The sequence below is a fragment of the Paractinoplanes deccanensis genome, assembly GCF_016862115.1.
In the GTDB taxonomy this organism is placed as follows: Bacteria; Actinomycetota; Actinomycetes; order Mycobacteriales; family Micromonosporaceae; genus Actinoplanes; species Actinoplanes deccanensis.
The window spans coordinates 1-107898 of record NZ_BOMI01000145.1 but is presented as its reverse complement, the minus strand read 5'-3'; the positions used below and the strand labels follow the sequence as shown (position 1 = coordinate 107898).

Here is a 107898-nt window from a genome sequence, read left to right as displayed (position 1 = left end):
GGTCTACAACTACCCGTCGACCGGCGACGACCCGCAGTGGCACTGGCGGGCCAAGTCGTACACCGACCGGCTGGGCGGCGTGACCACGTTCGCGTACACCGACCCGGACGGGCCGCAGGGCACCGCTGTCGACACGGTCGTCACGGACGCGGAGAACCACGCCACCACGTACAACCACGACGGCTACGGGCGGGCGTACCAGACGACCAACGCGAAGAACGAGGTCACCAAGCTCGCCTGGGACGACCAGCACAACGTGGTGTCGCTGACCGAGGCCAACGGGGCCACCTCGACCTGGCGCTACGACGCCAAGACGGGCTACCCGCTGGAGACCCGGGACGCGCTCGCGGTGAAGAACAACTACGCGGGCACGGTCCTGGCCTACCAGACCCAGCTGGGCGGCTACGTGGCCGACGTGGCCACGAAGACCAGCCCCGAGGGCCGCAAGTACAGCTTCACCTACAGCACCGCGGGCGACGTCCTCACGGTCACCGACCCGGCCGGCTTCGTCACGACCAACACGTACGACACGTGGGGCCGGCTGCTGACGTCCACGGACGCCAACGGCAACGAGACGAGATTCGAGGACTACCACGCGAGCGGCTATCCGCGGGCCATCGTCGACGCGCTCGGCGTCAGGTCGTCGTTCGTCTACGACGCGCGCGGCAACGTCACCGAGGTCCGCAACGACAAGCAGGCCAAGACCACGCAGGGGTACGACACCTTCGGGCGGCCGAAGGACCGGGTGGAGCCGGTCGACGCCGCCGCCGGCCGGTACCTGACCACCAGGGGCGCGGTCTACGACCCGAACGACAACATCCTCACGGCGTACGCGCCCAACGGCACCTCCACCACATCGGTCTACGACAAGGCGGACCAGGTCACCGAGACCGTGGTGCCCAAGGACGTGTCCACCGGCGAGGAGCGCAAGACCACCTTCACCTACGACAAGGTCGGCAACCAGCTCACCGAGACCGAGCCGCAGGGCAACCTGACGGCCACGGCCGGCGACTACACGACGACCACCAAGTACGACGCGATCTACCAGCCGATCGAGATGGTCAACGCCAAGGGGCAGAAGGCCTCCTCGGTGTACGACAACGTCGGCAACGTCGTGACGCTGGTCGACGCGCGCAAGAACGCCACGGCGGACCCCGCCGACTTCACCACCAAGTTCGAGTACGACCTCGTGCACCGCGTGGTGAAGACGACCGACGCGGCGGGCAAGTTCACCAGCGCCCGCTACGACAAGGACGGCCTGGCGGTCGGCACCACCGACGCCGACGGCAACGAGTCGCTGGCGACCTACGACGCCCGCGGCGCGCTGATCGAGTCGAAGGTGCCGTACAGCAAGGACGCCGCCGGCGCGATCACCTACCGCACCACCAGGTACGAGTACGACAAGGTCGGCAACCAGACCAAGGTGATCTCCCCGCGCGGCGTGGCGACCACCGACGACGCCGACGACTTCGCCAGCGTGACCGTCTACGACAAGCTCAACCGCGTCAAGGAGGAGTGGTCCTCCTACGACAAGGACGACAGCCGGTACAACACGCCGAACAAGACCCTCTACGACTACGACTCGGTCGGCAACCTCGCCTCGGTGAGCGCCCCGCCGTCGCAGGGGCAGACGGTCCGCAACGAGACCAAGTACACCTACTACGACAACGGGTGGCAGAAGTCCTCGACCGACCCGTGGGGCATCGTCAACACGTTCGACTACAACGAGCTGGGTCAGCAGACCAAGAACACGCTGACCTCGGCCGGCGGGTCGGTCAGCCGCACGCAGACCTGGGACTTCTACCCGTCGGGCAACCAGCGGGCCCGGTCGGACGACGGCGTGCCGGTCGGCAAGGACGTGGTCCTGGTCGACAGCTCGGACTCCAACAACACCGCAACTCAGGGCACCTGGACCAGCGGTGCGGCAGCCGGACAGTACGGCTACGACGTCTACACGGCACCGGCCGGCAGCGGCGCGGCCCAGTTCAACTGGCAGCTGAACATCCCGCGCGACGGCACGTACGAGGTGTTCGCGTACTACCCGCAGGTCAGCGGGGCGGCCACGGACGCCAAGTTCACGGTCACCCACTCGACCGGCACCGCGGTCAAGACGGTCAACCAGACCACCGCCGCCGGCACCTGGGTGAGCCTCGGCAGCTACACCTTCACCGAGGACGCGCCGCAGAAGATCACGCTCACCGACCAGGCCACCGGCCGGGTGGTGGCCGACGCGGTCAAGCTGGTGCGCAGCAACGCCGGTGAGACCGACAACGAGAAGAAGGAGTTCACCTACTCGTACAACGCGAACGGGTTGATGACCGAGGTCAAGGACCTCAGCCCGGGCGCGAAGACGGACGCCTACCGGATCGGCTACGACGAGCTCAACCAGATCAGCAAGGTCGAGGAGATCGCCGCCGGCACGGTCAAGAACACCACGGCGCTGACGTACGACGAGAACGGCAACCCGCTCACCACGACCCACGACCTCACCTGGTCGAAGGTCGAGTACGACGTGCGGGACATGGTCGCCAAGGTGACCAACGCCGACTCGCCGTCGGCCGGCAACCAGCAGATCTCCACGTTCACCTACACCGCGCGGGGCGAGCTGCTCAAGCAGGTCAAGCCGAACGGCAACACCGTGGACCTGGAGTACTACCTGGACGGCAACGCCAAGCACCAGGTGGAGAAGACCTCCGCCGGCGCCGTGGTCGCCGAGCACACGCTCGAGTACGGCGCCAACGGCACCCCGTCGAAGGACGTGCTGAAGCTGATGAACGCCGACAACTCGGCGGACTACATCGACAACACCTACACCTTCGACTACGACCCGCAGGACCGGATCGCCAAGCTCACCAAGACCGGGGACAGCTCGGCGACCGAGACGTACCTCTACGACGCGAACGGCAACGTCGTGTCGCAGACCGTGGCGGGCGCGACGAGCACCAACAAGTACGACCGCAACCGGCTGCACTCGGCCACCGCGGGCGGCATCACGTCCACCTACAACTACGACCCGCTGGGCCGGCTGGACACCGTGACGATCGGTGGCCAGCGGGTGGAGAAGTACTACTACGACGGCTTCGACCGGACGGTCAAGGCGACCGCCGGCTCGGGGACCACCGCGAAGTCGACCACCTACGTCTACGACCCGTTCGACCGGACGAGCTCGCGGACGTCGGCCGGCAAGACCACGGCGTTCACCTATCTCGGCATGGACGAGCAGGTGCTGCGCGAGGAGGTCGGCGGCAAGGCGAAGACGTCGTACCAGTACTCGCCGTGGGGTCAGAAGCTGACCCAGATCAAGCACAAAGACGACGGGACGAAGGAGTACTCGCAGTACACCTACCGGCCGCGCGGCGACGTCATCGCGATCACCAAGGACGACGGCAAGACGCGTGCCACGTACGGCTACACCGCGTACGGCGAGAACGACGAGTCGCAGTTCAGCGGCGCCGACAAGCCGGGCGCCGGTGGCGAGGAGGAGGAGCCGTACAACGAGTTCCGGTTCAACGCCTCCCGCTGGGACTCGGGCTCCGGCACGTACGACATGGGCTTCCGCAACTACGACCCGGGCCTGAACCGGTTCCTGACCCGGGACTACTACGGCGGCGCCCTGGCCGACATGGGCCTCACCGCGGACCCGTTCCTCAACAACCGCTACTCGTTCGCCGGCGGCAACCCGATCAGCTTCGTGGAGCTGGACGGCCACCTGTTCGGCATGTCCCTGTCCGACCTGGGCCACGCCGCGCTCGACGTGGTCGGCCTGATCCCGGTGGTCGGTGAGGTCGCCGACGTCGCCAACGGCATCTGGTACATGGCCGAGGGCAACTACGTCGACGGCGCCCTCTCGATGGCCTCGGCCATCCCGCTGGCCGGATACGCGGCCACGGCGGCCAAGGGAGCCCGGTACGCCGGCAAGGCCGTGGACGCCATGGACACGGCGAACGACACCCGGCGCGCCGTCGACAACGCCATCCCGCCGAAGGCACCGGACGCACCGAGCACGCCGAGCGTGCCGAAGGCGCCCGACGTTCCCAAGGCGCCGGACACCCCCAAGGCACCGGGGGCGACCAAGGCGCCCGAGACCCCGAAGGCGCCGGCGCCGACGAAGTGCAACAGCTTCGTGCCGGGCACCCGGGTGGTGCTCGCCGACGGCAGCACCAAGGCGATCGAGGATCTGGAGCTGGGCGACCAGGTCCTGTCCACCGACGTGGAGACCGGCGAGAACCAGGCGCGCCCGGTCAGCGACGTCCGCAGCCACGCGGGCACCAAGAAGCTGGTGACGGTCTCCGTCCGGGCCGACGGCAAGGACGGCAGCTTCACCTCCACGGCGGCGCACCTGTTCTGGCTGCCGGACGTGGGCCGCTGGGTCGAGGGCTCCACGCTCAAGCCGGGCATGTGGCTCCAGACCGGCTCCGGCACGTGGGTGCAGATCACCGCGATCACCAAGCACACGCGGTCGGAACGGGTGCACAACCTCACCGTCGAGGGGCAGCACAACTACTACATCCTGGCGGGGAAGACCTCGCTGCTCGTCCACAACTGCGACATCGTCACGCAGAAGTTGCAGGCCCACGTGGACGACGCCGTGCGCAGGTTCGAGGCGGGGGAGCTCGACTTCACGACCCGCCAGAAGAACGCGCTGCGCAGGGTGGGAGCCCGCGGTGACGACCAGCGGTGGAACGTGCTGTACGCGGCGTTCCGGGGTCAGCGGATCGACGCGGCGGTGAAGGGGGCCGTCGCGAAGGACCCGTACCTCAACAAGTTGCTCTACATCACGAAGTCCGGTGAGCGCGGACCGGACTTCCACGACGCCCTGACGGGGCGGTGGTGGGACGTCACCACGAAGGCGGACTGGATTCCGCACACCCGGCGATACAAGAAACCGTTCGGCATAGGAACGGGCTTGTTCACCGGTTGATCGGGCGGCCGGGCCGGGGGACCCCCTCCCCGGTCCGGCCGCTCTCTTTTCAGGGTTCTTTTTGGGGCAAAGCCCTCTATACTGCATCGGTGATCGTCACCATCGATTTCGCGCGTGCCGGCTCCACGGTGGACCTGCGCCTCGATCTGGGTTCCGATCCGCTGCCCGCCCTGGCCGTGCTCGACCTGGACGCCGGTGTGCAGCTGCGCCTGCTGGAGACGGGGCATCAAGTCGTGATCAGCACCCCGGACGGGCGGATCGTCGAGACCGTCGCCCGGACGCCGGCCGGCCACCCGGTGGGCGGCACGGTCGAGGAGCGCATCGCCGGGCGCGACTACCGCTTCCAGGGCGAGGTCACCGAGAGCCCGCGCAAGGTGCGCGACCTGCGCGAGCTCTACGCCGGCGCGTGGCAGGAGAAGCCGGGCACCCTGCGGGCGGTCTTCCCCGGCGACCCGGACGGCATCGCCGAGATCCAGGTGGAGCTGCGCGGCGCGCCCCGCAGCCTGCGCTGGTCCACCACCCACACGTTCCCCGCCGCCGGCCACGTCCTGACGACGAAGTCCTCCCTGACGGTGCCCCGGCCGTGACCAGGGCCGCCCTGGTCGACCGCTGGCGCACCCCGGCGGGACGGAGCGCGGCCGCCGGCGTGCTCGCCCGCCTGCGCGCCGGGGCGCCCCTCGACCGGGACGCCCAGGGCCGTGCCGACCTGCGCGGCTTCGTCATGCCGGACACCGTGCCGCTCGACAACGTGCTCGCCGGCGTCCGGCTCACCGATGTGGACCTCAGCCACGCCCAGCTGCCCGGCCTGGTCCTCGAACGCTGCGTCGTGACCGGTTGCCGGTTCACCGGCGCCAACCTGCGGGACTGGCGGGTCGACACCACGATGGTCAGCCGCAGCGACTTCACCCGGGCCGTCCTGACCGGCGCCGCCCTCGGCACCGGCGACCCGGACCGGATGAACGGCTGGAGCGAGGTCACCTTCACCCGGGCCGACCTGCGCGGCTGCCACCCCCACCAGGCGTACTTCGACCGCTGCGACTTCTCGTCCGCCCGGCTCGACGGCGTCGAGTTCCACCAGTGCCGCATCACCGGCACGGTCTTCGCCGGGCCGCTGCGCCGGGTGGTCTTCGACGGCCGGGACCTGGCCGGCTCACCCGCGGCCGGGCCGATGCGCGGCGTCGACTTCACCGGCGCCCGGCTCGACGACGTGGAGTTCCGCAACTGCTTCCTGGAGGACGTGTCGTTCCCGCCCGGCGAGGTGCTCGCGGTGCCGCGGTTCGGCCCGGTCGCGGCCCGGGTGCTGGCGGCGCTGGAGGGCGACGGCTCGGCGGCCGCCGGTGACCTGCGGTGGCTGCTGCGCGACATCACCGGCAATCCGTGGTTCGAGCCCGGCTCCACCGGCGTCTTCGTCCGCGCCGTCCTGCGCGACATCGGCGGCGACGATCTCGCCGATCTGGCCTTCCGGATCATCGCGAAATGCGCAGCGTCGTAACGGCCGTTTTTGTTACTCGAAAGGGCCCGCTGACTGGTTGAGATTGCTCACTGCGCGAATGCCCGGTATCGCGTTGATTCCCACTGTGCGGCTTCCTAATCTGGGGTCCGTCAAAGGGGGATTGATGTCCGTCGAGGTCTGCTTGCTGGGGCCGGTGGAGTTACGGGGCGACGGTGGAGTGGCGGCGCCGGGCCCGGCCAAGCGCCGGGCGGTGCTCACCGTGCTCGCGCTGGAGGTCAACCGGCCGGTGCCGCTCGGCCGGCTCACCGAACTGCTCTGGACCGGCCGGCCGCCGGCCTCCGCGATCGCGAACATCCGCAACCACGTCGCGGCCCTGCGCCACACGCTCGGCACCCGGATCGTGTCGCGGCACGGCGCCTACCAGCTGAACCTGGCCCCGCACGAGCTGGATGTGACCGAGTTCCGCCGGCGAGCCGAGCGCGGCCGCGGCGCCCTCGCCCGGGGTGACGCCGGTCAGGCGGAGCCCGACCTGGCGGCCGCGCTGTCGCTCTGGCGCGGGCCCGCCGGGCAGGGCCTGCCGCGCGGGGCGGCGCTGGACGTGCTGCTCGCCGGCCTGGAGTCGGAACGGCTGCGGGTCGTCGAGGACCTCGCCGAGGCCCGCCTGGAGCTGGGCCACACCGGCGAGCTGGCGCCGATGCTGCGTGACCACCTCGCCGCCCACCCGCTGCGCGAGCGGGCCTGGTCGCAGCTCATGCTGGCGCACTACCGCGCCGGCGACCTGGCGGCGGCCCTGTCCGCCTACCGCGAGGCGCAGGCGGCCCTGCACGCCCAGCTCGGTGTCGACCCGGGCGCCGAGCTGACCCGGCTGCACGTGGCGATGCTGGAGCGCGCGCCCCTGCTCGACCCGCCCGCGCGGGGCCGGGCGCCGGCGATCCCCCGCGAGCTTCCCCCCGACCCGGCGCTGCCGCCCGGCCGCTCCCGCGAGCTGACCGCGCTGCTGGCCGCGGCGCGCCCCGAGCACGGCGAGCGCACCCCCGCCGCCGTGGTCCTGCACGGCCCGCCGGGCAGCGGCAAGTCGGCGCTGGTCACCCGGGCCGGCCACCGGCTCGCGGAGACCTTCCCGGACGGCCAGATCTTCATCACGGTGGCCGGCCCGCACCTCTCGGCGGCCGATCTGATGGGCCGGGTGCTGCGCGCCTTGGGCGTCCCACCCGCCGAGGTGCCCGACCAGCCGGACGAACGCCTCGGCCGCTACCGCTCGCTGCTCGCCACCCGCCGCGTCCTGATCGTGGTCGACGGCGCGGCCGCCACCGAACAGGTGTGGCCGCTCATCCCGGCCCGGCACGGCTCTGCCCTGCTGGTCACCAGCCAGGCCCCCCTGCGGATGCCGCTGGAGGTGCCGCAGGTGGCCCTGACCCGCCACACCCTCCGGGCCGGCGCGGCGTAGTTGGGACCACGTCGCGGTCCCTCCTCATCACCCGTCACCATGGCCGAAGCTGGCCTCGCGGCTGGCCGGTTGCCGGTCGTCGAGGACCACTGCGGTGACCTGCTCGGCCGGCGCCGGACCGACTCGGGCAGAGGCCGCGTCAGGCGACGAAGACGCCGTTCTCCAGGTAGACGGCCGTGCCCTCGGCGCGGGCGCGGACCGCGGCGGCGATGCGCCGGGCCAGCAGGGGCGACAGGCGGCCGGCGGCTTCCCGTTCGGTGCACCAGGCCCAGCCGCGCAGCTCGCCGGCGGGCAGGCGGATCCGCTCGGTCTGCGCGGGGGTGAGGACGCCGCCGTCGTAGAGCAGCATCAGCCCCTCGGTGCGGCCGGCGCGGGGCGGCACCCAGTCGGTGACCAGCAGACGGCCCGGCTTCACGGGCAGGCCGAGCTCCTCCTCGAGCTCGCGCACCACCGCCGCGTACGGGGACTCGTCCGCCTCGACGGCACCGCCGGGGATCTCCCAGTAGTCCTTGTAGACCGGCTCGACCAGCAGCACCCGGCCGTTGCCGTCGGTCAGCAGCGCGCCGGCCCCCATGCGCTTGCGGGGCAGCGTGGCGGTGAAGTCCTCGGTCACCGCGCCAGGCTATCCGCCCGGTGGACATCGACAGATCCGCTTGCCCTGCTCCCCGCGGTGCTGTCCCCGGCGATAGCCTTGGCCGGCAGGCAACCGACCTGTCGAGGTGGTGTGCGTGGACGCGATGCCCGGGGACCTGGTCGGCATGCTCTCGTCGGCGGGCTGGACCCCCGGCCGCCGCGTCGACGTGACCGGCGTCGCCGCCACGCTGCGCGCAGCCGGCTTCGAGGTGCCCCGGGCGGCGACGGAGTTCCTGTCACAGTTCGCCTACCTGCACGTGCAGCACGAGCCCCACATCGAACTCCACGGCGAGCCCGCCCACTGCTGGACCCGCTTCGACCCCACCGCCGTGGCCACACCCCGAGACGCGGACGTCGCCCGCCGCTGCGCCGAGACGGCCGGCGAGGCCCTGTGCCCGATCGGCACGGACGGCTTCCACCTGACCCTCTACATCACCCCCGGCGCCACCTTCTACGCCGGCCGCGACGCCTCGGTCTACCGCTACGCCCCTGACCAGGCCGAGTTGCTGAGAATGATGCGCGACGGCCGCCGCCCCCATCTGATCGGCGAGTGGACCCCGGACTGAGTGAGTGTTTCCGAGGGGCGCCGCACGGCGTGTCCACGCTGATCTTCGGCTACGCGATGGCCGTGGGGTGGGCCGCGGATCCCGGAGCATCAACGGGCGCAAGCGATTCGTCATCCGCTGGGCCGCGATCAACCGGATGCTGCGCCGCGTCGCCCGCGGCAGGCCCGCCGCACGACGGCAACGCCGCACCCCGCACGGGCCGCACCCCCACCCACGACCTGCGCGAGATCTTCAACGCGATTCTGCACGTCAATCGCACCGGTATCGCCTGGCGTTACCTGCCACACGACTTCCCTCCACACGCGACGGTCTACAGCTATCTCGCGTTATGGAGCAAAGAAGGAATCTTCACCGAACTCAACTGGGGCCATCGAACCGACCGCATCGATCATGGACACGCAGAGCGTGAAGACATCCACCAACGTGCCCGTCTAAGGCGTGCTTCAGAAGTCGCGGTTGCCGGTGAAGGTCACGGCGTGGCGGTGATCGATATTTGAAGAGGTCTCGGTAGATGGTTCAGCGACCAAGCTAGAACTTCATACCGGAGACCTCGTGGCCACCTTGGTGGTGACGAGGTGGCACGACCTCACCGACGCTCAATGGCGGCGGCTGGCGCCGCTGCTGCCTGCCGTGTCGGGAACGGCCGGCCGCCGAAGTGGGAGAAACGGCAGCTCATCAACGGGATCCGGGGGTGGGGCGCACGACGAACCCGCCGATCACCCCCTCGGGCGTTCTCGTGGCGGGCTGACCACGAAGACACACCTGGCCCGCGAGCAGGGTCAGAAGGTGTTTGCGATGGTGGTGACCGTCGGGCATCGTGGGGACGGTCCGCAGTTCATCCCGGTGCTTCGCCGTATCGGCGTGACACGCCTGGGGGTCGGCCGGCCTCGCGCCAGACCCGCGTTCGATAAGGACCTCTACCGGCCACATCACCCCGTCGAGAACGGCATCGCCGGCCTCGAACGCCACCGCGGTGTCGCTACCCGATCGACAAGCTGGCCGTCCGCTTCCAAGCCGTTCTCACCATCACCATCACCGGCGAATGGCTCTGACCGGCCTACTGCTCGCCGTGATCGTCACCACCGCCGGCGTCAGCGACAACGTGATCGGCACCGCCTTGCTCGGCCAAGCCGCCACGATCCATCCGATTTTGGCCAAGATCTGGGTCGATGCATGATTCAAGGTCAAAACTCTCGAACACCGCGAAATACGCTAATCAGACGTCCTCTGAGGCTCGCCGGCGACCGATGCCGGCGTCTCCCGCGCCTGCGCTTTGCTGTCGGGTCAGGCGTGGGGCGAGGTCTCATCGACGTTGTCGACGAAGCTCAGTATTGCTTCCGCCAGTTCGCCGGGGGCTTCCATGGCGACGTAATGGCCAACGCCGTCCAAGTGAACTGAGCTGATTGGCGTGGCGGCCGCCTGTGACATGGTGGCGCGGGTGAACGGGCCGCCTCCGGCACCGACCGCGAGGACGGGCTGGTTGAGGCCGGGCGACTCGGCGAGTTTCCTGATGTCGGGTCCTTCCCGCAGCATCGACTGGTAGAGGCCGGCGGCGCCGCGCCAGCCGCCGGGTCGTGCGTAGCCGCGAGAGAATTCCTCGATATCGATGTCCAGGATCGCTTGCGGTACGGCGGTCATGGACGGGAATGCGTATTGGCTGAGGAACTCTCTCTCGCGGCCGGTGAGCAGCAGCTCGGGGATGCCCGGGGCGGCGAGGACGCCGATGTGCCAGGCGCCTCCGTGCGTCACGTCCGCCAGCGCCTCCAGGCCGAATCCGGGCAGGCCCATCTCGATGGCGGTGAGGCTGCGCACGTCCCCGGGGTGCGTGGTGGCCAGGCGGAAGACGGTCGCTCCGCTGATGTCCTGTCCGGTGAGATGGACGGGTCCGACGTCGAGGTGAGCGATCAGGTGGTGCAGGTCGGCGGCCGATGTCGCGCTGTCGTAGACCCCCGGGGCGTTGCCGGAGTCGCCGAAGCCGCGCAGGTCCACGGCAAAGACCTGGTGGGTGGCGGCCAGCAGGGGAATCAGTTTGTGGAAGGCCCACCAGCTTTCGGGAAAGCCGTGGACCAGCAGGATCGGTGAGCCGCTGGTGCCGGCGCTGACGTAGTGCAGGCTGGTGCCGTTGACGTCGGCGCGGTGGTGCGTGATGCCCTGCGGTGTACGGACGGTCGCCATGCTTCTCCTCAAAAAGACAGCCAGGCTGTCGATCCGAACGATAGACACCCTGGCTGTCTTTGTCCAGGCGTCGTGTCGTAGCGTCGTGGCATGGCTCGTTCCGGTGCTGATCTCGCGTTGTTGCTGCTGGGGGGCTTTCGGGTCCTCGTCGATGCCGCGACGGAGGAGCTTGCTCGCCGAGGTCACCGGGACGTCCGGCCCGTCCATGACTTCGCCATGCGCGCCATCGCGGCCGGCGCCGACAGCGCGTCCGACCTGGGCCGTCACCTCTCGATCGCCAAGCAGTCGGCGGCCAAGACCATCGCCGTTCTGCTGGAACGCGGCTATGTCGTTCGTCAGCCCGATCCCCGCGATGCCCGCCGCAAGCGCCTACAGGTCACGCCGCTCGGCTTCGAGGTCATGCATCAAGGTGAAGCCATTTTCGACGAGTTGCGCACACAATGGGAACGACAGCTGGGCGCTGCGGAGTTGGCGATTCTCGAAAGGCAATTGACGCAATTGGTCGGCTCGGCTCCCATCCGTTTCGACACACCGGGATGGATCGCACGCGACCTTGACGGGTCGGCCTGAGGACGGTCCACACGTCCTACACGACCATCCATGGGGTGCGGGCGCCGCCGAAGGACAGGCGCAGCGGGCCCGGAGTCAAGCCCTGGAACGCGAAACGGCCCCACTCGTCGGACTGGGTCTCGCGCACTCCGCCGGGCTGTTCGGCTCGGACCGTCATCGCGCTGGGTGGGGCCAGCTGGCCGAGGAGGACCACGCTGCCGCCGTCGCTGCTGGTCTCGATGTCGGCCTCCACGGTGCCGGCCTGGAAGGTGCGCAGCGTGCCGCCGTCGCCGCGGACGCCGGCGGTGGTGGTGGCGGCCGTCGCGGTGTCGACCAGCGTGGCCAGCTGAGCGTCGGGGTCCCGCCAGTCGTACGCGGCCAGGGCCGCCTCGACCACCTCGGAGGGCACCGGGTCGACGCCGTCGAGCATGGCCTCCAGGCGGGAGACGAGCGGATCGGTCATGACCGTGCCCCCGATCCGGTGAGGGCGTCGCGCAGGGCCGACAGGCAGCGGGCCCGGGTGGGGCCGAGGCTGCCGACCGGCATGCCGAGGCGGTCGGCGACCTCACCGTAGCCGCCGCGGGGTGGCTCGATGACCAGCAGCCGCAGCAGGCCCTGGCAGCGGGCGGAGATCTGGTCGAAGGCCCGCCAGAGCTCCTGGTCGCGTTCGGCGAGCAGGAGGCCGTGGCCCGGCGCCGGGCCCTCGTCGTGCAGGCCGGCGAAGGTGACGCCGTCGGCGGGGCGTTCGCGGCGGCGCAGCAGGTTGATCGATTCGCGGCGGGCGGTGGCGGCGAGCCACGCGCCGAGCGCCTCGGGGTTGCGGATCTTGGCGAGGTTTTCCACCAGGCGCAGCCAGGTGAGCTGGCTGACGTCGGCGGCGTCCGAGGCGCTGAGCCGGAAGCCGCGCGCGACCGACCACACCAGGCCGGCGTACCGCTGGACGATGTCGCTCCAGGCCCGTTTGTCGCCGGCCGCGGCGGCGCCCACCAGCTCTGCCACGCCGGTCATGACAGCACCAGGTCTTCGCGTACGGCGTCGCGCAGCGCCCGCCGCGCGTCGCTGCCCGCGGCGATCCGCTCGGCGACGGCCGCCACGGCGTACGGCGTGGCGAACGACGTGCCGCTCCACTGCGCCCAGCCGGTGGGGAACGCCGGGTGCTTGATGTACGTGCTGGTGACGTCCTCGCCCGGCGCGTCCGCGGTGACCCAGTCGCCGGAGTTGCTCCACGAGCACCGTTTCGCGCCGTCGTGCGCGGCGATGGCGGCGACCCGGTCGTCGGTGGCCGCGAACGCCGCCGGCCAGAACGGGTCGACCGTGTTGCCGTCGTTGCCCGCGGCGGCCACGACCACCCGGTCGCCGGTGGCGAGCAGCGCCTCCAGGGCCCGTTGCAGGCCGAGCGGCGGCAGGTCGTCGTCGGTGTATCCGCCCAGCGACAGGTTGACCACCCGGCAGTCGTCGCCGACCCGGCCCAGCCCGCGGATCAGCTCGTCCTCGGTGCAGACGCCGAAGGTGTCCAGCACCCGGATCACGCTGATGTCGGCGCGCCTCGTGTTCGCCGCGATCACGCCGGCGATGAAGTTGGCGTGGCCCACGTCGCCGTCGAGCACGCCGTCGCGGTCGACGTCGGTGTCGGTCTCGATCTCCACGGTGCCGCGGGCGTGCAGCGAGCCGGGCAGCGGGCTGTCCTGCCACAGGCCGGTGTCGACCACGGCGACGGGCACGCGGCCGTGCGGCGGGGCGGGGCGGCGCAGCTGGGCGGCGCCGGCCGGCTCGGGCGGACCGTACGGGCCACCGTGGTTGTACGCGTTGCCGGCGGAGAGCAGCACGTGGTTGGGCGCGACGACCCGGTCACCGGCCTCCGCGCGCACGGCCGCGATCGTCTCCGGAAGGTCGGCGTGGGGTGCGATGTACCGCCGAATGCCCGGGATCAGCTCCTCGTCGCCGGTGTTGTCGGCGCCGCCGCCGGCCAGGTGCCGTTCCGCGGCGCGCCGGCCCTCGTCGAGGACCAGCAGCTCGCCGGCGACGTGCCAGGCGAGGCCGCCGCCGGGCGACCGGGTGGAGCGCAGCCGGGGCTGGGCCGCCAGCCGCTGCCGGCGGCGGGTGCGATAGGTGGCCAGGCGCGCTTCGGTGGGCATGATGGGCTCCTCTTCCGACACAGTAGACAGGCTCTTCAGGGGACAGACGGCTCTGTCGGCGTCGTGATACAAGAAATTTCGTGCCGGACCCCGCGGAGGTCGCTCGGGAGGCGCTGGAATCGGTCACCGCCGATCCGGTGCGAGCCGCCGGCCTGGCCGTCCGGGCCCGTGACGCGGCCCGCGCGGCCGGTGATCCCGCGGCCGAGTCGACAGCTCATCGCGCGCTGGGCCTGGCCGCCCGCGAGCGCGGCGACGCGCCCGCGGCCCTGCGCCACCTGCGCGACGCCGTCCGGGCCGGCCGGCGCGCCGGGGGAGAGGACGTCGCCGCCCGGGCCCGGATGAGCCTGGCCCTGGTGCTGGCCGAGGCGGGCCGGCCGACCCGCGCGTTGTCCGAGATCGACGCCGCCGCGCCGCATCTGAGCGGCCTCGACGCGGCCCGCCTGCACATGCAGCGGGCGCTGATCCTCGACCGGCTCGGCCACCTCGACGTGGCGATGGCGGGCTACACCGCGGCCGTACGCGAGCTGGAGGCGGCCGGTGACCGTCTCTGGCTGGCCCGGGCGCTGACCAACCGGGGCGTGCTGCACGTCTACCGGGCGTCCACCGGGCCGGCCCGCGCCGACCTGCTCGCCGCCCGCGACCTGTACGACGAGCTCGGCCAGCGGCTGGCGGTCGCCCAGGTCGAGCACAACCTCGGCTTCGCCGCGGCCCGCGCCGGTGACCTGCTCGCGGCGATCCACTGGTACGACCGCGCCGACGAGTACCTGCGCGTGCACGGCCGCGCGCCGCTCGCGCTGATCGGCCGCTGCGAGCTCTTCCTGCACGCGCGCCTGCTGCCCGAGGCGCTCGCGGCGGCCAAGGAGGCGGCGGCCGTGGCCCGGGGCGGGCGGATGATGCTGTACGAGGCGCAGGCGCGCCTGATGCACGCGCGCGTCGCCCTCGCCGCGGGTGACCTCGCGGCCGCTCGCGCCGAGGCGGAGGCGGCGCGCCGGTCGTTCCGCCGGCAGCGGCTCCCGGCCTGGGCGGCGCTGGCCCGCTACGTGGCGATCCGGTCCGGGGCGGGCGGCCTGCGCGCCGCCCGCGCGGTCGCCGCCGACCTGGCCGCGGCCGGCTGGCCGGCGCCGGCCCTGGACGCGCGCCTGCACGCGGCCGGGCTCGCGGCCGGCCGGCCCGGCGCCGCCGCCGAACTGCCCGAGGTGCTGGTCGCGACCCGGCGCGGCCCGGCTGAGCAGCGTGCCCGCGCCTGGCACGCGGCCGCCCTGCTGCGCGACGCCGAGGGGGACACGGCCGGCGCGCGGCGGGCGTTGCGCGCCGGCATCCGGGTGCTCGACGACTATCAGGCCGCGCTCGGCGCCACCGAGCTGCGGTCGCTCGCCGGCGGCTACGCGGACGGCCTGGTCACCACCGGCATGCGGCTGGCGCTGCGCGGCGGCCGGCCCCGCTCGGTGCTGTGGTGGGCGGAGCGCCGCCGCGCGGTCGCCCTGCGCCTGCCGCCGACCCGGGCGCCGGACGACCCCGAGCTGGCCGCCGACCTCGACCGGCTCCGGCTGATCGCGGCGCGGGACGGCGGCGGCAGCGGCCGCGAACTGCGCGCGGTCGAGGAGCGCATCCGTCATCGGGTCTGGCGGGCGAGCGGCGACCGGCCGGACGCCGCCCACCCGGCCCACCTCGCCGAGCGGCTGGCCGAGCGGCTCGGCGACCGTGCGCTGGTCGAGCTGGCCGAGGTGGACGGCGTGCTGCACGCCGTCGCGCTCTCCGCCGCCGGCGCCGCGCTGCGTTGTCTCGGCCCGGCGGCGCCGGTGCTGGCCGAGTCGGCGGCGCTGCGGTTCGCGCTGCGCCGGCTGCTGCTGCGCGGCGGCACCGCGGCGACCCGGCGCGCCGCCGAGGCGAGCGCCCGGCACGCCGCGAGCCGCCTCGACGGCCTGGTCTTCGCCCCGCTGCGCGACGCGCTGGCCGGGGCGGACGGGCTGGTCCTCGTACCGTCCGGAGCCCTGCACGCCACGCCGTGGCCGATGACCGCGACCTGCCGGGGCCGCCCGCTCGTGGTGGCGCCCTCGGCCACCGGCTGGCTGACCGCCGCATCGGCGCCGCGGCCGGCCGGGCACACGGTGCTGGCCGCCGGTCCCGGCCTGGAGCAGGCCGAGCCGGAGGTGCTGCGGCTGCGCCCCACCCACCCGGGCGCCACCGTGCTGCTCGGCGCGGCGGCGACGGCCGGGGCGGTCCGCGCGGCCCTCGACGGCGCCCGCCTGGCCCATCTGGCCGCGCACGGCGTCTTCCGCGCCGACAACCCGATGTTCTCGCACGTCACGCTCGCCGACGGCCCGTTCACCGTGTACGACCTCGAGCGGCTCACCCGGGCGCCGTCCACCGTGGTGCTGTCCTGCTGCGACCTGGGGCTCTCCGCCGTACACCCGGGTGAGGAGCTGATGGGCCTGACCGCCGCCCTGCTCGGCCTGGGCACCACCACGGTCCTGGCCGCCGTGCTGCCGGCCCGCGACGCCGCCGCCCACGAGCTGATGGCCGCCCTGCACCGCGGGCTGGCCGCCGGCGCCCACCCGGCCGAGGCGCTGGCCGCCGCCCGCTCCGGCCTCGACGGCGACCCCACCGCCGCGGCGTTCGGCTGCTACGGCAGTTAGCCGGCAGTTCGTATCAGCCGCTGTGCTCTCTCGTCCGCCTCGGGCAGACCGCCTACGAAGGAGAGAGGCAGACCGATGTTCCGAGCGACCGGCGCCTACCGGTGGCCGCGCACCGTGCCGGCCCTGCTCGGCAGCGGGGCGCCCGATCTCGCGGGCACGACCACCAAGCAGGGACCGAACGGCAGGATCCTGACCGTTTAGAAGCGGGCGCCTCGCCGGCGGTGGATCACTCGGTGCGCAGGGCGACCGCCGTGCGGGTGCGGGCGGCCCATCCCGCCGGGAGCAGGGCGCCGCCGGCCGCGAGGACCAGGCCGGCCAGGGTGAGGGCGGCGAGCAGGATCGCCCCGTACACCTCGATCGTGCTCTGGGGGAGGCGGATGCCGGCGCCGTGGGCCATCGCGGGAACGGCCCAGCGGTGCAGCAGGTAGCCCGCCGGGACGCCGAGGACGCCGCCGAGCAGGCCGGGGACGCCGACCGAGGCGATGACCATCACGGCGGTCTGTCTCGGGGTCATTCCGACGGACTTGTGTACGCCGATGTCGTGCACCCGGTCGCGCGAGTCGAGCACGACCGCGTTGAGCACGCCGAGCGCGGCGACCGAGACCAGCAGCGCCGTGAGCAGGGCGGTGAGCGAGTCGAGCAGGATCAGCGTCCCGTCCAGGCCCTCGCTGCCGGTGGCCTCGGCGGCGACGTTCTGGCTGCGCAGCGCCGCGATGTAGGTGTCGCGGCCGGTGCCGGGGGTGAGCTCGACGTACCACTCGAAGCCCCGCACCACGCCGGCGGGGACGCTGGCCTGGTCGGTGTAGAGGTGGTTGTTGGCGCTGCCGTCGAACACCTCGCCGACCAGGGTGAGCGGCTCGTGGCCGGCGCCGGTGACCGTGTCGCCGATCTTCTTGCCGGTGGCGGTGAGGAAGGCGGTGTTGACCACGGCCTCGCCCGGGCCGGTGTACCACTGGCCGTCGAGCATCTCGTATCCCGCCCAGCGCGCGTCACCGCTGGTGATCGTGCCGCGGGCGGGCTCGCGCAGGCCGTCGACGGCGATGTCGGCGGGTCCGCGGCCGTAGTAGCGGCCGGTTCCCGGCGTGGCGGCGACGATCGGGCGCAGGTCCCGGTCGTCCATCGGCATGACGAGCACGTCGGCCGAGGTGTCGGGCTTCTCGGCGGCGGCCTGGATCTCCCGCAGCGAGCTCGCGAGGCCGATGGCGAAGGTGGCCGCCGCCGTGCCGAGGCCGACCGTCAGCAGGATGGCCAGCAGCCGGGCGGGCCTGGTGAACGGCTGGGCGAGCCCCAGGCTGACCGGTCTCGGCAGCCGGGTGCGGGCGGCGAGGCGGGCGGCGACGCGGCCCCGGCCGCTGTGCGGGGCGCGGCCGACGGCGAGCGCGTCGACCGTGCGCAGGCGGGCGGCCCGCCACGCGGCCGGCGCGGCGGTGGCGGCGATGAGCAGGATCGCGGCGACGATCGCGGCGGCGTCGACCCACGGGGTGACCGACATCGGGACGGTGCCGAACAGGTCGGCGACGTCGGCGGTCAGCGGGATGGCGAGCAGGTCGCCGGCGACGATGCCGAGGACCGCGCCGATCAGGCCGGGGATCAGGGCCTGCACCAGGCAGGCGCGCACCACCTGCGCCGGGGTCAGCCCGAGCGCCTTCATGACGCCGATGCGGCGGGTGGCCGAGGCGACGGTGCCCGCCGTGACGTTGCCGATGACCAGGGCGGCCAGGGCGAGGCCGATCAGCCCGAACGCGCTGAGCAGGGGCACGAAGAGCTGGGTGCGGTGTGCGGCGTCGTTGCGGACGTCCAGCCAGGACTGCGTCTGCGCGCCCGCGCCGAGGGCGGCCTCGTGGGCGGTCATCGCGGTCTCGGAGCTCGCGTCGGCGTACCGGTAGAGCATCTGCCACCCGGTCTGCCCGAGCGCCACCGCCTGGTCGGGCGTCACCCAGGCCTGCGCGGTCTGGCTGATCGAGCGGGCCTCGCCGACGACCGTCAGCGTGGACCCGTCCTCCAGGCGCAGGACGATCCCGGTCGGGATCCTGACGTCACCGCGGGCGACCACGATCTCGCCCGCGGCGCGCGCCCACCGTCCCGCCAGGAGCGTGACCTTGTCGATCGCGTCGCCGCCCGGGTCCGCCCGGCCGACGACCTTCAGCTGCGGGCCACCGGGACCCGGCGGTGCGCCCTGCGGTGTCGCGGTCACCGTGGTCACGGGGTACGGGCCGGCGGTCTGCTCCGCCTGGCCGGCGGTGGCGGCGGCCTGGTCCTTCGTCGTCTTCGCGGCGTCGAAGATCGCGGTCAGGTGCGCGCCGTGCTGCTGGGCGAACGCGTTGGCGAACGGCGCCGACGACGCGGCCAGCAGCAGGCCGGCGAGGACGGTGGCGGTCACCGCCATCGCCGTCGCCATGATGATCACGATGGTGGAGACGCGGCGCCGTTGCGCGCCGCGCACCACGGTCCGGATCGCGCTCATGCGCCCGCCACCTGCCCGTCGACGAGGCGCACGGTGCGCGTCGCCACGGTCGCGGCGAGGACCTCGTCGTGGGTGACCAGGACGATCGTCTGGCCGTCGGCGTGCAGGTCGACCAGCAGCTTGCGCACCTCCGCGCCCGACGCCGTGTCGAGCGCACCCGTCGGCTCGTCCGCGAGCAGCAGCGGCGGCCGGTTCATCAGGGCCCGCGCGACCGCCACGCGCTGCCGTTCGCCGCCGGACAGGCGGCCGGGATAGGCGCCGGCGTGCCGGTCGATGCCGAGCGTCTCGAGCAGCTCGGCGGCGCGCCGCCGCGACTGGGTGGCGGGCCGGCCGGCGATCTGCGCGGGCAGCAGCACGTTGTCGGTGACGGTGAGGTCGTCGATCAGGTTGAAGAACTGGAAGACCAGGCCGATGGTGGCGCGGCGGTAGCGGGCCGCGGCGGCCTCGCTCAGCCGGTCGACGCGGGTGCCGCCGACCGTGACGGTGCCCTCGGTGGGCCGGTCGAGGCCGGCGATCAGGTTGAGCAGGGTCGACTTGCCGCTGCCCGACGGGCCGAGCAGCGCCAGGCACTCGCCCTCGGCGACGTGCAGGCTCAGGTGGTCGAGGGCGGCCTGGCCCCCGTCGTAACGGCGGCTCACATCTGCGACGTCAATCATGGTCAGGGACGCTAGGGACGCCCGGCCGCATCGGGCGTCGGCCGCGAGAGCGCCTTTCGCCGCGGGGGTCATCCTCGCGGCGTAGTCGAGCGGTGGATGCGTACGGTGGAGCCGCCCGGACAGAATGGGCCGGTGACCCGCTTCCCGCCGCTGCCTCCGGTCGGCCGGCTGTTGCGCCGTTCCGGGCCGCAGCCGCGGCTGACCCGCCGCAACTGGGCCTTCGACGTGCTGCTCGTCGCCGTCTTCGTCGTGGTGGCGCTCAGCGGCACCGACATCACCGGGCACCTCTTCGAGACCAGCGGCGACGCCCCGGCGCGGGTGCCGCTGCCCGGCATGCCGGACGCGCCCCCGATTCCCCGGCCGCCCTTCGGCCCCGGCCCGGTCGAGCTGAGCGATGCGCAGGGGCCGGGCTGGGTCGCCATCGCCGCGATCCTGCCGCTGCTGGTGCGCCGCCGCTTCCCGCTGACGACGCTGATGGTCATCCTCGGGGTCACGGTGGTGGCGCTGGAGGGGGACACCCCGGGCACCGACATCCTGCGCGTCTCCTTCTACGCCTGCGTGATCGCCGGGTACACCGCCGCCGCGTACAGCCCGTACCGGATGTGGGCCCTGGCCGCGTTGCCGCTGGCCGCGCTGCTCTACAGCTCGTTCCCCGATCTGGCCGTGCCGATCGTCCCGGTCGGCTGGGTGCCGTTCCTGGTGCTGCTGCCCATCGGGCTGGCCGTGCACGGCATGCGCACCTGGCGCGAGCGCGCCGACCGGCTGCGCAGCGAGCGCGCCGACGCGCTGCGCGAGGCCACCCGCCAGGAACGCGCCCGCATCGCCGGCGAGCTGCACGACGTCGTCACCCACAACGTGTCCATGATGGTCATCCAGGCCGGCGCGGCCCGCAAGGTGCTCGACAGCGCGCCCGAGGCCGCCCGCGACGCCCTGCTGGCCGTCGAGGAGGGCGGCCGGGCGGCCCTGGGCGAGCTCCGCGGCGTCATGGGCCTGCTGGCGGCGGACGACGACGACACCCTCACCCCGCAGCCCGGCCTGGCCCAGCTGCCGCCGCTGATCGACCGGGTGCGCGACGCCGGTGTCGACGTCACCGTCACCACCAGCGGCGAGCGGCAGCCCCTGCCCGCCGGGCTGGAGCTCGCCGCCTACCGCGTCGTGCAGGAAGCGCTCACCAACACCGTGAAGCACGCCGCCGGCGCCCGCGCCACGGTCGACGTCACCTACGCGCCGGACGAGCTGCGCATCACCGTGACCGACACCGGCGGCGAGCCGACCCCGGCGTCCGCCACGTCCACCGGCCGCGGCCTGGCCGGGCTGCGCGAGCGGCTCGCCGTGTACGGCGGCACGCTCCAGGCCGCCGCCCGGCTCACCGGCGGCTACCGCGTGCGGGCCCACCTGCCACTGGCGAGGTTCGATGGCTGAGCCGCTGCGCGTCGTCATCGCCGACGACCAGGCGCTCGTCCGCGCCGGCTTCCGGATGATCCTCACGGCGGACGGCATGGACGTGGTCGCCGAGGCCGAGAACGGCGCGGAGGCCGTCGAGGCGGTCCGGCGCACCGCCCCCGACGTGGTGCTGCTGGACATCCGCATGCCGGCCATGGACGGCATCGAGGCGGCCCGCCTCATCCTGGCCGGCGACGACCCGCCCCGCGTGATCATGCTGACCACCTTCGACCTGGACAACTACGTCTACGCGGCGCTCGGCCTGGGCGCGAGCGGCTTCCTGCTCAAGGACGTCACCCCGGAGTACCTGGTCGCCGCGGTCCGCATCGTCCGCGACGGCGACGCGCTGCTCGCGCCGAGCATCACCCGCCGGCTCGTCGAGCGCTTCACCACGCCCGAGCCCCGCGAGTCGGTTCCGCACCGCGACCTCGCCGCCCTCACGCCCCGCGAGCGCGAGGTGCTGACGCTGGTCGCCCAGGGCCTGAGCAACGTGGAGATCGCCGGCCGTCTCTTCCTGTCCGAGGCGACGGTGAAGACCCACGTCGCCCGCATCCTGGCGAAGCTCGGCCTCCGCGACCGGGTGCAGGCCGTGGTCGTCGCCTACGAGACCCGCCTCGTGACTCCCTCCTGAGATCGCCATTGCCGCCGGGGCCCGGCCTTGGCATGATCTCGGCCATGTCGTTGAGTCGCCGCCACGTCCTCGGTGCCGGAGCCGCCGCGCTCACCGCCACCGTCACCGGCTGCGGCCGCGACAACAACGATTGGATCGACGGGCAGACCACCGGCGGTACGGGTGGCGGCGCGGCCGCTGCGGCGGCACCGGCCTATGTCGCGCCGCTCCGGGCCGTGCTCACCAAATATCTGAAGCCGACCACCGCCAACCCCAAACACCCGACCTACGCCGGCGCCGTCCTGATCGTCATGGTCAACAACTCGACCACGGCCACGATCGCGGTGGGGCACGCGCTGCGCTACGGCGCCGGCCCGGTCGAGCTGCCCGCCGCCAAGCGGGTGGCGATGCGCGCCGACTCCATCTTCGACCTGGCGTCGCTCACCAAGGTGTACGCCTCGATGGCGCTGCTCCAGCAGGTCGACCGGGGCAAGGTCGCGCTGGACGCGCCGGTCGCCCGCTACCTGCCGGGTTTCACGGGCACGGGCAAGGGCGCGGTCACCGTGCGCATGCTGCTGACCCACACGAGCGGGCTGCCGGTCGGCGCCACCGGGGTCAAGGGCCTGACCCCCGCCGCCCAGCGCGCCAAGGTGCTCGCCACCCCGCTGGTCAGCGGTGCCGTCCCGGGCAGGACGTTCCGCTATTCGAGCGTCGGGCTGATGGTCGCCGGCCAGATCGTCGAAAAGGTCACCGGCACCACCCTCGACGTCGCCATCCGCAACGGCATCACCGCGCCGATGGGCCTGCGGTACATGGGCTTCAACCCGCGCAAGTGGCTCTCCGCGGCCGACCAGGCGGCGCGGCTGGTCGCCACCGACGCCCGTACGTCCCGGGGCCTGCTCCGCGGCACCGTGCACGACGACATCGCCGCCCAGATGGGTGGCGTCATCGGCAGCGCGGGCCTGTTCGGCACCGCCCGTGACGTCGCCCTGACCGGCCAGATGCTGCTGGCCGGCGGCGTCTATGGCGGCAAGCGCCTGCTGTCCGCCGCGATCGTCAAGGACATGCTGGCCAACCACAACGCCGGCCTGCCCGCGGTCGACCCGGAGCGGCCCGGCCGCCCGTCCGACCACGGCCTCGGCGTGACCCTGCGCCAGCCCTGGTTCATGGGCACGCTGTCGTCGCCCACGACGTTCGGTCACACCGGGTTCACCGGCACGTCGTTGCTGGTCGACCCCCGGCGCAAGCTGGTGCTGTCGTTGATGACCAACCGGGCGCACCCCAACTGGGGCTGGGCCAACCCCGACCCGATGCGCGCCGAGATCGCGACCACCCTCGCCAAGTACCTCTGAGCGAGGTTGTGGCACACAGTAGTCATTGCCTCACCCGCGTGCCGGTGCTTACTGTCGTCGATAGATGCCCTTTCGCATCAATCCCGCACCGGACGGTCACTCAACGACGACCCGCCTGGGTGCCCCTTGACGACTGAAGGCCCGAGCGCTCCGCCGTGCCTCCGGTCGCCCCCCCGTGAAGGCTTGGTTCCCGCATGCGCACCCTCCCCCTCCGCGCCGGCGTCCTGGTCGGCGCCATGCTGATCACCATGTTGCTGCCCAGCTCACCGGCCCACGCCGCGCCCACCCTCGCGAGCCGGATGGCTGCGGTCCAGAACGCCAACGTCATCAACTACTACCCGTCGAACGCCGGCTGGACGTTCATGTGGACCAACTTCGACGTGATACGCGTGCACGCCGACCTCAACCAGGCCGCCTGGCTCGGCGCGGACACCGTCCGGGTCATCGTCTTCCCGCAGACGTTCGGCTATCCGGTGCCCTCCGCCGCGTACACCCAGAAGCTCGACACCGTCATCGACGTCGCCGAGTCCAACGGGCTGAACGTCAAGCTGACCCTCTTCGACTGGTGGTCCGGCTACTCCGACGTCGCCAACAGCATCGCCTGGGCGCAGACCCTGCTGGCGCCGTACGCGAACGACCCTCGGGTCATCGCCGTGGAGCTCAAGAACGAGATCCCGCCGAACGACGCCACCGCGATCAATTGGGCCCGGCAGCTGATCCCGGCGGTCCGTACCACCGCCCCCACCATGCCGCTCACCCTGACGGTCGACGGCACCAGCGGCGCCACCGGCATGGCCACCCTCAAGGCGCAGCTGGCCGGCACGCCGCTGGACTACTACGACTTCCACTTCTACGGCGCCTCGGAGCGGTCGCTCGCCGAGATCCGGCGTGCACAGGACGCGGTGGCCCCCACGCCGATGGTCATCGGCGAGACCGGGGTCAGCACCGTCTCGGGCACCGAAGGCGAGCAGGGCGCCTACCTGGCCCGGGTCTTCCGGGCCGCCGCGGAGGCGGGTGTCGGCTCGGTCGCGCCGTGGACGCTCAACGACTTCGCGCAGGGCGCCATCCCGCCGAACTCCACGGTGTCCACGCAACCCGCGCAATACAAGTTCGGTCTCTACCGTACGGACGCCAGCCCGAAGATCGCCGCCTCCGTGGTCGACGACGCGTGGACCACCGGCACCACGTCCAACAGCATCCTCAACCTCGGCTTCGAGGCCGCCGCCGCCGACTCGCCGTGGCGGCAGTACCAGCCGCAGGCCGGCGCCGCGGTGATCACCACCGAGTCGCCGCGCACCGGCAGCCAGTCGGCCCGGTTCTCCGGCACCACCCGCGCCGGCAGCAACCTGCCGTCGCTGGTCACTTCGCCGATCACCCCGGTGCAGGCCGGGCAGCAGTGGCATGCGGAGGCGTACGCCCGGGGTGTCGCCGCCACGGGCATCACCGAGATCTCGATGAGCTGGTTCACCATCAGCGGCACGTGGATCAGCCAGCACACGTCCAACCGGCTGCCGACCGGCAACTCCAGCTGGACGAAGCTGTCGGTGGACGCGGTCGCGCCGGCCGGCGCGGCGAGCGTGCAGCTGCACCTCAAGTCGGGGGACAACACCGGCACCGTCTACTACGACGACGTCGCGATCTCCTGATGTCACCGGCCGCCCCCTCCGCTCGGAGGGGGCGGCCCGGCCGGGTCAGAGCTGGCCGAGCAGGGCCAGCAGGGCGTTGAGGATCGCGGCGAGCACCCCGGCGCTGGGCGTCCCGTCGAGCAGGCCGGCGATCGCGCAGAGCAGGTTGCCCAGCAGGTTGCCGGGTCCCGACACCGCGTCGATGACCAGGTGCAGCTGGTTGAGGTCCACCACCAGGCCGAGCAGGTCCAGATGCAGCGGGCCGAGCACCAGGTCCAGGATGTCGCAGGTCGCCTGGGCGATGACCGCGGGCGCGGTGACGGCCTGGCTCGCCGTGCCCACGGTGCCGCCCGCCGCGTCGGTGAGCGTGCCGGTCAGCGTGCCGGTGGCCATGAGCCGGCCGTCCCGAGCGGAGAACTTCGTGGGCGTGAAGCTGCCGGCGAACGTGCCGGTGCCGCCGGCGGCGTCCGTGAACGTGCCGGTGACCGGCGCGCTGGGCACCGCGGTCGTGCCCGGCGCCGCGGCGGGCGGGGCGGCCGCGGCCGGGGCGGTGCCCACGGCGGCGAGGCCCAGCGCCGCGAGCAGGGTGACGGCGATCATCGATAGCCGTTGCCGGTGAGTCATGGTTCCTCCTGCGGTCGGATGCTTTCGTACACCGACAAGCGTCGATTTCTTCGGGGCTCCCACCCAGTGACCCCTGTCCCCGGAATCGCTGACAAATGTCATGTTTCCGCGTGTCGTCGCAGCCGGCCGGTGTCCTCCTTCCGTGCGTCATCGCAGCCAGCCCGCGTCCTCGGCGAGACGGACGGCCTCCAGCCGGTTGCGGGCGCCGGTCTTGTGCAGGATCACCGACATGTAATTGCGGACCGTGCCGGCGGCCAGGTGCAGCCGGGCGGCCACCTCGGCGGAGGGTGCCCCGGAAGCGGCGACGCTGAGCACGTCGAGCTCCCGCTCGGACAGCGGGCTGCGCGGGGCAGCCACCACGGCGACGGCCAGGCCGGCGTCGATGACCCGCTCGCCCCGAGCCAGCCGGCGGATGCCCCGCACCAGCTCGCAGGGCGCGGCCTGGGTGCCGACGACGCCGCGCACGTGAACGTCGAGCGCGCGGTTGAGCAGCGCCGGATCGTCCGGACCGGCGAGCACCAGCATGGCGCAGCCCGGCTGCTCCACACCGAGCCGGCCGAACAGGCGCAGGCCGTCCCCGGCCAGCAGCCCGACGTTGACGACGGCGACGTCCGGCGACACGGCACGCGCCATGGCCGGCGCCTCGTCCAGGCAGCCGAGCGCGGCCGCCACGGTGAGATCGTCCTCCAGGGACAGGGTCGCGGCGAGGGCGCCGCGCAACAGGGTCATGGGTTCGACGAGCAGAATGCGGATCACGATGGCCTCCCAGCCAGGGCTTCGCGGTGGGATGCCGGCGTCCGGCGCGGCTGCGGCTCCAGGCCGGAGCCGAGCGCGAATCTGACGGAGGCCGGCCGAGGACACGTCGCCGGGTCGAGGCACCGGCGTCGGCCGCGAGATCAGCTGGGAGGACCGGAATACCGGACGGTACGCCCGGAAGCGCCCGCATCCACGGGCGCGCGAACACCGGCGGCCGGCGAATCCGGCCACCAGGACGACGGGACGGTGCCCATCGGCGGGGCGTTGCCGCCACCGGAGTCACGCGCGGGCGCCCCGGCGGCGCGGTCACCGGGGTGTCCCGGCGAGGTGGGGAGTGGCGGGTGATTCGGCGCGGGGCCAACCGCGGTCCGATGGGCCGGTGCGGCACCCGGTCGGGCTCCGTCGGCCGGTGCGGCACCCGGTCGGGCTCCGTCGGCCGGTGCGACACCCAGTGGGGCTGCGTCGGCCAGTGCGGGGCTCAGTCCGGGACCGTCGAGTTCGGCCGGAATCAGCGTGGGGCGATCAAAGGAGACAGTCAGGCCAGATATTTCGGATAAATCCGACTGCGATGGCGGTGTCAGGGACGGGAGAATCTGACCTGCTGCCTGAGCCTCAGCGAGGGCCGGCGAGAGAAGGAGAGGTAGAGGCGGTGTCAGCAGGAGAGGCCGGGCGAGGGGACGCGGTGCCGGCAGGAGAGGCCGTGCGAGGGGACGCGGTGCCGGCAGGAGAGGCCGCGCGAGGGGAGGCGGTGTCAGCTGGAGAGGCCGCGCGAGGAGCGACGCCACGACCGGCGAGGTTCCCATGGTGGGCGGGTCGGGGAGGGCTGCGAGCGCGTCAGTTCCAGGGCGCTCGGTCAGCACCTCGGTGGCCTCTCGCGCTGTCCGGGTAGAGGCGACCGTGCGTGTCGATGTCGTGGCCTTGTCGATGGCCGGCGGCGGCGTCGTGTGCGTCGTCACCCGCACGGCGCGGGCCCCTTGGTCGGCCGTCTCTCGGGCCGAGGCCACCCGAGTCTTCTGCTTCTTGACGACGTGCCTCGTGGCCGCGCCTACCTGCCTTGTGGCCGTGGCCGTCTGTTCCGTGGCCAGCTGCTTCGTGGCCGCCGCCGTGCTTGTCGCGGCTACCTGCTTCGTGGCCGCCACCGTGTTTGTTGCGGCTACCTGCTTCGTGGCGGCCGCCGTGTTTGTCGCTGATACCCGCTTCGTGACCGCCGCCGTGTTTGTCGCTGTTACCCGCTTCGTGACCGCCGCCGTGGTTGTTGCGCCTATCCGCTTCGTGGCGGCCGCCGTGCTTGTCGCGGCTACCTGCTTCGTGGCGGCCGCCGTCCGTTTTGCGAGGACTCGCTTGGTGGCTGTCGCTTTGTGCTTCGTGGCCGGCTGCTTCGCGGCCGGTGACTTCGCGACTTCGCGCTTCGCGGGCGCTGTGTTCGCCACCGCGTTCCGGGCCCTCTTCGGCGAAGCGGGCTCGGTGGGGGCCTTGTGGACCGTGGTCTGGGCCTTCTTGGCGTGCCCCGTTGCGCTTTTCTTACCCGCGTCGGTCGCCGGCTTGACGACGGTGGTTACCGGGTCGGCGTCTGCCGCGCTGTCGTCGGCGTGGGCGGCGTGGTCGAAGGCGGCCAGGGCGACATAGGCGGCCACGGCCAAGCCGATCATGAGCAGGAGGCGCCCGGCATGCCGCAGGGCGGCCGCCGCCTTCCACCTTTCGTTCGCCGAAGCCATTGATGTCTATCTACCCCTAACGGGCGAGGGGACACGCGGCCGGGACGTTTTCGGCGGGCGGGTAGGGTCGCGATCATGACTGGTGGCGAGTTCGACGCTGTGCTGTTCGACTGTGACGGGGTTCTGGTGGACTCGGAGAGCATCACGAACGGCGTTCTCCGGTCGATGCTGCACGAGCTCGGCTGGCAGGTCAGCCAGGAGGACTGCTTCCGCCTGTTCGTCGGCCGCGCGCTGCGGGACGAGACCGCCATCATCACCGCGCACACCGGCTTCGTGGTCACCGAGGAGTGGCTGGAAGAATTCCGCGTGCGCCGCAACGAGGCGCTGGCGGCCTCCCTCGAGCCGATCCCGGGCGCCGTCGCGGCCGTCGAGGAGATCAACACCTTGATGGACGGCCGGATCGCCTGCGCCAGCGGGGCCGACCTCGGCAAGGTGCAGTTGCAGCTCCGCAAGGTCGGCCTGGACGGCGTCTTCGCCGGCAAGATGTTCAGCGGCATGGACCTGCCGCACAGCAAGCCCGCCCCCGACGTCTACCTGGCCGCGGCCGCCCACCTGGGCATCGACCCCACCCGGGCCGCCGTCGTCGAGGACACGGTCCCCGGCGTCATGGCGGGCGTGGCCGCCGGCGCCACCGTCTTCGGCTACTGCCCGCCGGACAGCCTCGCCCACCACCCGCCCAAGGCCCTCCTGGACGCCGGCGCCACCCACATCTTCACCGCCATGGCCCAGCTCCCGTCCCTGGTGACCGGCCCGGTCCGCACCGCCGGCTGAGCGCCCCTGTCGCCCCTGCCGGCGAGGCGGCGGGAGGGGAGGTGGCCGCGAGGGTGCGGCCGCCGCCGATTCGAGAAGGCGTCTCAACCGGCCGGGCGGAGGGAGGGGCGGTAGCCGCGAGGGTGCGGCCACCGCCGATTCGAGGAGGCGTCTCAGCCGGCGAGGCGTAGGGCGGCGGCCGCCACTGTGGCGCTCAGCTCGTCTGCCGGGGGCAGGGTGGTGAGGTCGCGGCGCATGCCGATGACGCTCTCGACCAGGCCGAAGACCAGGTCGCCGGTGAGGTCCGGGTTGGCGGCGCCGGGGGAGGCCGCGGCCGCGAGGTGGCGGTAGGCGTGGCGTAGCTGTTCGCGTTCCTGGCGGAAGCGGGTGAACGGCTCGGTGGCGATCTCGGGCAGGGCGTAGAGGATGCCGATGTTCCAGCGGGCGCCGAGCAGGACGCCGACGTCGTAGCGGACCAGCTCCTGAAGGGCGGCCGCCGGGTCGAGGTCCTGAGTGGACAGCTCCTCGGCGTACGTGAGGGACGGCCGGACGGTGGCCTCCAGCAGTTCGGCGAGGATCTGCTCCTTGTTGGCGAAGTGGTAGTAGAGCGACGCCTGCCGGATGCCGACCGCCTCGGCGATCAAGCGGGTGGAGGTGGCGGCGTAGCCGCGCTGGGCGAAGAGCTCGGCGGCCGCGTCGAGGATCTCCTCGCGGGCGGTGGCGGCGGGGAGGCGCCGGGTGCCGCCCGATCGGGGCCGGCCGGCGGTGGGGGCCGGGGGTGTGGAACTCACGCCTGCATCGTCGCACGTGGCCGCGGTAACGCTGCCGTTACATCAGGCAACCCAACGTTTACCACGCAGAAACCGTCGTCGATGCGTCCTCGCGCAACCTGTCAACTGACAGGTATTCCGGTGCTTCGAGGAGGCGGTCTTGTCCACTACCCCCACCCTGCCGCCGCCCGCCGGCGAGAGAGCCGATGCCGCCGACCTGCGTGGTTTCGGGTACGAGCCCGAGCTGCGCCGCGGCATCGGCAGCTACGCGTCGTTCGCCGCCGGGTTCTCGTTCGTCTCGATCCTCACCACGGTCTTCCAGCTCTTCGCCTTCGGCTTCTCGTTCGGCGGCCCGGCGTTCTTCTGGACCTGGCCGCTGGTCTTCGCCGGCCAGTTCATGGTGGCGCTCAACTTCGCCGAGCTGGCCGCCCGCTACCCGCTCTCCGGCTGCATCTACCAGTGGTCGCGCCGGCTCGCCGGCGCCACGGTCGGCTGGTTCGCCGGCTGGATCATGATCATCGCGCAGATCGCCACCGTCGCGGCCGCCGCGATCGCCTTGCAGGTGGTGCTGCCGTCGATCTGGTCGGGCTTCCAGCTCGTCGGCGACGACCCGTCGCTCACCTCGACCGACGGCGCCACCAACGCCGTCATCCTCGGCTCGATCCTGATCGCGCTGACCACCGTGGTCAACGTCATCGGCGTACGGCTGATGGCGATCGTCAACAGCACCGGCGTCACCCTGGAGATCATCGGGGTGGTCGCCGTGATCGTGCTCCTGCTGTTCCACGCCGAGCGCGGGCCGGGCGTCGTCTTCGACACCGGCGGCACCGGCTCCGGGCTCTCCTACGTCGGGCCGTTCCTGGTCTCGGCGCTGATGGCGGCGTACGTGGTGGTCGGCTTCGACAGCGCCGGCGAGCTGAGCGAGGAGACTCGCGACCCGCGGCACACCGCGCCCCGGACGATCCTGCGGGCGCTCGCCGCGGCCGGCGTCGGCGGCGGGCTGATGCTGCTGGTCGCCCTCATGGCGGCGCCGAGCCTCACCGACGGCCGGCTGGCCACCGAGGGCCTGCCGTACGTGCTGACCAGCCGCCTCGGCGAGACCGGCGGCCGGATCCTGCTGATCGACGTGGCGATCGCCATCGCGGTCTGCACGCTGGCCATCCAGACCGCAGGCAGCCGCATGGTCTTCTCGATGGCCCGCGACGGGGTCCTGCCGTTCTCCGCCGCGCTCGCCAAGGTGCCCGCGCGCACCGGCACCCCGGTGGTGCCGGCCATCGTGGTCGGTGCCGGCGCGATCGCGGTGCTGCTGGTCAACATCGGCCAGGCCGCGCTGTTCACCGCCATCACCAGCGTCTGCATCGTCCTGCTCTACATCGCCTACGCCCTGGTCACGGTGCCGCTCATGGTCCGCCGGCTGCGGGGCTGGCCGAGCGCCGAGCAGGGCCTCAGCACCGAGCGCGGCGGCCGGCTCTTCTCGCTCGGCCGGTTCGGCATCGTCGTCAACGCCCTGGCGGTGCTCTACGGCCTCGGCATGATCCTCAACCTAGGCTGGCCGCGGCCGGAGGTCTACGACCCGGCCGGCACGCACTGGTACCTGCACTACTTCTCGCTGCTGTTCGTCGGTGGCGCGCTGATCGTCGGCGGCCTGGCGTTCCTGCGCTACCGCACCCGGGCCCGCTCGCTGCACCTGAGCCTGCCGCTGACCGCCGCCGTCGCCCTCGAAGGAGACGCCGCATGAGCACGGCCACCACCGCCACCACGGCGGGCGCCCGCGAGCACGCCCGAGCCCAGGGCGGCACCGTCGTCGAGTGCATGCCGACCGTACCGGCCGGTGAGGGTCTGACCTGGGCCGAGACGATTCCCGGCGGCGGCTGCGCGAGCAAGCGCCTGGCCCGCGGCACCACGCTGCGCCTGACCGACCTGTACGGCGACGCCTGCGTCTCGGTGCTGGCCTTCAACGCCGACGAGCCGTGGGAGCGCTTCAACGTCGCCGACACCGTCAAGGTGCTCTGGCAGGCGTACGTGGGTGAGGGGCACCTGCTTCTCTCCGACCAGGGCCGGGTGCTCGCCTCGGTGACCGCGGGCGCGCCGGACCGCTCCGACACTTTTTGCGGCACCACAACGCTGCGGAGCAACACCGAGCGGTACGGGGACGGAGCACCGCACGGGCCGTCGCCCGCCGGCCGGGAACTGCTCACCCTGGCCGCCGCCAAGCACGGGCTCACCCGGCGCGATCTGCCGCCGAGCATCTCGTTCTTCCAGGGCGTGCGCGTCGGCGACGACGGCACCTTCACCTGGCTCGGGTCGGCCGGCGCCGGTGCGATCGTCGAGCTGCGGGCCGAGATGCCGCTGATCGTGCTGCTCGCCAACGTGCCGCACCCGCTGGACCCGCGCGAGGCGTACACCTGCTCACCCGTACGGATAAGGGCCTGGCGGGGACGGCCGACCGCGCCCACCGACGCCCTGTGGACGCGGTCGCCGGAAGGCGAGCGGGCCTTCCTGAACACCGCCGACTACCTCACCGCCCGGGGGATCGCGTGACCACCGTCCTGGACCAGACCGTCGCGGCGCGCGCGCCGTGGTCCGCGATCGTGCGCCGCGGGCAGGAGCTCGCCATCGTCGACCTGCACGGCAACCAGGCCGTGGACTGCCTGATCTACAACGCCGAGGACACGGCCGAGCGCTATTCGGCGCCGGACACGGTCGCCGCGCAGGGCGGCATCTTCCTCACCACCGGCAGCGTGCTGCGCTCGTCGGAGGGGCGGCCGCTGATGACCGTCGTGGCGGACGAGGTCGGCCGGCACGACACCGTCGGCGGCGCGTGCAGCCGGGAGTCCAACACGCTTCGGTACGGCCACCACACCAAGCACCAGCACGCCTGCGTCGAGAACTTCCTGATCGAGGGCTCGAAGTGGGGGCTCGGCAAACGCGACCTGGTCAGCAACATCAACTGGTACATGAACGTGCCGGTCGACCCGGACGGCAGCCTCGGCATCGTCGACGGCATCTCCGCGCCCGGCCTGCGGGTGACGCTGCGCGCCGAGATGGACGTGCTCGTCCTCGTCTCGAACTGCCCGCAGATCAACAACCCGTGCAACGGCTTCGACCCGACCCCCGTCCGCATGATCATCACCGGGGAGTAGGGCATGTTCGACACTCTTCTGGTCGCCAACCGCGGCGAGATCGCCTGCCGGATCATCCGCACGGCCGCCCGGATCGGCCTCAAGACCGTCGCGGTCTTCTCCGACCCGGACCGTGCCGCGCCGCACGTGCGGATGGCCGATCTGGCCGTACGCCTGGGTCCGGCCCCCGCCCGCGACAGCTACCTCGTCGTCGACCGGGTGCTCGAGGCCGCGCTCTCCACCGGGGCGGGTGCCGTGCACCCCGGCTACGGGTTCCTCTCCGAGGACGCCGCGTTCGCGACCGCCGTCGAGCGGGCCGGGCTCACCTTCGTCGGTCCCACGCCGGCGCAGCTCACCGCGTTCGGCGCCAAGCACACCGCCCGCGACCTGGCCCGCGCCGCCGGAGTGCCGATGATCGAGGGCACCGGGCTGCTCTCCGGGCTCGACGAGGCGCTCTCCGCCGCCGCCGAGATCGGCTACCCGGTGATGGTCAAGGCCACCGGCGGGGGCGGCGGCATCGGCATGCAGGCCGTCTTCACGCCCGAGGAGCTGACTGACGCGTACGGCCGGGTCGAGCGCATGGCGGTGGCCAGCTTCGGCAGCGGCGGGGTCTTCCTGGAGCGGTACGTGCAGCGCGCGCGCCACGTCGAGGTGCAGGTCTTCGGCGACGGGCGCGGCGAAGTGGCCGTGCTGGGCGACCGGGACTGCAGCCTGCAACGCCGTAACCAGAAGGTCATCGAGGAGGCGCCCGCGCCGGGCCTGCCCGCCGCCGTGCGCGAGCAGTTGCACGAGTCGGCGGCGGCGCTCTGCGCGTCGGTGAACTACCGGTCCGCCGGCACCGTCGAGTTCGTCTACGACGCCGAACGCGAGCAGGCGTCGTTCCTGGAGGTGAACGCCCGGCTCCAGGTCGAGCACCCGGTCACCGAGGCGATCTTCGGCGTCGACCTGGTCGAGTGGATGCTGCGCCTGGCCCAGGGCGACACCGGCTTCCTGCGGACGCGGCGGGCGGCCGGGGCCGCGGTCGAGGCCAGGGTGTACGCCGAGGACCCCACCCAGGGGCACCGGCCCAGCGCGGGCCTGCTCACCGCGGTGAGCTTGCCCTCCGAGGCGCGGGTCGACGGCTGGGTCGAGGCCGGGACCGAGGTGACGACCGCCTACGACCCGATGCTGGCCAAGGTGATCGTCACCGGCGCGACCCGGGACGAGGCCTTCGCCGCCCTGCGGAGGGCGCTCGGCGAGACCCGGGTGGACGGCATCGAGACGAACCTCGGGCTGCTGCGCGCGGCGGCCGCCGACCCGGCCGTGCTGGCCGCGCGGCACTCGACCGCGACGCTGGCCGGCGCGCACGACGAGGAGCCGCGCATCGTGGTCGAACGGCCGGGCACGCTGACCACGGTGCAGGACTGGCCGGGGCGCACGGGGCTGTGGGAGGTCGGTGTGCCGCCGTCCGGGCCGATGGACGACCTCTCGTTCCGCCTGGGCAATCGGGCGCTCGGCAACCCGGAGGGCGCGCCCGGGCTGGAGTGCACGGTGGACGGGCCGGCGCTGCGCTTCTCGGCGGCGACCACGGTGTGCGTGACGGGCGCGGACGTGCCGGTGACCGTGGACGGTGTGGCGGTGCCCCGGTGGGAGCCGGTGGAGGTGCCGGCGGGTGCGGTGCTGGACGTGGGCAAGGCCGTTGCCGGGTTGCGGGCGTACATTCTGTTCGCCAGTGGGCTCGATGTGCCGCGCTACCTGGGCAGCGCCGCTACCTTCACGCTCGGCCAGTTCGGCGGGCACGGCGGCCGGGCGCTGCGAGTCGGCGACACTCTTCGCGCTATATCCGGAAAAATCCGGCAGAAGGGGGCGAGTGAAGCGGCGCCAAGCGGCGGGGCGCCGGCGGGGCCGGGTGGTGCCGCGGTGGTCGCGGGGCTGGGCGGTGCCGCGGTGGTCGCGGGGCCGGGTGGTGCCGCGGTGGGAGCGCTGCCGGGCGGTGCCGCGGTGGGAGCGCGGCCCGAGATTGGGCATGTGTGGCGGATCGCGGTCACCGAAGGGCCGCATGCGGCGCCCGAGTTCTTCACCCGCGAGGACATCGACGCGTTCTATGCCGCCGAGTGGCAGGTGCACTTCAACTCGGCGCGCACCGGTGTCCGGCTCGTCGGTCCCAAACCGCAGTGGGCGCGCACCGACGGCGGTGAGGCCGGCCTGCACCCGTCGAACATCCACGACACCCCGTACTCGGTCGGCGCCGTCGACTTCACCGGTGACGTGCCGATCCTGCTCGGGCCCGACGGGCCCAGCCTCGGCGGCTTCGTCTGCCCGGCCACCGTCGTCACCGCCGAGCGCTGGAAGCTCGGCCAGCTCGCCCCCGGCGACACGGTCCGGTTCGTGCCCGTCTCCGACGAGACCGCTGCCGATCTCCGGGTCGGCGTCGGCGGGGCCGTCGTGCCGATCGTCACCGGGGACGACGGCGTCCTCGCCCGCCGCGAGCCCACCGGCACCGCGCCGGCCGTCACCTACCGGCGTTCCGGCGACGACAATCTGCTCGTCGAGTACGGGCCGATGACCCTCGACCTCGGGCTGCGGATGCGCGGGCACGCCCTGATGGAGCGGCTGCGCGCCGAGGGCCTGCCGGGCGTCGTCGACCTCACCCCGGGCATCCGGTCGCTCCAGATCCACGTCGATCCCGGCCGGCTGCCGGTGCGCACACTGCTCGGGCTGGTGCGCGAGATCGAGGACGAGCTGCCCGCCACCCGCGACCTCGAGGTGCCGAGCCGGGTGGTGCACCTGCCGCTCTCCTGGGACGACCCGGCCACCCGCGAGGCCATCGCCCGCTACATGGCCGGCGTCCGCGACGACGCGCCCTGGTGCCCGTGGAACATCGAGTTCATCCGCCGGATCAACGGCCTGGCGAGCGTCGGCGACGTCTACCGGACCGTCTACGACGCCAGCTATCTCGTCCTCGGGCTCGGCGACGTCTACCTGGGCGCGCCGGTCGCGACGCCGCTCGACCCGCGGCATCGGCTGGTCACCACGAAGTACAACCCGGCACGCACCTGGACCCCGGAGAACGCGGTCGGCATCGGCGGCGCGTACATGTGCATCTACGGCATGGAGGGTCCCGGCGGCTATCAGTTCGTCGGCCGTACCGTCCAGGTCTGGTCCCGCTGGCAGCGCCGGCCGTGGCTGCTGCGGCACTTCGACCGCATCCAGTGGTATCCGGTCGGCGCCGAGGAACTGCTCGACCTGCGCGCCGACGTCGCCGCCGGCCGGCACCAGTGGCGCATCGAGGACGGCACGTTCCGCCTCGCCGACCACGAGGACTTCCTCGCGGCCAACGCCGAGTCCATCGCGGACTTCCGGGCCACCCAGGCCGCGGCCTTCGGCGCGGAGCGCGAGGCGTGGGCGGCGGCCGGGGAGTTCGACCCGCGGCCCGAGCCCGAGGCGCCGCCGGCCGCCGGGGAGGTCGTGGTGCCCGACGGGGGCGCGCTGGTCGAGGCGCCGTTCGTGTCCAGCGTCTGGCGCGTCGACGTGCGCCCCGGCGACCGGGTCACCGCCGGGCAGCCGCTGCTCGCGCTGGAGGCGATGAAGCTCGAAACCGTGATCACCGCGCCGCGGGACGGCGAGGTCGCCGACATCCTGGTCACGCCCGGCAGCCAGGTCGCGCCGGGCAGCCCGCTGCTCGTTCTCGCGGGGGAGGCGGGCGCATGACGCCGCGGGAGCGCGTCCGCGACGCGTACGCCCGCATCGCCCTCGGCGAACGTCCCGAAGCGTGGATCACGCTGCGTGCGGAGCAGGAGGTGCTGGCCGAGGCGGCGGCCCTGGACGAGGACCTGCCGCTGGCCGGGCTGCTTCTGGCGGTCAAGGACAACATCGACGTGGCCGGGCTTCCCACCACGGCGGGACACCCGGGGTACGCCTATCACCCGGCCCGCAGTGCCCCGGCGGTGCAGCGCCTGGTCGACGCGGGCGCGATCGTGCTGGGCAAGACCAACCTGGACCAGTTCGCCACCGGGCTGGTGGGGACCCGCAGCCCGTACGGCCCGGTGCGCCACGCCCGCGACCCCGAGAAGGTCTCCGGCGGCTCCAGCTCCGGATCGGCGGTGGTGGTGGCGCTGGGCATCGCCGACCTGGCGCTGGGCACCGACACCGCGGGCTCGGGACGGGTGCCGGCCGCCTTTCACGGCATCGTCGGGATCAAGCCGACGCGGGGCCTCGTACCCACCGAGGGTGTCGTCCCCGCCTGCCGCAGCTTCGACTGCGTCACCGTCTTCGCCCGCGACCTCGTCTCGGCCCAGCGCGCGATGACGATCATGAGCGACCCGGTGTGGCCGGTGGACGCGCCCCTCGCGGCGCCGCCCCGGCCCGTCGTCGCGGTGCCCGCCCGCGACCAGCTCACCGGCATGTCCGAGGAGTGGCTCGACGCGTTCGGCCGGGCGGCCAAGACGCTGGAGGCGGCCGGGGCGGTGCTGCGCCCCGTGCGGCTGGAGCCGTTCCTCGAGGCCGCGAAGCTGCTCTACAACGGCGGGTTCGTGGCCGAGCGGTACGCCGCCGTCGGCGCGTTCCTCGACGAGCACCCGGACGGCGCCGACCCGACCGTGGCCGGCATCATCTCCGCCGCCCGCGACATTCCCGCGCACGTGCTGGTCGCCGACACCGAGCGCCTGGAACGGCTGCGTGCCGAGGCGATGGCCGAGTGGGGCGACGCGGACGCGCTGCTGCTGCCCACGGCGCCGATCCACCCGACGATCGCCGAGGTCGCCGCCGACCCGGTGGGCGTCAACGCGGCCGTCGGCACGTACACCAACTTCTGCAACCTCTTCGGCCTCGCCGCCGTCGCCGTCCCGGCCGGCCCGCTCGGGGTCCAGATCATCACCAGGGGGTACGCCGACGCGGTCGCGACCGGGGTGGCCGCGCTGCTCACCGGCGGCCCCGCGCCCGCACCGGCGGCTCGCGGGCTGCGGCTGCTCGTGGTCGGGGCGCACCTCACCGGCCAGCCCCTCAACCACCAGCTCACCTCGGCCGGCGGCCGCCTGATCGGCCGGGCCCGCACGGCGCCGGACTACCGCCTCCACGCCCTGCCCACCCAGCCGCCGAAGCCCGGCCTGGTCCGGGTCACCGAGGGCGGCGCGGCCGTCGAGGGCGAGGTGTGGGAGCTGCCCCCGGCCGCGCTCGGCCCGTTCCTCGCCGCGCTGCCCGCACCCATGACCCTCGGGCAGGTGCGGCTCGCCGACGGCACGGCCGTCACCGGCTTCCTCTGCGAGGCCGCGGCCACCGGGAACGCCCCGGACATCACCGCACACGGCGGCTGGCTCTCCTACCTTTCGTCCCTGGAGTCCCGATGAACAGCGTCACCCTGCACGCGCCCCGCTACGTCCTCGGCGACCTGCTGCTCACCGGGCTCACCCGGCACCGCGCGGCAGTCATCCGCAACACTGTGCTGGTATTCGGCGCGGCCACCCTGATCGGCCTGTCCGCACAGATCGCCCTCCCCGTGCCCGGCAGCCCGGTGTCGGTGACCGGCCAGACCCTCGCCGTGCTGCTCACCGCCGCCGCCCTCGGCCCGTGGCGCGGCCCGGCGGCCTGCCTCGCCTACGTCCTGGCCGGCGTCGCGGGGGTGCCGTGGTTCGCGGGCGCCTCCGGCGTCACCTTCGGCTACCTCCTCGGCATGGTCCTGGCCGCGGCCGTGGTCGGCGCGCTCACCCGCCGCGGCGCCGGCCGCACCCCCTGGCGGGTGATCCCCACGATGGTTCTGGGCACCCTCGTCGTCTACGCCGTCGGCGTCCCCTGGCTCGCCATCGCGTTGCACCTGGACGCCGCGACGGCGATCGGGGTGGGCTTCGTGCCGTTCCTAGCCGGCGACGCGCTGAAGGTGGCCATCGCGGCCGGCCTGCTCCCGGCCGCCCGGCGGCTAGGCCGACGTGTCTGAGTCGAGGGCCACGGCGTACCGCACTGCCTCCCTGATCTGGTCGTCGTCCAGCCGGCGCGCCGCCCAGGCGAGCTCGACCGAGGCGGACGGCCAGGACACGTTCCACGGCAGCATCGAGAAGTCCGCGCTCCAGGGCGTTTCGGCGGCCCGCAGGCCGAGCAGAGCCGCCAGGTCGCCGACCGGGATGCCGACGGTGCGCGCGAAGGCGTTGAGGTAGCTCTCCTTCAGCGGGATCCGGCCCCAGCAGGCCATCACATAGGTCGAGTCGGACAGGTAGGGCCCGCCGCCGACGAACATCAGCGCGCCCGCCTTGACGCGCATGTTGCGGTTGGCCAGCAGCCGCCACAGGATCCCGCCCGGCGACGTGCCGAGCCGGTCGGAGGGGAACGGCTCGGTGCGCCGCACCGGCCGGACCGGCAGCTCGTCGACGAATCGGCGGAGCCGGGCCGCCGCCGCGGGCTTTGTGTGCACCAACTTGGCGTGCGTGGTCACGACCCCGTTGACCCGGCGGCGGACCTGCGCCGGCGCGAGGTCGTCGGGCACGGTGCGGCCGGCGAAGAGGAACAGGTCCGACGTGTGCAGCCCCAGCGCGGGCCCGAGGCGGCGCAGCAGGTCGTCGTCCGGCTGCCCGCCGCCTTCGTCCAGCTGCGGCTGCCCATCGGCTTTGTCGGGTTGCGCGCCGGCTTTGTCGTGCTGCCCGCTCGCGAGGACGGCGTCGAGCCGTCCGGCCGGAATGCCGGCGGCCTGGGCGAGAGCCGTCGCGGACATCGCGCGATGCTCAAGCAGCCGCGCCAGGCGGGCGCCGAAGGGCAGCAGTGCGTTCACGCGGCCAGGATAGGCCGGGCGTTCCCCGTCCACGACCCTGTTGCCTGGCCGACAACCGCCGTACTCCATAGACAGATATCGTTCCCGGCGTGAAGCGTGCCGCTGCCGTGCTCCTCGCCCTCGTGCTGACCCTGACCGTCGCGCCCAGCCCCGCCCAGGCCGCCGACGCGTCCTACCGTTCGCTGACCTCCGCCGCCAACCCGGACTGGATGAGCGGCCTCCCCGACGCGACGAGCCTGGCCGCGCTCTCGGTGCCGGGCACCCACGAGACGCTGGCGATCCGCGGCGGGGCCTGGACGCAGGCGCAGGAGAACCACGGCGAGAGCGCCGCCACGCTCACCGCCCAGCTCACCGCCGGCATCCGGATGATCGACGTACGGGCCCGGGTGAACGCCGGCAACAGCTTCACCATCCACCATGGCGCCACCTACCAGAACGCCAACTTCAGCGACGTGCTGAACCGCCTCGCCGACTTCCTCGCCGCGCATCCGCGCGAGACCGTGCTGCTGCGCCTGAAGCAGGAATGCACCGGCCAGACCGGCTCGTGCACCGACGCCACCGGCCAGGCCCCGTTCGCGGACATCTTCGACAGCTACGTGGCCCAGCGCCCCGGCCTCTTCTGGGCGCCCTCGGTCACCCGCTCGGCCGGCGCCGCGATGCCCACCCTCGGCGCGGTGCGCGGCAAGGTGGTCCTGGTGGTCCTCAACGGCCCGTACGGCGGCCGCCTCCATCAGTACGGCCTGGCCCAGTTCGCCGACTGGAAGGACGGCTCCTCCACCTACGTCCAGGACGAATACAACGTCCCCAACGTCGGCGCCATCGCCACCAAGCGCGACCAGGTCCGCCGCTTCCTCGACGCCACGAGCGCCGGCGACCCCACGAAGATGTACGTCAACTTCGCGAGCGGCGCCAGCGTCTTCGCCACCCCCGAGGCCGTGGCCGGCGGCGCCCTGGGCGTGCAGGGCGTCAACCCGTTCCTGCTCACCTATCTCAACGAAGGCCCCGAGGTGCACACCCCCGTGGTGCGCACCGGCGTGCTCATGCTCGACTTCCCCGGCGGCGGCCTCATCAACAGAGTCATCGCCGTGAACACCGCTCGCCTCGCTCGCGGCGATCACGGATGATGCACCCGTGAGGGATGTCGTGATCGCCGCGGGACGGCGACACTCGTTGGGGCTGCGCGCCGACGGCACCGTGGTCGCGGCCGGCAACGGGACCTCGGGGGAGTGCCGGGTCGGCGAGTGGTCCCGGGTGGTCGCCGTGGCCGCCGGCAACGTGCACACGGCGTCCAACACCGGGCGGTCCCACAGCGTCGGCCTTCGTGCGGACGGCACTGTGCTCGCGACGGGCTGGAACGGTGACGGGCAGTGCGACGTCGCGTCATGGCGCGACGTGACTCTGGTCGCCGCGGGCTGGCGCCGCACCTTGGGGCTGGTCGGCGACGGCACCGTGCTGGCCGCGGGACGGCGCCGCGAGGGAGCGTGCGAGGTGAGCGCCTGGCGTGAGGTGGTGGCGCTGGCTTGCGGCGACTGGCATTCGGTCGGCCTCAGAGCCGATGGGACCGCCGTCGCCGTGGGCAACGACCGCCGCGGGCAGTGCGCGGTCGGCAGGTGGCGTGACGTGGCCGCCGTCTCGGCCGGTTACCTGCACACGGTCGGCCTCACCACCGGCGGGCGCGTCCTCGCGGCCGGAGATCAGTCGGCGAGCGCCTGCGATGTCGGTGCTTGGCGGGACGTCGTCGCGGTGGCGGCGGGGAGCTACCACACCGTCGGAGTCACGGCGGCCGGCCGGGTCGTGGCCGTCGGCAGCGACGATCACGGCCAGTGCGACGTGGCCGACTGGCGCGAGATCGTCGCGGTGGCGGCCGGTTCCGCCCACACTCTGGGGCTACGCGCGGACGGAACCGTTGCCGCCACCGGAGACAACGAACACGGTCAGTGCGACGTCACCGGGTGGGACGCGATCCGATCACCGGTCCAGCCCCGAGACAGACGCTGAGCGGCCCTCCGTCTTCTCCTCCAGGAACGACAGCATGGCCTGGCCGTCCAGCTTCGCCGCCCGATCGCCGCTGCGCAGGTCGGTCACGTCGTACTCGATCGAGGGCTCGCCGCCCGGGTGAGCGACCGCGACGACGGTGAACTCGTGCCCCGCCCCGTTCCGCCGTGGCAGCGTCTCGGTCGGCGCGGCGTACCCGCGCCCGCCGTTGTCGTCGACAGTGGTCCAGCCGTCCGCGGTGACCTCGACCCGATACCGGTTGCGGGCGGAGGGCAGGCCGGCCAGCTCGAACGTGTGCACCGTGGCGGCCTCCGGGCTGCCGATCGGGTCGGCCCCGGTCACCGTCAGGCGAGCCGTCGTGGCGACGTCGGTCTTCACGCTGACCCGGCTGCCGTCCTCCTGCACCGCGACGACCGTGGGGAAGGCAGCCGCCCGGGAGAGCGACACGGCCGCGGCGGCGTCGATCTTGCCACTGCCCCAGCCGCCGTCCGGTCCGGCCTCGACGGGCCCGTCGGCCCGGGCCGCGCGGCGCAGCACCTGCGCCACCTGGTCCGCGGTCAGCAGCGGCGCGGCCTGAAGCACGAGCGCCGCCACTCCGGCCACGTGCGGCGCCGCCATCGACGTGCCGGCCAGGGTGGCGTGCACGCCCTCGCCGTCGCTCCAGCCGGCCCGGGCCGAGGCGACGAACTCGCCCGGCGCCGCCAGGTCGGGCTTGGCCCGGCCGTCGCGAGTCGGTCCCAGCGAACTGAACCCGGACAGCTTGCCGACCGTGTCCGGGAACTGCGATTTCGTGACGTACGAGCCGACCGTGATGACGTGCCGGGCCGTACCGGGAATGGTGATCGTCCGGGTGGCATCGCGGGCGCCGGGGGCGAACCGGCTCTGCTCCGGCGCACCCGGTCCTCGGCGCACCGTCCGGTCGATCCACGCGTCGTACCGGCCGTCGGTGATGACGGCGGAGCGCAGCACGATGCTCCACCGCCCGGGTTGGATCTGGTCGGCCGTGCCCCGGCGCAGGATCAGTGAGGCCCGCCGGTCGCCCGTGCCGTCCGCGTCGTCGTCGACATCGATGCGGACCCGGTTGCCGGCCCCCGTCTCGAAGGTGTCCGACGCTCCGGGCCGGACGAGTGCCGTGGAGGCGCCACTCGGCGTGGCGATGCCCACCTCGACGTCGTCGCCGCCGCCGAACCACACCTCGACGACGTCGTCGAGATGGTTGCCGCCGACGACATCGAATGGCAGGAAGTGGTCCTCGCCGGGCGACAGCATGCCGCCGGCGTGGATGCCCCACTGCTGCTCGTTGCCGGCCGACTTGACCACGACGAAGCCGGGCTGCCGGCTGAGCTCGTCGATGCGCCGCTCGAGCAGGGAGTCGCCGCAGTGGCCGCCGCTGTTGCTGCCCTGGCTGAGGTTGACCACGACCGGGCGGCCGCCGGCGCGCTGCCGCACGTAGTCGAGCGCGGCGACCACGCGCGGGGACGAGCCGAGCGAGACCCCGTCGGTGTCGAGGGCGACCACGATCAGCTCGGCGTCGGGGGCGATCCCGGTGAACAGGCCGCTGCCGCGCTCGTCGCCGCAGACGATCCCCGCGACGTGCGTGCCGTGGCCGTTCGCGTCCCTGTCGCGGTGCGGGACCACGGTGTGCGGATCGGGCGCCTGAAGGGCTCGCTCGATGTCCGCCCGGCGGTATTCGCGGCCGAACGGCACGCCGCCGCCGGCCTCGGCGTCCGCGGCCTGGTCCCAGAGAGCGATGATGCGGGTGCCGCCGTCGCCCCGGCGGAAACACGGGTGGGTGTAGTCGATCCCGGAGTCGATCACCGCCACGACCACGCCTGTCCCGGTGATCGGGGGTGACCCCTCGTGCAGGACCTGGGCCCGGCATTCCCGGCGCGACCAGTTGAGCTCGGGGAACAACGGGCGTGCGGCCTCGACGCGGGCCACCGCCTCGTTGCCGGCCAGTGCCGGCAACGCCGTCACGGGCAACCGGAGCGGCCGCACCGAACCGGCCGCACTCAACGGGGCGCCGGGCACGGACGCGGCGACGGCGTCGAGGTCTCCCTCCGCCGTCGCTTCGACCAGGACCTCGATGGTGGCGCCGTCGGCTCGGTCGTTCCAGCCGACGCGCTGACCCAGCGGGGCGTCAGCGGCGGCGGCGAACTCCATCCCGGGCCGGTCGGCGAGCTCGTCGATTATCAGGCGTAAGCGCGGATCCAGTGTGGCCATCCTCGGGCCTCCTTCGCCCTATTCCTTTCCGCCACCGCCCTCGCCGAACAGCGGGCGCGACGATTCCAGCCGCCGCACCGCCGCGAGCGCGGCAAGCCGCTTCAGCGCGCTGACATCGGGGACGTGACCCGCCACGACCGTGCCGTCGCCGGACATGAGGGTCAGCCCCGCCGTCTGCAACTGGTGGCGGACGGCGGCGGTGAGGGGTTCGTGCAGAGCGACGAGCACGTCCAGCCGGCCGCCCGGGCCGCCTTCGTCGACGGCGGCCCGGGTCCGTGGGTCCAGCTTGGCCTGCCAGGGCTCGTTCATGAACGGTCATCGACCGGCCGCGCGGGCACCGCCGTCCACCGGCGCCGGTGCCCGCCGGCCGATCACGCGTAGATCAGCACCCGGACCGGGATGTCCTGCACGAAGCCGGGAACGATCCCCGGCACCACGACCGGCTGGCCGTTCGTCCCGGGAATACTGGGGAAGACGAACGGCGGCTCGGTGTCGAGCTGCAGCCACTGCGACGCGTATCCGGCGAACGGCGGCAGGCCCGAGGCCACGCTGCGCACGTCGATGGTGAGCGTGATGTCGAGCAGCCGGGGAGCGCCGTCCGGCGGTGCGGGCACGGCGGGAATGCGCAGCACGTGGAAGTCGACGAAGCCTCCGCCGAAGGTGCCGTTGACCGGGCCGAGATCCGGGCCGTTGGCCACGTCGTTGACGTTCACCGTCTGGCCCCGGATCACGTAGGGCTGGCCGGCCATCACGTCGGCCGCCGACGGGTTGCCCATCGTGAAGGCCAGCGGGGCCGGGTTCCGCCAGATGGCGGCGATCAGGAACGCCCGCTCACCGGCCCGGATGATCCGGTTGGGCCGGAACGGCGGGCCGCCGATCGGCTGGAACGGTCCCACCGCGATCATGTCGAAGAACTGGTAGGGCACGCCACCGAAGACGGCGGTCGGCTCCGTCAGCTCCGAGGTGTCGCCCTGGCTCTGGCCGTTGCGCGCGGCGGAGGTCCTCTGCGTCTGCGCCTGCGACTTGATCTGCTTGATCTGGGCCCGGTAGACGTCGGTGCCCTTCAGAAGTCTCTGGCCGAGGTCCTCGACCGTCTCGTTGATCTCTTCGCGAAGATCCAGCAGTTCCTCGGGTATCTCGAGTCGCTCCGAGAACTTCGTGGTCATCTGGGTCATCTTTGACCTCCAAAACCGGCGTGAAGTCGAAGAGTCACTGCAGCGTCTCGCCCTTCACCCTTCTCGCTCGCAACCACAGATCGCCATGTCCCGCAAGTGTCAGGAACTGCATAGACTTAGGTCAATTGATCTGATAAGACCGCGCACGTTTCCCTGATGTGGCGTTCCCCGCGCATTCGGATGTCACGGTCCACTGGGGCAAAAGACCCGAACGTCCGCGTCATGCCCGAGGCCGTTCGGAGAGGCAGACTCGGGCGGCCCGGCGGGTTTCCGCCGGGCCGCCGCGTTGATCGGTCTTGTCAGGCCGTGCAGGTGAGGGTGGGCGTGGCTGCCGCACCCGAGGCGATGAAACCGAACTCGGCAGATGCGCCCGGGGCGAGGGAGCCGTTCCAGGCGGCGTTGCGGACAGTCGCCGTGGAGCCGTTGACCGACAGGACGCCACCCCAGACCTGGTTGATCGACTGGCCGGAGGCGAGGGTCCAGGAGACCGACCAGGCGCTGATCGCGCCGCCGCCGGCCTTGACGGTGACCTGGCCCTGGAAGCCGCCCTGCCACGAGCTCGACGTCACGTAGGTCGCTCCGCACGCACCGCCCGGCTGGGGAGTCGTCGGTGGCGTGGTCGGCGGAGTCGTCGGAGGTGTGGTCGGTGGAGTTGTCGGCGGGGTGGTGGGGCCGGTGGTCGGCGGGAGCGGCGCGCCGGTGGCGAGGCTGGCGGCCAGGTCGGGCTGGAACGAGCCGGCCGCGTACCGGCAGCCGTCCGCCTCGCCCGGCGGCTTCACCCACAGGAAGGCGTCGATGTTCGCGTCGCCGGTGTCGAGCGTCGGGTAGCGCCCGATCCGCCGGTCGGTGTTGTCGTCGCCGCACCAGTCGCCGGCCGCGCCGCCGTTGCGGCTGGTGTCGATGACCTGGCGCTTGCCGTTGATGCCGCGCCCGGACAGCGCGCTCAGCACCGACCGGCCGAACGCCGTCTCGTTCGCGGTGGACTGGAAGTTCGAGACGTTGGTGTAGAAGCCGTCGGCGTCCGCGACGCCCGCGTTGGCCAGCCGGCCGGCCGTGTCGGCGGCGGAGTTCCACGCGGAGTGGCCGGCGTCCAGGTAGACCTTGGCGCCGGCCGCCTTGAGGGTGCGGGTCGCGGTGGCGAGCGCCTGGCTGCGTGCGGTGATCTCGCCGGCGCTGAGGCAGGTCAGCAGCGCCAGAGAGTCGGGCTCGAGCATGATCAGCGTGGTGCGGCCGCCCAGCCCGCGGGCGATGTTGGTGACCCAGGTCTGGTACTGGTTCAGGTCGGGCGCACCGCCCGCGCTGGCGCCGCCGCAGTCACGGTTCGGGATGCCGTACAAGGTCAGGACCGGCACCTGCCCCGCGCCGGTGGCGGCGCCGACGTAGGTGGAAACCTCGGACTGGACGGTCGAGAGGTTGAAGTTCGACAGCCAGCGCGAGGCGGGCTGGCTGGCGATCCGCGAGCTGATCAGCGGCGTGCGCGAATCGTTGGGATTGGCGGCCACCCAGCGCGCGACGGCGGTGTCGGGGTCGCGGTAGAGGACGCCGGACAGCGTGCCGGCCGAGGCGGTGCCGGCACCGAGCGCGACGGCGGCCGCGGCGGTGGCACACGCGACCGACGCGGCGACGAGGGTCAGTCGTCGCCGACGGTGAGGGGACTGGTGAGGAGGGGAGAGAGGCAAGATGCTTCCTTCCGAAAGGGGGAATCCGGATTTGGGAGCGCTCCCGAACGATAACCCGGCAGGCGGGCGCGGGCAATTGAAGGTTCTCGATCACGGGCGCGGAGCGGATCGTCGATGCTGCGTGACGTCAGTTGACCGGCGGCCGGGTCGCCGGCACGAGTGAAGTGTCGTCCGTTGGCGGTGCCAGGCCGGCGAGATTGCCCGGCGCGGCGATCGGTGTCATGTCCCAGGCTGCCCGGAAGCGCCCGATCATTTCCCAGCCGACCATCGGGTTGAGGGACATGGCGCGGCGGATGCGGGCGAGTGCGTCGAACCCACGGTCGTCTGCGGAAGTGAGAGCCTGCCGCCAGCACGGTGTCGCGTGTCGGGTCCCGGCGAAGAACTCGACGAGCGTCGCGCAATACAAGGCGTAACAGGCAATCTCCCGCACGAGGCGGCGTAGTGCGGCCCGGCTCGACTCATCGGGAGCGTCAGGCGCCGCACTCAGGCACAGACCGGCGATGTCGGCGACGGCGTGCTGGAAGCGCCGGGTGTCGGACACGTGCTCCGCGATGCTGTCGCACCAGAGGATCAGCCGCGACGTGATCGGCTCGGCATCGATCTTGCGGATGGCGGCGGTCACGGCTCCCGCCTTGCCACGAAGCTCGCGTTCCACGAGGCGTGTGGTCACGTCGGCCAGCTTCGGTGACTGTGACGTGTCCGTCGCGAGATCGACCATGGTGCGCGTGGTCCGGATCAGGTCGCGCGGCAGACCACCGGACACGCAGAAACTCAAACCCTTGAACGGCACCGCTATTTCCGTCGTGCGCCGGCTCAGCAGGTCTGAGCTCTCATGGAAGCTGAGGTAGTCGATGCTGATGATCTCGTCGAAGGCGCTGTCGAACACGTCCCGGAAAGGAAGACCGCGCCGTTCGAACGACGCCATCGCATCCTCGGACACCGATACCAGGAAGTGGCAGCCCGGTACGCCGAAGATGCTCTTGATGTCGTTGAGGAACTGCTGCGCACGGGCGTCATTCTCGATCTTGTCGAGCTCGTCGATCCCGATGATCAGGCGAGCCTTCGGGTCTCCGGCCTGATCCTTCGCGATGAGCATGAGGAACTGCCGCACCTCGTCCACGATGTCGGGCAGGTTCTTGGGCTGGCGTACGAAGCCGCTGGCCCGCTTGTGGCCGGACTCCGCGCCGACCGGCAGTTTGATCGTCCCGGTCCACTCTCCCGAGATGCTCTGCTGGAACTGGATCTCGTAGAGCCGGTCGCGGGCGGCGGCCTCCAGCTCGGACACGCCTTCGCCGAGGGTCGGTGGCTTCCGGCTGGGGAAACGGGACCAGGTCTGCGCGGCGAGGGCGAGCGCCACCGCGATGAGGACGGTGGCGAGTGCTTGTCCGGTATTGACGGGGTAGCCGAACGCCGAGAAGGCGAACATGAAAAGACCGCCGATCCCGATTGCCGCGGCGATGGCGAAGGAGGCCAGCTTCGAGCGTGCCGCGACGAGCGCGTCGATCGGATCGGGTGGCGTGACCCGGCCGCCGCTCTGCACGATGACGGTGCGGCAGATCTGCGCGTACAGGTGAAGCAGGAACTCTCGTGGGGAGTACTCGACGGGAGCGGACACGAGGACCCGAAGGCCCGGTTCGGTGCGCTGATGGGCACAGAACGAGCCCAGCACGGTCGACTTGCCCACGCCCCGCGGGCCCGCCACGCCGATGCTGCCGCCCGGCATCGCGTCGATCAGCGCGCGCAGCCGGAGTGTCGCCGACGTGGGGATCTCGTAGAGCGGGTCGAAGGACTGACTGAGTCCTTCTGGCCGCTCGACCACCAGAGCGGTTTCGTAGGAAGGCTCATTGTCGCTGATCAACCGGCGGATGTACGGCACGATCATCTGGTTCTGCAACTGCTCGAGCTGCGCCGTTCGTACGGCGCGGAAGTCCGTCTCGGCCTCGTCGATCAGGGTCAGCCGGCGTCCGGATCGGCTCAGTGCGGCGTTCAGGCCGAGAACGACGGACGCGGCGACGGCGAGAACGGCGTCGGGCTCGGGGATGTCGAGTCGTTTGAGGCCGGTGCCGACATTGAGGCCGGTCAAAAGGGCGGCGAGGGGGAGCCCGATACCGACCACGGGCGCCACGACCGCGACCCGCCGGATCGGGATGCCGCCGACGCGTTCCTTGACGAACCAGTCGGCGTGGTGGCGCGGCCAAAGCGTCTCGGCGGCGACAGCGGCCGAGACAATCGCGATGACCACGACGGCGAATGCCGTCGCGGCGGACTGCTTCTGGGCGACCGGAGAAATCTTGACCGCCGACAACGCCAGGACGGCGGGAAAAGCAGACAAAGCCGCGACCTGGACGAGATAAGCCCGCACCGGGATGCGGCCGAAGAGCTGAGCGAGCGCGACGGCGAGCACCACCGTCGCCAGCCCGCAGGCGGTCCAGAGGCCGACCGGGCTCGCCCACTCGACGCCGTGCGCGCCGGGCTCGGCCACAGCGAACGCCGCGACCCAGACCAGCATGGCTGTCGCCGTCACCAACCGCCGCCATCCGGGCGTGAAGACCCAGAAGTAATCGAGGCCGCCCATCTCCTCGCGAGCCGACCGGGTCGCGGCGAGATGCTCGAGCGCATCGCCGATCGTGTCGAGCTGATCCGCGGCATCGGCACGCAGGTCCGTACGGGACTTGTCGCGCACGTACGTGGCGGTCAACCGAGACGTGGCCAGGTCGTCCTTCGTGCTCTCCAGGCTGCCCGCGAGAGCGTCTTCGAACATGTCGTCGAGGTACGTCGCACGTACGGCGTCGGTCAGATCGCGACGCCGCATCTGGTCGGGTGGCGGCACGGGCCGCCGGGGCGCCGCGAAGATCTGCCGAAACCGGTCCAGAAAATCCATTGCGGGAGGGTTCCACAAGGTAGAGGCAGAAGGGACCGGCCGATCGGCCGACCCGTTACCCCGCGTTACCCTCGGCGCTTGACAGCACCTATGGGGACACTGGCCACAGGAGGGAGCGGCGGGCGGGCGGGCACCAAGGAATGCCGCTCAGTGAGGCGCCGAGGGGTCAGTCGGTGAGCATGTGGGCGAACTCGGCTGGGTCGATGATGGGGATGCCTAGCTTGGCGGCTTTGACGGCCTTTGCCGTGGTGGTCTCTGAGGTGATTAGGGCCGTGGTGGTGGCGGAGACGCTGCCGGTGGCTCGGCCGCCCAGCTGTTCGATGCGTTCGCTCACTGTGGTGCGGGTGTAGCCGGGGACGCTGCCGCTGACCACGTAGGTCCTGCCCTCGAAGGGCTTGTCGCCGGCTGTTTCGGGGACGCTCATGGTGACGCCGGCGGCGGCCAGGCGGTCGATGACGCCGGACATGGCGGCCAGGCCGTCGACGACGTGCTGGGCCTTGATCAGGCCCATCTTGTCGATCTCGGCGATCTCGTCGACGGTGGCGGCGCGCAGCGCGTCCATGGTCTTGAAGCGGGCTGCCAGCCAGCGGCCGACGCTGCGGCCGGTCATGCGGATGCCCAGGCCGGTGATGACGCGGTTGAACGGCTGGCTCTTGCTGCGCTCCAGCGACGCGACGACCTTTGCCGCGTTGAGCTTGCCGAGCTGCACCACGCCGCCCGCCTTGGTGGTGCCCACCGGCAGGTCGGCCAGTTGGTCAGCGGTCAGGTCGTAGAGGTCGGCGACGTCGGTGGCCAGGCCCGCGTTGACCAGGGCGACGCAGAGGGCCTCGCCGGCGCCCTCGACGTCCATGGCCTCGCGGCTGCACCAGTATTCGAGCGCGTTGGTGGCGCTGCACGAGGCGGTGTGGCAGCGCCAGAGCAGGCTGGACTTGTCCCACGGCTCGCCGCACTGGGGGCAGGTCTCGGGCGGCGTCCACGGGGTGAGGCCGTGCGGCTGCTCGCCGATGGGCGCGGTGACCCGCGGGATGACGTCGCCGGCCCGCCACACCGCGACGGTCTGGCCGATGGCGAGGCCCTGCTCCTCGACGAACTTCGGGTTGTGCAGCGTCGCGTAGGTGATCGTGGTGCCGTCGACGAAGACCGGGTCGAGCACGGCGCGCAGCGAGATGCGCCCGGTGCGCCCCACCCGCACCTCGATGTCGCGCAGCACGGTGGAGCCCGTGTCGGCGGGATATTTGAACGCGGCCGCCCAGTAGGGCGTGCGACTGCCGGAGCCGAGCCGCCGGCGCGTCGACTCGAGGTCGGCGGTGAGCACCGCGCCGTCGATCGGGAAGTCGAGGCCGCCGCGCAGCTCGCCGATGCGCGCGATGGCGGCGAGCGCGGCCTCCGCGTCGCCGGCGACCTGGATCTCGCCGGTGGCCAGCCGCCCGGCCACGGGGAAGCCGAGCTCGGCGGCCCGCGCCATGCGCTCGCGGTGGGAGGCGAAGTCGCCGGAGATGTCGTAGGCCGCGAAGGTCATCGGCGCCTCGTAGGCGCGGTCGGCGCTGCGGATGGACCCGGCGACCGCGCCGCGTGAGTTGATGAACGCCTTGCCGCCGGCGGCGACCCGGTTGGCGCCGGCGGCCTCGAAGTCGGCGACGGTCATGTAGACCTCGCCGCGCACCTCGCCCGTCCACGGCGTGCCGAGCCGGGCGGGCAGGCCCGCGATGCCGCGCAGCACCTGGGCGGTGACGTTCTCGCCCGTGCTGCCGTCGCCGCGCAGCGCGGCCAGCGTGAGCCGGCCCGACTCGTAGACCACGCGGATGGCGAGCCCGTCGAGCTTGACCTCGACCAGGCACGGATCGCCGCCGAGGCTCGCGACGAAGGCGCGCACCTCGTCGTCGCCGGTGACCTTGCCGAGCGACATCATCGGCTCGGGATGGCGCACGTCGCCGCCCTCGGACACGCCCGCCGCGACCCGCGTGGTGACGCCGCGGTCGTCCCACTCCGGATGGGCCCGCTTCGCCTCGGCGATCCGGTCGAGCAGCGCGTCGTAGTCGGCGTCGGTCATCAGCACGTCGCCGGTGTCGTAGTAGGACTTGGCGGCGGCCTGGGCCTGGTCGACCGCGGCGGCGAACGCGGCTTCGGTGAGGGCGGTTTCCGTCATGCCGACAACCTACGGCGCCGGTACGACATTTTTCGGCGAGCGCGTGGCGGCAGCCAGTCAAAGGCGCATAAGGCGGTAGAAGCCGATACCGGCGATATAGCCGTATGTCGATGCCTTGCCGGGAAGTGCGTGCGTCGGCAGGCTCAGGTCATTCGGGTCGAAACATACGGGGGTACTCGATCATGCCGGGATTGATTCGGCGCGTGGCCGTCGTGGCCGCGCTCGCCCTGACCGCTGCCGCGATGCCCGTCGCGACCGCCTCGGCCGCGCCGGCCGCTCCCGGGGACGCCAACATCGTCGTCACCTGGGCCGTCAATTCGCACATCGCCGCGTACGACGTCGCGCGCCAGCCGCCGTACATCAACGGCCGGGTCTTCGCCATGGTCCAGGGCGCCGTCTACGACGCGGCCAACGCCGCGGCCGGCAGCCCGTACGAGCCCTATCTGTTGCCCGTGCGCGGCCGGCAGGGCCACTCGCTGGACGCGGCGGTCGCCACCGCCGCGTACCAGGTGCTCCTCTCGATCTTCCCGGCGCAGGCAGCGACGCTGCGCGCGCAGTACGACGAGTCGCTCGCCCCGATCCGCGACGGCAAGGCGAAGCGGGGCGGCATCGCGCTCGGCGAGGAAGCGGCGGCCGCGATGATCGCCTTCCGCCGTGACGACGGCTCCGGCCGCACCGCGACGTGGAACATCGGCACGGCACCGGGCCAGTGGCGGCCCACCCCGCCGGGCTTCGCGCAGGAGGGCGCCCACGTCGCCGACGTCCGGCCGTTCGTCATCCGCAGCGGCGCCGACTTCCGTACGGCCGGACCGCCCGCCCTGGGCAGTGCCGCCTACGCCCGCGAGCTGAACGAGGTGAAGGCGCTCGGCTCGGCCACCAGCACGGTGCGCACCCAGGACCAGACCCAGGCGGCGATCTGGTGGCACGACCGGCACCAGACCGAGTGGGAGATCAAGGCGCAACTCGCCCGTACCCAGCGTCTGAGTCCCTTGGAGACGGCGCGCATGTACGCGATGTCCGACGTGACCCGCGCCGACACGACCATCGCCTGCTTCACCCAGAAGCGCCAGTGGAACTTCTGGCGCCCGGTCACCGCGGTGCAGCTCGCCGACACCGACGGCAACCCGGCCACCACCGCCGACCCGGCGTGGACGCCGCTGCTGATCACGCCGCCGTTCCCCGACTTCACGTCCGGGCACGCCTGCACGACCAGCGCCATCATGACGTCGCTGTGGCGCTTCTTCGGCCGCGACGACATCGCGTTCAGCGCCTACAGCGCCGACTCGGGCACGACGCGGCACTTCACGAGCTTCTCGCAGGCCACCGCGGAGGTTGTCGAGGCGCGCATCTGGGGCGGCGTGCACTACCGAAGCGCCGACGTCCAGGGAGTGCGGCTGGGAGAGCAGGTGGCTCATTACGTCCTGGCACGCGAGTTCCGGCGCCGCTGATCGTCACGCGACGGGCTCGGGGATGGCCGAGGGAACCAGCACGGCCCACCGCCCGCTCCCGAGCCCGGTGTCTCGCTGCCACTCGCCCACGGAGACGATCGCCGCCTCGGAGCCGTCGCTGTAGGCGACGACGATGCGAGTGCCCGGGTCGAGATCCTCGAGCAGGGTCGCGATGGTGACATGCGTGCGGGGCCTGTGCCGATCGAGGCTCGTGGTCGCCCACAGGGAGTCGACCGGCTCGATCTCGAGGCGCACGATGTCGCCGGTGCGGCGCACCCCGGTAACCCGCGCGGCCGCGACCGACGATGTCGCCACGACCAGCGACCGGTCGGGCTTCGTGCCCGCGAGCTTGCTCGCGACGGTTTCCGCGGCCGAGGTCTCCAACTCGTCGGTGAAGTCCTCGACGAGAGAGGCCTTGATGCGGCCCCGCTCCACGCCGAGGTCGGCGAGGCGGTCGACGATCGGTTCCGGCCGGGGATTGACCACATCCACCGCGACATCGCGACCGGCGAGGGCATCGGTCAGCATTCCCGAGGTCACCAGGTCGGTGGGCGGCATCGAATAGCCGATCAACGCCACCCGGCCGGCGCCGCGCAGCGCCTCACCCGCCGAGCGCCAGAGCTCGCGGGTGACCGGGTTGTTGTAGAAGGAGGACTTCGCCGCGGCCGGGGGCACGATGAAGGGACTGCGACCCGGCAGGTCCCGTCGGCGCGCCTCTTCGGGAGCCTCTCGGGCGTTGCCCCAGCCGCCGAGCAGGTGCCAGCGCTGGATCGTGGCACCCGAGCTGTCGCCGGGCACCCAGAACGTGTCGAGCGACCCGTGCAGCTTCAGCAGCCGAAATGATCCCCCACTGGCCCGCCTGGAGGCGGCAGCGTGCAGAGGCGGTACGCCCCTGGCCAGCTGGAAACCCTCCGCAGGGCTGCTGGAGGGCCATGTGGCCAGGAGCGAGTGGGCGACCGTGTGCTCGATCAACGTGTCGTAGTTGAACGTGATGACGTCGGCGGCGCCGGCGTGCATGAGACCGACGAGCCGTCGCAGCCACCAGCTCGGCTCGCCCTTCAGCACCTCGAGCTCGCGTTCCCGGATGATGCCGTGGATCTCGTGGAGGACGCGGAGGAAGAGGCCGTAGTTGGTGGCGTTCTCGTGGTCGAGCAGGTCGGGCTGCGCCTCGGCCAGCCGGGACAGCCAGGCCTCGAAGTAGCCGCCCTTGAACCCCCGCGGCGAGCGGGCCGCCGCCTCCGGGACCCGGGCGCGCACGAGGTTGCCGAGCTCGTCGGTGAGCGGCATCGCGTCGGAGATCGCGTGCGACAGGCCGGCACCCAGGACGAAGACTGTTCTCATCGCGCCTGCTCCCGCAACTCGTCGAAGGCCGCGCGGGCGCCGCCGACGGCGATGAGCAACTCGCCGGCCACCTGACGGATCGCGGTGACTGCCTCGGCGCGGGTGGTTTCGGGGGCCGTGCGCCAGTGGTCGTGCGGGCGGATGCCTTCCTCCGGGTGCGGCTCCTCGATCCGGACGACGGCGTGCAGGCGGACCCGGTCGTCGTCCAGGACCTGAAGGGCGGCGGCCGCGACAAGGGTGGGGCCGCCCGCGGGAAGGCTCTGGACGGTGCAGAAGGAGCCGGTCTCCAGGTGGACCACCTCGCCCGGGACGCCCGGTTGACGGGACCGTTGGCTCTCCGGGACCGCCGTGGTCGACCTGCCGACCGTCACGTCGGTTTTGGGCCACTCGCACGTGACCTCGGCGATCGCCATGAGGGCGTCCATCAGGTCCTGAGCCGGCTCGGTGTACGACTTCTCCGCGGCTTCCCGCAGGTGCGCTGCGCGGACGTTGCACGCGTCCAGGGCGGCGATGCGTTCTTCCACGGTGCCGTCGCGCCGGGGCGGCGCGACGGAGCTGTCGTCCACGAGAGCCACGCGGGGTATGGGCGCCGCGCGCAGCGACCGGCCGGGTCCGAAGAGCTCGAGCACCTCGACGTGCGGGTACGGCTCGAGGGCCGCCCGCAGCACCGGCCGGCGGCTCTTCGGGAAGTCGGCACCCAGGAAGACGCCGGTCAGAGCCGCGCTGATCGGGATCTCGGCGGGCAGCACCGACTGGTCGACGAGGACCAGGCGGTACTCCATCTCGTTGGACCAGTCGCGGTGCTTGCGGAAGAAGATCTGCTCCGCGTTGGCCCGAGCGTAGACGACCGCGGCCGCGTCGACGCCGAACTCGCGGATCTGGCCCAGGTCCATGCCGAGGGTCGGCGTCGCCGCGTGGATGTACTGCACCGGGCCGTGGAACCGGAGAAGCGCTCCGGGCGCGGGAGTGCTCTCGAAGGCGCGGACCAGCGCCTCCTGATCGAACCTCAGGCAGATCCCGGAGTGCCGGCCTCCGTAGTGTGCCCAGGTCGCCAACCGGTTCCAGCCGCGCAGGGCATCGGGATCGAGGACAGGGTCGAGGAACGTCCAGTCCTGGGTGAGGCAGGCCACCTTGGCGTGCAACCGGAGGGACCGGTCGATCTGCGCCCACACCTGCTGGAGGTTGTCGGCGTGGTCGCGGTCGTCGTGGTGAACGGCGATGGCCGGGTAGGCCGGTTTCGACTCCCACGGGTCGTTCGTCGTCTCGAACGGTGACAGCCGCAGCGTGCCGCTGCGCAGGATGCCGAAGATCGCGGCCTCGGCGTTCGTGTAGTGGAAGAGGGCGCCGGTCCGCTGTCGCGGAGCGTTCTCCATCTCCGCGTCGAAGAAGTCGAGGGTCATCGGTCAGCCGTTGTGGGGGCGGCGGGCCACGGTCAGCAGATGCGTCGTCGGCCAGGGGAGCGGGGTGCCGTCGAGGTCGGTCAGGGCGGCGACCGGGGCGATCCGGTTGTCGATCACCCAGTCGTTGCGGATCGGGGCCGACGCCGGGTCGATCTCGAAGCCGGCCTCGGTCAGCAGGGCCGTCCAGTCGGTGAAGCTCAGGCCGCAGAACTGCTCCTGGGTCTCGGAGAGCCAGTTGTCGGTGTAGTCCTTGCGGGTCAGGTAGTCCATGGCCGACGCCTGGTCGAGGCGGACGGTGTCGTCGCCGACCGGGTCGTAGGAGAAGGGGAACGCGAAGTCGACGGCGAACTGGTCGAGGCGGGCGCGGGTCGACAAGCCTTCCACGTACGCCTTGACCTCGGCGGGAGGCAGGCCGGCCAGGTCGGTGCGCGGGGTGGCGGGGTTGGCGCCGTCGTCGCGGGTGAGGCGCAGCAGGACGGGGCGGTCGCGGTCGCCGGGGCCGCAGACGTCGCTGTTGATCCAGACGCCGCCGGGGGCGGTGTGGTCGAAGATGCGGCGGGCGAACTGGAGCACGGCGGCGCGGCGCTCGCCGTACGACCAGATCTCGTGGGTCAGGGCGAAGGTGAGCGTGGTGTCCACCGAGCGGTCGTCGAAGATGGCGCCGCCCAGGACGTTGCGCTGGTAGAAGTAGACGTTCGCGTTGCGGAAGACGCCCTGGTCCTTCTTGTGCAGGCACTCCTGGTAGAGGTGGCGGGCGATCTCGACGCCGATCAGGTCGCTCTCGTGCAGGCCGGGCTCGCGGTCGGCCAGCTCCAGCACGGAGCCGGCGCCGCAACCGATGTCGACGATGCGGCCGGGCTGCACGTACTGGCGTACGGCCGCCCATTTGCGCTCGGCGGCGACGGTGAACGCCTCGACGTAGGTGCGGTAGTCGCGGGTCGCGGTGAGGCCGCCCTCGTCGCCGATGATCGGGTCGTTGATGACGGTGCGGACCGTGTCGACCAGGCGGTAGCGCTCGAAGACGTCGATGGTCGCCGGGTGGGCGAGCTCGCGCCACGTGTCGTCGCCCTGGCTCAGCCGCAGCAGCACGTCCCAGGGCCGTTCCGGCTGGACGGGCAGGGCGGCCTCGGCCCAGGCGATCGGGAAGCCGAGACGCTCGTACAGCTTGACGACCTGAGGGGTGGAGCAGGCGACCAGGGTGTTGCCGGGCGTCAGGTCGAGCCCGGTGGCGACCGCGATGGTCTTGAGCGTCACCTCGGCGAAGGCGTCGGTCGGCGCGGTGTCGAAGATCGGCACGACCACCGACCGGAGCCCGGTGAGCACGCTGAAGCGCTCGATGGCGGCCTCGCGGCGGTGGTACGGGACGGGGTTGCGCTTCGTGTTCTCGTGGTTGGCCGAGGTGACCGCCCAGACGATCGTCGAGCCGTCCTCGGCGAGCCGGAGCAGGTAGTCGGCCTGGAAGCGGGTCAGCAGATGATGCCGGCCGGGGAAGAGAACGAAGGGCGCCACCGTGGTGATCATACGCGGCGGGCGGACGAGGTCCCCTGAACGGATGACCGGCACGCAGCACTGTGGACGGCATCATGGCGTGCATGCGGCGGCGCGTGAAGCAGATCCTCTCCGACATCCGGCAACGACGGCACATCGATCTCTACGCCACCACGCTGGTCGTGCTGGTCTTCGCGGCGTTGCTGATCGTCGGTGCGGACCTTCCGGACAGCGTACGGTGGTCGGTGCTCTTCGCCGGGCTGGGCTTCCTGCTGTTGCGGGCCGCGTTCGCGAACCACCGGGAGGACCGGTTCCTCGACCGCAGCGACTACGACCGCAACCCGATCACCGACGACCTGCGCACCGCGAAGGACGTGTGGATCTTCGCGCCGGTGGGCTCGAACTTCCTCACCGAGGAGCGCTGCGACATCCTCCGCCGGGGGCCGCTCGCGCGCGAGGGCGGCTCGGTGCGGATCGTGGTGCTGAAGCAGTTCGACCCGGGCGACCCGATCTCCGAGCAGCTCGACGCGCTGCTGGACTATCCGGTGCAGACGGCGGCCGATTCGCTGCGCGAGACGCGGGCCCGGCTCGCGGCGATGGCGAAGTGGCAGGTCAAGGGCACGTTCGCGTACGGGGAGATCGGCTTCAACCCGGGCTTCAGCCTGGTCGCGGTGAACCCCCACGCGGCCGGCGGCTTCGCGAACGTGGAGTTCCACGGCTTCCGCAACGACGCCATCCGGTCGCGCATGCACATCCACCTGACCCGCGACGACGGCGCCTGGTACGTGTACTGGCTGGACCAGTTCGAGGCGATCTGGCGTTCGACGGTGACGGACGAGTCGTGACCGCCGTCTTCACCGGGGCCGGCATCAGCGGCGATCAGCCGGCCGCCCTGCCGCGCGGGTTCGGCCTGCGCGACGCGGTTCTGCGGACCATGCACGAGGCCGCCCGGGACGCGCTCGGCCCGCTCGTCACCGGCGAGCAGCTCGAGGAGCTGTGCGGGGCGGCGTACAAGCTGGAAGTGGTCCTCGGCCGGTTGTGGGGGACGGTCGGGCCGGACGCGCTCGACTGCGTCCTGGCGTTGCGGGTGGACGTGCCGAACGAGGCGCACATGCTCTCGGCGCTGCACCTGCTGGGCGGCGGCACGCACGTCACGGTCAACTTCGACGTGGGCATCGAGATCGCGTACGACCTGATCCGCGGCGCCGCCGAGCTGCCACCCGGCACGCCGAGCGACTACCACGACGCGCTGGCGCTGTGGCGCGCCGCCGCACCGCCCGGCTCACCGGCGCTGCGTACCGTCTCGAGCCACGAGGAGTTCGCCGCGTGGGAGGCCCGGGGGAGGCCGGCCGCGCTGCTCAAGGTGCACGGCGGGCTGACCCGCGAGCAGGATTCGCTCGCCGACGTGGTGGTGGTCGACATCGAGGAGCTCGGCCAGCTCACCGCCGAGCGCGCCGCGGCCGTCGACGGCCTGGGCGCGGCTCCCCGGCTGATGATCACCGGCTATTCGGGCGGGGATCCCGACGTGTACGGGCCGCTGCTGGCGGCGGCCGGCCGCACGTCGGCCACCTGGGCCTGCCTGGAGCTGCCGGCGGGTTCCGTGGTGCCCGGCGACGCCCGCGACCACGGCGTCGACCTGGTGCTCGGCCGGCCGCGAGGGCTGGCGGCCACCGCCCTGCGGGAGCTGCTCGGCACGCCGGCGCCGCCGCCCTGGCCGTCGGCCGCGCTGACCGGCGAGGGTTTCCCGGAACGATTCGAGCGCTGGCAGAAGAGCCTGCGCGCCGCACACCCGGCCTCGTCGATCGCCGAGTCGTGGGCGTGGCTGCTCGCGGACCTCGGCGAACTCGACCTGGCCGTGGCCATGTTCGCGAAGCTCGGCTCGACGCTGCGGCACGCGGAGGTCGTCTACAACCGCGCCCGCGGCGACGACCGGGAGGTCGCCCGGCGGATGTTCCGCGAGGTCGGCGCCGCGGCACCGGACGCTGCCACCCGCCTGCACTGCCTGCTGCGGCTCGGCGACATCGCGCGGGGCCGGGCCAACCGCCAGGCACGAGGCGTACGGGTGATGGCGCACCTCGCCGAGTCGTACCTGCGCGCCGTGCAGGTGCTGGCCGCGACCCGCGGGGGACGCCGGCAGCCGGAGGAGGGCGGCGACGCGTACCGGCTCCTCCAGCAGACCTCGCTGCGCCTGCTCGAACAGCTGGCGACGGCCGGGCCGCGCCCCGCGTGGCCGGTGATCGCGGTGTGCTGCGGGGTGGCCGCCCGCTGGGGCGACCGGGCCGCCCGGCTGGTCCGCAACGGCAACCGGCTCGCGCTGATCCGCCAGCACCGGGGCCTGCTGCGCTCCCTGGCCGCGCTGCTCCGGGGCCGTCCGGCGCCGGCGGACGTCCGGGCCGACATGCGCGCGTTGCGGGCCACCTACCGGGCCGCGGATGACCTGCCGGGCGCGGGCAACTGCACGGTCACCCTGGCCGTGCTGGCCCGCGCCGACGGCGACCGGCCCGGCGCCCGGGCCCTGCTCGGCGAGGCGCTGGCCGAATACACGGCGGGGCGTCCCGACGGCCGTCCACTGGCGTCCGGGGAGGCACTGCTGAAGGTGATGAGCCGGCTCGTCGAACGCTAGCCCGTCACAGCCGGATCAGGTCGGCGACCTCCTCGGGCAGGCCGGGTGACGTCATGACATGGCCCATTCCCGGTACGACGTGCAGCGCCGCGCCCGGGATCGCGGCGGCCAGCGCCACGCCGTGCCCGAGCGGATAGACCGGGTCCTGGTCGCCGTGCACGATCGAGGTGGGCGCCGTGATCGACGACAGCGGGGCCAGCAGGCTCGGGTCGTCGAGCCACACGGCCCGGTGATGGTGGGCGGCGGCGGCCGGGTCGGTGGCCCGCGACAGCGCCAGCTCCAGCATGTCCCGGGCGGCCGCCTCGTCGAACGGCCGGACCGGCCCGTTGAAGACCCGGAACAGGGCCACGTCGGACTCCACGCCCGGCGGCAGCCCGGCGGCCAGATGCGCGAGGAACTCCGGCGCCGGCGGCGGCAGGTCGTCCGGGTCGGCGGGCTCCCCGGCCCGCGCCCGGGCGAGCAGCGGCCGCGGATCGTGACCCATCGGCGAGCTGGACATGACCGTCAGGGACCGCACCCGCTCCGGCGCGTGCACGCCGAGCCACTGCGCGATCATGCCGCCCAGCGAGGCCCCGGCCACATGGGCGGACTCCAGCCCATAGCCGTCGAGCACGGCCAGGCAGTCACGGGCCATGTCGCCGATCGTGTAGGGATGAGCGTCGAAGTCGACGACGCTGGACCGCCCGGTGTCCCGATGATCGAACCGGATCACCTGCACGCCCCGCTCGACCAGCCGCCCGACCAGCGCATCGGGGCAGCTGATGCCCTGCGCCGCCGAGCCCATGACCATCAGAACGGCGGGGCGCCCGGGATCCCCGGTCCGCTCGGTCCAGAGCCGCAGCCCTCCGGACGCCACGAACCGCTCCTGCACATCGACCATGGCGGCACGGTAGCGGCCACCCACCGGCGAGCGCCGGTATTTATCCGGGTGACGGCGCCTTCGCTGAGCGTTTGCCGGGCGTTCACCTTCGCGGGCTGCGAGCCCATTCATGATCTTCTAATCTTCCGGTCGACGTCGGACATTGACGAGCGCCGACGCGATCATGGGGGAAACATCGTGCGTGTACGCAGTCATGCGGTCTTCGCCGCGGCCGCGGTCGCGGCCACCGGGCTGGCCGCGGCGCCGGCCCACGGCATCGCCGGGGGAAGCGCGGCCGCGAGCGGCGCCTATCCGTTCGTGGCGCATGTGGCCGTGGGTGACGTCCGGGCCTGCACCGGTGCGCTGGTGGCGGCCTCGTGGGTGGTCACCGCCGCCGAGTGCTTCGGTACGGGGTCCGGCAGCAAGCCGGATCAGGCCACCACCGTGACGATCGGGCGCAGCGCCCTCGGCTCCGGTGCCACCGGCCGGGTTCGGACGGTCACCGGCCTGGTCCGCCACCCGGGCGGCGGGGTCGTGCTCGCGCGGCTCGACGCGGCGGTCACCGACATCGCGCCGGTGGCGATCGCGACCACGGCGCCCGCCGCCGGGGAGACGCTGCGCAGCGCCGGCTACGGGCGTACCGCCACGTCGTGGGTGCCCCGGCAGCTCACGACCGCCGACTTCGCCGTGGACTCGGTCGCGGCCGGGGCGATCGGCCTCGTCCCGGCCGCCGGGTCCAGCGCGTCGACGTGCAAGGGCGACTCGGGTGGGCCGCTGTTCCGGGCCGGCACCACGCCGCAGCTCGTCGCCCTCAACGCCACCTCGTGGCAGGCCGGCTGCCTCGCCGAGACCGAGACCCGGCTGGGCGGCACCGGCACCCGGCTGGACACCGTCGCCGACTGGATCGCGCGCAACACCGCCGACCCGCTGCCCGGCGTGGTGAGCCCGCCGAACACCGGCTTCGAGAGCGGGCTGACCGGCTGGTCGCAGTACGGCACGGGCGGCAACACCGTCTCGACCGAGCGCGCGTACGCGGGCACCCGCTCGGTGAAGATCGTGGACAACACCACCACGTCGGGCAACGGCGTGGAGAGCAGCCGGATGGTGGCCGCGCCGGGCATCCGCTACACCGCGACCGCCTGGGTCAACGCGGTCAACGGCAGCCCGGACCTCTACCTCCGCTTCCTCGACGCGGACGGCGAGCAGATCGCGGCCCCCGCCGCGACGTACGCCGGCACCGCCAACCAGTGGAGCCGGCTCCAGCTCACGGCGTTCGCGCCGGCCGGCACCGAGCAGGTCAGCGTGCTGCTCTACTCGTCGTACGCGGACCTCGGCACCGCCTATGCCGACGCCGTCGAGCTCACCCGCACCCCGGCCGTCCCGCTGACCAACCCGGGCTTCGAAAGCGGCCTGACCGGCTGGACCCAGTACGGCGCCGGCGGCAACAGCGCCTCGGCCGACCGCGCCTACGAGGGGGTCAACGCCGCCAAGGTCGTCGACAGCACCGCCACCAACGGCACCGGCCTGGAGTCGGGCCGGCAGCCCGCCGTCGCCGGGGTCAGCTACACGGTTTCCGCGCGGGTCAACGTCACGAGCGGCAAGCCCGATCTGTATGTGCGCTTCTACAACGCTGCCGGTGATGTGCTGTCCAGTGCGGCGTCGCAAGCGTGGGGCCCGGCGGGTGTCTGGGCGCCGGTCAGCGTCACGCTGACCGCACCGGCCGGCACCGAGCGGGTGGGCGCGCTGTTCTACTCCAACCAGGCGAACACCGGCACGGCGTACTACGACCAGGTGGAGATTCGGCGGACGGCTGACGTCACCGTCGCGGACCACGGTTTCGAGAACGGGCTGGGCGGCTGGACGCAGTGGGGCGCCGGCGGCAACACCGCCTCGACCGACCGTGCCTGGACGGGCACCACCTCGGCCAAGCTCGTGGACACCAGCACCACCACCGCGACCGGCCTGGAGAGCGCGAAGATGCCCGCCACCGCGGGCGTCCGCTACAGCGCGGTCGCCCGGGCGTACGTCGTCTCCGGCACCCCGTCGATCTACCTGCGCTTCCACGACGCGTCGGGTGCCCTGATCACCAGCACCGCCGCCGACTTCACCGGAACGAACGCCACCTGGCAGCCGCTGCGGGTCGCGGCGACCGCGCCGGCCGGCACGGCGCAGGTCTCGGTGCTGCTCTACTCGAAGGCCGCGTCCTCGGGCACGGCCTACGCCGACCACGTCGCGATCCAGTAGCACGGCCCCCGGCGGCCCGGCCTGGTGATCAGGCCGAGCCGCCGGGGAACGCCACGTCGGCCCGCGCAGCAATGCCCGAGGCCACGCCATCGGCTGCTGATGCCGATCGCCGGTCGCAGCGGTCAGGATCCGGCCGCAATGGGCTCTACCGTCGGGGCATCAGTGGCCACGACCTGGAGGAGAGCCGCCATGACCAAGCAGCCCGCGGGCTATACGACCGTCGCGCCGTGGATCGTCACCGATGACACGGGGGCTCTGCTCGACTTCGTGTCGGCGGTGTTCGGCGGGGTCGAGCTGGGGCGGGTGCCGCTCGAGGACGGCAGCATCGGGCATGCCGAGATCAGGGTGGGGGACACGGTCCTGCTCGCCTTCGATCGGCGGGCGGGGTGGCCGGCCACGCCGGCGCTGGTGCGGGTCTTCGTGCCGGACGCCGATGTGGCGATCGAGCGGGCCGTCGCCGCGGGGGCGCGGGTGGTCACCGCGGCCGCCACGCATGCGTTCGGGCAGCGGCGGGCGGGTGCGCGACCCGTTCGGCAACATCTGGTGGATCAGCGCGGTGGTCGAGGACGTCGCGCCGGACGAGGGGATGCGGCGGCTCGCCGAGCCGCGGTTCGCCGAGGCGATGCGGGAGGCGCAGGAAAGCCTGGACCGCGAGCTGAGCGGCACCTGACGGCCGTCATGTCGACGGGTCCCGCGGATTCACGATGTCTTCGCGAACTGGTGGATCCACTCCGTCGTGGCGCGCAGGCCGCCGAAGGTGTAGAAGTGCAGCTTCACCTCGCCGTGGCGGCCGGGGTGGTAGTCGGTGGCGAGGGCGCGCAGCAAGCGGTCCGGCCCGGCGGTGCCGACCAGATCGGTGAGCGACAGCCCGTACCTGCGGGCGATCGAGGCGCTGGTGCCGACGCCGAACCGGGCCGCGTACCGCAACAGCCGCCGCACCCCGGCCGGGCCGGGCACGCCGATCCGGACGGGGCTGTCGATGCCGCGCTCGCGGGCCGCGGCGATCCAGTCGAGGACCGGGTCGGCGTCGAAACCGAACTGCGTGACGATGTCTCCGGCGCGGCCCTGCTTGCGCAGCGCTGCGGTCTTGTCGGTCAGGGCGGGCCACAGCACGTCGTCCGGGATGCCGGGATGGCCCTCGGGGTAGCCGGCGATGCTGACCCGGCGGACGCCGTACCGTTCCAGCGCTCCCGACTCGATGATCGAGAGCGAGTCGGGGTACGGGCCCCGCGGCTCGCGGGGGTCGCCGCCCACGACGAAGAGCTCGTCGGCGGCGCCGGCCTCCCGCAACGCGGCCAGAAACTCGTCGAGCTCCCGGCGCGACGCGACGCGGCGGGCCGGCAGGTGGGGAACGGGAACGAAGCCGCCGCCCTTGACCGCTCGCGCCGCCGCCAGGCGCACGGCCGTGTCCTCGTGGCCGAGGAAGGTCACGTTGATGCGGGTGCCGGGCGGGACGGTGGCGCGGGCGTCCGCCAGCTCGCCGATGTCCTTGCCGGTCATCTCGAGCGAGAAGTCGTCGAGCAGCACGGCACCCCCTCCGGCACTAAATCGAGCTAGTCGCGCGCCGCGAACGCTACCCTGCGCGTCGGGCGGCGGCAATGCTTTGCCGTACGGATAATGCGCCGGTGACCGACACAGCTCTGGCGGACCGCGCCCTCGCCGCGGACGCCGCCTTCGTCGCCGAGGTGACCGCCCTGGTCAACGCCGTCTACGCGGACGCCGAGAAGGGCATCTGGACCGACGGCAGCCCGCGCACCACGCCCGGCGAGGTGGCCTCGATCGTCGAGGCCGGCGAGCTCGCCGTCGCCCGCCTCGCGGGTGGCCTGGCCGGCGTGGTGCGCGTGCAGCAGTTGCTCACCGGGGAGGGCGAGTTCGGCATGCTCGCCGTCGATCCCGCCCATCGGGGCACCGGCGCCGGCCGTGAGCTGGTGGCCTTCGCGGAGGGCTGGGCGCGGGGCCGCGGGCTGCCGACCATGCAGCTGGAGCTGCTCTACCCCACCGCGTGGGAGCACCCGGTCAAGGCGTTCCTGCGCGACTGGTACACCCGCATCGGCTACCGGATCGTGCGCACGGCGGACTTCGCCGAGGCATACCCGGCCCTCGCCCCGCGCGTCGCCACGCCGTGCGACTTCCTCGTCTTCCACAAGACGCTCTAGAAGGGCAGCACGCCGTTCTCGTCCTGGAGGGTGCCGGTCGGGCCGTCCGGGCCGAGCGTGGCCAGGCGTACGACGACAGCGGCGCTCTCCTCCGGGGCGCGCCCGATGCCCCAGGCGGCGGTCATGTCGGTGGCCGTGGGGCCGGGCTCCACCGCGTTGAACTTGATGCCCGGCTGGGACTTCGCGTACTGCACGGTGAGCATGGTGGCCGCCGCCTTGGACGCCGCGTAGAGCGCGAGCGGCAGGCCGGACTCCGGGCGCTCCGGGTTGGTCACGGCCCAGAACGAGCCCATGCTGCTCGACACCGTGACGACCGTGGGGTTCGCCGACTTGCGCAGCAGGGGCAGGGCCGCCTCGGTGACCCGGACGATGCCCACCGCGTTGATGTCGAACGCCTGCAGCGCCTTCGCCCCGTCGACGGGTCCGTCCGCGAGAACGCCCGCGTTGTGCACCAGAACGTCGAGCCGGCCCTCCGCGGCGTCGATTGCCGACAAGGCGTCGCGCACCGAGGCGTCGTCGGTGACGTCCAGCCGGACGAAGCGGGCGCCGATCTCCGCGGCGGCCTTCTCGCCTCGCTCGGGGTCGCGGGCGCCCAGGTAGACGACGTGTCCCGCCTCGGCGAGCTGCTTGGCGGTCGCGAATCCGATGCCCTTGTTGGCACCGGTGATCAATGTGATGGTCATGCCGGGAACGCTAGGCACGGCTCCCCGCACCAGCCAGAGCTCTCCGATGCCAGGGGAACGACAGGACCCCCTCTGTTCCCCGTACGGAGAATTACGCTTGCCCGGTGAGCGAGACGACGAACCCCCTCGGCGCCTTCCTGAGGGCGCGGCGCGAGCTGGTGACGCCGGAGCAGGCGGGCATCCCGGACGTGGGGGTGCGCCGCGTGCCGGGGCTGCGGCGCGAGGAGGTCGCCATGCTCGCCGGCATCAGCGCCGACTACTACCTGCGACTCGAACGGGGCCGCAACCGCAACCCGTCGCTCCAGGTGCTCGAGTCGATCGCCCGCGTGCTGCGGCTCGACGAGGACCACTTCGCCCACCTGCTGACGCTGGTCTCGGAGACGTCCCGGCAGCGCCGGCGCCGGCCGCGCAAGGAGACCCCGCCGCCCGGCGCGCTCAAGCTCCTGGACTCCCTCATCCAGCCGGCGTTCATCGAGGACCGGTACTTCGACATCGTGGCCTCGAACGGGCTCGCCCGAGCGCTGTCGCCGGGCTTCGCCGTGGGCGGCAATCAACTGCGCGCCCTGTTCCTCGACCCGGCCGAGCAGGCGCTGCACCCGGAGTGGGAGAACGTGACGGAGTGCTTCGTCGCCAACCTGCGGCAGGCCGTGGGCAACAACGTCGACGATCCGCGCTTCATCGAGATCACCGGTGAGCTCTCACTGGCGAGCCCCCGATTCCGCCGGCTCTGGGCGCGTCACGAGGTGCGCGGGCAGACCGGCGGCCCGATCCGGATGAACCACCCGCAGGTCGGTGAGCTCACCCTCAACCGGGAGCGGCTGGCCATCAACGGCACCGACGGCCTGATGCTCGTCGTGTTCCACCCGGACGCCGGTTCCGCCGACGCGGAGAAGCTGGCCCTGCTGGCCTCGGCGGGGCTGCCTACCGCTGCGGCGCCGCGCCGGGCGTACCGAGGCTCTGACTCCCGATGACGCGCAGCAGCTCCAGCTGACCGACCGCGTCGGTGCCCGGGCGCGGGGTGAAGACGAGCAGCCGCTGATCCTGCCGGGCCGTGGTGAGCACCTCGCAGTCGAGGTCGAGGACGCCGACCGCGGGGTGCACGATGCGCTTGCGGTCGCTGCGGCGCACGGCCACGTCGTGGCGGTCCCACAGCTCGGCGAACTCGGCGCTGGCGGCGCGCAGGGCCCGGACCAGCTTGTCGGCGAACGGATCCCGCGGGCGCAGGGCGACGGCGGCGCGCAGGTCGGCGACCTGGACCCGGCTCTGGTACTCGTGATCCTCGGGCGGGTAGAGGGCGCGAGCCTCGGGGTCGGTGAACCAGCGGTAGGTGAGGCTGCGGGCCGGGCCGGTGTAGGTGGTCTGCTCGCCGAGCAGCGCGACGGCCATCGCGTTCTGCGCCAGGGTCGCGGCGAGATCCGAGACGATCAGGGCGGGCAGCTCGGTGAACGCGTCCAGCAGCCGGAGCAGCCCGGGGCTGACGTGGTCGTCGCCGCCGTACACCGGCGGGGCGGGATGCCCGGCGAGGTGGAACAGGTGGTCGCGCTCGTCGCGGTTGAGCCGCAGCGCCCGGGCCAGCGCGGTCAGCATCTGCGGCGACGGCTGCGGGCCGCGGGCCTGCTCCAGCCGGATGTAGTAGTCCGGCGACATGCCGGCGAGCTGGGCGACCTCGTGCCGGCGCAGCCCCGGCGTGCGGCGGCGGGCCCCCGCGGGCATGCCGACGTCGGTGGGCTGCAGCAGCTCCCGGCGCCGGCGCAGGAAGCCGGCGAGGTCCTTCTGATCCATGGTGACCAGCATGCGTCAGCGCCGTGGCGGGAGGGAGGGATCGGCGGTACCAGCATCACGAGGTCTCTCCCGGCCCGGCGCCCGGCGGCGCACCGTGGACCGCATGAAGATTCTTGTCACCGGAGCCACCGGAACCGTCGGCGGTCACGTCGCCCGCCAGCTCTCCGGCCGCGGCCACGACATCGTCGCGCTGGTCCGCGACCCCGCCAAGGCCGACCTGCCCGCCGACGTCAGCCTGATCGAGGGAGACCTGACGGACCCGGACGCGGTACGCCGAGCGCTGGACGGCGTCGACCGCGCGTACCTCACCATGGCCGACGACAACGGCGCCGTCTTCGCCAAGATGGCCGGGGAGGCCGGGGTCGAGCACGTGGTGCTGCTGTCCTCGTTCACCGCGGTCACCGAGCTGCCGTCGGGCGCGGCCAACTTCGTCACCGCCCGGCACCGGGCCGGCGAGCGGGCCCTCACCGAGGCCGGCGTGCCCGCGACGTTCCTGCGCGCGGCCGGCTTCGACTACAACATCCTGCTGTGGGTGGCGGGCGCCGCCGACGGCGTGGTGCGCGCCCCGAACGCCGGCGTGAAGCTGCCCGTGGTCGACCCGGCCGACATCGCCGCCGCGGCCGTCGCCGCGCTGACCGCCGCGCACCCGAAGTCCGGCGCCTACTCGATCACCGGCCCGGAGAGCCTGTCGGTCCGCGACCAGATCGCGATCGTCAACCAGGTGCTCGGCCGGTCGTACACCGTGCAAGAGGTCGGCGAGGCCGAGGCGCCCGGCTCCCTTCCCCCGTCCATCCTGGAGACCATGGGCCCCGCCGCCGCGGTGGTCACCCCCGCGGACGGGGTGCGCGTTCTCACCGGCAACCCGCCGCGGCCGTTCGCGGCGTGGGTGGCCGACAACGCCCGGGCGTTCCCGCCGGCGGGGCTCACCGCGGACCGGTGATGCCCTCCGGGCGCACGTGAATGATGTGGATCGGCTCGGTGGCCGGCCCCAGGCGGACGAAATTGTGCTCGGACCAGTTCCAGTGCTCGCCGGTGATCAGGTCGTGGGCGACGAACGAGTCGTGCCAGTCCAGGCCCAGCTCCGGCATGCGCAGATGGATCCACGTGTCGCGGGTGACGTCCGGCTCCAGGTTGGCCACCACCACGATCACGTCGTCGCGGTCGTAGACCCGGCGCGCCTTCGAGAAGACCAGCACGTGGTCGTCGTCGGCGTCGTGGAAGCGCAGATTGCGCAGCCGGTGCAGGGCCGGGTGCGCGCGCCGGATCTCATTGATCAAGGTGAGGTACGGGGCTCCGGTCGTCCCGGCGGCGTCGTGCTCGGCCCAGCGGCGGTCCTTGTACTCGTACTTCTCGTTGTCGATCTGCTCCTCGGCGCCGGGACGCGGCACCCGCTCCATCAACTCGTAGCCGGCGTAGATGCCGTACGAGGGGGAGAGGGTCGCCGCCAGCGCCGCGCGCAGCATCCACGCCTCGGGGCCGCCGCGCTGCATGAACGGCGTGAGGATGTCGTGCGTGGTCGGCCAGAAACTCGGTCGCATGTACGCGGCGGCCGGGCCGGCGAGCTCCGAGCAGTACTCCTCCAGCTCCGGCTTGGTGTGCCGCCAGGCGTAGTACGTGTACGACTGCTGGAAGCCGACCTTCGCGAGCGTGTGCATCATCGCCGGCCGGGTGAACGCCTCGGCCAGCCAGATGACGTCCGGATCGTTGTCGGCGATCAGCCGCTCCCACAGCCACAGCGGCTTCGTGTGCGGATTGTCGACCCGGAAGATGGTGACCCCGTGGTCGAGCCACACCCGGACCACGCGCAGGATCTCGGCGTACAGGCCCTCGGGGTCGTTGTCGAAGTTGAGCGGGTAGATGTCCTGGTACTTCTTCGGCGGATTCTCGGCGTACGCGATCGAGCCGTCGGCGCGGGTCGTGAACCACTCGGGATGAGCGGTGACCCACGGATGGTCGGGCGCGCAGTTGAGCGCCAGGTCCAGCGCGACCTCCAGGCCCAGCTCGCGAGCCCGGGCGACGAAGGCGTCGAAGTCGTCGAACGTGCCCAGGTCCGGATGGATCGCGTCGTGCCCGCCCTCGGCGGAGCCGATCGCGTACGGCGAGCCGGGATCGCCGGGCTCGGCGACCAGCGAGTTGTTGCGGCCCTTGCGGTTCACCCGGCCGATCGGGTGCACCGGCGTCAGATAGACCACGTCGAACCCCATGCCCGCGACGGCGTCGAGGCGCTGGGCGGCGGTCGCGAAGGTGCCGCTCACCCAGCGGCCGGTCTCCTCGTCGAAACGGGCGCCCTCGGAGCGCGGGAACAGCTCGTACCAGGCGCCGTAGAGGGCGCGGTCCCGCTCGACCAGCCACGGCAGATCGGCCGACGGCGAGACGAAGTCCCGCAGCGGCCGCGTCTGCAACTCCCAGCGCACGGCCTCGGAGATGCCGGCGCTCAGCCGCCCCTCCGGCGTCCGCCCGGTGTCCCGCATCGCGGCGACCGCCTCGGCCAGCGGCGTGCACTGCTCCTTGGTACGGGGCACCTCGGCGATCGCCCGCTCCAGAACCCGGGCGCCCTCCTCGAGCATCAACTCGACGTCGACGCCGGCCTCCACCTTGATGACGGCGTCGTGGTGCCAGGTGCCGTACGGATCGGACCAGCCCTCCACCCGGAACGACCAGCGCCCCGCCCGGTCGGCGCTGACCGTGGCCGACCACGCGTCGAGGCCGGCGTTGACCCGCGTCATCGGCAGCGCGTGCTCCTGCCCCAGCGGATCGGTGAGCACGACGGTGGCGTTCACCGCGTCGTGCCCCTCCCGGAAGACCGTGGCGGTGACCTCGAACTCCTCACCGGTCACCGATTTCGCCGGCCGCGTGCCGTGCTCGACGACCGGCCCGACACCGACGACGGGGATGCGCCCGATAGAGCTCGTCATACCGATCGACGCTAAGGGATGCGCGCGGGTTTCGCCCTCCAGCCTGGATTTCGCCGTCTTCGCTCTACATTCGCCGTTTTCGCCCTACATTCGCCGCCGTCTTCGCCCTACATTCGCCTTTTCGCCCTACATTCGTCGTCTTCGCCCTACATGAGCCGGACGAGTCCGTCGACACCGCGCAGGAACGTCTCGGCGACCATGTCGGGGGCGAAGAGGCACCCGGACGCCATCGCGCCGTCCCGCAGCATGACGAAGTGCTGGGCGGCGGCCTCGGCCTTGTCCGCGTCGATGCCCGCCATCAAACCGGTGATCGTCTCGAGGAACCACTGCCGGTGCGCGATGACGGCCTGGTTGACCGGATCGCCGGGATTGGGATATTCGGCCGCCGCGTTGAGGAACGCACACCCCCGAAAGCCCTTCGACCGGATGTCCTCGGCGATCGAGGCGGCGACGGCCCGCACGGCATCGGCCGGCTCGCCGACGGCGGCCGCCCGCACGTGCCGGCGGATCGTCTGGTCGGCCTCCCGCAGATAGGCGAGAACAAGGTCTTCCTTGCTGGGGAAGTGCCGGTAGAACGTGGCCCGCGTGATCCCGGCCTCGGCGATCAGCCGGTCGACCCCGATGGCGTGGATGCCCTGGGTGTAGAAGACCTCTGATGCCTTGCCGAGAAGGCGGTCGCGTGCCTCGGAGTGCGTGGCTGGGGGGCGGGCCATGCCGCCATCGTAATGGACAGAACGTTCGGTCTCGCTAACGGGATCGTTGGCCTCCTCGTTCGGGCTGCTCGCTGTCTGCTCGTCGGGCCGTTCGAGCGGCAGAGCGTTCGGTCTTGCGCGCGACAGCGGCGCTCGCCGGGCAGTTCGAGCGGCAGAGCGTTCGGTCTTACGCGCGAAGCGGCGCTCGCCGGCCGTTCGAGCGACAGAACGTTCGGTCTTGCGCGCGACAGCGGCGCTCGCCGGGCCGTTCGAGCGGCAGAGCGTTCGGTCTTGCGCGCGAAGCGGCGCTCGTCGCGAGTTAGAGAGAAAGAACGTTCTGTCTTGACAACTCCGCGGCGGCGCCTCCATGGTTAGGTAGACAGAACGTTCGTTCTACTTAATGGGGATCCATGACCATCGTTGCCGCACCTGGCATCTCGACGACGGCGTCCGCACTGCGGCGGCTCTACTTCGCTCGCTTCGCGTTCGCGATCGTCTGGGCCGGCGTCATGTTCACGACCGCGAAGCATCTGGGGCCGCTCGCGGTCACGCTGCTCGTGCTCTACCCGCTGGTCGACGTGGCCGCCGCCGTCGTTGACGCTCGCGCGTCGCGTGCTGCCGGGAGGCCGACGCTGCTCTACGTCAACATCGTGGTCAGCCTCGTCGCGGCGGCCGGTCTGGCCTTCGCCGCCGCGTCGGGCATTCCGGCGGTGCTGCGCGTCTGGGGCGCGTGGGCGATCGTGGCCGGGCTCGTGCAGCTCGTCGTGGGCGTCACCCGCCGCGCGATGGGCGGTCAGTGGCCGATGATCGTCAGCGGTGGCATCTCCGTGCTCGCCGGCGGCTCGTTCATCGCGGGTGCCGCGGCGGACGACCCGGCGCTGACCAACGCGATCGGCTACGCCATCCCGGGCGCCATCTTCTTCCTGCTCTCCGCGATCCGCCTCGGCCGCACGGCCACGGCCGCCCGCTCCGGCGGCGCGAAGAGTGGGACCACCGAGGCGAGCAGCGCGAAGACCGGAGCCGCGCAGAGGAGGGCCGCGCAGACCGGCGAAGCGAAGACCGGTGGCGCGCGCACGCAGGGCGCGGAGACTGGCGGTGCGAAGACCGGTGGCGCGCGCACGCAGGGTGAGAAGGCCGGCGGCGCGAAGACCGGTGGCGTGCGCACGCAGGGCGAAGAGACCGGCGGCGCGCGGACCGGTGGCGTGCGGAAGGGCAACTGACATGGCCGGCGCCACGTACGACGTCGTTGTGATCGGGGCTGGACCGGTCGGCGAGAACGTCGCCGCTCGGGTGGTGCGGGGTGGCCTGACCGCGGCCGTTGTGGAGCGGGAGCTGGTCGGGGGCGAATGCTCCTACTGGGCGTGCATGCCGACCAAGGCGTTGCTTCGCGGCGCGGCCGCGCTCCGGGCGGCGCGTCAGGTGCCCGGAGCCCGCGAGGCGGTGACCGGGGAGCTTGATGTGGCTGCCGTGCTGCGCCGCCGGGACGAGTTCGCCTCCTACTGGAAGGACAGCGGGCAGGTGTCCTGGCTCGACTCGGCCGGGATCGCGCTGCACCGCGGTCAGGGGCGGATCGCCGCCGACCGGGTTGTCGAGGTGACCGGGGAGGACGGCACCACGACGTTGCTCACCGCACGGCACGCCGTTGTGGTGGCGACCGGCAGCAGCGCGCTCGTTCCCGACATTCCGGGCCTGCGTGCGGCGGCGCCGTGGACCAGCCGGGAGGCGGCTGCGGCCGGCACCGTTCCGGGGCGGCTCGCCGTCATCGGCGGGGGCGTGGTGGCGTCCGAGATGGCCACCGCGTACGCGGCTCTCGGCTCGAAGGTCACCGTGCTGGCCCGCGACGGTGTGCTGCCGTTCGTGGAGCCGTTCGCCGCCGAGCTGGTCACCGGCTCGTTGCGGGAGGCCGGGGTCTCCGTGCGGTCCGGCGCCGAGGCGGCGTCGGTGACCCGGAACGGCAACGGCACGGTGGTCGTCACGCTCGCCGGCGGAGAGCGGACCGAAGCCGCCGGAGAGCGGACCGAAGCCGGCGGCGAGCGGACCGAAGCCGGCGGAGAGCGGACCCAAGCCGCCGAGAAACGGACCGAACCCGGCGCAGAGCGGATCGAGGCCGACGAACTGCTGGTCGCCGTCGGCCGCACGCCGAACACGGGGGACCTCGGCCTCGACCGGGTCGGCCTGGAGCCCGGTGCCTGGCTGACCGTCGACGACACGTTGCGCGTCCCCGGTGTGGAGTGGCTCTACGCCGCCGGCGACGTCAACGGGCGCGTGCTCCTGACCCACCAGGGCAAATATCAGGCCCGCGCCGTGGGTGACCTCATCGTGGCGCGGGCCGGGGGTGAGCCGGTGGCCACGCCGCCGAGCGTGCCGTACCCCCAAGTGATCTTCACTGATCCGGAGGTCGCGTCGGTGGGGATGACCGCGGCCGCCGCCGAGGCCGCCGGTCTGCGCGTCCGCGTCGTCGACCACGACCTGGCCGCCGTCGCCGGGGCGGCCCTGCACGCCGACGGCTACCGGGGGCGCGCCCGCATGGTCGTCGACGAGGACCGGCGGGTGATCGTGGGCGTCACGTTCGCCGGGCCGGACGTCGCGGAGCTGTTGCACGCCGCGACGATCGCGGTGGCCGGCGAGGTTCCGCTGGATCGGCTGTGGCACGCCGTTCCCGCGTACCCCACGGTGAGCGAGGTCTGGCTGCGCCTGCTGGAGGCGTACGGCCTCTGAGGTCAGCCGTGCAGCGCCGGGCGGTAGACCAGCTCCTGCATGCGGCCGTCGAGGGTGCGGGTCTCGAGCAGCTCGAGGTCGAAGTCGGCGGCGCCCCGGAAGATCGGGTCGGCGCCCGTGCGGCCCGTGATCACCGGGAAGACGGTCACCTGGACGCGGTCGACCAGGCCGGCGGCCATCAGCGCCCGGTTCATCGAGAGGCTGCCGTGCGAGCGCAGCGGCACCTCGGACTCCTCCTTGAGCCGGGCGACCACGTCGACCGCGTCGCCGCTCGCGACGGTGGCGTCCGGCCAGTCGAGCGGGCCCCGCAGGGTCGACGACACCACCGTCGCCGGCAGGTTGCGCATGCGGGTGACCCAGGGGTCGAAGACCGCCTTGTCCTCGCCGGAGGCGAGCAGCTCCGTGAAGATCCGGTAGGTGGTCGCGCCGAAGACCATCCGCTGGTCCTGGTCGTAGAGGGCGAGGCGGTGATCGAGCAGTTCGGGGCCCTGCTTGCCCCAGTAGCCGCCCCAGTCGCCGCCGGCGGCGCCGAAGCCGTCGAGGCTGGTGAAGACGTCGAAGGTGTAGGTGGCGGTCATGGTGGTCTCCTCTCAGATGTACGAGGTGGACCCGGCACGGCGGCGAAACTCATCGGAGACCTCCCAGATGCGCCGGGCGTCCTCCTCGCCGCGCAGCCGTGAGTAGAGGGCTTGCTCAGCGGGCGGGCCGGACAGGTGCTGGAAGCCGCTCGGGCCGTACAGGACGCCACCGCGCGCGTCCGGGGACGTGGCGGCGTACAGGGCGGGCAGCGCGGCGGTCGCGGGTGTGCCGAACAGGATGCCGCGGCTGCCGAGCGCCCGGATCAGGCGGCCGCCGGCGGTGGCCCGGGGGCGGCCCACCTCGGGCCGGGCCTGGAGCAGGTTCGTGGCGGCGACGCCGGGGTGCGCGAGGCTGCTGGTGATGCCCCAGCCGCCGGCCCGGCTGCGGCGGTCCAGTTCCAGGCCGCACAGGCCCATGGCGATCTTCGATTGGCTGTACGCGCGCATGCCGTCGTACGACCGCTCCCAGTTGAGGTCGTCCCAGTTGACGGCGTTCGCGTCGGCGGCGATGCTGATCTGCGAGACCACCCGGGCGCGGCCGGCCCGCAGCAGGGGCATCAGGTGGGCGATCAGCGCGAAGTGACCCAGGTGGTTGATGCCGAACTGGAGCTCGAACCCGTCGGCGGTGGTCTGCCGGTCGGGCGGGGTCATCACGCCGGCGTTGTTGATCAGGAGGTGGATCGGCCGGTTCTCGGCGGCCAGCTCGGCGCCGAGCGCGGCCACCGACTCCAGCGACGACAGGTCCAGCCGCCGAGGGGACAGGGCGGCTCGCGGGTGCTCCCGCCGGATCGCCGCGATCGCCGCCTCGCCCTTGCGCTCGTTCCGTACCGGCATGACGACCTCGGCCCCCGCGGCCGCGAGGCGCGTCGCCAGGCTCAGCCCGACGCCGTCGCTGGCGCCGGTGACCACGGCCAGCTTTCCGGTGAGGTCGGGCACGGTGATGTCCTGCTGCTTGCGTCCCATCCGCGGCTCCTGTCCCGAGACGATGTATGTGCTGCTTCGAGGCTGGGCCGGAACCGGGACGACATCCACGGCCTGGCAATCCCTGGATGCGGTCCGCCGCCGGCGGTAGAACTACAGGCGTGATCGATCGAGCCGGGCTTGCCGAGTTCCTCCGCCGCCGCCGGGAGTCGTTGCAGCCCGAGGACGTGGGCCTGCCGCGCGGGCAGCGGCGCCGGACCGCGGGCCTGCGCCGCGAGGAGGTGGCCGTGCTGTGCCACATCTCCACCGACTACTACAGCCGGCTCGAACGCGAGCGCGGCCCGCACCCGTCCGAGCAGATGATCGCCTCGATCGCGCAGGGCCTGCACCTCTCCCTCGACGAGCGCGACCACCTGTTCCGGCTCGCCGGCCACCATCCGCCCCCGCGCGGCGCGGCCGGCGAGCACATCGGCCCGGGCCTGCTGCGCATCCTCGACCGGCTCGCCGACACCCCGGCCGAGGTGGTCACCGAGCTCGGCGAGACCCTGCGGCAGACCCCGCTCGGGGTGGCGCTGACCGGCGACCTGACCCGCTACACGGGCCCGGCCCGCAGCATCGGCTACCGGTGGTTCACCGACCCGGCCTGCCGCGCGCTCTATCACCCGGACGACCACGCGCTGCACTCGCGCGTCTTCGCCTCCGGCCTGCGCCGGGTGGTCACCCTGCGCGGTCCCGGCTCGCGGGCCGCCCACCTGCAAAACCTGCTTCTCGAACGGAGTGCGGAGTTCCGCGCCGTGTGGAACGAGCACGAGATCGGCGTCGGATACCAGCACACCAAGCGCTTCGTGCACCCGGAGGTCGGCGACCTGGAGCTGACCTGCCAGTCGCTGCTCGACCCCGAGCAGTCGCACGCGCTGCTCGTCTACACCGCCGCGCCCGGCAGCGAGAGCCACGAGAAGCTTCAGCTGCTCTCGGTGATCGGGGCGCAGACCGTGGGGGTCAGCTGAGCTCGGCGAGCCCGGTCAGCAGCCGGTCCACGTCCTCCTCGGTGTTGTAGTGGTAGAGGCTCGCGCGCACCGCGCCGCCGCTGTCGCGCAGGCCGGCGGCCTCGAAGTACTCGACCGCGTAGTAGTCGCCGTGCGAGACGCAGACACCCCGGTCGCCGAGGGCCCGGGCGACCTCGGCCGGTGCGTGGCCGGCGACGCGGAACGAGACGGTCGGGCAGCGGTCGGCGGGTGCGGGGCAGACGGTGACCGTGCCGATCGCGGCCAGCCCGGCCAGCAGCCGGTCGAGCAGTCTGCTCTCGTGCTCGGCGGCCGCGGTCATGCTCGCGAGCAGACGGGAACGGCGGTCGCCGTCAGCGGGGAGAAGACCGGCGAGGTGGTCGACGGCAGCGGTGATGCCGGCGAGCAGCTCGAAGCTGAGCGTGCCGTACTCGAAACGGTCCGGGACGCCGGCGGGGGAGGGGATCAGCTTGGCCGGGTGCAGCGGCTCCCACACGGCCGGGTCGGCGACGACGGCGGCGTAGTGCGGTCCCGACCACTTGTAGGCGCTGGTGACGTAGAAGTCGGCGCCGAGGGCGGCCACGTCGGTCGGGCGGTGCGCGGTGGCGTGCACGCCGTCCACGTAGACCAGGGCGCCGGCCGCGTGCGCGAGGTCGGCGATCGCGCGGACCGCCGGGACGGTGCCGACGGCGTTGCTGGCCGCGGTCACCGCGACCAGGCGGGTGCGCGGGCCGATCAGCTCCCGGTACTGCGCGACGTCCAGCCCGCCGGTGTCCGGGTCGATCTCGGCCCACCGCACGGCCGCGCCGGTCTGCACCCAGGGGCGGACGTTGGCGTCGTGGTCGAGCCGGGACAGCACCACCTCGTCGCCCGGCGCCCATCGCTCCGCGAGCGCGCGGGACACCAGATAGGTCAGCGCGGTGGCGCTCGGCCCGAACACCACGCCCGCCGGGTCGCCGCCGACCAGATCGGCGACCGCGGCGCGGGCGGCGGCGACGATCTCGCCGGAGCGGCGGGCCGGCTCGTGGGCGGTGCCACGGTTGGACACCGCGGCGCGCATCGCCCCGGCGATCGCGTCGATCACCGGGGCGGCGGGCTGCGTGCCACCCGCGCCGTCGAGCTGGGCGAACCCCTCGGCGAGCGCGGGATGACCGGATCGGATGCGGGAGACGTCGAAGATCATGCACCGATCAGAACACGCGGGTGCTCATCGCTCTCAGTTGGCGTCCTCCGGCAGGTTGATGCTGGCGTAGGAGCCGAAGGTCGTCGACTTCCAGGCCTGTGACGGAGACGGGAAGCCGCCGTTCGGGTTGGCGGCCGAGGTGAACATGGCGAGGCTGCCGTCGGCGTAGCCGTACAGGGCGGTCAGGTCGTCGCGGCCGTCGCCGTTGAAGTCGCCGGCGGTGAACCGGGTGCGGTCCCAGGAGCCCCACGACGTGCTGGTGGTCTTCCACGAGCTGAAGGCGTTGTTGAAGCTGCCGTCGGCCTTGGCGGTCCAGGTGAGCATGGCGAGGTCGCCGCTGGAGTAGTTGTAGAAGCCGGCCACGTCCGTACGGCCGTCGCCGTTGAAGTCGCCGGCGGCGATCCGCAGCCGCTTCGGGTCACCCCAGTACGGCGTCGGCGGCGCGTACCAGACCCGCTGGTCCTCGCCGAAGCCGCCGGACGCGGTGGCGGTCCACGTGTAGATGCCGACGCCCGCGTCCGCGTAGCCGTAGAAGGAGCCGATGTCGTCGCGGCCGTCGCCGTTGAAGTCGCCGCTGAACAGCTTCATCCGGCCGATCTCGCCCCAGTACGGCGACGGGGCGTTGTACCACTTCGCGGACGGGCTGCCGAACGTGCCGGCCGCGCTCGCGGTCCAGACGAACAGGCGGATGCCGTGGTCCGCGTAGTTGTAGAAGCCGGCGATGTCCGTACGGCCGTCGCCGTTGTAGTCGCCGCTGGTCATGAGCATCCGGCCGTACGAGCCGAACGAGGTGCTCGTCCACGAGCGCACCCCGGCGGAGCAGGTGCCGTCCGGCTTGGTGAGGAACGTGTCGAGCGTCAGGACGTTCTCGGTCGTGCTGTTGAGCACCGCCTGGTCGATGATGCCGTCGCCGTCGAAGTCGCCGCGGAAGGACTTCATCGCGGCGCTGTTGTAGAGGCCGGCCGCCGTGGTGCAGCCGCCGCGCGCGGTCATCGCGCCGTTGGCGGCGGTGGTGAAGGTGAACGGCCCGACGGCGCCGGAGGCGTAGCTGTAGACCATGGTCACGTCGGCGCGGTGGTCCTCGGCCAGCCCGCCGGGCACGAAGCCGCCGATCCAGCCGGCGAGGTCGTCGACGCGGGTCTCGACCGCCTCGCGGCGGGTCTCGTCCGACCCGGCGCAGCCGCCCTGCCAGGACGTGTGGTGGATGGCCACGAGCGTGGTGACGCCGTTGCTCTCGCGCAGCGCCGGCCCGCCCGCGTCGCCCTTGCAGAGCCCGGCCTGGCCGGCGTCGGCACCGGCCACGTCCAGGACGCCGGCGCCCACCGCGCTCACCGCGAACGGCGCGCTGTGCAGATGGTCGGGCACCCACTCGGTGGCGGTGCGCCCGTATCCGGACATCCGCAGCACCTCGCCGGCCGCCGGCGCGGTGGTGCCGAGCGCGACCGGCGCGATCGCGGTCGGCCGGTCGAGCTTGACCAGCACCACGTCACGATCCGGGTGGGGCACCAGGCGGGCCGCCGCACGCACCTGGCCCGTGGTGCCGGTCAGGTCGGCCCGGCCGAGGGTCACGGTGGTCGGCACCGCGGGCCGGCCGGCGGCGGGCGCCGCGCCGAAGCACGCCTTGGCGGTGATCACCCACTGTGGGTCGATGAGCGCGCCGGTGCAGGCCTGTCCGGCGCCGCGCTGGCCCACAGCGAGGTGCGCGATGAACGTGTCGGTCCCCTCGGCCGTCAGCGAGCCGCCCGTGACGCCCAGCGCCGGGGCGCTGCCCGCGAGCCCGATGGCGACGGCCGTGGCGGCCAGCCCGGCCATCAACCCCTTGTTTCTGTTGTTCAGCAACTGTCCGTGCCCCCGTTTATCGAATGTCGTCGTTGCAAAAGATCGACTCTTTATAGGGCAGTTTCGATGTGCCGTCGACCCCGTGACGTCGCGTGATTGAGAAATGCGGCATATGCCGGTATGGCACCGGGAGTTTGCCGGACGGTGACGGCGGACGCAGTTTTTCTGTCGTACCAGGCGGGTATGCTGCTCGCACGGTGCTGGCCGGCCGTCGATATGACGGGTGGCCTGGCGGGGGATACGCCACTGTGGGTAGTTGCCGCGACGCGGGGCGACACCGGCGCGCCGGACGGCCATGGGGAGGTCGCAGTGCAGGTTCTCGCGGGGCGTTATCGGCTGGGCGAGGCCCTCGGCCAGGGCGGCAGCGCGGTGGTCCACTACGGGTTCGACACCACCCTCAAGAGGCCCGTCGCCGTCAAGATCTTCGATCACGCCGCGGCCGACGTCCTGCGCGAGGCCCGCACCTCGGCCGGGCTGAGCCACCCCAACATCGCCCAGGTGTACGACTACGGCGAGGTCACCGACGGCCCCGAGCGCACCCCGTACCTGGTGATGGAGTTCGTCGACGGCGAGACGCTCGCCGACCGGCTGGCCCGCACCGGCGCGCTGCGGTGGCGCCAGGCCGCCGAGATCTGCGCCGAGACCGCCTCCGCGCTGGCCGCCGCCCACGCGCAGAGCCTGGTCCACCGCGACGTCAACCCGCGCAACATCATGCTGACCCCCGACGGCGTCAAGGTGCTCGACTTCGGCATCGCCGCGGCCGCGGGCCAGAACAGCGTCGACACCCGCGGCGGGCTGTGGGGCAGCCCGGCCCACCTGGCGCCCGAGCAGCTCCGCGGCGAGCCGACCTTCCCCGCCGCCGACGTGTACGCGCTGGGCCTGCTCCTGTTCGAATGCCTCACCGGATCGCGGGCGTGGCCGGGCGTCAGCCTCAACGACGTGCTCGCCACCCGGCACGGCCGACCCGCGCCGCGCCTGCCGCGCGTCTCCGGCCTGCCCCGCGACATCGTCCGCCTCTACGAGGCCTGCACGGCCGAGGATCCCGCGGAGCGCCCCACGGCCGCCGCCGTCGCCGAGACCTTCCGCCGTGTCGCCGGCCCCACGCCGCTCACCCGCCCGGCGCGGTCCTCGGTGCCGCAGCTGCGCGCCGCCACCCACAGCGCGCCGGCCGCCGCCGCGCCGGCACCGGCCGGCAAGCCGCGGCGGTCCCGCCGCCGCGCCACCGTCATGGCGTCCGCCGCGGTCCTCACCGCCGTGATGAGCATCCTCGGCGTCCAGCTGGCCAACGGCGCCGACACCCCCGGCGGCCGCAAGGCCGAGGCCGCCGTCGAGGGCACCCCGCCGCCCGCGACCGCGCCGGCGCCCGGCAGCCCGTCGCCGTCGACCTCGCCGACCACCGCGCAGGTCCAGGACACCACCGAGGCCCACACGGTCCGCGTGCGGAGGACGACCGAGGCGCCGCCCAAGAAGCCGGCCGCCAAGCCCACCACCACGCGGCCTCCGGCCTCCGAGCAGCCGGAGGACCCGACCCCCTCGGCGACTCCGGACGACACCCCGTCGCCCACCGACGACCCGACCACCGAGCCGACGGACGAGCCGACCGACGACCCCACCGAGCCGACGGACGACCCCACCGAGCCGACCGACGAGCCGACGGAGCCCACCGAGGAGCCGACCGGGACCACCCCGCCGGCCACCACCGAGCCGGGCGCCTGAGCGCGTCTTTTCGCCGCCAGCGAACGCTGGAAGATCGCGGGCCGCCGCGAGGTTGAGCGCCACATACTCAACTTTTCGGAGGTCCGGGTGGCAACCAAGCGTCTTCCCGTGTTGTTCCTTGACGACATCGTCCTGCTCCCGGGCATGGTCGTGCCGGTCGAGCTGGACGAGCCGGCCCAGGCCGCCGTCGACGCGGCCCGCACCTCGGCCGGTTCCGAGCTGCTCATCGCCCCGCGGCTCGAGGACCGCTACGCGTCGCACGGCGTCGTGGCGAGCGTCCAGCAGGTCGGCAAGTCCCGCAGCGGTTCGCCCGCCGCCGTGCTGCGCACCGGTGTGCGCGCCCGCATCGGCAGCGGCGTGACCGGTCCGGGCGCGGCGCTGTGGGTCGAGGCCGAGCCGGTCGCTCCCGGCGCGCCGTCCGAGCACGTCCGCGAGCTGGCCGCCGAGTACAAGCAGCTGGTCGTCTCGGTGCTCCAGCGCCGGGAGGCGTGGCAGGTCATCGACTCGGTCAGCGCCATCGACGACCCGGGCGACCTGGCCGACACGGCCGGCTGGGCGCCGTACCTGTCCAACGACCGCAAGCGCGAGCTGCTCGAGACGCCCGACGTCGAGACCCGGCTGCGGCAGCTGATCGAGTGGACCCGCGACTTCCTGGCGGAGTCCGAGGTCAGCGACAAGATCGAGAGCGACGTCCGCGAGTCGGTCGAGAAGCGCAACCGCGAATACCTGCTGCGCGAGCAGCTCAAGGCGATCCGCAAGGAGCTCGGCGAGGACTCCGCCGACGGCAACGACGACTACCGCGCCCGGGTGGAGGGCGCCGACCTGCCCGAGGCCGTCCGCGAGGCCGCCCTGCGCGAGGTCGGCAAGCTGGAGCGCGCCGGCGACCAGAACCCGGAGGCGGGCTGGATCCGCACCTGGCTCGACACCGTGCTCGACATGCCGTGGGGCGTGCGCACCGACGACAACACCGACCTGAGCGCCGCCCGCGCGGTGCTCGACGCCGACCACCACGGGCTCGACGAGGTCAAGGAGCGCATCGTCGAATACCTCGGCGTGCGCGCCCGCCGCGAGTCGCGCGGCCTCGAGGTCGTGGGCGGCCGTGGCTCCGGCGCGGTGATCCTGCTGGCCGGCCCGCCCGGAGTCGGCAAGACGTCGCTCGGCGAGTCGGTCGCCCGCACGCTCGGCCGCAAGTTCGTCCGGGTCGCCCTGGGCGGCGTGCGCGACGAGGCGGAGATCCGCGGCCACCGCCGCACGTACGTCGGCGCGCTGCCCGGACGCATCGTGCGCGCCATCCGCGAGGCCGGCTCGATGAACCCGGTCGTCCTGCTCGACGAGGTCGACAAGGTCGGCAGCGACTACCGCGGCGACCCCGCGGCGGCCCTGCTCGAGGTGCTCGACCCGGCGCAGAACCACACGTTCCGCGACCACTACCTCGACCTCGACCTGGACCTGTCGGACGTGCTGTTCATCGCGACCGCGAACGTCCTCGACACGATCCCGCAGGCGCTGTTCGACCGGATGGAGCTCATCTCGATCGACGGCTACACCGAGAGCGACAAGGTCGCCATCGCCCGCGACTTCCTGGTGCCCCGGCAGCTCTCCCGGGCCGCGCTGTCGGAGGACGAGGTGACGGTCACCGAGGAGGCGCTGCGCGAGATCGCCGCGAACTACACCCGCGAGGCGGGCGTACGGTCCTTCGAGCGGCTGCTCGCCAAGGCGTTCCGCAAGGCCGCGCTCGGCGACCTGCCCGCCACCATCGGCGCCGCCGACCTCAAGGACCTGATCGGCCGGCCGCGGTTCACTCCCGAGTCGTCCGAGCGCACGGCCGTCCCCGGCGTGGCCACCGGCCTGGCCGTGACCGGGATGGGCGGTGACGTGCTCTACATCGAGGCGTCGCTGCTGCCCGGCGACAAGGGCGGGCTGTCGGTCACCGGCCAGCTCGGCGACGTGATGAAGGAGTCGGCGCAGATCGCGCTCTCCTACGTGCGGGCGCACGCCGAGGAGCTCGGCATCTCGCCGGAGCAGCTCGACCACCCGATCCACCTGCACGTGCCCGCGGGCGCGGTGCCCAAGGACGGGCCGTCGGCGGGCGTCACGATGACGACCGCCCTGGTCTCGCTGCTGCTCGGCCGCAACGTGCGCGCCGAGGTGGGCATGACCGGCGAGGTCTCGCTGACCGGCCGCGTGCTGCCGATCGGCGGCGTGAAGCAGAAGCTGCTCGCCGCGCAGCGGGCCGGCCTCACCGAGGTCTACCTGCCCCGGCGCAACGAGCCCGACCTCGACGACGTGCCCGCCGACGTGCTGGCCGCGCTGACCGTCCACATCGTCGCCGACGTCCGCGAGATCCTGAGCACGGCCCTGGAGCCGATCTCCGCCGGCGTGGTCACGGCGGCCTGAGGCCCGCCGGACGAAATCGAGCCGCCCGGGAGGAGTTTCCTCCCGGGCGGCTCGCCGCCTCTTGCCGAAAACGTTTTCGTGGGGGAGTCTCACTGTCATCCGTCAGCACCGATCGTCGTGGGGTGAGGTGCGCGCCAACGCATAGATGTTTATCGATCTATGGAGGTCCCGTGAGACTCGTGAGAACACTGGCCGCCGCGCTTCTGGCGCTCGCTCTGCTGCCGTCCGCGGCGCAGGCCGCGCCCGCGACGTGGAGCCCGCCGGCCAACCTGGTCACCCCGCTCGCCCAGGTGTGGCAGCACCAGGAGCAGACCTACAACAACGGCAACCTGTACGCGTTCCGCAACTACGGCTGGGACCAGGTCATGGCCAACCGCGGTTACCTCAACTACTGCGTACGGTGGGACTCCTCCGCGACGGTGACCGCCGCCCAGCGCGACCAGATCCACGCCGCCCTCGGCCGCCAGCACAAGAAGTGGATGGACGAGCTGGTCGGGCACAACGCCTGGCCGTACGCGGACGTGCCGGCCCGGGTCGTCGGCTGGGCCGTGCGCGACCGGTCGCAGCTCCAGTGGACCGACACCTCGGTGGACATCTACGTCAACGACATCCGCGAGAACGCGCCGCAGTGCTCGGTGCCGTGCGGCCGGTTCTTCAATCAGAACGGGCAGTACCCGAACTGCCCCGGCGGCTACGCCCGTCATTACGACCAGTCGCTGTGGCTGACCGACGGCTTCGGCGGCGGCGCCGGCGGTGACTGGGGCCAGCGTGTCGGCCGCGAGTACTTCATGAACAGCATCAACGCGGCGAACATGCACATCCTGCTGCACGAGATCGGCCATACCTGGGGCCTCGACGACTTCTACGACTGGACTCCCACCGGTGTGGGCGGCTTCCTCATGAAGGCCGGCAGCGCCGCGCAGATCACCGAGTTCGACGCGTGGATGTTCCGCGACTGGTGGCGGCACCTCAAGAATCGCTACGGGTACTGACAGACCTTGTCCGGTGGTGCCACTCTGTCCACGGTGGCACCACCACGGGGAGGTAACCGGTGACTACGCGTGATGCCGAGCGCTCGATCGTCGTACTGGAGACGTCGGAGGTGCCGGCCGCGAAGCGGATCGCGGCCGACCACGGCGTGCGGGCGGAGGAGGTGCCCCGGCTCGGCGTCGAGCCGGTCACCACGGCCACCCTGGTCATCGTGGGCGCGGCCGCCGCGGTGGCGACCGTGTCGCATCTGCTCGATCAGCGCAAGGGCGGGCAGGTGGTCGACCTGCGGCCCGGTGCGCCCCGGACGATCTACCGTACGCCCGAGGTGGTCTACGGCACGGTGGTGATCGTGGCCGAGGACGGCAGCGCCACCGTGGAGGTCAAGGAGCCGCAGGGCATGTTCGGCCAGGTCGTGTCGGCGCTGACCGAGATCGCCTCCGGCGGGCCGGAGGGCGCCGACGTGGTGGCCCGCGCGATCGAGGCGCGATTCGGCGACGACGTCGAGGTGACGCCGGCCGAGCGCACCCGACGGGGCGGTGACCGGTGAACGGCCACGACGACGCCCGCTGGTTCCTCGACCAGCTCAGGACCGCGACCGCCCTCAAGCTGGGCACGGCGCCCGCGGGCACCGCCGACCCGCAGTTGGTGCGTTCTCTGCGTGACCGGCTGCTGCGCGAGAGCATCAGCCCCGCCCAGCGCACCGACCCCGAGATGATCGACGCCTTCGCGCGGCACAGCGAACGGATGACCACGACGACGCAGGACGACTCGTTCTCGGAGATGTTCACCCAGATGCTGACGGTCCTCGAGCGCACTGTCGCCGAGCAGAACCCGGAGGTCGACCTCGTCCCGCTTCGGCCCCTCGTCGGCCACCTCCAGACCGGTCACCTCAACGCCGTCACCATGCGCGTGCCGGTTACCTCGGCGCACCTGGTGCTCGTCGAGGACCAGATGCCCCTGTTCGCCAACAAGCTGAGCAAGGCCTTCGCGTGGGCCGTCCCCCGCGAGAAGGAGAGCGACGGCCTGCACCACTTCCAGTTCGGCGCCGACCCGGTACGGGCGCGGCTGGACGCCGACCCGGCCATCGCCGAGCGCTTCGGGGAGATCGTTCTCCACTACGCGGTGTACGGCGCCCTCGGCAACACCGCACACCATCTGCTGCCCAACGGCTGGTTCAACTTCGCGTCCCTGCTGCGCGACGGCCTCGAGTACTTCGTGCTCGGCCACGAGTATGCCCACGTGCTCTGCAACCACCTGGACGGCGCCGAGAGCCGACGCGGCGTCCTGCCCGTCGAGGAGGTGGAGGCGATCGCCTGGTCCTGGCGGCAGGAGCTGGACGCCGACCTGCTGGGCACCATGATGGCGATCAACGCGATGCGCGCGGAGGGCGTCGACACGACGACCGCGTTCATGGGGGTCAGCCTCTTCTTCGACACCATGGACGTCCTCGACCGGGCGGTGTCGCTGCTGCTCACCGGCAGCGAGCAGTCGCACCAGGTGGGTTCACACCCGCCGTCCGCCCTCCGCAAGGAACACCTCGCCCAGCAGCTCGCCAAGGGCCCGCTGCGCGACGTCCTGGGCGTCGGCGAGATCGTGGGCGAGGTGGTCGAGTCGCTCTGGCAGCGCGCCCGCCCTCAGGTGCTGGCGATGCACCGCCGCGGCGCCCGCCCGGCCCCGATGTGGCACACGATCGCGAAGGAGACCGGGCGGCCTTCGGCCTGACGGCCGAAGGCCCTCCCGTCAGTCGTCCTGGTGACGGGCGACCCTGATCTTCTTGGCGATCAGCGCCACGTCGCTCGCCGGCTGGACGATCTCGAAGTGCATCTCGTCGCGGCGCCCGCGGTAGTCGCCGCCCCAGCGCACGGTGCCGTCGCAGAAGGCGAGGATCTTGCGGATCGCGATGATCTCCTTGGCCGTGAAGGTGCCCTTGGCGCCCAGCGGATGGGCCGGCGCGTTGAGGTCGATCGCGGTGCCCGAGGCGTGGTTGGAGAGCTTCGACGAGCCGCGGATGACGCGGTACGCGTACCCCCAGCACTGCTTGGGGCGAAGCGGCTCGACCGTGCGATGGAACTGCTCGGCCACGTAGAGCAGGACGGTGGCGACGTCGCCGCGGCGGACGCCCTGCGGGAGCTTGACGGTGGTGCCCGGCACCGGTGACTTGTCGAGACCGCCGAACTCCTCCGGCTTCCCGGCCACCCAACCGTTCTGGCTGTGCGGCATGGCTGTTCTCCTCTCCTCAGACGAGGCGCTTGGCGAAGTTGGTGGTCAGTTCGCGCATGGCGACCAGGGAGTCCTTGGTGAGCAGCCATGCGTACTCCTTCTCCCAGCCGATGCTGTTCCAGGCCAGGTAGACCCTCGGCGGGAGGTCGAGCAGACTGTTGCTCGCCTCGTAGCGGTCGAAGACCGTGTCGAGCCAGTCGGACTCGCGGCGGATGGTGGCGGCGCGCAGCTTGTCGGGGCCCATGAGGCCGCGCTCGCCGAGGCCGTAGGTCACGTTCTGACCGGCCTTGAGGCGGGGCCGGACGATCTCGTCGAACCAGCGGACGTATCCGGGGTGCTCGGGCAGGATCAGGTTGGTCGGGAAGGCGCCGTTGTGCTCGTTCTTGCCGGAGTAGACGTCGCAGAGGTATTCGTCGGCTTCGACCCGCTTCCAGGGGCCCGGGTTCTTGCCCGCCACGCCGTTCGGGCGCCATTGGTAGGCCATCGCGCAGTACGCCACGCGGGCGCCCGGCCAGCCGGCCTTGATCTCCTTGCGGGCCCGCTCGAACACGGCTTCGAAGGTGGGGCCGTCGAGGCGGTCCTTCCCGCCCTCGGGCTCGTGGTGCACGATGACGCCGACCTGCGGGTGCTCGGCCAGCCACTCGCCGATCTCGCGATGCACGCCGGTCCACTTGCCCGCCGCCACTTCGTGGGGCGACGGCTTGAAGGACACGTAGGCGCCACCCTTGCCCCAGCGCTCGGCCAGTTTCTCGATGCGCTTGAGCACCTTGGCCGGCTCTTCCCCCGGCTTCAGCGGCGGAATGAACTCCCGCCCGACGGCGGCCGCCGGGAAGCGTTCCTTGGTCTTGGCGACGGGCACATCGTCGTCCTCGTGGACACCGACGGACACCGTGCGACGGCTGATGAGTCTGATCGTTTCGACTGCCATGGCCTTCTCCTTTTCGTGAAATATCCGGATCTCCGGACTGCTCAAGAATCGGCCACGGTGACCCCTCGGGGCATCAGCCTGCCTGCGTAATCGCACGGTCGCGGTCGTACGTCAGGTGCTGTACTCGGCCGAACGGACGAGTGCGGCGGCGGAACGGCACGGCCGCCCGCGATTCCGGCAACAATGCCAGCATGAACAGCGACATAACTGACTATCCGGTCATCGTCTCGGTCCACCCCGATGAGGGAATGGACGACCTGCCACACACCGGGATCACGTGGGGCACCCTCGTCGATCCGGGCCTGGCGCTGCTCGCCGCGCCGCCACCCGACCGCGCCGCCGCACTGTCCCGGCCGATGCGCCTGCTGGCCGGGCCGTACGAGCCGAGCCGCGGCACCGTGCTGGACGCGCCGGTCGCGCAGACCTTTCAGCTGCGCAGCCCGCGCGGCCGTTCGTACCTGGCGATGCGGGCGGACCTGAGCGACTGGGCGCTGCCCGGCGGACCGCCCTGGTCACCCGGCGCCGACGACCCCTTCGACGACGACGCGGCGGAGCTCGCCGACCGGCTCCTGCGCGGCTGCCCGGCGCCGAGCGAGAGCTGGTTCGACCGCTCCGGCAAGGCGCGGGCCGGGCAGGGCGCGCCGCCGTACCCCTATCCGTTCCCGATCCGGCCGCTCGGCGAGTCCGATGTGGAGCCGGAGGCGCCGGCGGTGCGGCGACGGCGCAAGAAGCCGATGTGGGTCAAGATCCTGTCGTACGCGGTCGGGCGTGACGGGCGATGACACCGACGCTCGGGCCGCGTGTGCGCCCGCTGGTGCCCGGTCTCGCCTGGCTCGCCGACCTCGTGCTGTGGCTGGCCGAGGGCGCGGCGACGCCGGTCGCCGTACCCCTGCTCTCCGCCCTGGTCTGCGCGACCCTGTTCGCCCGCGCCGCCCACCCCGTCGCGGTCCTCGCCGTCCACCTCGGATGGTCGGTCTGCGTCGCGCAGATCTGGCATGCGAGTCCGCTGGTGGGTCTGCTGGTGGCCCTGTACGCGGTCGCGGCCGGCCGGTCGCTGCGCCTGTCGGTGTGCGGGATGCTGCTGACCGCGGCAGCCCTCGCTGCTCAGCTGGAGATCTGGAGCGAGCCGTTGGAGAGTGCCCTCTTCGAGCTGCTCGCCGTCGCCCTGGCCGCCGGTGGGGCGTGGGCGCTGGGCCGCCGCAACATCACCCTGCGGGCCGAGGCGGCCGCGGCCGCGCTGCGCGTCGAACGGCTGCGCATCGCCCGGGACCTGCACGACATCGTCTCGCACGCGCTCAGCGGCATCGTCGTGCAGGCGGCCGGCGCCAAGGCGGTCCTCTCCCTCGACCCGGGCCTCGCCGAACGGGGGCTGTCGGCCATCGAGAGCACCGGCGCGCAGGCGATGGACGAGATGCACCGCATGCTCGGGCTGCTGCGCTCGGCCGGCGGTGACGACGCCACGTGGCTGAACCGGCAGCCCGGCCTGGCGAACGTCGGCGCCCTGCTGGACTGGGCCCGCGACAACGGGCTGGTGCCGACCACGGTGGTGGACGGCGAACCCGGCCGGCTCGACGACAGCACCAGCCTGGCCGCCTACCGCGTCGTGCAGGAGGCGCTGACGAACACGCTCAAGCACGCCGGTCCCGGCACGGCGGTGACGCTGCGGCTGTCGTGGGGCGACACCGACCTGACGGTCAGCGTTGAGAATCATCTGGGCCGGCCGCTGCGCGCCGGCGGCCGGTTGCGGCAGGGCGGCGGCTATGGCCTGACCGGGCTGCGCGAACGGGTCACCACCGTGGGCGGCGCCTTCGAGAGCCGGGCGCTCGACGACGGGTTCCTGGTGTCCGCCCGGCTGCCGCTGGCGCGCCGGCTCGACCGGGAACCCGTCGGAGGGCCGGTCCGATGATCACCGTGCTGCTCGTCGACGACGAGCCCCTGGTCCGGGCCGGCGTCGCCATGCTGCTCACCAAGGAGACCGACATCGAGATCGTGGCCGAGGCGGACAACGGCCTCGAGGCCATCGACCTGACCCGCCGGCACCGGCCCGACATCGTCCTCATGGACCTCAACATGTCGGACATGGACGGTGCCACGGCGACCCGGGAGCTGACCGGCGCCGGCCTGTTCCCCGACGACCCGTACCGCCCCCGCGTCCTCGTGCTGACCACCTTTCTGCAGAACGAGAAGGTGGACGAGGCCCTGCGCGCCGGAGCGTCCGGATACCTGGTCAAGCACGGCCTGCGCAACGGCTCCGCCGAACACCTGGCGGCCGGCATCCGCGAGCTCGCCGCCGGCGGGCACTACCTGCACCCCGCGATCACGGGCGGCGTGATCGCCGCCGCGACCGCCGCGCCGCCCGACCCGGCCCGGCGAGCGCCCAGCGTCCTCGACCGCCTCACGTCACGCGAGCGCGAGATCCTCAAGAACATGGCCTTCGGCTACGAGAACGGCGAGATCGCCGCGCGCCTCTTCCTGTCGCAGGCCACGGTACGCACCCACGTCAGCCGCATCATCATGAAGCTCGGCGTGCACGGCCGCACCCAGGCGGTCGTCACCGCGTACCAGAACCGCCTGGTCGCCCCCGGCCCGCCGGACTGACCCCAGCCTCTCGGCCGCGCGTCTGAAAGGACGGGTTTCGCGGGTCGTCGTTGTGCACGACGATGTCGGCGTGGCCGGCCGGGCGGGCGGTGGCGAAGTAGAGCCGCTGGGAAGGGATGTAGCGCTCGCGCCAGCGTCGTTCGATGGCGGCGCGGGAGGACGTGTCGCGCTCGCGGATCAGGGCGCGGGACACGGTCCGCTCGAGCTCGGTGGACACGAGGACGCGCAGCTCCCACCGGTCGATCAGCTCGGGGCGCAGCAGGAAGACGCCGTCGACGAGCAACACGGCGTCGGCCGGGGCGATCGTGAGCGGCGGGGACATCGTCGGCAAGCGTGGTCTTGCCCGCGGCGGGCGGCCCGTCGACGGCCACGCGCACCGGGTGGGTGACGGCGACGGACCCGACCGCCTCGGCCAGGTGGGCCAGCAACTGATCTCTCATCGCAGATACCTCACCTCCGGGAACTTACGGCTCGGCCCGTCGAGCAGGCGCTGAGGGCGGCCGCGCAGGTGCTCGTCGAAGAAGGCGAGCGGGTAAGCCCGGTCGATGCGCACCGCGCGGGCCGGGGCGAGCGTGCCGATCCAGCCGTGCAGCTCCTCGTCGGTCATGCCGGCCACGCGGGCCAGCTGGGGCATCAAAACCTGGAGATCGTTGTACGACGAGTGGACCGCGCCGTCGGCCCGCACGTCGAGGCGCCAGCCGGTCAGCTGCGACGACCAGAAGCGGGCGACGGCCGGCTCGGTGGCCTTGGTGAACTCGGCGGTCATCATCATGAACGGCCGGTCGATCCGCCCCTCCATGAGCGGCAGCATGGGCCCGTCGATGGCCAGGCCGGCGCGCACCCGCCGGTCGGCGAGCATCACGCGGGCGGTGGCCGTCGCGCCTTTGGACCAGCCGGCCATGCCCACGCGGTGCGGGTCGACGGCGCCCGCGAGCCCGGCCGGCAGGTCGCCGAGGCGGTCGAGCACGAACCGGACGTCGAGGGCGAAGTCCTCCGGATACAGCGACTCCTCGGTGGGGACGACCACCCGGCCGTCGGGCAGCCGGCTGTACGCGTCGCCGAGGTGATCGATCGCCACCACCGCGTACCCGTGGCTGGCCAGCTCCTGCACCATGATCGTGTTGCTGCCTCGATGGTCGCCCGCGCCGTGCGAGAACACGATCAGGGGCAGACGGTGCGCGGCGCGCCGCACCGGAGCGCCGAGGCGCCCGGCCGTGAGCGGCGCGCGAACGACGTCCGGGTCGTAGCCGGCGTCGGCCAGGTAGCGCCGCAGCACGGCGGGGTCCATCCAGGACGCTCGCCGGTGGGAGCCGGTGTCGCGCGCCGGATACCAGGCGGCGGCCATGAGCTCGCGGTGGCCCGGCTCGCCGGTGAACGGATCGGGTCGCGACCGGTCGACGAGGTGCAGCGGCACCGTGCCGATCGGGTAGGGGCCGGTGGGCTCGGGCAGCGTGAGGCGGGGCGGCGCCGCCAGGGCGGGGCCGGCGGCGCCGGTCGAGACAGCGGCGGCGGACAGCGTTGTGGTGAGCAGACGTCTGCGGGTGATCGGCATGGCATCCTCTCCGGTTGTCTATACACTGAAGGTATACGCAGAGGGGATAGTTGTCGACACCCTTCCCGGACCGGTCGGAGAGTCATAGGCTTCGATGCACGAGCACACGCCGAGGAGGGTTCATGAGGCTTGTGGGCAGGGTGGCGCTGGCGTTGGCCGTGGCGGTGGGGCTGATCGGCCCCGCGACCGCGGCCTCGGCGGGGGAGGGGCACAAGCGGTTGAGCGTGCTGGTCTTCTCGAAGACGGCGGCGTTCCGGCACGACTCCATCCCGGCCGGGGTGGCCGCGATCCGGCAGCTCGGCGCCCGCAACCACTTCCGGGTCGACGCGACCGAGGACGCCGCGGCCTTCACCGACGCGAACCTCGCCCGCTACGACGCGGTGGTGTGGCTGAGCACCACCGGCGACGTGCTCGACGACGCGCAGCAGGCCGCCTTCGAGCGCTACATCCGCGCCGGCGGCGGCTACGCGGGCATCCACGCCGCCTCGGACACCGAATACGACTGGGCCTGGTACGGCGGTCTGGTCGGCGCGTACTTCCGCGACCACCCGGGGTCGGTCAACCCGCAGTTCCAGGTCGCCACGGTGCACGTCTTCGGCCGTGACACCGCGGCCACCCGGCCGCTGCCGCGTCACTGGGAGCGCGAGGAGGAGTGGTACAACTTCCGCACCAACCCGCGGCACACCGTGCGGGTGCTGGCCGAAGTGGACGAGCGCACCTATGACGCCCGCGGCTACAGCGAGCCCGGCGGCTCGCCCGGCATGGGCCGGCACCACCCCATCTCGTGGTGCCAGCCGTACGACGGCGGCCGCGCCTTCTACACCGCCATGGGACACAAGGCCGAGTACTTCTCCGACCCGCTGCTGCTGGCCCACATCCTCGGCGGCATCCGCATGGCGGCCGGCGACGCCCGCTTCCCGTGCGGCCGCGAGGACTGAGCGGCAGTCAGCGGCGGAGGGCGAGCAGGCTCTCGGCCGTCTCGGCGATGGTGTCCTCGATGGGGCGCGCCTTCCAGCCGAGCACGCGCTCGGCCTTCGCCGAGGTGGCGTCGAGGTCGCGGCCCAAGATCGCCCGCAGCGAGCCCAGCTGCGGGTTGACTCGGGCCAGCCCCCGCGCGACGAACAACGGCATCTCCCGCGTCGGCACCTTCGCCGCCCGTTCGCCGAGCCGGTCGCGCAGGATCGCGGCGACGTCGCGCATCCACAGGCTGTGCCCGGCCGTGGCGATGAACCGTTCGCCCGCCGCGGCCGGTGACGTCATCGCGAGCAGGTGCAGCGAGGCCACGTCGCGGACGTCGACGTAGCCGGTGGCGAACGGCAGCAGCGCCGGCATGCTCCCGTCGAGCATGCGGGCGAGCGCGCCGAGCGACGGCGAGTAGTCCGGGCCGAGGACGGGGCCGAGCACGGCGGTCGGGTTGACCGTGGCCAGTTCGAGGCCGCGGCCCTCACCGTTGACGAAGTCCCAGGCGGCCCGCTCGGCCAGCGTCTTGCTTTTCTGGTACGGCGCGATGCGGGCGCCGGCGTTCGTCCAGTCCCGCTCGGTGAACGGGGTGTCGCGCGGCGCGTGCCCGTACGCGATCGCGCCGATGGCCGACGTCATCACCACGCGCCGCACGCCCGCGTCGCGGGCCGCGCGCAGCACCCGCAGCGTGCCGTCGACGGCCGGGCGGACCATCTCGTCGTCGTGGCGCGGCACCCGGGTCAGCGTGGGCGACGCGATGTGCAGCACGTAGTCGCAGCCCGCCGCGGCCTCCCGCCAGCCCTCGTCGTCCCGCAGGTCGGCGCGCACCACGCGCAGGCGCGCGTCGTCCTCGCCCGCCCGCCGCAGCGTCGCCCGCACCTGCGGCTCGCGTGCCAGGTCGCGCACGGTGGCGCGCACCGTGTGCCCGGCGCCGAGCAGCGCCAGGGCGCACCAGCCGCCGATGTAGCCGGACCCGCCGGTCACCAGAACGTCAGCCATCTCCGCCTCCAAGGGGTGTCTGCCCTGACGTTACCGGAGAGGTCTCCGCTTAGGCAACAGGAACCGGAGATATCTCCGCTTCAGCTTCGGAGGCCGTCCAGGATCAACGTCAGCATGGGTTGCGCCCGGTCCGGCGCGGCCCGCCAGAGGGCGCCCGTGAGCTGGAGGAAGTCGCCGGGCTCGGCGTCGTCGCGGAAGCTGCCGTCGCGCTTGCCGGCGTCCAGCAGCTCGCTGATCGCCGCGATCACCGGGCCGTAGGTCTGCTCAGTGATCGACTTGTGGGCGTCCGGGCTGAGGGCGGCGCCGAGCGCGTGCTTCGCGCGCATGGCGTCCACGAGGGTGGTCGTCCATGCCCGCAGCGCCTCCCGGGGCGCCAGGGTGGCGAGCAACTCGGGCACCGAGCCGATGAGCCGGTCGACCTCCTCCTGGTAGATCTCCAGGATGAGCGCCTCGCGCGACGGGTAGTTGCGGTAGAGCGTGCCGGCGCCGACCCCCGCCCGCTGCGCGATCTGGTTCATCGACGCGTCGCCGTCCTCGGCGAAGGCCTGGCGGGCGGCCGCCAGGATGCGAGCCCTGTTCTCCCGGGCGTCCGCGCGGACCATGGCCCCTCCTGGTTATCCGGAGAGATCTCCGGCACTGTAGTGGAGACCCCTCCACAAGACCTTAGAGGAGCACCATGCGCTACCTCAAACTCGGCGCCACCGGCCTCGACGTGTCGCCCGTGGCCGGCTGACCCGCGCCTGGGAACGCGGCGGCTGGGGACTCGACGCAAGGATCGGCCGGATCACGCGAGAGCACGGCGAGGTGCAGCGCCCCGCCGCCGCCGTCCGTGGTGATCCCCATCGAGGGAGGAGTGGTGCGCAGTGCGGTAGGCGGTCTCTGCCCTATTGGCTGCCTTGATGCGGCAGGATCTCCTGGTTGTCGTGGAGATGCCCGCACGCCCGTCGGCGGTCAGGGCGAAGCCGTGCAGCTGCTGCAGCCCCATTGAGGTGATCGGATCGTCGATGGCTGCGGGCGAGTCCTCGACCCAGGGACGGGCGCGATCGAAGGTCTCGGCTCGGTCGCACCGGCCGTCGAGCAGGTCGCGCCACCATGCCGCCACCTCCGCGCGGGAAGGTGGCGTCACCGGCTTGTGTGCCGACCCGTCCTGCGGGTCCCAGAGGGTCAGGCCGTGCTCGGTTGCCAACTCCCGGATGAGCCTGATCGCTGGATCGCTGCGTTCGCCGAAGCTCAGGCTCATGAACACGTGGTCGATGCCGACATCCAGCGGCGTCGACATCCACGGGCTGTCGTCCGAGTACGAGTGCGGCGGATGGTCCGGGAACCGTGCCCGCAACCGCTCGTAGAAGGCGACGATCCGTTCGTCGAGCTCGCCTTCGACATGGACGCGGGATTGGCAACGGTCGACCATCGCGGCGACCTCGGAAACGTCGGTCCACCCGTCGATCGCCACAACGGCGAGGTCAAAACTCAACCGGATCGTCTCCCGTTCCGCGGTCAGCTTGATCAAGGGATCCCACCCTACGGCTCCGCGGCCTCGGCGGCCCCGGCCGTGGCAATCTGGCAGAGCCGCGCCACCGGCGTCTGGGGAAACCCATTGACACGGGCCGGAGGCTGGAGGGGTGCAGACCCATGGGGAACGTGCGCTGGCCTACCGTCCCGGCGACGGCGACCTGTTGATGCTCGCCGGGCCGCCGGCCGCGGCCGGGCCTCCGCCGGCGGGGGTCGAGGTGGTCGTGCTCGGCGAGGACGCGCCGGCGGCGCTGCTGCGGGAAAATCTCGAGGTCAACGAACGAGGTTTCGACCCGGCGGCGCCGGAGGTGAGCGAGGCGCAGGCGGAGGCCTTCCGGCCGCAGATGCGCGGCGCGCGGACGGTGACCGTGCGGGTGGGCGGCACCGCGGTCGCCGGGGGGATGATGCTGCCGATCAGGGACGGTGTCACCGAACTGGCCGGCATCGCCACGCTCGCCGCGCACCGCCGGCGCGGATACGGGCGGATCGCCACCGAGGCGCTGGCGCGGGTGGCGGGGGAGCTGGGCGCCGAGGTCGTCGTCGTGAGCACCGACAACCCGGCTGCGCGGCGGCTCTATCTCGCCATGGGCTTCACGCCGGTGCGTGTGTCGTGAGTGCCGAGCGGACCGCGTCGGGGGCCGGCATGATGCGGGCGCTGGAGGGGCATGCCGCACGGCCGCTTTTCGACGATCCGCTGGCCGAGCGGTTCCTGAGTGGGTGGCCGGCGGTCGTGGCTCGCCACCGGGTGCTGCGGAGTGTCTTCCTGCGCCTGCTGGAGCGGGTGGGGCCGGGCTTCTACGGCGCGGTCGTGTGCCGTACCCGGGCGATCGACGAGGCGTGCCGGGAAGCGCTCGCGGAAGGCGTCACGCAGGTGGTGATCCTCGGGGCGGGGATGGACACGCGTCCCTATCGCTTGGCCGGGATGGGGGCGGCGCGCGTGTGGGAGCTGGACCTGCCCGCCGTGCAGCGGATGAAGAAGTCCGCGGTGCTGCGGGTGCTGGGCCGGCTGCCCGAGCACGTGCGGTACGCGCCGATCGACCTCGCCGGGCAGCGTCCGGGCGACGTGGCCGCGATCGACCGGGACCGTCCCACGCTGCTGCTCTGTGAGGCGGTGACCATGTATCTGCCGCGGGACGCCGTCGACTCCGTGCTCGCGTACGCGGCGAGCCTGCCGGCGGGCAGCCGGTTCGTGCTGACCTACATGCCGCGTGCGGTCGCCGAGGATCCCCGCAATGCCGCCTGGGCGCGCCGGCTGCGGTGGCGCACCGCCTTCGAGCCGGCCGAGCTGGCCCGCGTCCTGGACGGGCACGGCCTGGAGCCGTTGGCCGATCTGGGTGGCGAGGACTACCGGGCCTGGCTCTCCGGGCGCGACCTGCCGGTCTTCGGCGGCGAGCGGGTGGCCGTGTTCAGGCGGAGATCCCCGCGTACGTGAGCCAGCGCTCCCGTGGCGACAACCGCAGCCGTACCTTGCTCGGGTCGACACAGCCGAGCGCCGGCAACCGTTCCCGGATACGCAGCTGGGCCGCCTCGGTGGCGTCGGTCAGCAGGCGCTGCACAGCCGCGTGGTCGCGGTGCTCCTGGGAGAGCATGACGATCAGCTTCGCGCGCCCGCGTACGACATCGCCTCGGCACAACCGCGACTGGGCATAGGCGATCTCGCACCGCCGGGTGTGTGGCCGCAGGGCGGCCTGGGCCTCCGCCAGCAGCGCCGGGGTGTCGACGGTGCGGTGCGGGAGCTGCCACCACAACCAGATGGGGTACGGCACCCGGCCGGTGATCGTGGCGCCGGTCTGCTGGCTCGACGGCGGGTACGAGCAGCGCATGGCCGGGCTGATCGCCACCTTCCAATCCGCGATCGGGCTCTCCCCGGACGGCCCCGCCTCGTCGAGCCGGTGGCCGGTGCACTCGCCCAGCCTCGGCAGCGCGTCGAGCCAGCCGCCCGACCACTGCGGCAACGTCCCCGGCACGTCCGCGGCGACCGGCAGCACCAGGTTGATGAACGTCGTCTTGCGCATGCTGGAGATGGACGCGGCCAGCACCCCGATGCCGCGGCTGCGCAGCGCGCCCACCGCCGCCGCGGTCGTGCCGGCGCGGGAGGGGCCGACGACGGTCGCGATGACCGCGCGCCTCGGGGTCTGCGGCGGCGCCTCGGGGAACAGCCTGTTGCGCGCCTGGCGGTGGCGCTCCCGGTCGAATCCGCGGATCGTGAACCATTCGCCGCGCACCCGGTTGAGGCGCTGGTCGTCGAGCTTGAGGCCGAAACCGTACTCCTCGGCGAGCGCGGCCAGCTCGGTCTCGAAGTCGAGCCTCGTACCGGACATGGCGGGATCCACCCCGACCGAGAACCGCAGGCACGGCCCGATCGCGTCGCGCAGCCGCTCGTTGGACCCGTCGCCGCGCTCGGACCGGGTCGTCTGCGGGACCGGCGCGACCGGCGCGTGCAGGTGCAGCACCGGCACGTCGCGTTCGGCGGCCAGCCCGGTGAGCCGTTCGATGATCAGCGCCTGCATGAGCGCCTCGCGGTAGGTGGGCGACCAGTGCGCGGTGCCGAGCGTGATGATGACCTCGACCTTGCGGGTGGACTGGTTGAGGAAGCCCGGATTGGGCACGGCGTGCCCGGTGTACGTGTAGGTCTCGCCGCGCTCCTCCTGGCCGACGAGGCCGACCTGCACCCGGCCGCTGAACGCCGACATCGCCGACGGCCAGGTCGACGTCGAGACCGACAGCCCGGCGGCGGAGAAGTGGCAGAAGTCGGTGGGCCAGGCGTTCGGGTCCTTGTCCGGGTCGGCGAGCGACGCCGGCAGCGAGCCGTTGGCCGCGCTGTGGGTGAGCGTGAACTCCACGGAGGAGAAGTGGGTGCCGGCCGCCTCCGCCGCGATCCGGGCCAGCTCGGACGACTTCGTGGAGTTCGCGGGCTGGGTCATCTCACACCTCGCCGCGCGCGTCGAAGAAGTCGTCCGGCTCGGCGTTGCGCCGCTTGGCCCCGCGGGCGTCGCGCAGCCAGCGGGGCACCCGCGCCGAGCGCGGCACCGAGCTGCTGCGGTGCCGGCGCCGGGCGGAGAACTCGCACAGGCAGCAGATCAGGATGACGATCAGCACGGCCAGCGCGAGCTGGAACAGCCGCGTCATCTCGCGGTCGGAGTGCACCGTGCCGACCGCGATCGCCAGCGCGGTGGTGACCACGACCGAGGCGGCGGCGAGCGTCCGCTGGAACTTGTGCAGCTGGCCCAGCACCGACTTGGTGCTCGGCAGGTCGAGCCGGGCCAGGAGCAGGCCGGGCACCAGCAGCAGCACCGCGACGACGGCGTCCGCCTGCTCGGGCGCGAAGTCCTCGGCGACGTCCGGCGAGTAGAGCCAGGCCAGCCCGCCCGACAACAGCGTGCCGATCGCCAGCACCATCATGGCGAGGCCGGCCACCATCCGGGTGATGCTCTCGATCAGGGCCGGCGCCTCGTCGGCGAGGGCCATGAAGGCGAAGACCCGCACCGGCTCGGTCGACTGAGGACTGAGATCGGCCGAGGGGCGGCGCCAGTTCGCGTGGGCGCCGTGCTCGCGCGGGTCGTTGTCGGTGGTGACGTCGCGGCCCACCTGCGCGGCGCGCAGACCGGCGGCGACGGCGAGCAGGGCCGGGCCGGCGAGCGGGCTCCGGGCCAGGTGCTGCATGCCGTCGGCGGCGTAGTGCGCGCAGAAGGCGGCGAGCACGTCGAGCGAGCAGTCGCCGGCCGACAGCGCGGCGAGGACCTCGTCGGCGGTGAGCCGCCTGCTCGGCGGTGCGGAGCCGGGACCGACCGGGATCGGCAGGCGGGCGAGGTACGCCTCGTAGGCGGCCAGGTCGACCAGCCGCCGCCGGCCCAGCTCGGCCAGCCGCGACGCGATGCCCTGCATCTCGAGCTCGAGCAGCTTGTGGTGACCGCCGAGCCGGTCCACCCGCCGCGCCACCGACTCCAGGTCCTGGGCGAGCACCTCGACGAACTCCTCGTCGACGTCGCTGGACATCAGGAACCGCCGCACGCTGATCTCCTGCCGCACCTCCAGGGTCAGGTGGTACGCCTTGACCGAGCGCGGGATCTCGGTCTCGTACTCCACCACGAACTCGCGGTTGATCGGCAGCACGTTCTTGGCCAGCGTCTGCAGCGGCGCGGGACGGTGCTGGGCGGGCAGCAGCGGCGCCTCCCAGGTGAGGAAGCGGCGCGGACGGTCGAGACCCAGCTGCGCGACCAGGATGTACTGCCGGACGGCCAGTTGGAGCAGGCGGGCGAACGGGACCGGCTGGCCTCGGCCGTCCGCCGGGAAGAGCGCGTCCAGACCTTCGAGCGCCAGATCCCGTACGGCCCGCGAACCGCCCCCGGACGCGCGAGGCGCCGGCAGCTCGGCGTGGTCGAGCGGGGTGTGCAGCCGCTGGCCGGCCGGCGACCCGACCATGACGAGCTCGGTGATCGCCGCCTCGACCAGCCAGCGCGACCGCTGGTGGGTGTGCCGCAGCTGGTGGATCGGGCTGCCCGGCGCCGAGACGTCCTCGTGCGCGTTGATCAGCATGAAGAGCAGCTTGACGAAGGCGGCGGCGGTGACCCGGTTGGCGTCGCGGTGCGAGAGCCGCGGCACGACGTCGCCGTTCGAGTCGCGGATCACCACGGGCGCCAGGTCGCGGCGGCTGTAGCGCGACACCGGCACCCACAGCGACGCGCGGCCGCCCGGCATCGCGTCGCCCGGCACCTGGAGCGTGTCGCGCAGGCGGCCCGAGATGACGTCCAGGTCGACGTCGACGCTGATCGTGCGGCTCATGTGCCCGCGGTCCATGAGCGTCAGGTGCTCCGAGAGTCGCGGCAGGTGGTCGAGCCGGAACGACAGGTCCATCAGCGCCAGCCCGAGCGCTGCCTCGCGGCTCGGGAACGTCAGCGGCGAGGTGGGCACCGGCAGCGCCCCGATCATCGTGCGCAGGTGGTCGAGCGGGCCGTCGCCCGCCCGGTCGGCGACCGTGGAATGCCCCCGGATGTGCACAGTCATCGTTGTCATCCTCGCCGCGTCCGGCGAAACGACAGCTGATCTGTCGCGATGACGACTCGCGCGGTCAGCCGCTTTCCGGCAGGTGCGGCGCGAGGTCGGCGGATCTCAGCTCGCGGCGCCCGCGGATGCCGAGCTTGGTGTAGACCTTGCGCAGGTGCCATTCGACGGTCCGCGCGCTGAGGAACAGCTCCGCGCCGATCTCGGGGTTGGAGCGGCCCTCCCGGGCGCGCCGGGCGATGGTCAGCTCCTGCTCGGTCAGGGTGGCCCGGCTCGGCGCGGCGCGCGGCAGCACCTCGCCGCCGACGAAGGTGAGCGCGGTGAGGGCACGCCGGGCGAAGGCGCCGGCGCCGATCGCGGCGAACCGGTCGTGCGCGTCCCGCAGCGTGGCCCGGGCCTGGTCGACCCGGTCCTGCCGGCTCAGCCACTCCCCGTACACCAGCACGGCCCGGGCCTGGGCGACGGCGCCGCGGCTGCGGCCGAGCCGGTCGATCGCCTCCCGGTGGAGATCTTCCGCGGCCGCGTCGCCGGCGACCAGCGCCCGGGAGCGCGCCTCGACGCCGAGGCTCCACTCGGTGCCGCTCGGGCCGGTGGTGGCGGCGAGCCGTTCGAGAGCCTGTTCCGCACGATTCCGGTCGCCCGTACGGACGGCCGCCTCGACCAGCTCGGCGAGCGCCCAGTTGGTGAACCCGGTCTCGTGCGGTGAGGCGGTGGCCACCTCCGCGGCGGCCAGCGCCTCGCCGAAGCGGCCCAGCCCGTTGTGCAGCACGGCGAGCGTGTGCTGCACGAGCGTCAGGCCCATGCCCTCGCCGCGCGCGGCCACCACGTCGAGCACCACCGGCGCCAGCCGCGACACCTCCGCCGTGCGCCCCTGCCACCCGCTGAGCGCCAGCGCGCCGTACGCCGGCAGGGTGTCGCCGGTCGCGGCGGTGATGGTCGCGATCTCCTCGGCCAGCGCGGCCGCCTCGGCGAACTCGCCCGCGTGCAGGTGCATGCCGATGCGCGCGCTGAGAGCGATCGGCAGCAGCGACAGCGCGCCGGTCTCGCGGGCCGTCCGCACATAGCGGGACGAGAGCGCCAGCCAGCCGTCGTCGTCCCAGATGTCGTGTGCGCTGTGGCAGGCCACGTAGAGCCAGCGGAGCGCCTCCTCGACGCTGAGCTCCGCTGTCCGGAAGGCCGACACGGCCTCGCGCACCAGCGGGACGCCCGCGGCGTAGCCGTCGGTGTACAGGCGGCTCAACCCGTCGAGCAGCCGGTCGGCCGGGCGCGACGGCCCGGCGGCCGGCGGGGCGGCGCGTGCCGCGGCGGCCACCTGGGGGAGCCCGGCCGTGGTGGCGAAGCGGCCCGCGTACACGGCGGCGGTCAGCGCGTCCAGATAGGTGTCGCGGGCCAGGACGGTGTCGTGCCGCTCCAGCCGGCCGGCCGTGTCGAGCAGCAGACCGGGACCGTCGCCGCTGTGCGGGGAGGCGAACGCCATCTGGCCGGCCAGCAGGCCGATCCGCGCCGCGCGCAGCTCGTCCGGCGGTCCGGACGCGGCGAGGGCCAGCAGCGCCGACGCGGCCTCCCGATCGCCGGCCTGATATTTCGCGCGGGCCGCGGAGACGCTGCGGTCGGCCCGCGCGGCCGGATCGGCGGTCAGCTCGGCCGCCCGCTCGAGGAACGCGGCGGCCGCCGCCAGCCCGCCGCGCGACCGGGCCCGCTCGGCGGACGCCTCCAGCTCGGCCGCGACCGCCTCGTCCGGGCCGGCCGCGGCCTCCGCCCGGTGCCAGGCGCGCCGGTCCGGGTCGGCGCTCGCGTCGGTCGCCTCGGCCAGCGCGGCGTGCGCCCGCCGCCGGTCCGCCGGCGACGCCGCCCGGTAGACGGCCGACCGGACCAGCGTGTGCCGGAAGGTCACCGTGACGCCGATGGTCACCAGCCCGGCGTCGTGCGCGGCGTCGCTCGTGCCGGCGCCGAGACCGAGCAGGCCGGCCGCCCGCCACAGCAGCGCCGCGTTGCCGCTCGGGTCCGCGGCGGCGATCAGCAGCAACAGCCGCGTGTCCGCCGGCAGCGCGTCGATGCGGCGGCGGAAGCTCTCCTCGATCCGCCCGGTCAGCGGCAGGGCGCCGGGCAGCCGGAAGCCGCCGGCCAGGCACACCGGTGACAGGCCGACCGGCAGCTCCAGCAGGGCCAGCGGGATGCCGCGCGCCTCCGCCAGCACCGCTTCCCGCACGTGCGCGTCCAACGGCCAGGTGATCACGGACCGCAGCAGCTCGCGGGCCTCGTGCTCGGGCAGGCCCGGCACCGGCAGCTCGGCGACGCCGCGCAGCTCCCGCGGCCGCTCGCGGGCCGCGAAAAGGATCAGCACCGACTCGGACTGGAGCCGGCGCGCGACCACGCCGAGCACCCGCGCCGAGGCGGTGTCGAGCCATTGCGCGTCGTCGACGATCGCCACCAGCGGCCGCTCGGCCGCCACCTCGGCCAGCAGCGTCAGGACGGCGAGGCTCACCAGCAGCAGGTCCGGCGCCGGCCCGTCGCGCAGCCCGAACGTGATGGCCAGCGCGTCCGCCTGCGGAGCCGGCAGCCGGTCGAGGTGGCCGAGCATCCGGCCGCAGAGCTGGTGCAGTGCCGAGTACGGCAGCTCGCCCTCGGACTCCACGCCGGTGACCCGCGCGATCCGCACGCCGGGCGCCGCCGACACCCGCCAGTCCAGCAGCGCGGTCTTGCCGGCGCCGGGCTCGCCGACCAGCAGCAGCGCGCCGCTGCGTCCCTCGCGCACCTCGGCCAGCATCCGGTCGAGCACGCCGCGTTCCACGTCGCGGTCCAGCACGCGAATCACCCCCGCCAGCAGCTTGCCTCACCTGGCGAAACCCCTGGTACGCGGGTCGATCATCCACTACGGTCGATGACGCGCCCGCCGTCTCCGGGAGGTCCGATGCGTATCCGTCGAAGGCTCGCCGTTCTGATCTCCGCCGTGCTGGCCGGCGCGACGATCTCCGCGCCCGCGGCCACGGCCGGTGGGGGCGGTCTGGCGGGCCGCCACTCGCTGCGCGCGCCGGTCACCGACGAGAGCTTCTACTTCGTCATGGCCGACCGCTTCGACAACGGCAGCACCGCGAACGACCGCGGCGGCCTCGGCGACGACCCGCTGGTCTCCGGTTTCGACCCCACTCGCAAGGGCTTCTACAACGGCGGCGACCTGGCCGGGCTGCTGCGCCGCATCGACTACATCCGCGGGCTGGGCACCACGTCCATCTGGCTGACGCCGAGCTTCAAGAACAAGGCCGTGCAGCTGGAGGACGGCCCGTCGGCCGGCTACCACGGATACTGGATCACCGACTTCACCCAGATCGATCCCCACCTGGGCACCAACGCCGAGCTGCGGGCGCTGGTCGACGCGGCGCACGCGCGCGGCATGAAGGTCTACTTCGACATCATCACCAACCACACCGCGGACGTCATCGGGTACGAGTCGGGCGCGCGCCAGGCGTACGTGTCGAAGGATGTGTCGCCCTATCGCGACGCCGCCGGCCGGCCGTTCGACGACCGGGATCACGCGGGCAAGCCGTCCTTCCCGGCGCTCGACCCGCGCACCTCGTTCCCGTACGTCCCGGTCCTCGACCCCGCCGAGCGCGACCTGAAGGTGCCCGCCTGGCTCAACGACGTCACGCTCTACCACAACCGGGGCGACACGACCTTCACCGGTGAGAACTCGCTCTACGGCGACTTCTTCGGCCTCGACGACCTGTTCACCGAGCACCCCCGCGTCGTCCGCGGCATGACCGACATCTACAAGGCGTGGATCGCCGACTTCGGCATCGACGGCTTCCGCATCGACACCATGAAGCACGTCAACGACGAGTTCTGGCAGAAGTTCGGTCCCGAGGTGCTGTCCTTCGCCCGCGCGCGGGGCAAGCCGGAGTTCTTCATGTTCGGCGAGGTCTTCGACACCTCGCGCAGCTTCACCTCGCAGTTCACCACCCGCGACCGCATGCAGGCGGTGCTCGACTTCCCGTTCCAGGACGCGGCCCGCAACTTCGCCTCGCGCGGGCAGAGCGCCGCCGCGCTCGGCTCGTTCTTCGCCGCCGACGACTGGTACACCGACGCCGACTCGAACGTCTATGAGCTGCCGACCTTCCTCGGAAACCACGACATGGGCCGCATCGGCTCGTTCGTGCAGGCCGACAATCCCGGCGCCGGCGACACCGAGTGGGTGGCCCGCGACCGGCTCGCTCACGAGCTGATGTATCTCTCGCGCGGCAACCCGGTCGTCTACTACGGCGACGAGCAGGGCTTCACCGGCCCCGGCGGCGACCAGGACGCCCGCCAGACGATGTTCGCGAGCCGGGTGCCCGACTACCTCGACGACGACCTGCTGGGCACCACCGCGACCCATGCGCAGGACAACTTCGTCGCCGCCCACCCGCTCTACCAGGGCATCGCCGGCCTCGCCGAGCTGACCCGCCGCCACCCCGCGCTGCGCGACGGCGCCCACCAGCACCGTTACGCCGACGCGAGCGCCGGCATCTACGCGTTCTCCCGGATCGACCGGTCCGAGCAGCGCGAATACGTGGTCGCGCTGAACAACAGCGAGCAGGCCCGCACCGCCGCCGTCCCGACCTACGCCGCCGGGGCGAGGTTCGGCAAGGTGTACGGCGCCGGCCCGGCCGCCGTGACCTCGGCCGCCGACCGCACGATCACGGTCACCGTGCCGCCGCTGTCCACGGTCGTCTACGCCATGACCGACCGGGTCCCGCGCTCGAAGGCGGCCCCCGCGGTGTCGCTGGGCGAGCCCACCCCGTCCGCGGAGAGCCGGGCACGCATGCGGGTGCCGGCCACCGTCGCCGGCTCGTCGTTCGCCGAGGTCACCTTCTACGCCAAGACCGGCCGCGGCGGCTGGGCGCCGATCGGCACCGACGACAACGCGCCCTACCAGGTCTTCCACGACGTCTCCGGCCTGCGCGCCGGCACGCCGGTGCAGTACCGGGCGGTGGTCCTCGACAACGCCGGGCACACCAGGACGAGCGGCGCCCGCTCGGCGCACGTGCCGGCCCCGTCGCTGACCATCGAGGCGCCGGCCGAGGGCGCGAACGTCCGCGGCACCGTCGAGGTGCGCGCCGTCGCCGACCCGGAACGCGCCACCCACGTGGTCCACTTCGAGCGCAGCGTCGCGGGCGCCGCCTGGACCCCGATCGGCCGCGACGACTCGTCACCCGCCTACACGGCCTTCGACGACCTGGCGCCGCTCAACCTGGCGGCGGGCACCCAGGTCCGCTACCGCGCGGTGCTCACCGAGCCCGACGGCACCCGCGCGGTGAGCCCGATCCGCACGGTGCGCTACGCGGGCCCGCCGCTGGCCACCGCCACCGTCCACTACCACCGCCCGGCCGGCGACTACACCGGCTGGGGCCTGCACCTGTGGGGCGACGCGGTGGCGCCGGAGACCCTCGCCCAGATCGCCTGGGACCGCCCGTGGCCCGCCACCCGCGTCGAGAACGGCTGGGCCTCGTACGAGATCCCGCTCGCCGACGACACCAAGCCGGTCAACTTCATCATGCATCTGCCCAACGGCGACACCGTCCCCACCACCCGCGAACCGGGCGGCGACCGCTCCTTCACGCCGATCGACCACCCGCAGATCTGGCTGAAACAGGGCGACCCCACCGTCTACACCACGGCACCCCCGACCGTTTCGCCGTAAACCACCCGAACGTGCGACGAGGGGGTGAGTAGGTCAATCCGCCCACGGGGGTATCTGGCGGTCAACGGCGCGATGGCGTGAGCGCCGACCGACGAAATGGAGTCCCCCATGGCCAGCGTGACCCACACCCCCACCGGCGACGTCGACCTCGGCCGGCGTCACCCGCACGGCGACGAGACCAAGCCGTCGTTCAAGACCACCGAGCTCGCCGTCTATCTGCTGTCCGTCATCGGCGTGCTGGTCGCCTCGGCCGTGACGGGTGACGGGGCCGGTGAGAGCGGCGGCGACTTCTTCGCCGCCGACAAGGCGTGGTTCTACATCACGCTGCTCACCATCGGCTACATGCTCAGCCGCGGCCTGGCCAAGGCCGGCAGCCGCAGCACCGACCACGACCCGCGCACTCGCTGACCCCGGTGGGGCACGGCAGGCACACCGCCTGCCGTGCCCCGTGCGGTCGTCCGTCAGTAGCCCGTGGACGCCGAGGCGATGCAGAGGATCACGTAGCCCAGCGTTCCGATGGCGCCGATGATCAGGCCGGCCATCGCCAGGCCCTCGCCGCCCTCGTTGCGCTGCTGGATCTGCTGGCGGGCCAGGAAGCCGAGCACCAGGCCGGCCGGCGAGAAGACGAACGCGAAGACCAGCGCCAGGATGGCCAGCGTGTTGGTCGGCCGCTCGGCCGCGGGTGGTGGACCGCCCGGCGGCCAGGGCGCCCCCGGCTGGTAGGGCTGCGGCGGCTGATAGCCGCCGGGCTGCTGATAACCGCCGGGCTGCCAGGAGCCCTGCGCGGGACCCGGTTGCGACGGCGGCGGCTGCTGCCAGTTCGGGGGCGGCGCGTCGGGCCGGTTCCAGGCGGCGTCGTCACGGTCGGTCATCGTTGCCTCCTATGTCTCGCTGTCGGCTGTCCAGCGGCCTCGCTTCCGGTCGAACGTGCGGAACCCGTCCTCGACGGCGCCGGTCGCGAGCGCCTCGACCATCTGCTGGTAGGCCGCGAGGGGCAGGTCCGCGGTGAGCCCGAACTGCGCCCCGGTGCCCGCCTCCTCGATGACGACGACCTGCTTGCCGTCCCCCGTCGCCTCGCGCCCCAGGTGGCGTTGCACAAAACCCCGCAGCGACTCGTACGCCTGCTTGCCCAGCTGCTCGAGCACCGTCTTCACGAAGATCTCCGCCGGTACGGTGAGCAGCAGCAGCCAGGTGAACTCGGCGGCGCCACGGCGGGCCGGCATCCGGAGCACCTGCGGCTCCCACCCCCAGTCCCGCAGCTCGGCGCGGATGCCCGCCACCTCGTCCGGCCGGAGCCGGGAGCTGACGAAGAGCTCGACGTCGTCGGTCATGCGAACTCCCAGATGCGTACGGTGTGGTCGGTGTGCGCGGTGACCAGGCTCTTCCCGGCGCCGCAGGCCACGGCGGTGATCGGTCCGGCGGCGGCGGTCCAGGCGTGCACGCGCTCGTCGCCGTGCCACACGCGCGCGACCCCGTCCGCCCCGCCGGTCACCACGCGCCCGTCCGCGGTGAAGGCGACCGCGCTCACCGGCGCCCCGTGCTGGAACCGGCTCTGCACCTCGCCGCGGGCGTTCCAGAGCCGCACCACGCCGTCGGCCGCGGCCGTGGCGATCATCCGGCCGTCGCCGCGGAACGCCACGTCCACCACCGCGTGCGGGTGGGGGAAGCGTGTCGCGATCTGGCCGGTGCTGCCGAACAGGCGCACCAGGCCGTCGCCGGCGCCGGTGGCGATCCACCGCCCGTCCGGGCTGAAGGCGGCGGTGTGCACGTCGCCGGGCGGGCGCGGGCGGCCGCCGCCGTCGACCTCGGGGCGGTGGACCAGGCGCAGGCGCTCGCGGCCGTAGCGGTCGACGATCTGGGCGACCCCGCCGGACCAGCCGATCACCAGGTATGCGTCGTCGGGGGAGAGGCGCACGCTGCGGCCGGTCTGTCCGCCGGGCGCGCGCATGGCGAGCGCGGCGACCTCGGTCTCGACGTCCCAGAGGCGGACGAGGCGGTCGTCGTGGACGGCGGCGACGAAGCGGCCGTCCCGGCTGACAGCGATCGAGCGGACGGGCGCCGGCCGGTCGGGGAGGCGGCAACAGCGGCAGACCTGCGCCCGGTCGAGGTCCCAGCAGAGGATCTCGCCGTGCGCGCCGGCCGCGAAGAGCCGGCGGCGAGGGTCCATGGCCACCGCGTGCACCGGGCCGGGGTGGGTGAAGCGGTGCGTCTCCTTCAGCCCGGCCGCCGCATGCGCCGGC

Annotated in this window: 89 protein-coding genes and 4 pseudogenes; 50 read left to right on the top strand and 43 right to left on the bottom strand. The window is 72.7% G+C overall.

Annotation, left to right across the window (positions count from 1 at the left end; translation table 11 throughout):
- The 4 genes from Ade02nite_RS35220 to Ade02nite_RS35205 form a co-directional block, all read left to right on the top strand.
- A partial coding sequence (locus tag Ade02nite_RS35220; RefSeq protein WP_275409972.1) for a golvesin C-terminal-like domain-containing protein occupies nucleotides 1-4921 on the top strand: 4921 nt, incomplete at its 5' end.
- An 89-nt stretch (nucleotides 4922-5010) separates the two neighbouring features.
- Entirely contained in the window at nucleotides 5011-5508 is a 498-nt protein-coding gene (locus tag Ade02nite_RS35215) for a DUF2617 family protein (protein ID WP_203773253.1), read from the top strand.
- Complete coding sequence (locus Ade02nite_RS35210) at nucleotides 5505-6413, top strand: pentapeptide repeat-containing protein (RefSeq protein WP_203773251.1); 909 nt, start codon at nucleotides 5505-5507, stop codon at nucleotides 6411-6413. The genes Ade02nite_RS35215 and Ade02nite_RS35210 overlap by 4 nt, the downstream gene beginning before the upstream one ends.
- A 124-nt stretch (nucleotides 6414-6537) precedes the next feature.
- On the top strand, nucleotides 6538-7821 hold the full coding sequence (locus Ade02nite_RS35205; protein WP_203773249.1) for an AfsR/SARP family transcriptional regulator: 1284 nt from the start codon (nucleotides 6538-6540) through the stop codon (nucleotides 7819-7821).
- Between the two features lie 139 nt (nucleotides 7822-7960).
- Here Ade02nite_RS35205 and Ade02nite_RS35200 read toward each other — a convergent pair whose 3' ends face one another.
- A complete protein-coding gene (locus Ade02nite_RS35200) occupies nucleotides 7961-8434 on the bottom strand; it encodes an NUDIX domain-containing protein (RefSeq protein WP_307871247.1) in 474 nt (157 codons plus the stop codon).
- A 124-nt stretch (nucleotides 8435-8558) separates the two neighbouring features.
- Between Ade02nite_RS35200 and Ade02nite_RS35195 the strand changes: the two genes are divergently transcribed.
- The 4 genes and pseudogenes from Ade02nite_RS35195 (at nucleotide 8559) to Ade02nite_RS50440 (ending at nucleotide 10197) form a co-directional block, all read left to right on the top strand.
- The gene (locus Ade02nite_RS35195; protein ID WP_239169285.1) at nucleotides 8559-9020 is read left to right on the top strand and encodes an SUKH-3 domain-containing protein; all 462 of its coding nucleotides are present in this window, start codon (nucleotides 8559-8561) and stop codon (nucleotides 9018-9020) included.
- A 194-nt stretch (nucleotides 9021-9214) separates the two neighbouring features.
- Nucleotides 9215-9452, top strand: a pseudogene (locus tag Ade02nite_RS35190) (transposase); the annotation flags it as partial.
- A gap of 120 nt (nucleotides 9453-9572) precedes the next feature.
- Nucleotides 9573-10072 (top strand): annotated as a pseudogene (locus Ade02nite_RS50990) (transposase family protein).
- Nucleotides 10063-10197 carry a hypothetical protein gene (locus tag Ade02nite_RS50440; protein WP_275409973.1) on the top strand — a complete coding sequence of 45 codons (135 nt, stop codon included), beginning with the start codon at nucleotides 10063-10065 and terminating at the stop codon, nucleotides 10195-10197. The pseudogene Ade02nite_RS50990 and the gene Ade02nite_RS50440 overlap by 10 nt, the downstream one beginning before the upstream one ends.
- A 107-nt stretch (nucleotides 10198-10304) precedes the next feature.
- Here Ade02nite_RS50440 and Ade02nite_RS35180 read toward each other — a convergent pair whose 3' ends face one another.
- Nucleotides 10305-11195 carry an alpha/beta fold hydrolase gene (locus Ade02nite_RS35180; RefSeq protein WP_203773243.1) on the bottom strand — a complete coding sequence of 297 codons (891 nt, stop codon included), beginning with the start codon at nucleotides 11193-11195 and terminating at the stop codon, nucleotides 10305-10307.
- Nucleotides 11196-11285: 90 nt separating this feature from the next.
- Here Ade02nite_RS35180 and Ade02nite_RS35175 point away from each other — a divergent pair, with 90 nt between their 5' ends.
- Nucleotides 11286-11765 (top strand): MarR family winged helix-turn-helix transcriptional regulator, encoded by a 480-nt coding sequence (locus Ade02nite_RS35175; RefSeq protein WP_203773241.1) that lies wholly within the window; start codon nucleotides 11286-11288, stop codon nucleotides 11763-11765.
- A gap of 16 nt (nucleotides 11766-11781) precedes the next feature.
- On the opposite strand, the gene Ade02nite_RS35170 is transcribed toward Ade02nite_RS35175, so the two are convergent.
- From Ade02nite_RS35170 to Ade02nite_RS35160, 3 genes are read right to left on the bottom strand one after another with little or no spacing between them, the layout of a single operon-like run.
- Nucleotides 11782-12207, bottom strand: a complete 426-nt coding sequence (locus Ade02nite_RS35170) for a hypothetical protein (RefSeq protein WP_203773239.1) — start codon at nucleotides 12205-12207, stop codon at nucleotides 11782-11784.
- On the bottom strand, nucleotides 12204-12752 hold the full coding sequence (locus Ade02nite_RS35165; protein ID WP_203773237.1) for an RNA polymerase sigma factor: 549 nt from the start codon (nucleotides 12750-12752) through the stop codon (nucleotides 12204-12206). The genes Ade02nite_RS35170 and Ade02nite_RS35165 overlap by 4 nt, the downstream gene beginning before the upstream one ends.
- A complete protein-coding gene (locus Ade02nite_RS35160) occupies nucleotides 12749-13879 on the bottom strand; it encodes a S8/S53 family peptidase (protein ID WP_203773235.1) in 1131 nt (376 codons plus the stop codon). Before Ade02nite_RS35160 ends, Ade02nite_RS35165 begins: the two co-directional genes overlap by 4 nt.
- A 338-nt stretch (nucleotides 13880-14217) precedes the next feature.
- Between Ade02nite_RS35160 and Ade02nite_RS35155 the strand changes: the two genes are divergently transcribed.
- A complete protein-coding gene (locus Ade02nite_RS35155; RefSeq protein WP_239169284.1) occupies nucleotides 14218-16515 on the top strand; it encodes a CHAT domain-containing protein in 2298 nt (765 codons plus the stop codon).
- 75 nt (nucleotides 16516-16590) lie between these two features.
- A complete protein-coding gene (locus Ade02nite_RS50435; protein WP_275409971.1) occupies nucleotides 16591-16716 on the top strand; it encodes a hypothetical protein in 126 nt (41 codons plus the stop codon).
- 25 nt (nucleotides 16717-16741) lie between these two features.
- On the opposite strand, the gene Ade02nite_RS35150 is transcribed toward Ade02nite_RS50435, so the two are convergent.
- Together Ade02nite_RS35150 and Ade02nite_RS35145 are read right to left on the bottom strand one after the other, a co-directional pair.
- The gene (locus tag Ade02nite_RS35150) at nucleotides 16742-18979 is read right to left on the bottom strand and encodes an ABC transporter permease (protein ID WP_203773231.1); all 2238 of its coding nucleotides are present in this window, start codon (nucleotides 18977-18979) and stop codon (nucleotides 16742-16744) included.
- Nucleotides 18976-19641 (bottom strand): ABC transporter ATP-binding protein, encoded by a 666-nt coding sequence (locus Ade02nite_RS35145; RefSeq protein WP_379038334.1) that lies wholly within the window; start codon nucleotides 19639-19641, stop codon nucleotides 18976-18978. Before Ade02nite_RS35145 ends, Ade02nite_RS35150 begins: the two co-directional genes overlap by 4 nt.
- Nucleotides 19642-19767: 126 nt before the next feature.
- Here Ade02nite_RS35145 and Ade02nite_RS35140 point away from each other — a divergent pair, with 126 nt between their 5' ends.
- The 4 genes from Ade02nite_RS35140 (at nucleotide 19768) to Ade02nite_RS35125 (ending at nucleotide 24686) form a co-directional block, all read left to right on the top strand.
- Nucleotides 19768-21057 (top strand): sensor histidine kinase, encoded by a 1290-nt coding sequence (locus Ade02nite_RS35140; RefSeq protein ID WP_239169281.1) that lies wholly within the window; start codon nucleotides 19768-19770, stop codon nucleotides 21055-21057.
- Entirely contained in the window at nucleotides 21050-21709 is a 660-nt protein-coding gene (locus Ade02nite_RS35135) for a response regulator (RefSeq protein WP_203773225.1), read from the top strand. The genes Ade02nite_RS35140 and Ade02nite_RS35135 overlap by 8 nt, the downstream gene beginning before the upstream one ends.
- 44 nt (nucleotides 21710-21753) lie before the next feature.
- Nucleotides 21754-23040 (top strand): serine hydrolase domain-containing protein, encoded by a 1287-nt coding sequence (locus Ade02nite_RS35130; RefSeq protein WP_203773223.1) that lies wholly within the window; start codon nucleotides 21754-21756, stop codon nucleotides 23038-23040.
- Nucleotides 23041-23234: 194 nt separating this feature from the next.
- The gene (locus tag Ade02nite_RS35125) at nucleotides 23235-24686 is read left to right on the top strand and encodes a cellulase family glycosylhydrolase (RefSeq protein ID WP_203773221.1); all 1452 of its coding nucleotides are present in this window, start codon (nucleotides 23235-23237) and stop codon (nucleotides 24684-24686) included.
- 45 nt (nucleotides 24687-24731) lie between these two features.
- On the opposite strand, the gene Ade02nite_RS35120 is transcribed toward Ade02nite_RS35125, so the two are convergent.
- Both Ade02nite_RS35120 and Ade02nite_RS35115 read right to left on the bottom strand, forming a co-directional pair.
- Nucleotides 24732-25289, bottom strand: coding sequence for a hypothetical protein (locus Ade02nite_RS35120; protein ID WP_203773219.1), 558 nt, complete (start codon nucleotides 25287-25289; stop codon nucleotides 24732-24734).
- A 147-nt stretch (nucleotides 25290-25436) separates the two neighbouring features.
- Nucleotides 25437-26045, bottom strand: coding sequence for a response regulator transcription factor (locus Ade02nite_RS35115; protein ID WP_203773217.1), 609 nt, complete (start codon nucleotides 26043-26045; stop codon nucleotides 25437-25439).
- Between the two features lie 897 nt (nucleotides 26046-26942).
- Here Ade02nite_RS35115 and Ade02nite_RS35110 point away from each other — a divergent pair.
- Both Ade02nite_RS35110 and Ade02nite_RS35105 read left to right on the top strand, forming a co-directional pair.
- The gene (locus tag Ade02nite_RS35110) at nucleotides 26943-27671 is read left to right on the top strand and encodes a hypothetical protein (RefSeq protein ID WP_203773216.1); all 729 of its coding nucleotides are present in this window, start codon (nucleotides 26943-26945) and stop codon (nucleotides 27669-27671) included.
- A gap of 164 nt (nucleotides 27672-27835) precedes the next feature.
- On the top strand, nucleotides 27836-28531 hold the full coding sequence (locus Ade02nite_RS35105; RefSeq protein ID WP_203773214.1) for an HAD family hydrolase: 696 nt from the start codon (nucleotides 27836-27838) through the stop codon (nucleotides 28529-28531).
- Nucleotides 28532-28683: 152 nt separating this feature from the next.
- Here Ade02nite_RS35105 and Ade02nite_RS35100 read toward each other — a convergent pair whose 3' ends face one another.
- Nucleotides 28684-29301, bottom strand: a complete 618-nt coding sequence (locus Ade02nite_RS35100; RefSeq protein WP_203773212.1) for a TetR/AcrR family transcriptional regulator — start codon at nucleotides 29299-29301, stop codon at nucleotides 28684-28686.
- A gap of 139 nt (nucleotides 29302-29440) precedes the next feature.
- On the opposite strand from Ade02nite_RS35100, the gene Ade02nite_RS35095 reads away from it, so the two are divergent.
- From Ade02nite_RS35095 to Ade02nite_RS35070, 6 genes are read left to right on the top strand one after another with little or no spacing between them, the layout of a single operon-like run.
- Entirely contained in the window at nucleotides 29441-31018 is a 1578-nt protein-coding gene (locus tag Ade02nite_RS35095) for an amino acid permease (RefSeq protein WP_239169280.1), read from the top strand.
- Nucleotides 31015-31821: an urea amidolyase associated protein UAAP1 gene (locus Ade02nite_RS35090; protein ID WP_203773210.1), complete on the top strand. Its 807-nt coding sequence runs from the start codon at nucleotides 31015-31017 to the stop codon at nucleotides 31819-31821. The genes Ade02nite_RS35095 and Ade02nite_RS35090 overlap by 4 nt, the downstream gene beginning before the upstream one ends.
- Nucleotides 31818-32423 (top strand): urea amidolyase associated protein UAAP2, encoded by a 606-nt coding sequence (locus Ade02nite_RS35085; RefSeq protein WP_203773208.1) that lies wholly within the window; start codon nucleotides 31818-31820, stop codon nucleotides 32421-32423. Before Ade02nite_RS35090 ends, Ade02nite_RS35085 begins: the two co-directional genes overlap by 4 nt.
- 3 nt (nucleotides 32424-32426) lie before the next feature.
- Complete coding sequence (gene uca / locus Ade02nite_RS35080) at nucleotides 32427-36092, top strand: urea carboxylase (RefSeq protein WP_203773206.1); 3666 nt, start codon at nucleotides 32427-32429, stop codon at nucleotides 36090-36092.
- Nucleotides 36089-37726 (top strand): allophanate hydrolase, encoded by a 1638-nt coding sequence (atzF, locus tag Ade02nite_RS35075; RefSeq protein ID WP_203773204.1) that lies wholly within the window; start codon nucleotides 36089-36091, stop codon nucleotides 37724-37726. The genes uca and atzF overlap by 4 nt, the downstream gene beginning before the upstream one ends.
- Nucleotides 37723-38310, top strand: coding sequence for a biotin transporter BioY (locus Ade02nite_RS35070; RefSeq protein WP_203773202.1), 588 nt, complete (start codon nucleotides 37723-37725; stop codon nucleotides 38308-38310). Before atzF ends, Ade02nite_RS35070 begins: the two co-directional genes overlap by 4 nt.
- On the opposite strand, the gene Ade02nite_RS35065 is transcribed toward Ade02nite_RS35070, so the two are convergent.
- Nucleotides 38293-39135 carry a hypothetical protein gene (locus tag Ade02nite_RS35065; protein WP_203773200.1) on the bottom strand — a complete coding sequence of 281 codons (843 nt, stop codon included), beginning with the start codon at nucleotides 39133-39135 and terminating at the stop codon, nucleotides 38293-38295. The two genes, Ade02nite_RS35070 and Ade02nite_RS35065, sit on opposite strands and share 18 nt — an antisense overlap.
- Before the next feature lie 89 nt (nucleotides 39136-39224).
- On the opposite strand from Ade02nite_RS35065, the gene Ade02nite_RS35060 reads away from it, so the two are divergent.
- Nucleotides 39225-40259 (top strand): phosphatidylinositol-specific phospholipase C, encoded by a 1035-nt coding sequence (locus tag Ade02nite_RS35060; protein WP_203773198.1) that lies wholly within the window; start codon nucleotides 39225-39227, stop codon nucleotides 40257-40259.
- 7 nt (nucleotides 40260-40266) lie between these two features.
- Entirely contained in the window at nucleotides 40267-41133 is an 867-nt protein-coding gene (locus Ade02nite_RS35055; protein WP_203773196.1) for an RCC1 domain-containing protein, read from the top strand.
- On the opposite strand, the gene Ade02nite_RS35050 is transcribed toward Ade02nite_RS35055, so the two are convergent.
- The 6 genes from Ade02nite_RS35050 to ligA all read right to left on the bottom strand — a co-directional run bounded on the left by Ade02nite_RS35050 (nucleotide 41104) and on the right by ligA (nucleotide 51234).
- A complete protein-coding gene (locus Ade02nite_RS35050; protein ID WP_203773194.1) occupies nucleotides 41104-43353 on the bottom strand; it encodes a S8 family peptidase in 2250 nt (749 codons plus the stop codon). The two genes, Ade02nite_RS35055 and Ade02nite_RS35050, sit on opposite strands and share 30 nt — an antisense overlap.
- An 18-nt stretch (nucleotides 43354-43371) precedes the next feature.
- On the bottom strand, nucleotides 43372-43662 hold the full coding sequence (locus Ade02nite_RS35045) for a hypothetical protein (protein WP_203773192.1): 291 nt from the start codon (nucleotides 43660-43662) through the stop codon (nucleotides 43372-43374).
- 62 nt (nucleotides 43663-43724) lie between these two features.
- Nucleotides 43725-44519: a hypothetical protein gene (locus tag Ade02nite_RS35040; RefSeq protein ID WP_203773190.1), complete on the bottom strand. Its 795-nt coding sequence runs from the start codon at nucleotides 44517-44519 to the stop codon at nucleotides 43725-43727.
- 308 nt (nucleotides 44520-44827) lie between these two features.
- Nucleotides 44828-46207: a glycoside hydrolase family 6 protein gene (locus tag Ade02nite_RS35035; protein WP_239169279.1), complete on the bottom strand. Its 1380-nt coding sequence runs from the start codon at nucleotides 46205-46207 to the stop codon at nucleotides 44828-44830.
- 127 nt (nucleotides 46208-46334) lie between these two features.
- Entirely contained in the window at nucleotides 46335-49106 is a 2772-nt protein-coding gene (locus tag Ade02nite_RS35030) for a hypothetical protein (RefSeq protein WP_203773188.1), read from the bottom strand.
- Between the two features lie 148 nt (nucleotides 49107-49254).
- Nucleotides 49255-51234: an NAD-dependent DNA ligase LigA gene (gene ligA, locus Ade02nite_RS35025; RefSeq protein WP_203773186.1), complete on the bottom strand. Its 1980-nt coding sequence runs from the start codon at nucleotides 51232-51234 to the stop codon at nucleotides 49255-49257.
- Between the two features lie 182 nt (nucleotides 51235-51416).
- On the opposite strand from ligA, the gene Ade02nite_RS35020 reads away from it, so the two are divergent.
- On the top strand, nucleotides 51417-52682 hold the full coding sequence (locus Ade02nite_RS35020) for a vanadium-dependent haloperoxidase (protein WP_203773184.1): 1266 nt from the start codon (nucleotides 51417-51419) through the stop codon (nucleotides 52680-52682).
- A gap of 3 nt (nucleotides 52683-52685) precedes the next feature.
- Here Ade02nite_RS35020 and Ade02nite_RS35015 read toward each other — a convergent pair whose 3' ends face one another.
- From Ade02nite_RS35015 to Ade02nite_RS35005, 3 genes are read right to left on the bottom strand one after another with little or no spacing between them, the layout of a single operon-like run.
- Nucleotides 52686-54023 (bottom strand): hypothetical protein, encoded by a 1338-nt coding sequence (locus Ade02nite_RS35015; protein WP_203773182.1) that lies wholly within the window; start codon nucleotides 54021-54023, stop codon nucleotides 52686-52688.
- Nucleotides 54020-55423 carry a DUF2971 domain-containing protein gene (locus Ade02nite_RS35010; RefSeq protein WP_203773180.1) on the bottom strand — a complete coding sequence of 468 codons (1404 nt, stop codon included), beginning with the start codon at nucleotides 55421-55423 and terminating at the stop codon, nucleotides 54020-54022. Before Ade02nite_RS35010 ends, Ade02nite_RS35015 begins: the two co-directional genes overlap by 4 nt.
- Before the next feature lie 3 nt (nucleotides 55424-55426).
- Complete coding sequence (locus Ade02nite_RS35005) at nucleotides 55427-56932, bottom strand: class I SAM-dependent methyltransferase (protein WP_239169278.1); 1506 nt, start codon at nucleotides 56930-56932, stop codon at nucleotides 55427-55429.
- Nucleotides 56933-57015: 83 nt separating this feature from the next.
- On the opposite strand from Ade02nite_RS35005, the gene Ade02nite_RS35000 reads away from it, so the two are divergent.
- Both Ade02nite_RS35000 and Ade02nite_RS34995 read left to right on the top strand, forming a co-directional pair.
- Nucleotides 57016-57756 carry a hypothetical protein gene (locus tag Ade02nite_RS35000; protein ID WP_203773176.1) on the top strand — a complete coding sequence of 247 codons (741 nt, stop codon included), beginning with the start codon at nucleotides 57016-57018 and terminating at the stop codon, nucleotides 57754-57756.
- The gene (locus Ade02nite_RS34995; protein ID WP_203773174.1) at nucleotides 57753-59534 is read left to right on the top strand and encodes a hypothetical protein; all 1782 of its coding nucleotides are present in this window, start codon (nucleotides 57753-57755) and stop codon (nucleotides 59532-59534) included. Before Ade02nite_RS35000 ends, Ade02nite_RS34995 begins: the two co-directional genes overlap by 4 nt.
- Nucleotides 59535-59538: 4 nt before the next feature.
- Here the strand turns inward: Ade02nite_RS34995 and Ade02nite_RS34990 are convergent, their stop codons facing one another.
- Nucleotides 59539-60414, bottom strand: a complete 876-nt coding sequence (locus tag Ade02nite_RS34990) for an alpha/beta fold hydrolase (protein WP_203773172.1) — start codon at nucleotides 60412-60414, stop codon at nucleotides 59539-59541.
- Nucleotides 60415-60591: 177 nt separating this feature from the next.
- Between Ade02nite_RS34990 and Ade02nite_RS34985 the strand changes: the two genes are divergently transcribed.
- The 3 genes and pseudogenes from Ade02nite_RS34985 to Ade02nite_RS49780 all read left to right on the top strand — a co-directional run bounded on the left by Ade02nite_RS34985 (nucleotide 60592) and on the right by Ade02nite_RS49780 (nucleotide 63307).
- The gene (locus Ade02nite_RS34985) at nucleotides 60592-62637 is read left to right on the top strand and encodes a carbohydrate binding domain-containing protein (protein ID WP_203773170.1); all 2046 of its coding nucleotides are present in this window, start codon (nucleotides 60592-60594) and stop codon (nucleotides 62635-62637) included.
- A 99-nt stretch (nucleotides 62638-62736) separates the two neighbouring features.
- A pseudogene (locus Ade02nite_RS50825) lies at nucleotides 62737-63090 on the top strand (VOC family protein); the annotation flags it as partial.
- A gap of 40 nt (nucleotides 63091-63130) precedes the next feature.
- A complete protein-coding gene (locus Ade02nite_RS49780; RefSeq protein WP_239169276.1) occupies nucleotides 63131-63307 on the top strand; it encodes a hypothetical protein in 177 nt (58 codons plus the stop codon).
- A 29-nt stretch (nucleotides 63308-63336) separates the two neighbouring features.
- Here the strand turns inward: Ade02nite_RS49780 and Ade02nite_RS34975 are convergent, their stop codons facing one another.
- A complete protein-coding gene (locus Ade02nite_RS34975) occupies nucleotides 63337-64164 on the bottom strand; it encodes a methylenetetrahydrofolate reductase (RefSeq protein ID WP_239169275.1) in 828 nt (275 codons plus the stop codon).
- 98 nt (nucleotides 64165-64262) lie between these two features.
- Between Ade02nite_RS34975 and Ade02nite_RS34970 the strand changes: the two genes are divergently transcribed.
- Complete coding sequence (locus Ade02nite_RS34970; RefSeq protein WP_239169274.1) at nucleotides 64263-64793, top strand: GNAT family N-acetyltransferase; 531 nt, start codon at nucleotides 64263-64265, stop codon at nucleotides 64791-64793.
- On the opposite strand, the gene Ade02nite_RS34965 is transcribed toward Ade02nite_RS34970, so the two are convergent.
- The gene (locus Ade02nite_RS34965; protein WP_203773166.1) at nucleotides 64790-65476 is read right to left on the bottom strand and encodes an SDR family NAD(P)-dependent oxidoreductase; all 687 of its coding nucleotides are present in this window, start codon (nucleotides 65474-65476) and stop codon (nucleotides 64790-64792) included. The genes Ade02nite_RS34970 and Ade02nite_RS34965 overlap by 4 nt on opposite strands.
- 104 nt (nucleotides 65477-65580) lie before the next feature.
- Between Ade02nite_RS34965 and Ade02nite_RS34960 the strand changes: the two genes are divergently transcribed.
- Nucleotides 65581-66447 carry a helix-turn-helix domain-containing protein gene (locus tag Ade02nite_RS34960; RefSeq protein WP_203773164.1) on the top strand — a complete coding sequence of 289 codons (867 nt, stop codon included), beginning with the start codon at nucleotides 65581-65583 and terminating at the stop codon, nucleotides 66445-66447.
- Here the strand turns inward: Ade02nite_RS34960 and Ade02nite_RS34955 are convergent.
- Nucleotides 66398-67258: a helix-turn-helix transcriptional regulator gene (locus Ade02nite_RS34955; protein WP_203773162.1), complete on the bottom strand. Its 861-nt coding sequence runs from the start codon at nucleotides 67256-67258 to the stop codon at nucleotides 66398-66400. The genes Ade02nite_RS34960 and Ade02nite_RS34955 overlap by 50 nt on opposite strands.
- Nucleotides 67259-67361: 103 nt before the next feature.
- Here Ade02nite_RS34955 and Ade02nite_RS34950 point away from each other — a divergent pair, with 103 nt between their 5' ends.
- Complete coding sequence (locus Ade02nite_RS34950) at nucleotides 67362-68198, top strand: SDR family oxidoreductase (protein WP_203773160.1); 837 nt, start codon at nucleotides 67362-67364, stop codon at nucleotides 68196-68198.
- On the opposite strand, the gene Ade02nite_RS34945 is transcribed toward Ade02nite_RS34950, so the two are convergent.
- Both Ade02nite_RS34945 and Ade02nite_RS34940 read right to left on the bottom strand, forming a co-directional pair.
- The gene (locus Ade02nite_RS34945; protein ID WP_203773158.1) at nucleotides 68182-70173 is read right to left on the bottom strand and encodes an alpha-1,4-glucan--maltose-1-phosphate maltosyltransferase; all 1992 of its coding nucleotides are present in this window, start codon (nucleotides 70171-70173) and stop codon (nucleotides 68182-68184) included. The genes Ade02nite_RS34950 and Ade02nite_RS34945 overlap by 17 nt on opposite strands.
- A 146-nt stretch (nucleotides 70174-70319) precedes the next feature.
- Complete coding sequence (locus tag Ade02nite_RS34940) at nucleotides 70320-70886, bottom strand: TetR/AcrR family transcriptional regulator (RefSeq protein ID WP_203773156.1); 567 nt, start codon at nucleotides 70884-70886, stop codon at nucleotides 70320-70322.
- Between the two features lie 389 nt (nucleotides 70887-71275).
- Here Ade02nite_RS34940 and Ade02nite_RS34935 point away from each other — a divergent pair, with 389 nt between their 5' ends.
- Together Ade02nite_RS34935 and Ade02nite_RS34930 are read left to right on the top strand one after the other, a co-directional pair.
- Nucleotides 71276-72085: a hypothetical protein gene (locus Ade02nite_RS34935; protein WP_239169273.1), complete on the top strand. Its 810-nt coding sequence runs from the start codon at nucleotides 71276-71278 to the stop codon at nucleotides 72083-72085.
- A 1-nt stretch (nucleotide 72086) separates the two neighbouring features.
- Entirely contained in the window at nucleotides 72087-73583 is a 1497-nt protein-coding gene (locus Ade02nite_RS34930; protein WP_203773154.1) for a dihydrolipoyl dehydrogenase family protein, read from the top strand.
- A 2-nt stretch (nucleotides 73584-73585) separates the two neighbouring features.
- Here Ade02nite_RS34930 and Ade02nite_RS34925 read toward each other — a convergent pair whose 3' ends face one another.
- On the bottom strand, nucleotides 73586-74161 hold the full coding sequence (locus tag Ade02nite_RS34925; RefSeq protein ID WP_203773152.1) for a dihydrofolate reductase family protein: 576 nt from the start codon (nucleotides 74159-74161) through the stop codon (nucleotides 73586-73588).
- 12 nt (nucleotides 74162-74173) lie between these two features.
- Nucleotides 74174-75124, bottom strand: coding sequence for an SDR family oxidoreductase (locus Ade02nite_RS34920; RefSeq protein WP_203773150.1), 951 nt, complete (start codon nucleotides 75122-75124; stop codon nucleotides 74174-74176).
- A gap of 119 nt (nucleotides 75125-75243) precedes the next feature.
- Here Ade02nite_RS34920 and Ade02nite_RS34915 point away from each other — a divergent pair, with 119 nt between their 5' ends.
- The gene (locus Ade02nite_RS34915) at nucleotides 75244-76089 is read left to right on the top strand and encodes a helix-turn-helix transcriptional regulator (RefSeq protein ID WP_438871009.1); all 846 of its coding nucleotides are present in this window, start codon (nucleotides 75244-75246) and stop codon (nucleotides 76087-76089) included.
- On the opposite strand, the gene Ade02nite_RS34910 is transcribed toward Ade02nite_RS34915, so the two are convergent.
- Together Ade02nite_RS34910 and Ade02nite_RS34905 are read right to left on the bottom strand one after the other, a co-directional pair.
- Complete coding sequence (locus Ade02nite_RS34910; RefSeq protein ID WP_203773146.1) at nucleotides 76082-77269, bottom strand: cysteine desulfurase-like protein; 1188 nt, start codon at nucleotides 77267-77269, stop codon at nucleotides 76082-76084. The two genes, Ade02nite_RS34915 and Ade02nite_RS34910, sit on opposite strands and share 8 nt — an antisense overlap.
- A 33-nt stretch (nucleotides 77270-77302) precedes the next feature.
- Complete coding sequence (locus Ade02nite_RS34905; protein WP_203773144.1) at nucleotides 77303-79081, bottom strand: trypsin-like serine protease; 1779 nt, start codon at nucleotides 79079-79081, stop codon at nucleotides 77303-77305.
- Nucleotides 79082-79417: 336 nt separating this feature from the next.
- Here Ade02nite_RS34905 and Ade02nite_RS34900 point away from each other — a divergent pair, with 336 nt between their 5' ends.
- The 5 genes from Ade02nite_RS34900 to Ade02nite_RS34880 all read left to right on the top strand — a co-directional run bounded on the left by Ade02nite_RS34900 (nucleotide 79418) and on the right by Ade02nite_RS34880 (nucleotide 85933).
- Nucleotides 79418-80824, top strand: a complete 1407-nt coding sequence (locus tag Ade02nite_RS34900; protein WP_203773142.1) for a serine/threonine-protein kinase — start codon at nucleotides 79418-79420, stop codon at nucleotides 80822-80824.
- Between the two features lie 108 nt (nucleotides 80825-80932).
- A complete protein-coding gene (gene lon / locus Ade02nite_RS34895; RefSeq protein ID WP_379038742.1) occupies nucleotides 80933-83221 on the top strand; it encodes an endopeptidase La in 2289 nt (762 codons plus the stop codon).
- Nucleotides 83222-83391: 170 nt separating this feature from the next.
- Nucleotides 83392-84213 (top strand): immune inhibitor A, encoded by an 822-nt coding sequence (locus tag Ade02nite_RS34890; protein ID WP_239169272.1) that lies wholly within the window; start codon nucleotides 83392-83394, stop codon nucleotides 84211-84213.
- A 59-nt stretch (nucleotides 84214-84272) separates the two neighbouring features.
- A complete protein-coding gene (locus tag Ade02nite_RS34885) occupies nucleotides 84273-84758 on the top strand; it encodes a hypothetical protein (RefSeq protein WP_203773136.1) in 486 nt (161 codons plus the stop codon).
- Entirely contained in the window at nucleotides 84755-85933 is a 1179-nt protein-coding gene (locus Ade02nite_RS34880) for a M48 family metalloprotease (protein ID WP_203773134.1), read from the top strand. The genes Ade02nite_RS34885 and Ade02nite_RS34880 overlap by 4 nt, the downstream gene beginning before the upstream one ends.
- Nucleotides 85934-85951: 18 nt before the next feature.
- On the opposite strand, the gene Ade02nite_RS34875 is transcribed toward Ade02nite_RS34880, so the two are convergent.
- Entirely contained in the window at nucleotides 85952-86431 is a 480-nt protein-coding gene (locus Ade02nite_RS34875; protein ID WP_203773132.1) for a M15 family metallopeptidase, read from the bottom strand.
- A 16-nt stretch (nucleotides 86432-86447) separates the two neighbouring features.
- A complete protein-coding gene (locus tag Ade02nite_RS34870; RefSeq protein ID WP_203773130.1) occupies nucleotides 86448-87359 on the bottom strand; it encodes a hypothetical protein in 912 nt (303 codons plus the stop codon).
- 191 nt (nucleotides 87360-87550) lie between these two features.
- Between Ade02nite_RS34870 and Ade02nite_RS34865 the strand changes: the two genes are divergently transcribed.
- The 3 genes from Ade02nite_RS34865 to Ade02nite_RS34855 are packed head-to-tail and all read left to right on the top strand — an operon-like array spanning nucleotide 87551 to nucleotide 89957.
- Nucleotides 87551-88141 (top strand): hypothetical protein, encoded by a 591-nt coding sequence (locus Ade02nite_RS34865; RefSeq protein WP_203773128.1) that lies wholly within the window; start codon nucleotides 87551-87553, stop codon nucleotides 88139-88141.
- Complete coding sequence (locus Ade02nite_RS34860) at nucleotides 88138-89265, top strand: sensor histidine kinase (RefSeq protein WP_203773126.1); 1128 nt, start codon at nucleotides 88138-88140, stop codon at nucleotides 89263-89265. The genes Ade02nite_RS34865 and Ade02nite_RS34860 overlap by 4 nt, the downstream gene beginning before the upstream one ends.
- Nucleotides 89262-89957 (top strand): response regulator, encoded by a 696-nt coding sequence (locus Ade02nite_RS34855; RefSeq protein ID WP_203773124.1) that lies wholly within the window; start codon nucleotides 89262-89264, stop codon nucleotides 89955-89957. Before Ade02nite_RS34860 ends, Ade02nite_RS34855 begins: the two co-directional genes overlap by 4 nt.
- On the opposite strand, the pseudogene Ade02nite_RS34850 reads toward Ade02nite_RS34855, so the two are convergent.
- A pseudogene (locus Ade02nite_RS34850) lies at nucleotides 89911-90397 on the bottom strand (nucleoside/nucleotide kinase family protein). The gene Ade02nite_RS34855 and the pseudogene Ade02nite_RS34850 overlap by 47 nt on opposite strands.
- Entirely contained in the window at nucleotides 90394-91509 is a 1116-nt protein-coding gene (locus tag Ade02nite_RS34845) for an alpha/beta hydrolase family protein (RefSeq protein WP_203773123.1), read from the bottom strand. The pseudogene Ade02nite_RS34850 and the gene Ade02nite_RS34845 overlap by 4 nt, the downstream one beginning before the upstream one ends.
- A gap of 122 nt (nucleotides 91510-91631) precedes the next feature.
- On the opposite strand from Ade02nite_RS34845, the gene Ade02nite_RS34840 reads away from it, so the two are divergent.
- On the top strand, nucleotides 91632-92447 hold the full coding sequence (locus tag Ade02nite_RS34840; protein WP_203773121.1) for a ThuA domain-containing protein: 816 nt from the start codon (nucleotides 91632-91634) through the stop codon (nucleotides 92445-92447).
- A gap of 7 nt (nucleotides 92448-92454) precedes the next feature.
- On the opposite strand, the gene Ade02nite_RS34835 is transcribed toward Ade02nite_RS34840, so the two are convergent.
- From Ade02nite_RS34835 to Ade02nite_RS49775, 3 genes are all read right to left on the bottom strand, one after another.
- Entirely contained in the window at nucleotides 92455-93468 is a 1014-nt protein-coding gene (locus tag Ade02nite_RS34835) for an SDR family oxidoreductase (protein WP_203773119.1), read from the bottom strand.
- 80 nt (nucleotides 93469-93548) lie between these two features.
- A complete protein-coding gene (locus Ade02nite_RS34830; RefSeq protein ID WP_203773117.1) occupies nucleotides 93549-94070 on the bottom strand; it encodes a TetR/AcrR family transcriptional regulator in 522 nt (173 codons plus the stop codon).
- A gap of 182 nt (nucleotides 94071-94252) precedes the next feature.
- A complete protein-coding gene (locus Ade02nite_RS49775) occupies nucleotides 94253-94978 on the bottom strand; it encodes a hypothetical protein (RefSeq protein ID WP_239169271.1) in 726 nt (241 codons plus the stop codon).
- 112 nt (nucleotides 94979-95090) lie between these two features.
- Here Ade02nite_RS49775 and Ade02nite_RS34820 point away from each other — a divergent pair, with 112 nt between their 5' ends.
- Both Ade02nite_RS34820 and Ade02nite_RS34815 read left to right on the top strand, forming a co-directional pair.
- The gene (locus Ade02nite_RS34820) at nucleotides 95091-95594 is read left to right on the top strand and encodes a GNAT family N-acetyltransferase (protein WP_203773115.1); all 504 of its coding nucleotides are present in this window, start codon (nucleotides 95091-95093) and stop codon (nucleotides 95592-95594) included.
- Nucleotides 95591-96412 carry a class I SAM-dependent methyltransferase gene (locus tag Ade02nite_RS34815; protein WP_203773113.1) on the top strand — a complete coding sequence of 274 codons (822 nt, stop codon included), beginning with the start codon at nucleotides 95591-95593 and terminating at the stop codon, nucleotides 96410-96412. The genes Ade02nite_RS34820 and Ade02nite_RS34815 overlap by 4 nt, the downstream gene beginning before the upstream one ends.
- On the opposite strand, the gene Ade02nite_RS34810 is transcribed toward Ade02nite_RS34815, so the two are convergent.
- The 3 genes from Ade02nite_RS34810 to Ade02nite_RS34800 form a co-directional block, all read right to left on the bottom strand.
- Entirely contained in the window at nucleotides 96387-97904 is a 1518-nt protein-coding gene (locus tag Ade02nite_RS34810; protein ID WP_203773111.1) for a hypothetical protein, read from the bottom strand. The two genes, Ade02nite_RS34815 and Ade02nite_RS34810, sit on opposite strands and share 26 nt — an antisense overlap.
- A gap of 1 nt (nucleotide 97905) precedes the next feature.
- A complete protein-coding gene (locus tag Ade02nite_RS34805) occupies nucleotides 97906-99984 on the bottom strand; it encodes a hypothetical protein (protein ID WP_203773109.1) in 2079 nt (692 codons plus the stop codon).
- 64 nt (nucleotides 99985-100048) lie between these two features.
- Nucleotides 100049-102787, bottom strand: a complete 2739-nt coding sequence (locus Ade02nite_RS34800; RefSeq protein ID WP_275409970.1) for an ATP-binding protein — start codon at nucleotides 102785-102787, stop codon at nucleotides 100049-100051.
- 105 nt (nucleotides 102788-102892) lie between these two features.
- Between Ade02nite_RS34800 and Ade02nite_RS34795 the strand changes: the two genes are divergently transcribed.
- Together Ade02nite_RS34795 and Ade02nite_RS34790 are read left to right on the top strand one after the other, a co-directional pair.
- Nucleotides 102893-105658: an alpha-amylase family glycosyl hydrolase gene (locus tag Ade02nite_RS34795; protein WP_203773107.1), complete on the top strand. Its 2766-nt coding sequence runs from the start codon at nucleotides 102893-102895 to the stop codon at nucleotides 105656-105658.
- A 108-nt stretch (nucleotides 105659-105766) separates the two neighbouring features.
- Nucleotides 105767-106066 (top strand): hypothetical protein, encoded by a 300-nt coding sequence (locus Ade02nite_RS34790; RefSeq protein WP_203773105.1) that lies wholly within the window; start codon nucleotides 105767-105769, stop codon nucleotides 106064-106066.
- 53 nt (nucleotides 106067-106119) lie between these two features.
- On the opposite strand, the gene Ade02nite_RS34785 is transcribed toward Ade02nite_RS34790, so the two are convergent.
- The 3 genes from Ade02nite_RS34785 to Ade02nite_RS34775 form a co-directional block, all read right to left on the bottom strand.
- Complete coding sequence (locus tag Ade02nite_RS34785; RefSeq protein WP_203773103.1) at nucleotides 106120-106530, bottom strand: DUF4190 domain-containing protein; 411 nt, start codon at nucleotides 106528-106530, stop codon at nucleotides 106120-106122.
- Nucleotides 106531-106539: 9 nt separating this feature from the next.
- The gene (locus Ade02nite_RS34780) at nucleotides 106540-106989 is read right to left on the bottom strand and encodes a hypothetical protein (protein WP_203773101.1); all 450 of its coding nucleotides are present in this window, start codon (nucleotides 106987-106989) and stop codon (nucleotides 106540-106542) included.
- Nucleotides 106986-107898 (bottom strand): WD40 repeat domain-containing protein (locus Ade02nite_RS34775; protein ID WP_369076678.1); only part of this gene is annotated, 913 nt, incomplete at its 5' end. The genes Ade02nite_RS34780 and Ade02nite_RS34775, both read right to left, overlap by 4 nt.

Bases quoted from the DNA above. Each gene is read 5' to 3' on its own strand.
- Ade02nite_RS34865 (WP_203773128.1), top strand. From the start codon at position 87,551: ATGAACAGCGACATAACTGACTATCCGGTCATCGTCTCGGTCCACCCC.
- Ade02nite_RS34905 (WP_203773144.1), bottom strand. From the start codon at position 79,081: ATGGCCGGGCTGGCCGCCACGGCCGTCGCCATCGGGCTCGCGGGCAGC.
- Ade02nite_RS50440 (WP_275409973.1), top strand. From the start codon at position 10,063: ATGGCTCTGACCGGCCTACTGCTCGCCGTGATCGTCACCACCGCCGGC.
- Ade02nite_RS49780 (WP_239169276.1), top strand. From the start codon at position 63,131: ATGCGTTCGGGCAGCGGCGGGCGGGTGCGCGACCCGTTCGGCAACATC.
- Ade02nite_RS34835 (WP_203773119.1), bottom strand. From the start codon at position 93,468: ATGGCTGACGTTCTGGTGACCGGCGGGTCCGGCTACATCGGCGGCTGG.
- Ade02nite_RS35050 (WP_203773194.1), bottom strand. From the start codon at position 43,353: ATGGCCACACTGGATCCGCGCTTACGCCTGATAATCGACGAGCTCGCC.
- Ade02nite_RS34855 (WP_203773124.1), top strand. From the start codon at position 89,262: ATGATCACCGTGCTGCTCGTCGACGACGAGCCCCTGGTCCGGGCCGGC.
- Ade02nite_RS35125 (WP_203773221.1), top strand. From the start codon at position 23,235: ATGCGCACCCTCCCCCTCCGCGCCGGCGTCCTGGTCGGCGCCATGCTG.
- Ade02nite_RS35010 (WP_203773180.1), bottom strand. From the start codon at position 55,423: ATGACCCTCGACTTCTTCGACGCGGAGATGGAGAACGCTCCGCGACAG.
- Ade02nite_RS34935 (WP_239169273.1), top strand. From the start codon at position 71,276: ATGACCATCGTTGCCGCACCTGGCATCTCGACGACGGCGTCCGCACTG.
- Ade02nite_RS35160 (WP_203773235.1), bottom strand. From the start codon at position 13,879: ATGCCCACCGAAGCGCGCCTGGCCACCTATCGCACCCGCCGCCGGCAG.
- Ade02nite_RS35155 (WP_239169284.1), top strand. From the start codon at position 14,218: ATGAGCCTGGCCCTGGTGCTGGCCGAGGCGGGCCGGCCGACCCGCGCG.
- Ade02nite_RS34870 (WP_203773130.1), bottom strand. From the start codon at position 87,359: ATGGCAGTCGAAACGATCAGACTCATCAGCCGTCGCACGGTGTCCGTC.
- Ade02nite_RS35000 (WP_203773176.1), top strand. From the start codon at position 57,016: ATGCGGCGGCGCGTGAAGCAGATCCTCTCCGACATCCGGCAACGACGG.
- Ade02nite_RS34785 (WP_203773103.1), bottom strand. From the start codon at position 106,530: ATGACCGACCGTGACGACGCCGCCTGGAACCGGCCCGACGCGCCGCCC.
- Ade02nite_RS35165 (WP_203773237.1), bottom strand. From the start codon at position 12,752: ATGACCGGCGTGGCAGAGCTGGTGGGCGCCGCCGCGGCCGGCGACAAA.
- Ade02nite_RS35045 (WP_203773192.1), bottom strand. From the start codon at position 43,662: ATGAACGAGCCCTGGCAGGCCAAGCTGGACCCACGGACCCGGGCCGCC.
- Ade02nite_RS34845 (WP_203773123.1), bottom strand. From the start codon at position 91,509: ATGCCGATCACCCGCAGACGTCTGCTCACCACAACGCTGTCCGCCGCC.
- Ade02nite_RS34810 (WP_203773111.1), bottom strand. From the start codon at position 97,904: ATGACCCAGCCCGCGAACTCCACGAAGTCGTCCGAGCTGGCCCGGATC.
- uca (WP_203773206.1), top strand. From the start codon at position 32,427: ATGTTCGACACTCTTCTGGTCGCCAACCGCGGCGAGATCGCCTGCCGG.
- Ade02nite_RS34840 (WP_203773121.1), top strand. From the start codon at position 91,632: ATGAGGCTTGTGGGCAGGGTGGCGCTGGCGTTGGCCGTGGCGGTGGGG.
- Ade02nite_RS34795 (WP_203773107.1), top strand. From the start codon at position 102,893: ATGCGTATCCGTCGAAGGCTCGCCGTTCTGATCTCCGCCGTGCTGGCC.
- Ade02nite_RS34830 (WP_203773117.1), bottom strand. From the start codon at position 94,070: ATGGTCCGCGCGGACGCCCGGGAGAACAGGGCTCGCATCCTGGCGGCC.
- Ade02nite_RS35015 (WP_203773182.1), bottom strand. From the start codon at position 54,023: ATGAGAACAGTCTTCGTCCTGGGTGCCGGCCTGTCGCACGCGATCTCC.
- Ade02nite_RS35090 (WP_203773210.1), top strand. From the start codon at position 31,015: ATGAGCACGGCCACCACCGCCACCACGGCGGGCGCCCGCGAGCACGCC.
- Ade02nite_RS35150 (WP_203773231.1), bottom strand. From the start codon at position 18,979: ATGAGCGCGATCCGGACCGTGGTGCGCGGCGCGCAACGGCGCCGCGTC.
- atzF (WP_203773204.1), top strand. From the start codon at position 36,089: ATGACGCCGCGGGAGCGCGTCCGCGACGCGTACGCCCGCATCGCCCTC.
- Ade02nite_RS34965 (WP_203773166.1), bottom strand. From the start codon at position 65,476: ATGACCATCACATTGATCACCGGTGCCAACAAGGGCATCGGATTCGCG.
- Ade02nite_RS34925 (WP_203773152.1), bottom strand. From the start codon at position 74,161: ATGACCGCCACCTACACCTTCGACGTCTTCACCAGCCTCGACGGCTTC.
- Ade02nite_RS35020 (WP_203773184.1), top strand. From the start codon at position 51,417: ATGCCGGGATTGATTCGGCGCGTGGCCGTCGTGGCCGCGCTCGCCCTG.
- Ade02nite_RS35205 (WP_203773249.1), top strand. From the start codon at position 6,538: ATGTCCGTCGAGGTCTGCTTGCTGGGGCCGGTGGAGTTACGGGGCGAC.
- Ade02nite_RS34945 (WP_203773158.1), bottom strand. From the start codon at position 70,173: ATGACGAGCTCTATCGGGCGCATCCCCGTCGTCGGTGTCGGGCCGGTC.
- Ade02nite_RS34940 (WP_203773156.1), bottom strand. From the start codon at position 70,886: ATGGCCCGCCCCCCAGCCACGCACTCCGAGGCACGCGACCGCCTTCTC.
- Ade02nite_RS35105 (WP_203773214.1), top strand. From the start codon at position 27,836: ATGACTGGTGGCGAGTTCGACGCTGTGCTGTTCGACTGTGACGGGGTT.
- Ade02nite_RS34780 (WP_203773101.1), bottom strand. From the start codon at position 106,989: ATGACCGACGACGTCGAGCTCTTCGTCAGCTCCCGGCTCCGGCCGGAC.
- Ade02nite_RS35180 (WP_203773243.1), bottom strand. From the start codon at position 11,195: ATGGCGACCGTCCGTACACCGCAGGGCATCACGCACCACCGCGCCGAC.
- Ade02nite_RS35170 (WP_203773239.1), bottom strand. From the start codon at position 12,207: ATGACCGATCCGCTCGTCTCCCGCCTGGAGGCCATGCTCGACGGCGTC.
- Ade02nite_RS34875 (WP_203773132.1), bottom strand. From the start codon at position 86,431: ATGCCGCACAGCCAGAACGGTTGGGTGGCCGGGAAGCCGGAGGAGTTC.
- Ade02nite_RS34950 (WP_203773160.1), top strand. From the start codon at position 67,362: ATGAAGATTCTTGTCACCGGAGCCACCGGAACCGTCGGCGGTCACGTC.
- Ade02nite_RS35040 (WP_203773190.1), bottom strand. From the start codon at position 44,519: ATGACCACGAAGTTCTCGGAGCGACTCGAGATACCCGAGGAACTGCTG.
- Ade02nite_RS35130 (WP_203773223.1), top strand. From the start codon at position 21,754: ATGTCGTTGAGTCGCCGCCACGTCCTCGGTGCCGGAGCCGCCGCGCTC.
- Ade02nite_RS35070 (WP_203773202.1), top strand. From the start codon at position 37,723: ATGAACAGCGTCACCCTGCACGCGCCCCGCTACGTCCTCGGCGACCTG.
- Ade02nite_RS34910 (WP_203773146.1), bottom strand. From the start codon at position 77,269: ATGATCTTCGACGTCTCCCGCATCCGATCCGGTCATCCCGCGCTCGCC.
- Ade02nite_RS34990 (WP_203773172.1), bottom strand. From the start codon at position 60,414: ATGGTCGATGTGCAGGAGCGGTTCGTGGCGTCCGGAGGGCTGCGGCTC.
- Ade02nite_RS34860 (WP_203773126.1), top strand. From the start codon at position 88,138: ATGACACCGACGCTCGGGCCGCGTGTGCGCCCGCTGGTGCCCGGTCTC.
- Ade02nite_RS34920 (WP_203773150.1), bottom strand. From the start codon at position 75,124: ATGGGACGCAAGCAGCAGGACATCACCGTGCCCGACCTCACCGGAAAG.
- Ade02nite_RS34955 (WP_203773162.1), bottom strand. From the start codon at position 67,258: ATGGATCAGAAGGACCTCGCCGGCTTCCTGCGCCGGCGCCGGGAGCTG.
- Ade02nite_RS35175 (WP_203773241.1), top strand. From the start codon at position 11,286: ATGGCTCGTTCCGGTGCTGATCTCGCGTTGTTGCTGCTGGGGGGCTTT.
- Ade02nite_RS34805 (WP_203773109.1), bottom strand. From the start codon at position 99,984: ATGACTGTGCACATCCGGGGGCATTCCACGGTCGCCGACCGGGCGGGC.
- Ade02nite_RS34930 (WP_203773154.1), top strand. From the start codon at position 72,087: ATGGCCGGCGCCACGTACGACGTCGTTGTGATCGGGGCTGGACCGGTC.
- Ade02nite_RS34790 (WP_203773105.1), top strand. From the start codon at position 105,767: ATGGCCAGCGTGACCCACACCCCCACCGGCGACGTCGACCTCGGCCGG.
- Ade02nite_RS35120 (WP_203773219.1), bottom strand. From the start codon at position 25,289: ATGACTCACCGGCAACGGCTATCGATGATCGCCGTCACCCTGCTCGCG.
- Ade02nite_RS35135 (WP_203773225.1), top strand. From the start codon at position 21,050: ATGGCTGAGCCGCTGCGCGTCGTCATCGCCGACGACCAGGCGCTCGTC.
- Ade02nite_RS50435 (WP_275409971.1), top strand. From the start codon at position 16,591: ATGTTCCGAGCGACCGGCGCCTACCGGTGGCCGCGCACCGTGCCGGCC.
- Ade02nite_RS35195 (WP_239169285.1), top strand. From the start codon at position 8,559: ATGCCCGGGGACCTGGTCGGCATGCTCTCGTCGGCGGGCTGGACCCCC.
- ligA (WP_203773186.1), bottom strand. From the start codon at position 51,234: ATGACGGAAACCGCCCTCACCGAAGCCGCGTTCGCCGCCGCGGTCGAC.